The organism is Vibrio sp. STUT-A11 (assembly GCF_026000435.1).
Lineage (GTDB): Bacteria > Pseudomonadota > Gammaproteobacteria > Enterobacterales > Vibrionaceae > Vibrio.
The window spans coordinates 2,650,879-2,766,221 of record NZ_AP026763.1; the positions used below are offsets into that span (position 1 = coordinate 2,650,879).

Annotated in this window: 99 protein-coding genes, 1 other RNA gene and 3 pseudogenes (2 of these 103 only partly in view); 31 read left to right on the forward strand and 72 right to left on the reverse strand. The window is 45.1% G+C overall.

Annotated features, from left to right (window positions below):
- The 3 genes from dnaK to grpE all read right to left on the reverse strand — a co-directional run.
- Positions 1-855, reverse strand: the beginning of a protein-coding gene (gene dnaK, locus OO774_RS12450) for a molecular chaperone DnaK (RefSeq protein ID WP_264902971.1). It extends 1,059 nt beyond the left edge of the window; 855 of the gene's 1,914 nt are visible here — the first part of the coding sequence; its start codon is at positions 853-855; its stop codon lies beyond the left edge, outside the window.
- Positions 856-1,206: 351 nt separating this feature from the next.
- Positions 1,207-1,377, reverse strand: coding sequence for a hypothetical protein (locus OO774_RS12455; RefSeq protein ID WP_264906124.1), 171 nt, complete (start codon positions 1,375-1,377; stop codon positions 1,207-1,209).
- Between the two features lie 31 nt (positions 1,378-1,408).
- Positions 1,409-2,005 (reverse strand): nucleotide exchange factor GrpE, encoded by a 597-nt coding sequence (gene grpE, locus OO774_RS12460; RefSeq protein ID WP_264902972.1) that lies wholly within the window; start codon positions 2,003-2,005, stop codon positions 1,409-1,411.
- 145 nt (positions 2,006-2,150) lie between these two features.
- Between grpE and nadK the strand changes: the two genes are divergently transcribed.
- From nadK to bamE, 3 genes are all read left to right on the forward strand, one after another.
- Entirely contained in the window at positions 2,151-3,035 is an 885-nt protein-coding gene (gene nadK / locus OO774_RS12465) for an NAD(+) kinase (protein WP_264902973.1), read from the forward strand.
- Between the two features lie 296 nt (positions 3,036-3,331).
- Positions 3,332-4,996 (forward strand): DNA repair protein RecN, encoded by a 1,665-nt coding sequence (gene recN, locus OO774_RS12470; RefSeq protein ID WP_264902974.1) that lies wholly within the window; start codon positions 3,332-3,334, stop codon positions 4,994-4,996.
- A 243-nt stretch (positions 4,997-5,239) separates the two neighbouring features.
- Positions 5,240-5,599: an outer membrane protein assembly factor BamE gene (gene bamE / locus OO774_RS12475; protein ID WP_264902975.1), complete on the forward strand. Its 360-nt coding sequence runs from the start codon at positions 5,240-5,242 to the stop codon at positions 5,597-5,599.
- Between the two features lie 60 nt (positions 5,600-5,659).
- On the opposite strand, the gene OO774_RS12480 is transcribed toward bamE, so the two are convergent.
- The gene (locus OO774_RS12480; protein ID WP_264902976.1) at positions 5,660-6,013 is read right to left on the reverse strand and encodes an RnfH family protein; all 354 of its coding nucleotides are present in this window, start codon (positions 6,011-6,013) and stop codon (positions 5,660-5,662) included.
- Positions 6,010-6,444 (reverse strand): SRPBCC family protein, encoded by a 435-nt coding sequence (locus OO774_RS12485; protein WP_264902977.1) that lies wholly within the window; start codon positions 6,442-6,444, stop codon positions 6,010-6,012. Before OO774_RS12485 ends, OO774_RS12480 begins: the two co-directional genes overlap by 4 nt.
- A gap of 118 nt (positions 6,445-6,562) precedes the next feature.
- Between OO774_RS12485 and smpB the strand changes: the two genes are divergently transcribed.
- Complete coding sequence (gene smpB, locus OO774_RS12490; RefSeq protein WP_264902978.1) at positions 6,563-7,048, forward strand: SsrA-binding protein SmpB; 486 nt, start codon at positions 6,563-6,565, stop codon at positions 7,046-7,048.
- Between the two features lie 67 nt (positions 7,049-7,115).
- Positions 7,116-7,483: a transfer-messenger RNA gene (ssrA, locus tag OO774_RS12495) on the forward strand.
- Between the two features lie 354 nt (positions 7,484-7,837).
- On the opposite strand, the gene OO774_RS12500 is transcribed toward ssrA, so the two are convergent.
- From OO774_RS12500 to OO774_RS12550, 11 genes and pseudogenes are all read right to left on the reverse strand, one after another.
- Complete coding sequence (locus OO774_RS12500) at positions 7,838-8,692, reverse strand: tagatose bisphosphate family class II aldolase (RefSeq protein ID WP_264902979.1); 855 nt, start codon at positions 8,690-8,692, stop codon at positions 7,838-7,840.
- Positions 8,683-8,883: pseudogene (locus OO774_RS12505) on the reverse strand (amidohydrolase family protein); the annotation flags it as partial. The gene OO774_RS12500 and the pseudogene OO774_RS12505, both read right to left, overlap by 10 nt.
- Positions 8,884-8,929: 46 nt before the next feature.
- Complete coding sequence (gene agaF, locus OO774_RS12510) at positions 8,930-9,370, reverse strand: PTS galactosamine/N-acetylgalactosamine transporter subunit IIA (RefSeq protein WP_264902980.1); 441 nt, start codon at positions 9,368-9,370, stop codon at positions 8,930-8,932.
- 58 nt (positions 9,371-9,428) lie between these two features.
- Positions 9,429-10,319: a PTS N-acetylgalactosamine transporter subunit IID gene (agaE, locus tag OO774_RS12515; RefSeq protein WP_264902981.1), complete on the reverse strand. Its 891-nt coding sequence runs from the start codon at positions 10,317-10,319 to the stop codon at positions 9,429-9,431.
- Positions 10,309-11,088 (reverse strand): PTS N-acetylgalactosamine transporter subunit IIC, encoded by a 780-nt coding sequence (gene agaW / locus OO774_RS12520; RefSeq protein WP_264902982.1) that lies wholly within the window; start codon positions 11,086-11,088, stop codon positions 10,309-10,311. Before agaW ends, agaE begins: the two co-directional genes overlap by 11 nt.
- 18 nt (positions 11,089-11,106) lie before the next feature.
- On the reverse strand, positions 11,107-11,580 hold the full coding sequence (gene agaV, locus OO774_RS12525) for a PTS N-acetylgalactosamine transporter subunit IIB (protein WP_264902983.1): 474 nt from the start codon (positions 11,578-11,580) through the stop codon (positions 11,107-11,109).
- 12 nt (positions 11,581-11,592) lie between these two features.
- Positions 11,593-12,756 (reverse strand): SIS domain-containing protein, encoded by a 1,164-nt coding sequence (locus OO774_RS12530; protein WP_264902984.1) that lies wholly within the window; start codon positions 12,754-12,756, stop codon positions 11,593-11,595.
- Positions 12,753-12,893, reverse strand: a pseudogene (locus OO774_RS12535) (tagatose-bisphosphate aldolase); the annotation flags it as partial. The gene OO774_RS12530 and the pseudogene OO774_RS12535, both read right to left, overlap by 4 nt.
- A 329-nt stretch (positions 12,894-13,222) precedes the next feature.
- A complete protein-coding gene (agaR, locus tag OO774_RS12540; RefSeq protein ID WP_264902985.1) occupies positions 13,223-13,990 on the reverse strand; it encodes a transcriptional repressor AgaR in 768 nt (255 codons plus the stop codon).
- Positions 13,991-14,095: 105 nt separating this feature from the next.
- The gene (locus OO774_RS12545) at positions 14,096-14,749 is read right to left on the reverse strand and encodes a response regulator transcription factor (RefSeq protein ID WP_264902986.1); all 654 of its coding nucleotides are present in this window, start codon (positions 14,747-14,749) and stop codon (positions 14,096-14,098) included.
- Complete coding sequence (locus OO774_RS12550) at positions 14,739-15,419, reverse strand: sensor histidine kinase (RefSeq protein ID WP_264902987.1); 681 nt, start codon at positions 15,417-15,419, stop codon at positions 14,739-14,741. The genes OO774_RS12545 and OO774_RS12550 overlap by 11 nt, the downstream gene beginning before the upstream one ends.
- 664 nt (positions 15,420-16,083) lie before the next feature.
- On the opposite strand from OO774_RS12550, the gene OO774_RS12555 reads away from it, so the two are divergent.
- The 3 genes from OO774_RS12555 to OO774_RS12565 all read left to right on the forward strand — a co-directional run bounded on the left by OO774_RS12555 (position 16,084) and on the right by OO774_RS12565 (position 21,115).
- The gene (locus tag OO774_RS12555; protein ID WP_264902988.1) at positions 16,084-16,704 is read left to right on the forward strand and encodes a hypothetical protein; all 621 of its coding nucleotides are present in this window, start codon (positions 16,084-16,086) and stop codon (positions 16,702-16,704) included.
- On the forward strand, positions 16,704-19,166 hold the full coding sequence (locus OO774_RS12560; RefSeq protein ID WP_264902989.1) for a hypothetical protein: 2,463 nt from the start codon (positions 16,704-16,706) through the stop codon (positions 19,164-19,166). Before OO774_RS12555 ends, OO774_RS12560 begins: the two co-directional genes overlap by 1 nt.
- Positions 19,167-19,288: 122 nt before the next feature.
- Positions 19,289-21,115, forward strand: coding sequence for a S8 family serine peptidase (locus OO774_RS12565; protein ID WP_264902990.1), 1,827 nt, complete (start codon positions 19,289-19,291; stop codon positions 21,113-21,115).
- Between the two features lie 186 nt (positions 21,116-21,301).
- Here OO774_RS12565 and OO774_RS12570 read toward each other — a convergent pair whose 3' ends face one another.
- On the reverse strand, positions 21,302-22,096 hold the full coding sequence (locus tag OO774_RS12570) for a helix-turn-helix domain-containing protein (RefSeq protein ID WP_264902991.1): 795 nt from the start codon (positions 22,094-22,096) through the stop codon (positions 21,302-21,304).
- Positions 22,097-22,451: 355 nt separating this feature from the next.
- On the opposite strand from OO774_RS12570, the gene OO774_RS12575 reads away from it, so the two are divergent.
- The 9 genes from OO774_RS12575 (at position 22,452) to OO774_RS12615 (ending at position 33,672) form a co-directional block, all read left to right on the forward strand.
- Entirely contained in the window at positions 22,452-24,173 is a 1,722-nt protein-coding gene (locus tag OO774_RS12575) for a nucleoside transporter (protein ID WP_264902992.1), read from the forward strand.
- A 12-nt stretch (positions 24,174-24,185) separates the two neighbouring features.
- Positions 24,186-24,509 carry an L-rhamnose mutarotase gene (rhaM, locus tag OO774_RS12580; protein ID WP_264902993.1) on the forward strand — a complete coding sequence of 108 codons (324 nt, stop codon included), beginning with the start codon at positions 24,186-24,188 and terminating at the stop codon, positions 24,507-24,509.
- Positions 24,510-25,003: 494 nt separating this feature from the next.
- A complete protein-coding gene (gene rhaB, locus OO774_RS12585) occupies positions 25,004-26,449 on the forward strand; it encodes a rhamnulokinase (protein ID WP_264902994.1) in 1,446 nt (481 codons plus the stop codon).
- An 11-nt stretch (positions 26,450-26,460) separates the two neighbouring features.
- Positions 26,461-27,720, forward strand: a complete 1,260-nt coding sequence (locus OO774_RS12590; RefSeq protein WP_264902995.1) for an L-rhamnose isomerase — start codon at positions 26,461-26,463, stop codon at positions 27,718-27,720.
- Positions 27,721-27,797: 77 nt separating this feature from the next.
- Positions 27,798-28,598 (forward strand): rhamnulose-1-phosphate aldolase, encoded by an 801-nt coding sequence (gene rhaD, locus OO774_RS12595; protein ID WP_264902996.1) that lies wholly within the window; start codon positions 27,798-27,800, stop codon positions 28,596-28,598.
- A 232-nt stretch (positions 28,599-28,830) separates the two neighbouring features.
- Positions 28,831-29,721: a LysR family transcriptional regulator gene (locus OO774_RS12600; RefSeq protein WP_264902997.1), complete on the forward strand. Its 891-nt coding sequence runs from the start codon at positions 28,831-28,833 to the stop codon at positions 29,719-29,721.
- Positions 29,722-29,829: 108 nt separating this feature from the next.
- A complete protein-coding gene (locus OO774_RS12605; RefSeq protein WP_264902998.1) occupies positions 29,830-31,368 on the forward strand; it encodes a bifunctional GNAT family N-acetyltransferase/carbon-nitrogen hydrolase family protein in 1,539 nt (512 codons plus the stop codon).
- 181 nt (positions 31,369-31,549) lie between these two features.
- A complete protein-coding gene (locus OO774_RS12610) occupies positions 31,550-32,137 on the forward strand; it encodes a DedA family protein (RefSeq protein ID WP_264906110.1) in 588 nt (195 codons plus the stop codon).
- Positions 32,138-32,304: 167 nt separating this feature from the next.
- Positions 32,305-33,672, forward strand: coding sequence for a Na+/H+ antiporter NhaC family protein (locus OO774_RS12615; protein WP_264902999.1), 1,368 nt, complete (start codon positions 32,305-32,307; stop codon positions 33,670-33,672).
- 277 nt (positions 33,673-33,949) lie between these two features.
- Here OO774_RS12615 and OO774_RS12620 read toward each other — a convergent pair whose 3' ends face one another.
- The 4 genes from OO774_RS12620 to OO774_RS12635 form a co-directional block, all read right to left on the reverse strand.
- Positions 33,950-34,792, reverse strand: a complete 843-nt coding sequence (locus OO774_RS12620) for a 3-keto-5-aminohexanoate cleavage protein (protein WP_264903000.1) — start codon at positions 34,790-34,792, stop codon at positions 33,950-33,952.
- Complete coding sequence (locus OO774_RS12625) at positions 34,783-36,114, reverse strand: aspartate aminotransferase family protein (protein ID WP_264903001.1); 1,332 nt, start codon at positions 36,112-36,114, stop codon at positions 34,783-34,785. The genes OO774_RS12620 and OO774_RS12625 overlap by 10 nt, the downstream gene beginning before the upstream one ends.
- Positions 36,115-36,323: 209 nt before the next feature.
- Positions 36,324-37,592 carry an O-acetylhomoserine aminocarboxypropyltransferase/cysteine synthase gene (locus OO774_RS12630; RefSeq protein WP_264903002.1) on the reverse strand — a complete coding sequence of 423 codons (1,269 nt, stop codon included), beginning with the start codon at positions 37,590-37,592 and terminating at the stop codon, positions 36,324-36,326.
- Between the two features lie 133 nt (positions 37,593-37,725).
- The gene (locus OO774_RS12635; RefSeq protein ID WP_264903003.1) at positions 37,726-38,643 is read right to left on the reverse strand and encodes a LysR substrate-binding domain-containing protein; all 918 of its coding nucleotides are present in this window, start codon (positions 38,641-38,643) and stop codon (positions 37,726-37,728) included.
- Positions 38,644-38,751: 108 nt separating this feature from the next.
- On the opposite strand from OO774_RS12635, the gene OO774_RS12640 reads away from it, so the two are divergent.
- Together OO774_RS12640 and OO774_RS12645 are read left to right on the forward strand one after the other, a co-directional pair.
- Positions 38,752-40,008 (forward strand): D-amino acid dehydrogenase, encoded by a 1,257-nt coding sequence (locus OO774_RS12640; RefSeq protein ID WP_264903004.1) that lies wholly within the window; start codon positions 38,752-38,754, stop codon positions 40,006-40,008.
- Positions 40,009-40,300: 292 nt separating this feature from the next.
- Positions 40,301-41,854 (forward strand): alanine/glycine:cation symporter family protein, encoded by a 1,554-nt coding sequence (locus tag OO774_RS12645; RefSeq protein ID WP_264903005.1) that lies wholly within the window; start codon positions 40,301-40,303, stop codon positions 41,852-41,854.
- Between the two features lie 86 nt (positions 41,855-41,940).
- Here OO774_RS12645 and OO774_RS12650 read toward each other — a convergent pair whose 3' ends face one another.
- From OO774_RS12650 to guaB, 9 genes are all read right to left on the reverse strand, one after another.
- Positions 41,941-42,846: a LysR family transcriptional regulator gene (locus OO774_RS12650; RefSeq protein WP_264903006.1), complete on the reverse strand. Its 906-nt coding sequence runs from the start codon at positions 42,844-42,846 to the stop codon at positions 41,941-41,943.
- 48 nt (positions 42,847-42,894) lie between these two features.
- Positions 42,895-44,094, reverse strand: a complete 1,200-nt coding sequence (locus tag OO774_RS12655) for a M20 aminoacylase family protein (protein WP_264903007.1) — start codon at positions 44,092-44,094, stop codon at positions 42,895-42,897.
- A gap of 39 nt (positions 44,095-44,133) precedes the next feature.
- On the reverse strand, positions 44,134-45,447 hold the full coding sequence (locus OO774_RS12660; protein WP_264903008.1) for an MFS transporter: 1,314 nt from the start codon (positions 45,445-45,447) through the stop codon (positions 44,134-44,136).
- A gap of 347 nt (positions 45,448-45,794) precedes the next feature.
- Positions 45,795-46,775, reverse strand: coding sequence for an HAD family hydrolase (locus OO774_RS12665; protein WP_264903009.1), 981 nt, complete (start codon positions 46,773-46,775; stop codon positions 45,795-45,797).
- 175 nt (positions 46,776-46,950) lie between these two features.
- On the reverse strand, positions 46,951-47,544 hold the full coding sequence (locus OO774_RS12670; RefSeq protein ID WP_264903010.1) for an acetate uptake transporter: 594 nt from the start codon (positions 47,542-47,544) through the stop codon (positions 46,951-46,953).
- Between the two features lie 382 nt (positions 47,545-47,926).
- Complete coding sequence (locus tag OO774_RS12675; protein WP_264903011.1) at positions 47,927-49,819, reverse strand: ABC transporter substrate-binding protein; 1,893 nt, start codon at positions 49,817-49,819, stop codon at positions 47,927-47,929.
- 153 nt (positions 49,820-49,972) lie between these two features.
- Positions 49,973-51,484, reverse strand: a complete 1,512-nt coding sequence (locus OO774_RS12680; protein ID WP_264903012.1) for a putative Ig domain-containing protein — start codon at positions 51,482-51,484, stop codon at positions 49,973-49,975.
- A 292-nt stretch (positions 51,485-51,776) separates the two neighbouring features.
- Entirely contained in the window at positions 51,777-53,330 is a 1,554-nt protein-coding gene (gene guaA / locus OO774_RS12685; RefSeq protein ID WP_264903013.1) for a glutamine-hydrolyzing GMP synthase, read from the reverse strand.
- Between the two features lie 99 nt (positions 53,331-53,429).
- Entirely contained in the window at positions 53,430-54,896 is a 1,467-nt protein-coding gene (gene guaB, locus OO774_RS12690; protein ID WP_264903014.1) for an IMP dehydrogenase, read from the reverse strand.
- Positions 54,897-55,131: 235 nt separating this feature from the next.
- Between guaB and xseA the strand changes: the two genes are divergently transcribed.
- Entirely contained in the window at positions 55,132-56,463 is a 1,332-nt protein-coding gene (xseA, locus tag OO774_RS12695; protein WP_264903015.1) for an exodeoxyribonuclease VII large subunit, read from the forward strand.
- A 12-nt stretch (positions 56,464-56,475) separates the two neighbouring features.
- Here the strand turns inward: xseA and OO774_RS12700 are convergent, their stop codons facing one another.
- The 20 genes and pseudogenes from OO774_RS12700 to trmJ form a co-directional block, all read right to left on the reverse strand.
- Positions 56,476-56,700 carry a zinc ribbon domain-containing protein gene (locus OO774_RS12700; RefSeq protein WP_264903016.1) on the reverse strand — a complete coding sequence of 75 codons (225 nt, stop codon included), beginning with the start codon at positions 56,698-56,700 and terminating at the stop codon, positions 56,476-56,478.
- A gap of 294 nt (positions 56,701-56,994) precedes the next feature.
- Positions 56,995-57,346 (reverse strand): annotated as a pseudogene (locus tag OO774_RS12705) (alanyl-tRNA editing protein); the annotation flags it as partial.
- Positions 57,347-57,421: 75 nt separating this feature from the next.
- Entirely contained in the window at positions 57,422-58,915 is a 1,494-nt protein-coding gene (der, locus tag OO774_RS12710) for a ribosome biogenesis GTPase Der (RefSeq protein WP_264903017.1), read from the reverse strand.
- Positions 58,916-59,099: 184 nt separating this feature from the next.
- Positions 59,100-60,260 (reverse strand): outer membrane protein assembly factor BamB, encoded by a 1,161-nt coding sequence (gene bamB / locus OO774_RS12715; protein WP_264903018.1) that lies wholly within the window; start codon positions 60,258-60,260, stop codon positions 59,100-59,102.
- A gap of 12 nt (positions 60,261-60,272) precedes the next feature.
- Entirely contained in the window at positions 60,273-60,887 is a 615-nt protein-coding gene (locus tag OO774_RS12720; RefSeq protein WP_264903019.1) for a YfgM family protein, read from the reverse strand.
- A gap of 124 nt (positions 60,888-61,011) precedes the next feature.
- Positions 61,012-62,280 carry a histidine--tRNA ligase gene (hisS, locus tag OO774_RS12725; protein WP_264903020.1) on the reverse strand — a complete coding sequence of 423 codons (1,269 nt, stop codon included), beginning with the start codon at positions 62,278-62,280 and terminating at the stop codon, positions 61,012-61,014.
- Between the two features lie 26 nt (positions 62,281-62,306).
- Complete coding sequence (gene ispG, locus OO774_RS12730; RefSeq protein WP_264903021.1) at positions 62,307-63,425, reverse strand: flavodoxin-dependent (E)-4-hydroxy-3-methylbut-2-enyl-diphosphate synthase; 1,119 nt, start codon at positions 63,423-63,425, stop codon at positions 62,307-62,309.
- Between the two features lie 6 nt (positions 63,426-63,431).
- Positions 63,432-64,382, reverse strand: a complete 951-nt coding sequence (gene rodZ / locus OO774_RS12735; protein WP_264903022.1) for a cytoskeleton protein RodZ — start codon at positions 64,380-64,382, stop codon at positions 63,432-63,434.
- 516 nt (positions 64,383-64,898) lie between these two features.
- Complete coding sequence (locus tag OO774_RS12740) at positions 64,899-66,026, reverse strand: bifunctional tRNA (adenosine(37)-C2)-methyltransferase TrmG/ribosomal RNA large subunit methyltransferase RlmN (RefSeq protein WP_264903023.1); 1,128 nt, start codon at positions 66,024-66,026, stop codon at positions 64,899-64,901.
- Between the two features lie 219 nt (positions 66,027-66,245).
- Positions 66,246-66,671: a nucleoside-diphosphate kinase gene (gene ndk, locus OO774_RS12745; RefSeq protein WP_264903024.1), complete on the reverse strand. Its 426-nt coding sequence runs from the start codon at positions 66,669-66,671 to the stop codon at positions 66,246-66,248.
- An 87-nt stretch (positions 66,672-66,758) separates the two neighbouring features.
- On the reverse strand, positions 66,759-68,057 hold the full coding sequence (gene pepB / locus OO774_RS12750; RefSeq protein ID WP_264903025.1) for an aminopeptidase PepB: 1,299 nt from the start codon (positions 68,055-68,057) through the stop codon (positions 66,759-66,761).
- 171 nt (positions 68,058-68,228) lie between these two features.
- A complete protein-coding gene (gene iscX, locus OO774_RS12755; RefSeq protein WP_264903026.1) occupies positions 68,229-68,423 on the reverse strand; it encodes a Fe-S cluster assembly protein IscX in 195 nt (64 codons plus the stop codon).
- 43 nt (positions 68,424-68,466) lie between these two features.
- Positions 68,467-68,805, reverse strand: coding sequence for an ISC system 2Fe-2S type ferredoxin (gene fdx / locus OO774_RS12760; protein WP_237318568.1), 339 nt, complete (start codon positions 68,803-68,805; stop codon positions 68,467-68,469).
- Positions 68,806-68,818: 13 nt separating this feature from the next.
- Positions 68,819-70,672 (reverse strand): Fe-S protein assembly chaperone HscA, encoded by a 1,854-nt coding sequence (gene hscA / locus OO774_RS12765; protein WP_264903027.1) that lies wholly within the window; start codon positions 70,670-70,672, stop codon positions 68,819-68,821.
- Between the two features lie 21 nt (positions 70,673-70,693).
- Positions 70,694-71,209, reverse strand: a complete 516-nt coding sequence (gene hscB, locus OO774_RS12770; RefSeq protein ID WP_264903028.1) for a co-chaperone HscB — start codon at positions 71,207-71,209, stop codon at positions 70,694-70,696.
- Between the two features lie 55 nt (positions 71,210-71,264).
- Positions 71,265-71,591 carry an iron-sulfur cluster assembly protein IscA gene (gene iscA / locus OO774_RS12775; protein ID WP_176290955.1) on the reverse strand — a complete coding sequence of 109 codons (327 nt, stop codon included), beginning with the start codon at positions 71,589-71,591 and terminating at the stop codon, positions 71,265-71,267.
- A 71-nt stretch (positions 71,592-71,662) separates the two neighbouring features.
- Positions 71,663-72,046: a Fe-S cluster assembly scaffold IscU gene (gene iscU / locus OO774_RS12780; RefSeq protein WP_005381718.1), complete on the reverse strand. Its 384-nt coding sequence runs from the start codon at positions 72,044-72,046 to the stop codon at positions 71,663-71,665.
- Between the two features lie 37 nt (positions 72,047-72,083).
- Positions 72,084-73,298 (reverse strand): IscS subfamily cysteine desulfurase, encoded by a 1,215-nt coding sequence (locus OO774_RS12785; RefSeq protein WP_264903029.1) that lies wholly within the window; start codon positions 73,296-73,298, stop codon positions 72,084-72,086.
- Between the two features lie 28 nt (positions 73,299-73,326).
- Positions 73,327-73,833, reverse strand: a complete 507-nt coding sequence (gene iscR / locus OO774_RS12790; protein WP_264903030.1) for a Fe-S cluster assembly transcriptional regulator IscR — start codon at positions 73,831-73,833, stop codon at positions 73,327-73,329.
- Between the two features lie 125 nt (positions 73,834-73,958).
- Positions 73,959-74,678, reverse strand: a complete 720-nt coding sequence (trmJ, locus tag OO774_RS12795; RefSeq protein WP_264903031.1) for a tRNA (cytosine(32)/uridine(32)-2'-O)-methyltransferase TrmJ — start codon at positions 74,676-74,678, stop codon at positions 73,959-73,961.
- Between the two features lie 232 nt (positions 74,679-74,910).
- On the opposite strand from trmJ, the gene suhB reads away from it, so the two are divergent.
- Positions 74,911-75,714, forward strand: a complete 804-nt coding sequence (suhB, locus tag OO774_RS12800; RefSeq protein WP_264903032.1) for an inositol-1-monophosphatase — start codon at positions 74,911-74,913, stop codon at positions 75,712-75,714.
- Positions 75,715-75,890: 176 nt separating this feature from the next.
- On the opposite strand, the gene secF is transcribed toward suhB, so the two are convergent.
- The 5 genes from secF to queA all read right to left on the reverse strand — a co-directional run bounded on the left by secF (position 75,891) and on the right by queA (position 81,558).
- Entirely contained in the window at positions 75,891-76,838 is a 948-nt protein-coding gene (secF, locus tag OO774_RS12805; protein WP_264903033.1) for a protein translocase subunit SecF, read from the reverse strand.
- A gap of 14 nt (positions 76,839-76,852) precedes the next feature.
- Complete coding sequence (gene secD / locus OO774_RS12810; RefSeq protein WP_264903034.1) at positions 76,853-78,709, reverse strand: protein translocase subunit SecD; 1,857 nt, start codon at positions 78,707-78,709, stop codon at positions 76,853-76,855.
- A gap of 21 nt (positions 78,710-78,730) precedes the next feature.
- Complete coding sequence (gene yajC / locus OO774_RS12815) at positions 78,731-79,060, reverse strand: preprotein translocase subunit YajC (protein WP_264903035.1); 330 nt, start codon at positions 79,058-79,060, stop codon at positions 78,731-78,733.
- Positions 79,061-79,225: 165 nt separating this feature from the next.
- Positions 79,226-80,359, reverse strand: a complete 1,134-nt coding sequence (tgt, locus tag OO774_RS12820; protein ID WP_020333638.1) for a tRNA guanosine(34) transglycosylase Tgt — start codon at positions 80,357-80,359, stop codon at positions 79,226-79,228.
- A gap of 146 nt (positions 80,360-80,505) precedes the next feature.
- Positions 80,506-81,558 carry a tRNA preQ1(34) S-adenosylmethionine ribosyltransferase-isomerase QueA gene (queA, locus tag OO774_RS12825; RefSeq protein ID WP_264903036.1) on the reverse strand — a complete coding sequence of 351 codons (1,053 nt, stop codon included), beginning with the start codon at positions 81,556-81,558 and terminating at the stop codon, positions 80,506-80,508.
- A gap of 513 nt (positions 81,559-82,071) precedes the next feature.
- Between queA and OO774_RS12830 the strand changes: the two genes are divergently transcribed.
- Positions 82,072-82,530: a CBS domain-containing protein gene (locus tag OO774_RS12830; protein WP_319553699.1), complete on the forward strand. Its 459-nt coding sequence runs from the start codon at positions 82,072-82,074 to the stop codon at positions 82,528-82,530.
- Positions 82,531-82,680: 150 nt separating this feature from the next.
- Here the strand turns inward: OO774_RS12830 and aceA are convergent, their stop codons facing one another.
- From aceA to OO774_RS12845, 3 genes are all read right to left on the reverse strand, one after another.
- A complete protein-coding gene (aceA, locus tag OO774_RS12835; RefSeq protein WP_264903038.1) occupies positions 82,681-83,991 on the reverse strand; it encodes an isocitrate lyase in 1,311 nt (436 codons plus the stop codon).
- A 133-nt stretch (positions 83,992-84,124) separates the two neighbouring features.
- Positions 84,125-85,753: a malate synthase A gene (aceB, locus tag OO774_RS12840; protein WP_264903039.1), complete on the reverse strand. Its 1,629-nt coding sequence runs from the start codon at positions 85,751-85,753 to the stop codon at positions 84,125-84,127.
- 606 nt (positions 85,754-86,359) lie between these two features.
- Positions 86,360-87,265 carry a hydrogen peroxide-inducible genes activator gene (locus OO774_RS12845; RefSeq protein WP_264903040.1) on the reverse strand — a complete coding sequence of 302 codons (906 nt, stop codon included), beginning with the start codon at positions 87,263-87,265 and terminating at the stop codon, positions 86,360-86,362.
- Between the two features lie 199 nt (positions 87,266-87,464).
- Here OO774_RS12845 and OO774_RS12850 point away from each other — a divergent pair, with 199 nt between their 5' ends.
- From OO774_RS12850 to ppk2, 3 genes are all read left to right on the forward strand, one after another.
- Positions 87,465-88,070, forward strand: a complete 606-nt coding sequence (locus OO774_RS12850; RefSeq protein ID WP_264903041.1) for a peroxiredoxin C — start codon at positions 87,465-87,467, stop codon at positions 88,068-88,070.
- Positions 88,071-88,340: 270 nt separating this feature from the next.
- Positions 88,341-89,084: a copper homeostasis protein CutC gene (locus tag OO774_RS12855; RefSeq protein ID WP_264903042.1), complete on the forward strand. Its 744-nt coding sequence runs from the start codon at positions 88,341-88,343 to the stop codon at positions 89,082-89,084.
- 69 nt (positions 89,085-89,153) lie between these two features.
- Entirely contained in the window at positions 89,154-89,930 is a 777-nt protein-coding gene (ppk2, locus tag OO774_RS12860) for a polyphosphate kinase 2 (RefSeq protein ID WP_264903043.1), read from the forward strand.
- A 128-nt stretch (positions 89,931-90,058) separates the two neighbouring features.
- Here ppk2 and OO774_RS12865 read toward each other — a convergent pair whose 3' ends face one another.
- Positions 90,059-90,388: a hypothetical protein gene (locus OO774_RS12865; RefSeq protein ID WP_264903044.1), complete on the reverse strand. Its 330-nt coding sequence runs from the start codon at positions 90,386-90,388 to the stop codon at positions 90,059-90,061.
- Positions 90,389-90,520: 132 nt separating this feature from the next.
- On the opposite strand from OO774_RS12865, the gene OO774_RS12870 reads away from it, so the two are divergent.
- On the forward strand, positions 90,521-91,381 hold the full coding sequence (locus OO774_RS12870) for a helix-turn-helix transcriptional regulator (protein ID WP_264903045.1): 861 nt from the start codon (positions 90,521-90,523) through the stop codon (positions 91,379-91,381).
- Positions 91,382-91,405: 24 nt separating this feature from the next.
- Here the strand turns inward: OO774_RS12870 and OO774_RS24020 are convergent, their stop codons facing one another.
- From OO774_RS24020 to OO774_RS12900, 6 genes are all read right to left on the reverse strand, one after another.
- A complete protein-coding gene (locus OO774_RS24020; RefSeq protein WP_264903046.1) occupies positions 91,406-93,568 on the reverse strand; it encodes an NADP-dependent malic enzyme in 2,163 nt (720 codons plus the stop codon).
- Positions 93,569-93,650: 82 nt separating this feature from the next.
- Positions 93,651-94,688 carry a dihydroorotase gene (gene pyrC, locus OO774_RS12880; RefSeq protein WP_264903047.1) on the reverse strand — a complete coding sequence of 346 codons (1,038 nt, stop codon included), beginning with the start codon at positions 94,686-94,688 and terminating at the stop codon, positions 93,651-93,653.
- 9 nt (positions 94,689-94,697) lie between these two features.
- Positions 94,698-95,636: a dihydroorotate dehydrogenase gene (locus OO774_RS12885; protein ID WP_264903048.1), complete on the reverse strand. Its 939-nt coding sequence runs from the start codon at positions 95,634-95,636 to the stop codon at positions 94,698-94,700.
- Positions 95,633-96,427 carry a dihydroorotate dehydrogenase electron transfer subunit gene (locus OO774_RS12890; protein ID WP_264903049.1) on the reverse strand — a complete coding sequence of 265 codons (795 nt, stop codon included), beginning with the start codon at positions 96,425-96,427 and terminating at the stop codon, positions 95,633-95,635. Before OO774_RS12890 ends, OO774_RS12885 begins: the two co-directional genes overlap by 4 nt.
- Before the next feature lie 34 nt (positions 96,428-96,461).
- The gene (locus tag OO774_RS12895; protein ID WP_264903050.1) at positions 96,462-97,883 is read right to left on the reverse strand and encodes an aspartate ammonia-lyase; all 1,422 of its coding nucleotides are present in this window, start codon (positions 97,881-97,883) and stop codon (positions 96,462-96,464) included.
- 11 nt (positions 97,884-97,894) lie between these two features.
- Complete coding sequence (locus OO774_RS12900) at positions 97,895-99,142, reverse strand: Zn-dependent hydrolase (RefSeq protein ID WP_264903051.1); 1,248 nt, start codon at positions 99,140-99,142, stop codon at positions 97,895-97,897.
- A 770-nt stretch (positions 99,143-99,912) separates the two neighbouring features.
- Here OO774_RS12900 and OO774_RS12905 point away from each other — a divergent pair.
- Positions 99,913-101,142: an NRAMP family divalent metal transporter gene (locus OO774_RS12905; RefSeq protein WP_264903052.1), complete on the forward strand. Its 1,230-nt coding sequence runs from the start codon at positions 99,913-99,915 to the stop codon at positions 101,140-101,142.
- A gap of 168 nt (positions 101,143-101,310) precedes the next feature.
- Here OO774_RS12905 and phoU read toward each other — a convergent pair whose 3' ends face one another.
- Genes phoU through OO774_RS12925 form a run of 4 tightly spaced genes read right to left on the reverse strand, consistent with a single transcriptional unit; the run spans position 101,311 to position 106,774 of the window.
- Positions 101,311-102,009: a phosphate signaling complex protein PhoU gene (phoU, locus tag OO774_RS12910; RefSeq protein WP_264903053.1), complete on the reverse strand. Its 699-nt coding sequence runs from the start codon at positions 102,007-102,009 to the stop codon at positions 101,311-101,313.
- 32 nt (positions 102,010-102,041) lie between these two features.
- Complete coding sequence (gene pstB / locus OO774_RS12915) at positions 102,042-102,860, reverse strand: phosphate ABC transporter ATP-binding protein PstB (protein WP_264903054.1); 819 nt, start codon at positions 102,858-102,860, stop codon at positions 102,042-102,044.
- Positions 102,861-102,862: 2 nt separating this feature from the next.
- Positions 102,863-104,536, reverse strand: a complete 1,674-nt coding sequence (gene pstA, locus OO774_RS12920) for a phosphate ABC transporter permease PstA (RefSeq protein ID WP_264903055.1) — start codon at positions 104,534-104,536, stop codon at positions 102,863-102,865.
- Positions 104,537-104,566: 30 nt separating this feature from the next.
- Positions 104,567-106,774: an ABC transporter permease subunit gene (locus OO774_RS12925; RefSeq protein ID WP_264903056.1), complete on the reverse strand. Its 2,208-nt coding sequence runs from the start codon at positions 106,772-106,774 to the stop codon at positions 104,567-104,569.
- Between the two features lie 210 nt (positions 106,775-106,984).
- On the opposite strand from OO774_RS12925, the gene ppk1 reads away from it, so the two are divergent.
- Positions 106,985-109,075 (forward strand): polyphosphate kinase 1, encoded by a 2,091-nt coding sequence (gene ppk1 / locus OO774_RS12930; protein ID WP_264903057.1) that lies wholly within the window; start codon positions 106,985-106,987, stop codon positions 109,073-109,075.
- Positions 109,059-110,564, forward strand: coding sequence for an exopolyphosphatase (gene ppx / locus OO774_RS12935; protein ID WP_264903058.1), 1,506 nt, complete (start codon positions 109,059-109,061; stop codon positions 110,562-110,564). The genes ppk1 and ppx overlap by 17 nt, the downstream gene beginning before the upstream one ends.
- A 35-nt stretch (positions 110,565-110,599) precedes the next feature.
- Here ppx and OO774_RS12940 read toward each other — a convergent pair whose 3' ends face one another.
- From OO774_RS12940 to phoB, 3 genes are read right to left on the reverse strand one after another with little or no spacing between them, the layout of a single operon-like run.
- Positions 110,600-111,565, reverse strand: coding sequence for a phosphate ABC transporter substrate-binding protein PstS family protein (locus OO774_RS12940; RefSeq protein ID WP_264903059.1), 966 nt, complete (start codon positions 111,563-111,565; stop codon positions 110,600-110,602).
- The gene (phoR, locus tag OO774_RS12945) at positions 111,565-112,863 is read right to left on the reverse strand and encodes a phosphate regulon sensor histidine kinase PhoR (protein WP_264903060.1); all 1,299 of its coding nucleotides are present in this window, start codon (positions 112,861-112,863) and stop codon (positions 111,565-111,567) included. Before phoR ends, OO774_RS12940 begins: the two co-directional genes overlap by 1 nt.
- A gap of 40 nt (positions 112,864-112,903) precedes the next feature.
- On the reverse strand, positions 112,904-113,593 hold the full coding sequence (gene phoB, locus OO774_RS12950) for a phosphate regulon transcriptional regulator PhoB (protein WP_014230905.1): 690 nt from the start codon (positions 113,591-113,593) through the stop codon (positions 112,904-112,906).
- Positions 113,594-113,817: 224 nt separating this feature from the next.
- Between phoB and rdgC the strand changes: the two genes are divergently transcribed.
- Positions 113,818-114,732 carry a recombination-associated protein RdgC gene (rdgC, locus tag OO774_RS12955; RefSeq protein WP_020333628.1) on the forward strand — a complete coding sequence of 305 codons (915 nt, stop codon included), beginning with the start codon at positions 113,818-113,820 and terminating at the stop codon, positions 114,730-114,732.
- Between the two features lie 165 nt (positions 114,733-114,897).
- Positions 114,898-115,343 carry the beginning of a tRNA 5-hydroxyuridine modification protein YegQ gene (yegQ, locus tag OO774_RS12960; RefSeq protein ID WP_264903061.1) on the forward strand. Its footprint extends 955 nt past the window's final position, so the window shows 446 of its 1,401 coding nt (coding positions 1-446); the start codon lies at positions 114,898-114,900; the stop codon falls past the right edge of the window.

Here is a 115,343-nt window from a genome sequence, read left to right on the forward strand (position 1 = left end):
AACGTAAGGTAGGTTTACGTCAGTTTGAGAAGTAGAAGAAAGCTCGATTTTCGCTTTTTCTGCTGCTTCTTTAACACGCTGCATTGCTAGTGGATCGTTCTTAAGGTTGATGCCTTGCTCTTTGTTGAACTCGTCAACTAAGTAGTTGATCAGACGGTTATCAAAGTCTTCACCACCTAGGTGAGTGTCACCGTTAGTTGCTAGAACTTCGAACGTTTTCTCGCCTTCAACTTCATCGATTTCGATGATTGAGATATCGAATGTACCACCACCAAGGTCGTATACTGCGATAGTGCGGTCACCGCCTTTCTTATCAAGACCGTAAGCTAGCGCAGCTGCCGTTGGTTCGTTGATAATACGTTTAACTTCTAGACCTGCGATACGGCCAGCATCTTTCGTTGCTTGACGCTGAGCATCGTTAAAGTAAGCAGGTACTGTAATAACTGCGCCAGTGACTTCCTCACCTAGGAAGTCTTCAGCAGTTTTCTTCATTTTCTTAAGTACTTCAGCAGAAACCTGAGGAGCCGCCATTTTTTGGCCTTTCGCTTCTACCCAAGCGTCACCGTTGTCAGCCTTAACAATTTTGTAAGGCATGATTTCGATGTCACGCTGAACTTCTTCGTCTTCAAAACGACGACCGATTAGACGCTTAATAGCAAATAGCGTGTTTTCAGGGTTAGTTACTGCTTGACGTTTTGCTGGCTGACCTACTAGTGTCTCACCGTCAGTGTAAGCAATAACCGATGCAGTAGTACGTTCACCCTCTGCGTTTTCAATTACACGAGGTTTGTCGCCGTCTAATACAGCAACGCATGAGTTAGTAGTACCTAAGTCAATACCAATGATTTTACCCATCTGGCTATCTCCGAATAAATTCTATTTTCGTTTGGTTATAACCCCAATGTGGGGGGAGGAGAATCGGGTTTCAACCCTTGCTCACAAACAAAAATAATCAATGTTTGCTTCTCTATGCCACATAGATAAGGGCGGCAAAATGCTTTTCAAGGGCAGAATTAAAAAAAAGCGTTTTTTTTCTGATTTAATCGCTTTCTTTATGATTAGTTGGGATTAGGTCACACCGTTGTCGTCCAATAAAGCACCACTAGCCGATAAAATCGACGCTCAGGGTCCTAAAAACAACAAAGCGAGCCGTGATAGCCCGCTTTCATCTTTATTAAGTAAAGCAATGAAGATTAAGTAAAGTTATTAAACATATGCCTGAGCAGGTTCTGCATCAACACTTTCTTCTTTGCCAATCTCACCTTCTGTTTTAGCAACAATAGTATTCACTGCTGTATCACCGACTACATTAGACGAGGTAGAGCGATAAATGCGGTTTGACGAATAAAAAATGCCCGTCACCAATGTGACGGGCATTTGAAAATGATTTATTTCAGCGGTGTAAAGCTTACTTAGCAACCATAACCATTGCAGGACGAACAACGCGGCCGTTTAGTTCGTAGCCTTTTTGCATAACAAACATAACCGTGTTTGATTCGTGATCCGGACTTTCTTGGATAGACATTGCCTGATGCAGTTCAGGGTTGAATGCCTCACCTTCTGGATTGATTTCCTTCAAACCAAATTTAGCAACCACATCAACGAAGGTTTTGTGAGTCAGTTCCACACCTTCAAGGACTGGCTTAATGACTTCATTTTCCGTATCAGCAGCCTGTATCGCACGCTCTAAGTTGTCAATCACAGGAAGCAGTTCTTCTGCAAACTTGTTAAGAGCGTATTTACGAGCTTTATCGATCTCTTGCTCAGTACGACGACGCATATTTTCTACGTCAGCTTTTGCTCGCAGAACCGCGTCTTGCTGATCTTTCACTTTTGTCTCGCTAGACAGTAGCGCTGCTTCTAGTTGAGCAATTTTGGCGTCTTTCTCATCACCAATTTCTTCAAGCTCCACTTCAGCTTCTTGAGCTGCTGCTTCGACTTTCTCAGCCTCTTCGATGATTTGATCAAGCTCTTCTTCTGTAACTTTATTTTCTTCGTTGCTCATGATATCTCCAGAATTCAACGTAATGCTCTTCAAGCCATGCGTTTTTTGCGGGCTTTAATCACATAAAAATTCGCATATTTAGGTAACTTGCCATTATTATGGGGATGAAGATTCCTGATTCAAGCCTCTTTAATGCGGAAATGCTATGAAAAATCCATGTAACGTGATCGCGATAATCGGTAAACCAAGAGATCAACAAGCTATTCAAACTCATTGGGAGTTGTACCAATGGCTGACCTCAGAAGGTTACCAAGTCTTTATTGACGATCGTCTTACTGCAATTTTAGACGAGATCCCGCCACAGCAGTTTGCGAGCTTAGTCGAGCTAGGACAAAATGCAGACCTAGCGATTGTGGTCGGTGGTGATGGTAATATGCTCGGAGCCGCTCGAATTTTATCTCGTTTTGACGTTCCCGTAATTGGTGTCAACAGAGGTAACTTAGGCTTTCTGACGGATTTAAACCCAGACGATTTCCAAGCCGCTCTTAAAGCGGTGCTTGCCGGTGAGTATATTGAAGAAGAGCGTTTCCTACTTGAAGCGGAAGTGCATCGCCATGGTCAAATTAAAAGTCACAACGCCGCTTTAAACGAAGCCGTACTCCACCCTGGCCAAATCGCCCATATGATTGAATTTGAAGTGTATATCGACGAAACCTTCGCTTTTTCACTGCGTGCAGATGGCCTGATCATATCGACTCCGACAGGTTCAACCGCTTATTCGCTTTCTGGTGGTGGTCCAATTCTTTCTCCAAGTTTAAACGCAGTTTCTTTAGTGCCAATGTTCCCGCATACACTTTCCAGCCGCCCCTTGGTCGTCGATGGAAAACGCCGAATAAAACTGATTGTTTCTCCCGAGAATCGCGGTACACAAGAAGTGAGTTGTGATGGACAAGTTTCATTGCCGGTATCTCCAGGCGACGAGATCCACATTTACCAGAGCCCAAACGTCCTTAAGCTTATCCATCCAAAGGATTACAGCTACTACCACGTTCTGAGAAACAAATTAGGCTGGTCAAGTAAGCTCTTTTAACCCTTATTTTTCTATTTACAAACGCAGGTATACACATACCTGCGCTTTAATCTCTGTCGTTAGAAAGCATCAAAACCTCCCAATCATCATCGCCTACCTTCTCTAATCCTTTGACTTTAGGTGTCCGTAACTCTTTCAATTTAAATAAGTCATTACCTATCACCGACTCACTTTTCCTAATCCATCACAAAAAACCATTTCGGCCGCAAAAATTTTCACACTCACCTTTACTGTATGAACAAACAGTATATACTGTTTTCTTATACAGTATTGTTCAGTTATACAGGTAAATAAAAATGCTGGCTCATCTAAGTGTTAATAACTTTGCGATTGTTAAGTCTCTGCAACTCGAGCTGTCTAAGGGCATGACCACCATTACCGGTGAGACAGGCGCGGGTAAATCTATCGCTATTGATGCTCTCGGACTCTGCTTAGGAGGACGAGCAGATGCAGGTATGGTGCGACAAGGCGAAGAAAAAACCGAAGTGAGTGCGGCTTTCTTACTGGATAACAACCTACATGCAACGCGTTGGCTAGAAGACAATGACCTGCTCGATGGCAGTGAGTGTATTTTGCGTCGTATCATTACTAAAGAAGGCCGTTCAAGAGCCTTCATCAATGGCAGCCCGGTACCACTTTCACAACTCAAATCTCTCGGCCAGCTTCTGATTAATATTCATGGTCAGCATGCTCATCATCAGTTGATGAAAAGTGATCATCAAATGGCCATGCTGGATCAATATGCGGGTCACCTGAATCTACTAAAAAGTACTCGAAGTGCCTATCAGCACTGGCGTCAGGCTGACAATAACCTCAAGCAACTAAAAGAAAATAGCCAGCAGAATCAGGCACAAAAACAGTTGCTTGAATACCAAATCAAAGAACTGAATGAGTTATCGCTAGGTGAAGAAGAATTTGCAGAACTCGAACAAGAGCACAAACGGCTGTCCAATAGCGGTGAGCTCGCCGCTACCTGTCAGCAAGCCATCGAACTTATTTACGAAGGTGAAGAAGTCAATGCGCTTGGTATTTTGCAATCGGCCAATCACTCCCTGATTCAATTAGCTGAATTAGACGAAAAATTAGCAGAACTTCCCAATATGCTGGCAGAAGCCATGATTCAACTGGAAGAAACCAAAAACGAACTTCGCAGTTACCTTGACGGCATTGATGTCGATCCGGGTCGCATGGCTTATGTCGAAGAACGTTTTTCCAAAGTGATGTCTATGGCGCGTAAGCATCACGTGATGCCCGAAGAACTTTATCAGCACCATCAGGATCTTTTGGCTCAAATAGAAGCCTTAGATTGTTCTGACGAAAGACTGGATGAACTTGCACAGGAAGTGGAGCAAAAGTACCAAAGCTTCTTAAACTCAGCGGAAAAATTACATAAATCGCGTAGTCGTTACGCAAAGGAACTGAATAAACTGATAAGCCAAAGCATGCATGAATTAAGCATGGAAAAAGCCGTGTTCAGTATCGAAGTCAATAACGACAATACTCACCCTTCTCCATTGGGTATGGACAGCGTTTGCTTCCTGGTTTCAACAAACCCGGGTCAGCCACTACAGCCAATTGCGAAAGTCGCATCCGGAGGTGAGCTATCACGCATATCGTTAGCGATTCAGGTAATTACCGCTCAGAAAGTCGATACTCCAAGCCTTATCTTCGATGAAGTTGATGTAGGTATCAGTGGCCCAACCGCAGCCGTAGTCGGTAAAATGCTACGTAAGTTGGGAGAGTCGACTCAAGTAATGTGTGTCACTCACCTTCCTCAAGTCGCGGGTTGTGGACATCAGCAAATGTTTGTCGCCAAACAGACCAAAAAAGGGCAAACAGAAACCCAGATGCACGCTCTGGATGAACAACAACGTGTGGCAGAGTTAGCCCGACTGCTAGGTGGTAGCCAGATCACCGACTCGACCCTTGCAAACGCCAAAGAGCTACTTATTGCCGCTTAAAAAGCGTAACAAGAGCCATGGAAAAATACTCATGGCTTTTTGTTTTCCACTCAATTTTCACTACGTTTTGCTCTTTCGTTCAAATTAGTTGTCTAAATGAACACAACTGAATACCTGCCAATAAATGCAACTCAACTCAAAATTCGTTGTCAGATTCCCTACCATACGACGCATAGCTTTTTACATCTGCGTCGAGCTTGTTTATTATCAGCGCAGTATTTTAAAGGTTAGTAAGAAATTATTATGCAATTAAAGAAGTGGTTAGTTGCCGTACCGTTAGCAATGACATTGCTTACAGGATGTTCGGTAGTAGAAAAACTGGTTTATCGCATTGATATCAACCAAGGCAACTATGTAGAACAAAGTGCGGTAGATAAATTAAAGTTTGGGATGACTAAAGCACAAGTTCGCTTCGTACTTGGCTCACCAATGCTTATCGAAAACGGTTATCCAAACACATGGTATTACATATACCACCACACTCCGGGCCATGGTGATCCTGTTCAAAAAGACCTAGTCGTAAACTTTGATGATCAGGGTACACTCGCAGACATTAGCGGTGACTTCCCGAAAAGTGATGCATTTTACGAGCAAATTCAGTAACAAACCTTTATTAAAAAAAACCTCCCGATGGGAGGTTTTTAAATGATTGGTAATTAAAAATCAGTCACTTTTACGTAAAGTGTTCGGCTTACCACCTGTAACCGGAACAGCATTACCCGCCGCTTTGGCTTGCTCAGCCCGTTTACGTCGAATCTCTTTAGGGTCAGCAAGTAATGGGCGATAAATCTCTATTCTGTCTCTATCGCGCACTGTCGCATCCAACTTCACATTACGGCTGAACACACCCACTTTATTCTTCGACAAATCAATTTCTGGATACAATTCAAGTACACCAGATTTACGAATGATCTCTTCTACCGTTTCATGTTTATTGACGACTAAATTGAATACACGTTGCTCATGCGGTAAAGCGTAAATGACCTCAACATGGATCATATCTGATTCAATACTCATAACACGTATACCTGTTTCGCGCGTTTTGTAAAAGCATTGACCATGTTACTGGTTAACTCGTTGAAAATCTTACCAAAGGCCATTTCAATCATTTTGCTTGAGAATTCAAACTCAAGTTTAAGCTCAACCTTACATGCTTGCTCATCCAGAGCAGTAAAAAACCAGCCACCACGTAACGTCTTAAAAGGACCGTCAACCAAGTTCATCATAATAGACTGACCAGGAATAAGTTCATTAGACGTGGTAAAGGTTTTACTGATGCCGGCTTTCGCAACATCAACAGAAGCCACCATACCATCGCCAGAAGCATCAATGATTCTGGAACCTGAGCAACCCGGTAGAAACTCTGGGTATTTAGCAACATCATTAACCAGATCAAACATCTGCTCTGCACTAAACGACACCAACGCAGAACGGCTGATTTGCTTCATACTTACTCCTATCGATACATGTTCTGATGAAAAGCGAGAGCCAATTTTACTTTTATTCCGCGATTGCGCAAATAAAAGGATTTCCTAACCGATATCCAAGTCGTATAATGACGCCATTATGGCAAAGAAAAAATCAAAACAAAAAGCGGGTAGTAACACTATCGCGCTGAACAAAAAAGCTCGCCACGAATATTTTATCGAAGATGAAATCGAAGCTGGCATGGAGCTCCAAGGTTGGGAAGTGAAAGCCCTTCGCCAAGGTAAAGCCAATATTTCTGAAAGTTACGTATTCATGCGTGACGGTGAAGCCTTTGTGAGTGGCATGACAATCACTCCTTTGAATCAGGCATCGACACACGTAGTGGCGAACCCTACTCGTGTGCGTAAACTACTCATGAGTCGTCGTGAACTTGATAACCTGCTCGGACGTGTGAACCGCGAAGGTATGACGTTAACGGCACTCTCTCTGTACTGGTCTCGCTCTTGGGTGAAACTAAAAATCGGCGTAGCAAAAGGTAAAAAGCTGCACGATAAACGTACGGATCTAAAAGAAAAAGATTGGGCAAGAGAAAAAGCACGCGTAATGAAGAGTGCGCTGCGTTAATCTTGACCACTTAAACGCATAGTACTGGACAGCCAATGCTTTTCTGTTACTATGCGAACAATACCTTGGGGCTGATTTAGGATTCGACGGGAATTCAGAAGTCTGAGGTGCATGCCGAGGTGCGGTAGGCCTCGTTAACAAACCGCAAAAAAATAGTCGCAAACGACGAAAACTACGCACTAGCAGCTTAATAACCTGCTCAGAGCCTCTTTGCCCTAGCTTCCGCTTGTAAGACGGGGAATTACAAAGAGTCAAACCCAAACTAGCTAGCCCGGATTCTCCCGCCTGAGAGATGAACGGCGAATTATAATTCAGGATAGTCATTCATTAGCGTGTCGGTTCGCAGGTGGGTGGTGAATTTAAAGATCGACTAAGCATGTAGTACCAATGATGAAAGGTTTTCGGACGCGGGTTCAACTCCCGCCAGCTCCACCAAACGTTTGGAAAAGGCCACCTTCGGGTGGCCTTTTTTGTATCTAAATCCTCAAAAATTCAATTGTTTAACTCACTTCTCTGTCTTGTTCTGTCTCATTTCTGCTCACGTTTTTAGCACAAGGGATAAAACAGATGGCTACCGTGAGTCAGTTGGATTTGCAATCTACATTAGTTTTTTATCGAAGTAGATGGTGGCCTTTTTACACTATCTAGATCTTCTGCTTGCTCTGCCAACGGCTTCTTAAACTTGGAGATTTCAGCGGCTCGAGCTTTTCCCTCTAGGTGGCAATGGTGTCGTTCTTAACTGCCCCCATATCATCGACAAGGAAAGTGCGTTGAATACACTGAAGGTCATCATAGTCTTCCTTCACTTCCACACATATAAATCTTATCCATCACGACCTGTTTCATTGCTGCCTTACCCGGTGTGATGTATTTACGAGGGTCGTTAGCATCTGGGTTCTCAGAGAAATGTTGTTTAACGGCATTCGAAAACGCGATTTTCAGCTCTGTCGCCACATTCACTTTGCATACACCCAGGTCAATACAACGACGCACCATTTCATCCGGTACGCCTGATGCACCGTGCAATACTAATGGAATATCCACCACTGCACGGATCTGCTCTAGTCGAGCAAAATCCAGTTTAGGTTCTGCTTTGTATAGGCCGTGCGCGGTACCAATCGCTACAGCTAATGAATCGATACCAGTGCGACGTACGAACTCAGCCGCAGAGGCAGGATCTGTCATTAAAGCGTCCGCACTATCGACGATCAGATCATCTTCCTGGCCACCAAGACGGCCGAGCTCGGCTTCAACACTGGCGTCGTATCGGCTGCAGTATTCGACCACCGAGCGAACGATGTCGATGTTCTGTTCGAACGCATAGTGAGAACCGTCAATCATAACTGAGCGGATACCGTGTTCGACTTTATTGCGAATGTCTTGCAGGTCTTCATGGTGGTCAAGGTGCAGCACTAATGGGATCGAGTGTTTGTGCGCTGCTTCTTTACAAATGCTGACTAGGTAGTCGATGCCAGCGTAGTCGTACGTTCCCGGTGTGCCAGCCAAGATGACTGGTGAACCTAATTCAGAGGCGGTTTCGACGATGACTTGCACTGTCTCAAGGTTATGGACATTAAATGCTGGTACAGCGTAGCCGCCATGTTGAGCAAGTTTAAGCATTTCACGAGAAGAAATTAGATACATAAAGCCTCCTGACTGGATACTGCGTCGCGATCGAATACTAGGCGTCCGTTAACCCAAGTCTTTGCAATTGAGAAATCTGAGTGAACCGCCACCATGGAAGTACTTTTGCCAACTTCCAGAGTGTCGAGTTGATGTTGTAAATTGAGTGATTGCGCGGGAGTCAAAGAAGCCATCAACCACGCTTGTTCTAGCCAATGCTCGCCATGCAACACTGTTTGGGCTTGATAGCGTTGAGTATCAGATACCATCATGTTCTTCCGCTGTGGTTACTTGGTCTTTCAACGCCATTTCAGCGGCAAGTGAGGTAATGCCGCGATGACCACATTCAATTGCTTGGTCACGAAATTCGATAAGCTTGAGCTCGTCACGTTCTAACAACATTTCGGCGGTCATTTGTAGATTGGTGCCTGTTACGACCTGAATATCATCGCGCTGTTGGCTGAGCAGCGATGCGGTACGAAAAGGCGTGCCGCCGAGCAAGTCAGTGAGAAAAACAATACCTTCTCCGGAGTCTAGCTCGTGGATCGCTTGGCGCATCTGCGCTTCTAGTTGCTGCGTGGTGGATGCTTCAGGAAAGTCTAACGCGATGAATTGTTGTTGTTCGCCAATCACTTGGTGAATCGCTTTCTCAATGCCCGATGCAAACCCACCGTGACCAGAAAGAATAACTGCAATCATGTTTCTGTCCTTACAGGGGCTGACTTAACAGCCCCAATACTGCATGTGGAAATAAGCGTTATAGGAAGCCCATAAAGCGACCAGCAACACCAAGAACAACCGTAATACCGATAAGCTTGAGAGGGCTCCAACCACGTTTAACAAGGGCATACATCGTAAGGGTGTATACCAGTGGCAGAAACGCTGGCATCAACTTATCGATTACATCGCCCTGCAGTTTCACCACGGCGTCGCCTGCGGTAATTTCAGCGGTTGTTGACAGGCGTACGTAAGTCGCAACCAATGCCCCAATTACCGTCATACCGACCATAGAGGCCGCATGTCCAACTTTCTTGGTGTTGGCTTTGATGACAGGGATCGCAGCAACCCCCATACGGTAGGCATAGTGAGCAAGACCAAAGCGCAAACCAAAGTGCACCACGTTAAACAATACGAAGAAGAACACCGCCCCCATGATGGAGCCTTGCAGCGCCAAGTCCGCACCGATACCACCACAAATCGGCAATAGCGTTAGCCAGAACATGGCGTCGCCGATACCGCCCATTGGCGCACCTACGGCGATCTTAGTGCTTTGAATACTGTTGATGTTTTGCTTTGAGCGCTCCATCGCCAGTACGATGCCCATCACGAACGTCACCAAAAATGGGTGGGTATTGAAGAACCCCATATGGCCTTGCATCGCTTTGGACAGGTCAGCCTTATTGGTGTGGATCTTTTTCAGAGCTGGGAGCAGACCGTATAACCAACCCGATGCCTGCATACGTTCGTAGTTGAAAGACGCTTGTAACAACAGCGAGCGCCACGCCATACGGTTGATGTCGGCTTTGGTTAACTCAGCACCAATCTCTTTATTCTCGTACTCGTCAGGAGACACCCCAGGTGCAGGTTGCACATCAGCAGTTTGGCCACGGAGGTCGAGTTCGTTACTTACACTTACATTAGATTCCATCTTCAAAGTCCTCTACTGATGCTGTCATTGCTGGGGTTGGTTCTGATTTGCGCATAAAGTCGATGATCGCCATTGCGGTGGCTGCAGCGGCAATCGCTAGGATTGGTAGTTGTATCCACGCCGCTGCGACAAAACCAAGAATGAAATAAGGGATGTAAGCGTTCTTCATCATGATTTTCATCAGCACTGCAAAACCAATCGCTGGCATGATGCCACCGGCGACGCCTAAGCCGTCGATGAGGTCTTTGGGCAGAACTTCCACGATTTTTCCAGCATGCTCTGCACCTAGGTAGATAGGTAAGAATGCGCATAAAAAGTAGAACGCCCCTAGTACTGCAAGCGCCATATAGTTAACACGTTCGATACCGTCAGTGTCGGCAGCTTGCGCGTACTCATCACACTTAGACATCACCGCTGACATCGCTGAGAAGAGTAGCGTAATACCCATCTGAACCGCGACAGCGAATGGCACCGCGACACCAACCGCGACATTTGGCTCTACTTTGGTTGTGATGGCGAAGGCTGTGCCGACGATCGTACCGATGATGACATTTGGCGGTTGCGCACCCGCTAGAGGGGCGAGACCCATCCAGATCAGCTCTAGAGTACCGCCGACCAAAATACCGGTTTGTAAGTCGCCTAAAATGAGGCCGACGAGAGGGCCGAGTACAACCGGACGGTGGAAGTGGGTGAGACCGTTAAATAAATCTAGGCCGGCCAAGAAGGCTAAAATGCCGAGCATCAACGCCTGAAATAGTCCTATTTCCATAATTGGTGTCCTTAATATTTAGATAAGAGTAAAGAGGTCTGTTGCGCTTTCAGTGGGCACACCTTGGATAGTGCAGGTCACTCCACGCGCTTTTAATTGTGCAAATTCCGCCAGGTCTACAGCATCCACTGAAACCGTTTTGGAGATTTGTTTTTTTCCTTCCACGTAGTGCATGTTACCTACGTTGATATTGCTAATTGGTACGCCACCTTCCACCAATTGACGGAAGTCTTTGGGCGTGCGGCATACCAACAGAATGCGTTGACGTTCAGCGGCTTTATGAATGGTGTCGATGGTTTTTTTCACCGTCCAAAAGCGGATTGCGATACCGTCGGCGAGCACCATTTCCATCAGGTTTTGCTGAATGGAATCTTCAGCCACCTCGTCGTTAACGACGACGATAATGTTGGCGTTGGCAAAACCTACCCATTGCACACCTACTTGTCCGTGAACAAGGCGCTCATCAATGCGACTTAAAACGATATTTGGCATGGTTTATTCCTTTTAAAATGAGTAATTGAATGGGTAGATGGTGACACCCTGCACCACACGGTTAACTTCACCTGTCGGGCACGGGTTGTCCGGCCCCAATCCCAATTGGAGAGATTTTTCAAACGCTAACATTTGGCAGAACAGAATGAATGGGAAGCAGAGCCATTGGTCACTTAAACCAAACTGGCCAAGTTCAAAAACAGCGTCTTCACTCATAGCAAATTCGCTGATCGCCACATGTGCGAGCGTTTGGTTGTCACGACGAATCTCGTGAAACAGATCCAAATCGTACTGACGGGTGTAGCTGTCACTGGAAAGCAGTTGAATCACGAGTGCCTGCTCGTTGATGGAGAACTTAGGCCCATGGCGGAAACCCAAAGAAGAATCGAAGGTTGTCATCACCTTGCCAGCACTCAGCTCCAATGATTTCAGAGAGGCTTCACGGGCAAGCCCTGCAAAACCACCGCAGCCCAGGACCACTAAGCGCTGGTAAGGCAGAGTCGCAAGGGATTTGATGCTTGCTTGCCATTGCTCCAGTTTAACTTCGCAAAGTGCGGCAGTGACGTCGATTTGGCGTTGCCATTGCTGCGGTTCTCCCCCACCAAGCAGCAGCAACGTCGACATCAACATGCAGCTGAAGCTGGAAGTCATGGCAAAACTCTTATCGTTTGAGCCTTCAGGCATCAGAAGACAGTAAGCATTTTTGGCGTTTTCAGCGTAGCGGGAGAGTTCGCCGTTGCCGTTACAGGTCAACAATAGGTGGTAGCAATCTTCGACCAGTTGATCGGCCAGTGCGACGGCGGCAACACTCTCAGGGCTGTTACCCGAACGAGCGCAGGACACCAAAAGCGTTGGGCGACTAGGGTCTAAATACTGTGCTGGATTCGATACCAAATCGGTGGTCGGAATCGACTCTACCTGAAAGCGTAACCCCGCTTGTATAAAGGGCGCAGCGGCGTCTCCAACAAAGGCCGATGTGCCTGCGCCAGTCAGGATAATGCGCAGATCTTCGCGAGCGAGTAATGGGTCAATGAATGCGCTTAACTGGTCGTAACCTTGTTCAAGAATTGTCGCGAGAGCACGCCATAAACGAGGTTGGTGGCAGATTTCTTGCGCGGTGTGAATACCTTTATACTGCTCTAACCAAGAGCGTTCGTAGCCTAAAAAAGCAGTCATTGAATTGCCTCCCTCTGCCCCGCTGCGTTGGAATAACAGGCTGTGGAATACACCTCTGTGACTTCCATGATCATGTGCATCACAATTTCAGCGGACAGATTTTGAATTTTATGTTGAGAGATAGCCTTAGCTTGATTGGTATTAAAACAGGTGTCAGAAAGCGAAGTTTAAAGCGAGTTCACATTCGCTTGCCTTTCGGTTTAAGTGGAAAAAGTCTTTCGTTTGGAAGGAAGTGAAAGGTAAAACTTTGACTCAAAAACTCATACTCAGTGCCGAAATCGAGGTAAATAAAGGCTGTCAATATTTCACAATGAAAGTTGCAAACAAGTAGTTGAAAAAGAAAGGGTTTCGAAATGCAAGCTGCGTGATTTCACAGTTTTTATATCAGGGTAAATTATTCATTGAATGAATGGGGGATTAGAAGGTTGGATATTGAATCGATAAATGACGAAGTTGTCACTCTAAACTATTCAACAATATGTACTTCTACCCCGAGAGAAGCGAGTTCTTCGACATAATCTTGGGGAATTCCGCTATCGGTAATCAGTATTTTGAGTTGCTCCGGACGAGCGATTAAGCAAAAACTTTGTCGGTCAAACTTGGATGAATCGGTAATCGCAATGATATTTTGTGCGGCTTCAATCATTTGGCGGTTAATATCCGCTTCACCTTGGTGCGGCGTGGTTACGCCTGCGAGTTTATCGAAGCCATCCACGCCTAAAAACAGTTTGTTGAAACGAAAACCAGAGAGGAACGTTTCGCCGCCAGCACCATACAACGAATAAGAGTTTTTTCTCATTACACCACCCGTAACCATCACCTCAACATTGGCTTGATTAGCAAGGTGATAAGCGATGTTGATTCCGTTGGTCATCACGGTAATGTTGCTCTTACCTTTCAGGTGGTAGGCAATTTGCTCAGTGGTTGAGCCAGAATCAAGGATGATCTTATCGCCATTCTGGATCAAAGAGGCGGCGTATTGACCCAATCTGGCTTTGATGTCGCTGTTGAGTTGTTTCTTATCGTTAAGCGGCTTTTCGAAAGCAAACTGAGCGTTTAGAAGCGCGCCACCATAGCAACGCGTAACGCACCCTTGTCGCTCTAATTGGTTAAGATCACTGCGGATGGTCACTTCTGATACGCCATATTGCTCAGCAAAATAGCACACCTCACCTTTTTGGTGGGTTTGGATGTATTGCAAAATTTCGTTTCTGCGTTGAGCGGTCGAGAGCATAGCGCTAAATGTTCAAAGGTTTGTAATGGCGACTTTAACCAAACACGATTCGAAGTCGAATCTTTTTGTCTGAAATTTAGGGGGAATTATCAAAACGAAATAATCTCAGCTCGTTGTAACCAACAGCTTGTTCTCGATAGCAAACCGAACAAGATTGGGTATATCTTTAATATTCAACTTCTTCATGATGTTTGATCGATGAGTTTCAACGGTTTTGATACTAATACATGTATCGTCAGCTATTTTGTTTGTGGAATACCCTTCAACGATTAGCTGAAGAATTTGCCGCTGTCTGCTTGTCAGTAAATCCAAAGGCACGGCATCTTGTGTTTTACCTAACAAATCTTTAAGCATAGGTTTATCAATTTTCTGGCTAATATAACTACCACCACTCATCACGGAAGCGACCGCTAATTCCAGCTCTTCTACGGCAGAGTCTTTGAGTAGATACCCTTGCGCCCCATTTTTTAAGCACCTTGCGATATACTCTACATTTTTATGCATCGATAGCATCAAAATATTAATGGCAATCTTATGCTTTCGCATCATGCTTATCAGCTCAATTCCATTGATGCCTTTGATTGAAACATCCAGTATAAGTAAATCTGCTTTAGATTTTTTCAAATTAGGGATCAAGTTGATTCCATTTTCACTTTCACCAACCACTTCAACATTTGGTAATGTGTTTAAAATACTGCATATACCCGCTCTGACGATATCATGGTCATCAACAATAAATACTCTACTCTTATAGATCATATTTAAATTCCGCCAATATTCTTGTGCCAGTATTTATCTCTGATTGGATATGGATTTTTCCTTTATGACGCGCAACCCTCTCTTCCATACCTAACATTCCAAGATGTAGATGAGTATTCACTTTGCGTTTTATTTTTTTTATTTCAAAACCAATACCATTATCAGAAATAGAAACGATTATTTTTTCAGCATTAAAGTCTAGATTAACGAAGATAGCACTCGCATTAGCATGGCGAATGGCATTATTTACGGATTCTTGAATTATTCTGAATAAGTCTATTTTTAATTGTTGACTGACATCCGGAAAGTTTGGCTTAGATGTAAAGTCTATTTTATTTGATTGTGAAGCAGACATTTTCTCAAGAAGTCGTTTTACTGAAGCAATAAAACATAGTTCACTAATAATACCTGGCCGAAGCTCGGCAGACTTATGGCGAACTTTTTCTATCAGGTCTTCAATTAGCTCTATTGAGTCATCTACTCGGTCGCGACTATGACAACACTCTTTTCTGTGTAATTGTAAGTTGATTTGGATGGCAGTTAATATCTGTCCAAGATCATCATGTAGCTCCCTTGATATGCTTGCTCTTTCTTCCTCCTTAATGTTTTGTAATTTTTGATTAAGAAAACGTATCCATCTATCTGGATCTTCAAAGTTTACACAATCCATGTGGCTCTTACCTCGATCTATAGAACCATTCAACTAGCAAAAAACTCAACACTCTATTAAACTAGTTAGCTAGTACACTTATAAACTATACGTGCCTAAAGAGTGATGCATTAATCCTTTAATGCATTGATTAACATTTGAATAACACCATTATTTTTTTGCATCAACTTAAATAAATAAATGACCAACCATCATCCTCACAGCGATATATATTGATATGCGAACACTTAATAAATTAATATTTACAAAAACATAAAATAGATAGAGAAAGAATCTGATTTAAAAGAATAAATTAGACATTTGTAAGGCTGAGGCATTAAAGGATAGACGCAATTTTATGGAAGCAAGGTCAACCCTTGCGCAAAGGAAAGTTGAGTAAGAGAACTACCATTAAAAAATCAAACAAAAAATGGAAAACAAATAACCTTAAAGGCTACCTCTATCAAAAACAAGAATATATCGAGCAATGATACACTTGTAGCCCGTAATACTCCCAATCAACTCCCCTTATCTGCTCGAATTAAATAAACCCTGCCGAGACGATATATTTACCAAAAATCAGGGAATCCCTGATATCGAAATTATTTCTCATTAGTTATTTTTATTCGATGGTAGAGGATCTACCTGAATAAATTGCTAAAAAATATATAGTCAAGGATAACTAATGAAAATCAGGTCAAAAATGGCTGTGCTGCTGTCAGCATTTATGCTGCTTGCGCCCATCGCACAAGCAGCGCAACTCAAATCGCAAAACCTCAAACAACTCATTGCTGATTCTGAAAGCATTATCTCAGGTCAGGTTCAAAGCGTGACTGACGGCATTTCTGAACAAGGCTTTCCTTACACAGAAGTCACTATCAAAGTTGGTGAATCTGCATTAGGTAATCACGCAGAAGGTTCTGAATACACATTTCGTCAGTTTGGGTTACTAAAGCCCCGCACTCTGCCTAATGGCAACAAAATGATCGCAATCACTCCGGAAGGTTTCCCGCGCTGGAATCAAGACGAAGTCGTTGTTGTATTCATGCATAAAGCGGCGTCACTGACTGGACTACGTTCAACAGCGGGTCTGGCAAACGGCAAGTTCATACTCCAGGGTGGCAAAGTGGTGAATGAGTTTAATAACCAGGGCATTTTCGACAACCTGGAATTTGCTGAAGGTACGCTTACCCAGTCAGAACAAACAATGGTAGACACCCAAGGTGCTTACAGCGCACCGGCTTTTATGAGTCTGTTAGGTAAAGCAGTGTCTGAGCAGTGGATCAGCAACGGGAAGATGAAATAATGAAACGTAATACATTAACAATTGCGATTGCTGCTCTACTCTCCGCAAGTGCAGCACAAGCGGGTGGTCCCCTTTTTACTACTGACGATGGCAACCCGACTCCATATGTATGGGACACCTCTAATGGCTCTATTCCGGTCTATGTTGATGGCGGCGAAGCATTTACCTATGACTATGATGGCACCACACCGTTTTTGACGATTGACCGGGCGAAACAAATCACTCAATTTGCTTTCGCGCAGTGGAATAATGTTGAAACCTCAACCTTTAGCGCTGATATCGAAAACTTAATCGCAATTGAATCGAAAACCGGCATTGCTGACGTCGATGGCTCTAACGCCCTACAATTCTATACCCAGCAGAATGGCTACGGTTTTTGGGTCCTTTACGATACTGATGGCAGCATCTTAGAAAATTTATTCGGTGTATCGAAGGAATCGGTATTAGGTATATCCTTCCCTGAGATTGTCGACGGTAATAACAAGATTATCGAAGCAACGACGGTCATCAACGGTTGGAACGTATGGGATACGGACAATGCAGGCCTTAAAATTGCGGGGGTGTTTACCCACGAAATAGGCCACGCGCTAAACCTTTCTCACTCACAAACCAATGGTCATATGGGGTACAGCAGTAATCCATCGACACCGTATTTTCCTGGTGTAGCCGGGTGTGATGTAGAAGCGGTTCATGCTCATGACACCGGTAACTGGTATTTAGGCGAGGTTAACCGTGCCGATCCTGAGATCATTGAAACCATGTACCCTTTCATCGGTCACCATGGCGCAGGTGCAGTGGCACAAAGTACGGTCAATGTAACGGATGACCGCACGGCGATTTCGAACCTTTATCCAACCGAGACTTACCTGAATCAATTTGGTTCGATTGAAGGAACGCTACGCTTGAAAGATGGCTCAACGGAATACAGCGGCGTTAACATCATTGCGAGAAATATCGATGACCCCCTATTCGATGCGGTATCTGCACAGTCCGGTAACTTAACCCAGGGTAAAGTTGGTCCTGATGGCTACTTTAAACTTAATGGCCTGACTCCGGGTGCCAGTTACGTACTCTACACAGAAGCGATCACCAGTGGTTCTTACCCAACGGATATCACGGAGATCGTTTCCGTCGCCGAATACTGGAATGACAATGAAGGTAACAACCCAGTCTCCGATGATCCATGTGACGTTACAGCCATCGTTGCTGAAGCGGGCCAGACCAAACAAGCGGATTTGGTGTTCAACGGCTACCGAGATGGTGTTGATTTCAAACCTATCGTTTATGCACATCTGACTGATTTAGCAAAAGATGGTAAATCCGCAATCGGCATGCTAGGCAGCACACCATTCGTTTGGGATGAAAAAAGTGGGATCAATACGCTTCCTGATTACCTCACCACTGGCTCTGCAAGCATGAGCGCAAACGGTAAAAAGCTTCTGCTCAATTCTGATCACGACAGAAACGGTGTGACCGCTCCGGCAATTTGGACAGACAACAAAGGTGTCCTGCCACTTGGCGATCTCACCGGTAACGTTTGTGGCGGCAGCAGTGAACAAGGCAAATCCGCGGCGGTAGGTTGGGATATTGACGCAAAAGGCACAACCGCAGTTGGCACCGCATACAAAGACGTCGATGGTAATGGTAGCTGTACCACTTACTTTGCTGGTGAAATCGTTCCGTTCATCTGGACAGAGAAAGAAGGTATGCGCGAGCTAGATACCAGCAATGTAGATTGGTCCGCAACACCTTGGACTCGTGCCCATGCGATCTCGGGCAACGGCGAAGTGGTAATGGGGTCACTTGGCGGCAACAAAGGTGTGGCTTGGGTCAATGAAGGCGAAATGATCAATCTTTACGAAGCTGCTGGCGCACTTGGTGCGTATGCATCTTCTCATGACGGTAAGCAAGTCGCGCTGCAAACCAACAAAGGTAACGTTCTGATTTGGGATCACAGCAAAGAAGGCGATGCAGCCTTTACCGATATTGGCAGCCTAGAGTGGTGTAACGATGTACCACTGGTCATGCTAGGCAGTAACTTCTGTGAAAGCAGAGGTATTGACTGGGTTCACGCTGCGGTGGGTAAGTACGTTAGCTTAATGCCCGCAGATATGAGCGAGAACGGTGACGTAATCATTGGCCGCGCGGGTGACGTTCGCACTGGATACGTAGGTGCCATCTACATCAAAGGCTTAGGTTGGATGAAATTAGATGATTTCTTCGAAAAGCAAGGAGTATTAGAAGCACAAAATACTTACATGGATAACCCAACATCTCTAGATAGCGATGGCTCACGAATGGCTGGCGGTGTAACAGGTTACTCGGTTTCTTTCCTTATCGACATGGCGGATGTGTACGTTTGTGACAACGGTGCGTCGGTTAAAACGAGCTTCCCTAACGGATTAATTAAGAAAGTGAAATCTGGCGCTGAATTTGGTCGCTGTGAACACCTGACGGATTAATTGTTACTGAAGCGAGCAGGTGGATAATGAAATGCTAGCCACCTTTCTCAAAAGATACTCACCAAACCACTTTTATTGAATATCCAGCGGATTACTGGACGTTACTCTCTTTAGGGATGATTATGAAAATATTGAATAAATCGCTGATTGCGATGGGCATTTGCTTATCATTTAGCGCACATGCCGCAGATGACCGTTACATCATTCAGGTAGACAGCGCAAAAAAAGGCGTGGTGAAGAGCCTGGCCAAAAAACTCGGAGCCGAAATCAATGTTGAAGGTGAGGAGTTTTTCGCTGCTACTTTCACCGGTCAGGACTTAGAGTCAGTTAAAGGACTTCTCAACAACCCACACATCCAACTGATCGAAGCAGATGCCAAGCGTAAGCTGCTCAGCTACAGCGATGACATCGGTGACGCACGTGAAACTCAGTTAACACCATATGCGGTATACCAATCTCAAGCTGATCAACTCACTCTGCAACCAAATGACTTCATTAAGGTCTGTGTTATCGACTCGGGCTTAGACCGTACGAATAATGACTTTGATTGGACAAATATTACTGGCGATAACGACTCTGGCACAGGTAACTGGGACGAAAACGGCGGTCCACACGGCACGCACGTAGCGGGTACTATAGGTGCGGCAGACAACGGTTTTGGTATTATCGGTATGGCACCAGGCGTACCAATGCATATCGTTAAAGTATTTAACGCCGATGGTTGGGGGTACTCTTCAGACCTGGCTTACGCAGCAGAGGAATGTGCGGATGCTGGCGCTAACATCATCAACATGAGCTTAGGTGGTGGTGCTCCTACCACTGCTGAAGAGAGCGCATTTAAAGCCTTCACCAACAACGGCGGTTTAGTTCTTGCCGCAGCGGGTAACGATGGTAATGATGTGCTTTCTTACCCGGCTGGCTACCAATCGGTAATGATGGTTGGTGCAAACGATGCTAATGATCAAATTGCGGCGTTCTCTCAGTTCCCGGAATGTAGCATCGTGTATAGCGGTAAAAAAGGTAAGAACAATCAAGAGATCATCGACTCAACCTGTGTTGAAGTGACGGCTGGCGGCGTAAATACGTTATCCACTTACCCTGCAGATATGGCATCAACCTCTGTTGTAACGGTCGGTGAGCAAATTATCGCGTCATCAGCCATGACCTATTCAAGCCAAGGCTATGTATCCGGTGACATTCACTATATGGGGCTCGGTGATGCAGTAGACACACAAGCCAACGGAAAAATCTGTGTGATTGACCGTGGTGAAATATCCTTTGATGAGAAAGTGCTCAATTGTGAAAACTCTGGAGGCCTAGGAGCCGTCATTGTAAATAACGTTGAAGGGATGCTGAATGGTACTTTAGGTGAAACCACTACGTCATCCATTCCTGCAATTGGCACCGCATTAAGTGACCGTGAAAGGATCCATTCTGCCACCAACGTGACAATAGATGTTGATTCTTCTGATTACGGCTTGATGAGCGGAACGTCAATGGCGACACCTGGCGTAGCGGGTATGGCTGCGCTGCTTTGGTCAAACCACCAAACTTGTAACGGTAGTCAAATCCGTGATGCATTAAAGCAAACAGCGTTTGATGCAGGTGCATCTGGTCACGATAACTACTTTGGCTACGGCATCGTTAAAGTTGCAAATGCGCATGAGTACTTACTCGCAAATGGTTGTGATGAACAAGCAGCGGCATACATTGAACTTTCTACATCAGTATCCAATGGCAAAAAAGGTTACAGCGTTGATTTGGAATGGGTAAACGCTAGCACGCGTAAAGTGGAGGTTTACCGAAACGGAACGGTTATTTCTACGACCAACAATGACGGTGCATACTCTGACACGCTAGCAAGTGATGCCTACGGTATGTACACCTACAAAGTATGTGACCAATCAAGCGGCAACTGCTCAAATATTTCAAGTGTCTCATTTAATTAAAAAATATCTGAGCGTCAGTCAAAGTCGCTCACTTCTATTTTCATACGATAGCTACTCCGCTATTACAATCTGCTCCAATTATTAAGCCCACACAAACTAAAGACCACCCTAGGGTGGTCTTTTTATTCACTGAAGTGTTTTTAAAAATGGTATGTGTTTTAGCTATAAAGCACAAAGGGGAAAACGCTAATTACCGGAATGTCTCATTCGCGCTTCTCTCGGTGTCTGGTTAAAGACTTGCTTAAATTTAGTCGAGAAGTAATTACTGTCCTGATAACCAACCCCAAAAGCAATATCAGTAATAGATTGATCAGTATAAAGAATATCTGAGAAGGCTTTACTGGTACGCGTATAATGTAAGTACTGATTAAAGTTCATTCCTGTCAGCTTTTTAATGCTGTTGGTTAACTGACGTGATGAAAGCTTCACAGTATCGGCCACTTCTTCTATTTCGTTTACTCCGGCGTAATTCTGTTGAATATGAGACAAGGCATAAATCACTCTATCATTGTTATTTAACAGATCGATATCTGTTATTTTTCCTCGCCAAAGCTCAACAATAATCTGCTGGAAAATGAACTGAGCAATCATTCTCGATTCTTCACTATCGATATGAGACTCAATATGCAAACGATCTATTAACTGACTCACTTGTTGTGCCGTTTTTTGATTAATAAACCAACCCGTTTCTTTATCTGATTCACTGGGCATAAATCGCTTAAGATCCGAGCAAGCTTGAAGTTTATCCTTTTCAAACAGGACATTACTTAAATAAAGATCATCGACTGAATCAAATAAGTGGCGGTCTTCTTTTTTAACAAAGCAGACGTAATTTTTGCTCAAGTTCATAGGCACATCATTCATAACATGTGTGCCACAACCTTCTGAAACAATTATGATTTCTTCAAATGAGTGTGCATGCTCAGGATAAGGATCCTGAGGAGCTCTAAGCTCGGTAGTGACCGGACTATTTGAGTTCATAAAGAACTCTCTCGATTTAAGATAGATCATTTTACACCTCTTTATTCCACGGGCTAAATGTAGAGGCTTAGCTATCTATTTTCCTAGTCGAGTATCTCACTTTTCACCACTCTTTTATTGATATTTTCAAAAGTGTGAAGGCAAAGTTGCTCACCTTAAAAAACTCACCAAAATACCCACTTAGTTATGTTAATTCTCCAAGGTTAAAATTTGCCAGGTTTGTAAGCTGACCTTAATCCTTCTGATGACAAACATTACGAACGTCAGCAGTTCAGGGGAAACGTAAAATAAAAAGTTTAAACGATAAATATAAAGACATAAGAAACAAAAGCTTACGAATAGCAAGGAGACAATCATGTCTGAAACTATTACCTCTACACAAACACAAGAAACAGAAGCTGCTCTCAATGAATATGAACAAGAGCGAGTGCCCAAACATAAACTGCTTGGTTGGCGGCACTTTCTTGGCTCTTATTCCGGCGAACACGTAGCGGGTACCGAATTTGTTATCGGTGCCGCTTTTGTCGCATGGGGAGCAAGTACCTTTGATATCCTGATGGGCCTGCTGGTTGGTAACCTAATGGCAGTACTGACCTGGGCATTAATCACCGCGCCTATTGCAACCCAATCTCGATTAACAGTTTACGAATATCTGCGCAGAGTCGCTGGCCCTGGTTTTAACAAAGTTTACAACGTAGTTAACGCCGTATTGTTCTGCGCATTGGGCGGAGCGATGATTACCGTGTCAGCCTCTGCAGTACGTATTTTATTTGATATTCCGGCACAAACTCACTGGTATCCAAACAGTGCTGCGTTTATTGCAGTCGCACTAGCCGTAGGCGCTATCGTGGTTGCCATTGCGGTATTGGGCTTTCAAAAATGTGCTCAGTTCGCCACCGTCTGCTCACCTTGGTTACTGATTATTTTCATAACTGGAGGCATGGTAGCCCTTCCTGCACTGAGCAACGTTGGTAACGGTGAAACCTTTACTGGATTTGGCCAGTTCCTATCTCTGGCGGATCAATACATCTGGACAGGACAAACTCCTGATGGTTCACCATCAATGACGTTCTGGCAAATCGCCGCTTTCGCTTGGGTATGTAACCTGGCAATGCACGGCTCTTTGGGCGACATGGCGCTCCTACGTTTCGCGAAGAGTGCAAAATACGGTTACTTCTCGGCCTTTGGTATGTTCTTCGGTCACTACATTGCGTGGATCTGTGCTGGTGTTATGGGTGCTGGCGCAATGTTACTGATGCAAACCGGTATGGCTAACCTAGACGCTGGCGGTATCGCTTACGCAGTGCTTGGCTCGACAGGTATTGTTGCTGTTATTATCGCAGGTTGGACAACCTCAAACCCAACGATCTATCGTGCAGGTTTGGCGATCCAAAGTATCTTCCCGAATAAATCACGTGCATACATCACGACTATCGTTGGTGTGGTTACTGCGGTTATTGCTTGTTTCCCATTCGTATTTACTCGCTTACTAGATTTTGTTGGCTACATGGGGCTGCTACTTGCTCCGGTTGGTGCGATCATCGTTTCGGAGCATTGGGTATTTAAGAAAATTGGTCTGACACCACTCTGGTCTAAGTACCAAGGTAACGACCTAAACAAAGCCGCTCTTATCACTTGGGCAATTGGCGTCGTCTTCGCCGTGACTTGTGAACAGTTAGGCTTCTTGCACCTGTTCTTCCTATTCGTCCCAACTTACCTGCTATCTATGGCGATCTACATCATGCTAGCAAAATCAATGGGCGCAGGCGATGACTACACTCAGCAGGAAGCGGAATACCAAGAAGAACTAAAACAGCGTGAAACGTACCATGCGGAGCTAGCGAAACGCGAAGAAGCACAGCAAACAGAAGCGAAACCAGCCAGTATGCTGGAGAAGGTATCTGGCGCAGTGGCTCTGGCTTCCTTGGCGGCCATCGTGATTTCTGCGCTGAACGTGTGGGGAGCTGGCGCTGACTATCAAGTCGCCTTCGAATCCTTTAAATCTTTCGCGATTTATCCGACCATTATTTACTTTATTACGGCAACCACTTGGATCACGCTACGTGATAAAGCATAGGAGACTTAACTCGTGGATAATCTGATTCGAAAAGCCTTTATCATGCAGTTAAATCAAGGCTGTAAGGCAGAATACAAAAAGAGGCATGACGAGATCTGGCCTGACTTGGTGGACGTATTAAAAAGTCACGGTGGCCACAATTATTCCATCTTTCTCCATGAAGATACCAACCAACTGTTTGGCTATGTTGAAATCGAGAACGAGGAACGCTGGCAGCAAGTTGCCGAAACGGAAGCTTGTCAGAAATGGTGGTCCTTTATGCAGGACATTATGGCGACAAACTCCGATAACTCTCCTCAATCGATAGAGTTAGAATCCGTGTTTTATCTGGCTTAAGGTTAAAAAGTATATCTAAGCCCCGCACTTCGCGGGGCTTAGTTTTTTAGTCTTATCCCCCCGACTCTCTACGATTCCTGTTCAACAGCAAAACCCATCAAATAAAACCAACCTAAGTAAGAAAGTGGTCATACTTAATGATAGAGAACCAGAAAACAGGCATCGAACACAAACACGCATTAACCCATCCATGGGGCTTCGATTTGCCATCCATGGCAAACAGAGTTTGTTTATCGAACCCTGTTCCCTGACCAGTTAATTTTCCGGACTCCTATAAGAGACAAAACCGCTCTAAAACAAGGTGTACTCCACACCGATTACCCCCGATTTATCTAGCCTCAACGCACTAAGGTCGAACCCAGTTATAAAAAGTTTGAATTACCGCAAGAGCTTCTTGAGAAAAACGCAGCAAATACGTTTTTGCAGGGGGATTTTTGAAGTTATTCAAGCAAAAAAAGCGGTGTAATACCTCTAAAGAACAAGAGGTGTTAATCATGATGAAGGCTGTGATTGCAATAGACCTTGGGGCGTCAAGTGGACGTGTCATGGTCGGTTATCTGAACAACGGAAAAATCGCTCTCGAAGAGTTTCACCGTTTTCAAAACCAGCAAGTGATGCATGGTAATGAGTCGTGCTGGGATCTCTACTCAATCTTGGAAGAGATTAAAGTAGGCATCAATAAAGTACTCGCGACTGGTGTAGAGATTACTTCTCTGGGTATTGATACCTGGGGCGTCGACTTTGTTTTGCTGGACAAGTTTGGCCGCCATCTAGGCGAGTTCGTCAGCTACCGTGACGCGCGAACTGAAGGCACGTTGAATAAGCTACTTGAAGACAGTCAACTTACCCGCGCGCAAGTCTATCAACAAACCGGTATTCAGTTTTTGCCGTTTAATACACTTTATCAGTTAAAAGCGATTACTGATCAAAAACCAGAGTGGTTCTCAGATATCGATACGCTGTTATTTATTCCTGATTACCTGAACTACAAGCTCAGTGGCGTTAAACATTGTGAGTACACCAATGCGTCCACCAGCCAATTGCTTGAGTGTAAAGACAAGACCTGGAACAAAGCGTTACTTAACGCTTGCGGTGCCAAAATGGACTGGTTCCTGCCACCTAAAATGCCTAACCGCATTATCGGCCAATACCATGTGGGCGATGTACAAATTCCGGTCTGCTCTGTGGCAAGTCATGATACGGCCTCCGCGGTAGCAGCGACGCCAATCGCACATGACACAATGGCTTACCTGAGCTCAGGCACATGGTCATTAGTAGGTATTGAAAGCTTCGAACCGTACACGGGTGAGCTTGCTTACCAATACAATCTGACCAATGAAGGTGGTGTCGATGGCCGTTACCGTGTACTGAAAAACATCATGGGTTTATGGCTGATTCAGCGCATCAAAGCAGAAAACCCATCACTGACTTTCCCTGATATCGCCAGTCTTGCACGCCAAGCTGAGCCGTTTAAGTACATCGTGAACCCAAATGACAACGATTTCTTAAACCCGGCTTCCATGACACAAGCGATTAAAAACTGGTTCAAGAAACGTGACCTTGAAGCGCCAGAAACTCTGTCCGAAGTCATTCGTTGTATCTACGACAGCTTAGTTTTGGCGTACGACAGGGTACTGACTGAGCTATCAGAAGTCACCGGCAAACCCATCACTGAATTGCGTATCGTCGGTGGTGGCACACAAGACCAGTTCCTTAACCAACTTTGCGCGGATGTCTGTCAAATCAAGGTTTCGACCGAACCGACAGAAGCCTCCGCACTGGGCAACGTGATTAACCAATTTATCGCGTCCAACATTATTACCTCGCTGGAAGAAGGCCGCCAAATTATCGATGCCTCTTCTGATGTGAAAAACTTTACTGCAAACAATATTGAGGGATTGGAACAAATAAAATCCCAATTCCAACAAATCACTAAATAAGGTACCTGATCATGAGCAAAGAGCAGATCATTTCAGCTTACGAGCAAGCAAAAGCGGTTTTCGAAAAGTACGGTGTGGATACAGACAAAGCACTAGAACTACTGAACCAAACGCCAATCTCTATGCACTGCTGGCAAGGCGACGATGTACGTGGTTTTGAATCTCCAGATACGGCATTAAGTGGCGGTATCCAAGCGACGGGTAACTACCCTGGCGCAGCAAAAACACCAGCGCAACTACGAGCAGATATGGAAAAAGCCTTCTCACTAATTCCAGGCAAAAAACGGGTCAACCTGCACGCTATCTACATCGATGCCGATGAATACGTAGAACGTGATCAAATCAAACCAGAACACTTTGCACGTTGGGTCGAGTGGGCAAAAGAGAAAGATCTGGGCCTGGACTTTAACCCGACTCTGTTCTCTCACCCGAAAGCAGATGACGGCCTGACACTGTCTCACCCAGATGAAGCGATTCGTCAGTTCTGGATCGACCACGTAAAAGCAAGCCGTAAGATTTCTGAATACTTCGGTCGTGAGCTTGGTTCTGCATCGTTCATGAACATCTGGATTCCTGATGGCATGAAAGATCAACCAGTTGACCGCCTGTCTCCACGTGCTCGTCTGCAAGACTCTCTGGATAAAGCACTGGCTGAGAAAATCGACACGGCATTCCATAAAGATGCAGTAGAAAGCAAGCTGTTCGGCATAGGCGCAGAAGCGTATACGGTTGGCAGCAACGAGTTCTACTTAGCTTATGCGGCAACTCGCGGTACGGCACTGTGTCTGGATGCAGGCCACTTCCACCCAACTGAAGTCATCAGTGACAAAATCAGCGCATGTTCACTGTACGTAAACGACCTACAACTGCACGTTACGCGTCCAGTTCGCTGGGACTCAGACCACGTGGTTTCTTTCGACGACGAAACTCAGGCAATCATGCGTGAAATCGTACGTAACAAACTGCTTGACCGCGTCGCTATCGGTCTGGATTTCTTTGATGCATCAATCAACCGCGTCGCTGCTTGGGTTATCGGTACCCGCAACGCACAAAAAGCATTGCTAAAAGCCCTGCTAGAACCCGTAGCGCAACTAAAAGCGGCAGAAGAGTCATTCGACTACACCACTCGTTTGGGTCTAATCGAAGAAACACACTCTCTACCATGGGCAGCAGTATGGAACTACCACTGTCTGCAAAACGAAGTCCCTGTTGGCTTTGATTGGATCAACGACGTGAAAGACCACGAAGCAACCATTCTGGAAACACGTTAATTCAAATCGCTCAACAACAAACAAGTCAGATTCACTATCTGGCTTGTTTGGTTAACTAAATATAAAAGGCTAATACCATGATTCAATTAAACGATGCAGTAATGCGCGAAATCGAGAAAGTCAGCGAAGTTTCTCAATACCTATGGCAACGTGAATGGGCTGAGCGTAATGGCGGTAATATTTCTGTTGATGTGACCGACCTATTCGATGAAGCTCCACAAGTCGACGTGCAAGAAAAAGCACTACCACTGCAACTACCAATAGAAAGTGCGAACCGCATTTACTACGTAAAAGGTACGGGGCAACGAATCCGTGAACTGCGTGACCCTGACTACGCGGGCTGTGTACTTGCAATCAACGCTGCAGCCAACGGCTACCAAATTCTTTGGGGTGGTAAAGCGAGTGAGGATTTCGCCCCTACTTCTGAGTTCATCAGCCACATCAAAATATTGGTCGATAAAATCAAAGCAGGCTCTGACCACAGATCAGTGGTTCACACTCACCCACTAGAGCTGATCGCTTTATCTCATCACCCAGATATCTCTAAGAGCAGCGAACTGTTCACGCATACCTGTTGGAAAATGCTGCCAGAAGTACGCGCATTTGTCCCACGTGGTATCGGTATGATCCCATACTGCCTGCCTTCTTCAGAAGAGATGGCTGATGGCACGACAGCGGCGCTGCAAGAGCATGATGTCGCTATCTGGGAAAAACACGGTGCAACCGCTTCTGGTGCAGATGTACTACAAGCATTTGATTACATTGATGTAGCAAACAAAGGTGCCAAACTATACCTGATGTGTACCTCAGCGGGTTATGAGCCAGAAGGTGTCACTAAAGAAAACATGGAAATCCTGAAGCAAGAATTCAACCTATAGGGTGTGAAAGGTTCGCTCTTGGTGATGTAAGGGGCACAGAGAGTAAACCATCAACATCCGTTGAAGCGTAGGGGGCAAGGTCTGGTATCAAACCAGACCTTTGCTTTTTCAGCACAACGATATCTCTCCCCCTCATTAGCGAACCTGCTTTGCAAATGTCGGTTTCATTCACTTTGCTTCAACAAACAAATCTTCTACTCTGAAACAATCACCATTCAATGGAACAGAATGAATGTTAAAAGGCAGTGAGTACCCTTCCATCCGTGCATTAAGAGCTTTTGTCGCCGTCGCTAACCACCTGAGCTTTTCCAAAGCCGCAGATGAACTGTGTTTGACACAAGGTGCGGTAAGCAAACAGATCGCCTCTCTAGAACAACTGGTGGGTTTAGCATTAATTAAGCGTGGCCTTCATGGCGTAGAGCTGACTGCGGAGGGAAAACGCTATCTGCCACAAGTGACCGAGGCGCTGGAACTCATCCAACATGCCACAGCCAGCCTTATTCAGTTCAACACCGAGCAAGAGCTACTGATCGTCAATGTCACACCTTCGTTCGCCAGTTTGTGGTTAGTACCTAATATTGATGACTTCCACCAGCAGTACCCGAATATAAGAGTCAAAATCCGCACCGGAGATGGTGCAATCAAAAACATCAATGGTGACAGCGACATCAACGTGAGGTGTCTGCCACTATCCACACACTACGAATATAGCCATTTACTGTGTGAAGAAACCTTACTGCTGGTTGGCAGTACCAATATCCCACCATTGCAAAACCAACAAGCGGTGAGTGATTATCCGTTTATCCCCCAAACCACTCGCCCTCAGCTCTGGGAACAGTTCAAGATTGAACACGCACTAGAAAACCTGATCACCTATCATTCGGTCGGATTTGAGCATTTCTACTTAGCTTGTGAAGCGGTAAGAATGGAAAAAGGTCTGGCACTGTTGCCTGATTTTATGGCGCAATTTTCTATTCAGCGCGGCGACATTCAGCATATAAAGAACATGACCCTGCAAAGTGGATACGGCTATTATGTGGTTATTCCTAACTATCGCTTAAATAGCAAAAAAGTATCGCTGTTTTACGATTGGCTAAAGAGTAAATTGACGCACAGCACGTAACAAGGAAGGCTCTGATTACATAACCTTAACCCTAGTCGGGTGTATGTATGGTTAAAAATGTGGCATCCTCATCCATACTGTTTGAAAAGGATAAATGGATAGTAGTATATGGACAGCAACACGCCGAAACTCTCTTTACGTACTATAGAGCCTACGGACTACCCAGAGCTCGCGGAATTGATGGACCTGGTATTTCCGGATGTTGGAGGCTCCTGGCCGCGCCTGACCATCATGGATCTTATTCATCAGTTCCCTGACGGGCAAATTTGTATTGAAGATAACGGTAAGATTGTCGGTGCTGCGCTGACTATGAAAGTCGATTACAATCGAATCTCACTCCCTCACCTTTATAGTGACATCATCACTGAAAACAACGTCATTCAAAACAAAGTCACTGGCGATGCCATGTACGGGCTTGATGTGTTTGTCCATCCAGATTATCGCGGATTGCGCTTAGGACGTCGTCTGTATGATGCGCGTAAAGAGCTGTGTCGCAGTAAAAACTTTAAAGCGATATTAGCCGGTGGTCGTATTCCTAATTACCATAAATACGCGGATGAATTAAGCGTTGCCGAGTACATCGATAAAGTTAAGCGACGTGAACTTCACGATCCGATTCTGTCATTCCAACTGGCTAACGATTTTGATGTAAAGCGTATTATGCGCGGTTATCTGCCGGAGGACGATGCGTCCATGGGCTACGCGACACTACTTGAATGGGACAATTTTTTCTACGAAGAGGATATTCAGTCTGTCCACGATGTCGAAAAAACGCTGATTCGTATTGGTGTTGTGCAATGGCAAATGCGCGCAATGAACGATTTGGAAGATTTGCTGGACCAAGCGGAATTCTTCATCTCTTCTTTGGCTAATTACAAAGCTGACTTTGCGCTGTTCCCAGAGTTCTTTAACGCTCCGCTGATGGGCCTGCAAAAAGATCAAAATTCAGTGGAAGCCATCCGCTTCCTCGCCAGCTTCAGTGAAGAAATTAAAAATCGCTTCTCCCAAATGGCGGTGACCTACAACATCAACATTATTGCGGGAAGCATGCCGGTGATCGAAGAGGACGGTAAACTCTACAATGTTTCCTACTTGCTTCAACGTGACGGTGAGATAAATGCACAATATAAAATTCATATCACACCGCATGAGCAAAAAGACTGGGTGATTGACGGCGGTGACAGCGTTCAGGTGTTTGAAACAGATGCAGGTAAAGTTGGTATTCTCATTTGCTACGACAGTGAATTCCCGGAGCTGGGTCGAATGCTGGCCGAACAAGGCGCTCAAATCGTGTTCGTACCGTTCTGGACCGACACCAAAAACGGCTATCAGCGAGTACGAATTTGCTCCCAGTCTCGCGCGATCGAAAACGAGTGTTATGTCGCGATTGGCGGCAGCGTGGGTAACCTGCCACGCGTTGACAACGTGGATATTCAATACGCCCAGTCAGCGGTATTTTCACCTTCTGACATTTACTTCCCGCACGATGCAACCTTGACAGAAGCAAGCGCAAATACCGAAATGATCATTTTCGCGGACGTAGACTTAACCAAACTAAAACAGCTCAATACGGAAGGTTCCGTGACCAACTTGCGTCACCGTCGTCTCGACCTGTATGGTGGTTTTACCCAGGCGAAAGATCAATAACAAACTTACGCCAGCTTCTTTTATTTAAAGCGGCTGGCAGATATTCTCTGCAAACTTTATCGGCCTGTCTTCGAGACGCGATGCCAACACACTATGACAACCAGACGCTAAGGCTTCGCGGCCTTTGTCTTTATTCCGGGAAAGTACGGGAAAGCTTGTGGAACAGATTAACGAACTCCTCATCTCCATGAAGCCTCTGCTTGAGCAGTATGGTTACTTAGCGCTTTTTGTCAGCATTTTCCTCGAAGGCATTGGTATTCCTATGCCCGGCCAATCGCTCATGGTCGCGGCTTCCATTCTTTCTTCCGAACAAGTTATGAACCTCACTTTAGTGATGGCGGTATCCTGGCTGAGCTGCTTTTTCGGTAATACCTGTGGTTACTTAATTGGCTACTACTTTGAAGGCTGGTTAGATAAAAAAGGTTATATCTCCGGCCCTAAAATGGCCAAGCTGCAAATGACCATTCAAAAATACGGCCCGGCTTGCCTGGTCGTCAGCCGTTTTATTGAGGGAATGAAACAGTTTATGCCGTTAGCTTGTGGAATTGCCAAAATGCCGCGAAAAGAATTCCTGCTAGGTAATGCACTCGCGGCAACGATCTGGGTGGCGGTGTTCAGCTTACTGGCTCACTTTGCCTTCGAGAACATAAGCTCATTGAGTCATTTGTATACTCAATACAAGTACTTTGTCTGGGTTATAACCGCCGCCTTATTTGTCTGGATGGTTGTTTGGATTATCAAGCGAAAAAAATCCAAAGCTGCCGAATAAATAGGTTTAAAGTTAAAATTAATACTATCAATGAGATAAAGCCAAAATTACCATTTTGACTTTCTTACCGCACATAATTACCCAGCCATTTAGACGTCTAGACGTTGACTTCTTTTGGCTGTGAGATTAGTCTTCACGCCTTTATCGTTTTAAGATTTGTCGTTTACATGTCCGGTTCTCAGCACACTACTAAAGCAGTTGCACCTTCTGCGGTCGCACTCATTCCACTTATTGTCTTTCTTGCTCTATTTATTGGTGTAGGTACTTACCTATCGCTACAAGACGTAGAATTTGCGTTCTACCAGCTACCAGCGCCAATCGCGGTGTTGCCAGCGATCATCATTGCCTTTTTGCTGAGTAAAGATAAGCTCAATCGCTCTATCGAACACTTTATGCGAGGCGTAGGTCACCAAGACATCATCGCTATGTGCATGATCTACCTGCTTGCAGGCGCATTCGCAGCGGTAGCTAAAGCCTCTGGTGGTGTTGATGCGACGGTGAATCTGGGTTTGTCAGCGATTCCAACCAGCATGATTTTACCGGGTCTGTTCTTAATCTCGGCATTTATTGCAACGTCAATGGGTACTTCAATGGGTACAATTGCGGCCGTGGCTCCGGTAGCATTAGGTATCGCTGAATCAGCGGGAATGAGCTTACCTCTGACAGCTGGTGTTGTGCTCAGTGGCGCGATGTTTGGTGACAACTTGTCGATCATCTCTGATACCACCATTGCCGCAACGCGATCTCAAGGTTGTGAAATGAAAGACAAGTTCAGAGAAAACATCCGTATTGCTCTGCCTGCGGCACTGATTGCGATTGCGATTTTTGCTTACAACAGCACAGCAACACAAGTACCAGAAGCGGGACCAATTGAGTGGCTGAAAGTACTGCCATACGTCACTATCTTAGTGTTAGCGGTATCTGGCCTGAATGTATTTGTGGTTCTGACTATCGGTATTTTACTGGCCGGTGGCGTTGGTCTTGCCTCTATCGATGGTTATGGCCTGACAAATATGGCGCAAGATGTTTACACTGGCTTCGGTAATATGCAGGAGATCTTCCTGTTGTCGATGCTTATTGGTGGCCTGAGTGAACTGATGCGTCGTCAAGGCGGTCTTGCATTCTTAACTAACTTGGTAAGCCGCATGATTAAGACATTCGGTTCAAACCACTCTAAGCATGCCAACAGCCGTGCAAGTGAACTGGGTATCGCCGGGCTGGTTTCTCTGGTCAACGGTTGTACGGCAAACAACACGGTCGCGATAATTGTATCAGGCAGCGTTGCACGTCAATTAGCCGAAGAGAACAATGTCTCTCCTCGCCGCTCAGCAAGCTTACTGGATATTTTCTCGTGTGTTGTGCAAGGTGTCTTACCTTACGGTGCGCAGGTGCTGTTACTCGGCTCAGTATTTAATTTGTCACCGCTGGAAGTGGTAGCGAATTCTTACTACTGTTTTGCACTAGCCATCGCCGCTATTGCTGCGGTATTTGTTAAGCACAAAGCACGACAGCCACAAGCGCAAACCGAACAATAACGACAAATTCAGAAGAGGCTCCAACTGGATAATGCCAGTCAGTTAGCAGCAAGCAGAATACTCCAGTCAACCGTCATCCTGAACTGCGACGAAGGAGCGTGATTCAGGATCTACTATCCGAGCACCTTGCTATCAAAGGTATTTCTCTCTATTCTCAGTGCGCTGGTACTAGATTCCTAGTCTCGCTAAGGCTCGCTGGAATGACCTTATAGGAATATTTAAGTGACAGACATCACTCCAAATGGAGCCTTTTTTCATTCTGATAGAAACTCTTTGCTTAACCGCAGATAGAAGATCTCAAGCTACAGGCATCTTCCAGAGGAATATTCAAGTGTTGGCTTAGTTCGCTGAGCAAGCTGACTTGCGCGGCATTACTCTCGGCCAATCTTCCATTAGCGTCGAGATGGTTATTCTCAAAACCAACCCGAACATCGAGGCCAAGCAACATCGCAGACGTCAAACAATCCAATTCTTTTGCCCCAAAAGCACAAACGGCGCAGCGAATGTTCTCTTGTTTAAATCGCTCTAAATTCAAGCCGCGTAAATCCCACGGAGAAGACTGTTGCTGTTTGTGATAGCGACCCAATACAACAAGCGCATGTTGATTAAAATTAGGCAATGCGCCCAATTTTCGTAGCTGAAAGTAACGTTCAATATCCGCCTCATCGTAAAGAATTATTTGGCTGATAATATTCTGCTCAGCAACCCAGTGAAAAAAATCGTGCCCTTGTTTTTCACTCTCGTCATTCGGAATCAACTCTCTTAACGCAAATGAAGCGGCTTCTGGCCTCACCGATTTAATCAACGCTATCTGCTGCTGTGGCGAATACTGCCCGACGGCTTCTGTGGTTAACTGAACCAGCATGTTCTCACCAACCGCTTCTTTCACAGCGTGATAAAGAGGCTCATTATCGTCAATGTCTAGCGAGTGTTTACCGTGACCATCACGCGCATGCAAATGGATCATCGCAGCTCCTGCCAACTGACAGGCTCGCGCTTCAGTAATCAACTCATCAGTGGTCATCGGCAAACTGGCATGATCTTGCTTGGTCTTTCTCGCGCCATTCGGTGCAACTATTATCGCGACGGCCTCTCGATGAGGCGCTGAATCTATTGCCATGTCGTTGATACCTCACGCAGTGTACGGTTAAGTTTTTCTACCAATTCATCGACGTGACTTGGCTGAAAAATAAAAGGTGGCGCGAGCAAAATATGGTGACCGTTTACGCCGTCAATAGTGCCGCCCATCGGATAACACATTAGACCATTTTCCATCGCTCGCTGTTTAATACGCTTATCTGCCATCGTGGCTTTGTTTAAAGGTGCTTTGCTCTCTTTATCCGCAACCAGTTCAATCCCTAAGAATAGACCTTTGCCTCGAATATCACCGATAAAAGGCAGTTCAGAAAGCGCTAAGCTAAGCTCATGACGCAGCAGTGTACCTTGTCGATTCACGGCAGTTAGTAGCTCTTCCTCGAAGATCGTTTTGACCGTCGCAACCGCTGCTGCACAAGCGACGGGATGAGCCATAAAGGTATGACCGTGCTGGAAAAAACCACTCCCTGATTCAATCGCTTGGTACACTTTATCGTTAGCCGCAACAGCACCAATTGGTTGATAGCCCGCACCTAACCCTTTTGCCATGCAGACTAAATCTGGCTCGGCTTGCTCTTGTTCAAAAGCGAAGAAGCTACCACTGCGACCAACGCCACACATGACTTCATCCATGATCAGAAGCACATCATATTGGTCGCAGATTTCTCGAATGCGTTTGAAGTAACCGTCGGTTGCAGGAACTGCCCCAGCCGTCGCCCCAACTATTGGCTCAGCGATAAACGCCATGACATTTTCCGCGCCCAATTGAAGAATTTTGGCTTCTAACTCGTTCGCAGCGCGCAGTGAATATTCCAGCTCTGACTCATCCGCTTTCTGATAACGATAAGCGTAGCAAGGCGCAATATGATGGCCGGAGTTTAGAATGGGCCTGAAAGGCTCACGTCGCCACTCGTTCCCCCCTACCGCTAATGCGCCGAGGGTATTGCCGTGGTAACTCTGCTGGCGGGCGATAAAATATTTTTTCTCTGGTTTGCCGGATTCAACAAAATACTGGCGTGCCATTTTTAACGCCGACTCCACCGCTTCTGAACCACCACTAACCAGGTAAACATGGTTGAATTGTTCTGGCATGTGCTGGCAAATTAACTCAGCAAGCTGCTCTCCGCTTTCGCTGGTAAAAAAGCCCGTATGAGCAAAAGGAACTCGCTCTATCTGCGCTAACATCGCTTGTTTAACCGCTTGATGGCTGTGACCGAGGTTCGATACCGCAGCGCCGCCACACGCATCTAAATATTGTTTACCTTGTTTATCAAACAGGTATACCCCTTCTCCGCGGTCGATTACTGGTAACGTATTGTGACAATGACGATGAAAAACATAAGACATGTGAGTTCCTTCAAGTGAATGCCGTCTTGTTACATCATCTTGAACAAACGTGATTCTCACAAGGGAATAAAATTCGACCGGTATGAGCTTTTGGAATATAGGAAACCTAAAGCCATCAATTCATTGAAAGTAAATAAATAAAAACAAAAAAGGCCAGCTTTATTAAAGGCTGGCCTATGGGGGACTAAAAGCTCTGTTTAGGTACGATTTTAGGCGTTTAGTGCCTGCTCTAAATCGGCCAGAATATCATCAATATGTTCAATCCCCACTGACAGGCGAATCATCTCCGGCGACACGCCTGCTTGCTTTTGTTCTGCTTCGCTTAATTGGCGGTGAGTGGTAGACGCCGGATGACAAGCCAGTGATTTAGCGTCACCGATATTGACCAAACGCTTGAAGATTTTCAGAGCATCATAGAAACGAACACCGGCTTCATAACCGTCTTTCAGGCCGAACGACAAAATCGCAGAAGGCTTACCTTTCATATATTTCTGCGCTAATTCATGGTGCTCTGATTCAGGCAAACCTGCGTAGCTGACCCAACTGACTTTCTCATGCTGGTTGAGATATTCCGCCACTTTTAAGGCGTTCTCGGTGTGGCGCTCCATGCGTAAAGATAAGGTTTCCAGCCCCTGCATTAGCATAAACGCATTCATTGGTGACAGCGCTGACCCCGTATTGCGTAACGGAACGGTTCTTGCGCGGCCAATAAAGGCAGCTTCACCAAATGCTTCGGTATACACCACGCCATGATAAGACGGCTCCGGTTGATTAAACACCGGGAATCGCTTGCTGTGCAAGGCCCAAGGAAACTTACCCGAATCGACAATAACGCCACCCAATGTCGTGCCATGACCGCCAACATATTTGGTCAGAGAGTGCACCACAATATCGGCTCCAAATTCGATTGGCTTACACAACACAGGCGTTGCAACAGTGTTGTCCACAATCACAGGCACACCTTGTGCGTGAGCAAGATCAGCAACGCGCTCTAAATCGATGATGTTACCAGCAGGGTTACCAATGCTCTCACAGTATACGGCTTTGGTATTTTCATCGATAAGTTCAGCCAGGCTTTCCGGTTTATCGTCCTTGGCAAATTTCACTTGGATGCCCTGATTAGGCAACATGTGGGCGAACAAGGTGTAAGTACCACCGTAGAGTTGCGGAGTCGATACGATGTTATCGCCCGCCTGTGCCAAGGTCAGAATCGCATAGTTAATCGCTGCGCTGCCTGCGCTCACAACCAAACCTGCGATGCCACCTTCCAAGGCGGCCATACGTTTTTCCAGCACATCATTGGTAGGGTTCATAATGCGTGTGTAAATATTGCCCGGTACTTCCAGGTTAAAAAGATCCGCACCATGCTGAGCGTTATCAAATTCATAAGCGACGGTCTGGTAAATTGGGGTCGCCACGGACTTAGTGGTAGGATCCGTTTCATAACCAAAATGGATCGATAGCGTTTCGTCTTTCATGTTCTTCCTTGTGCGTTATCTCTAAAAATAGCGGTATGTATCATGCCTATTTTTCGCTCAAAGAACCTCGCTATTGGTCACAATGCATATCATTAACCCTGTCACTGTTATGGTAATGGGTGGCAGAAATCACTTATCCAGTAGCCACTTGCTGCAATAGCCACCGACGAAACTTTTCTGTCGAGTCATTTTTGGTATTGGTGATCAAATAGTAACCGGCATTTGCTGGTATCGGCTTGAAAGGCGAGACCAAGCGCTGCGTAACAAGTTCATCCTCAATCAATGCCATCCTTGCCATCGCAATGCCCACGCCAGCTTCAGCTGCAGACATGGCCATGTCAGTACGGTTAAAGAAGTGTCCGACATCGGTCTTAAAATCGAGCCCCATTGCCGAAGCCCAATACAGCCATTCATAGTCACGGGTCGCCTTATCCCACGGCAGAGCATCATGCAATAACGTCGCCTCTTTCCACTGAGCAATTGAAGCTAAAGCGTTATTTTTGTTTGTCGTAGCTTTCAGCCATGAATGATCCTCAAGGTATTTAGGGCTCATCACTGGCAATAACTGTTCGTCTAAAAGCAATTCAGCGTCTTTATGTCGGTAGGGGTGTAGCCCGTAATCGATAGCGACGTCGTAATCTTTCAAATCGCTGTTAACCAATGCCACTTCTGCAAAGATCTGCACTTGGATATCTGGGTGTTCCAGATGGAAACTCTCTAGCTTTGGTACCAGCCATTTGAAGGCAAACGACGGCGTCAGCTTGAGTTTAATTTCATTGTTTTGCTTGTCGACTTTCAACTCATCAAGCAGTTTTCCCAGCTCAGAAAAGTGAAACTGGGCTGCTTGTTGAAGTTGAACTCCCTTTGCCGTTAAGCGAATACCACGAGAGTGGCGTTCAAATAGATTAAAACCTAATGTCTCTTCTAAGTGAATAATTTGTTGACTAATTGCCCCCGTTGTCAGGTGCAAAGACTTTGCAGCACCAGTAAAACTGCTATGTTCAGCAACTTGACTAAATAACCACAAACCGCTTACTAGATTACCTCTCATATACAACCCTATAGTTTTTCTAAACTCTATATGTAATTTATATCGATTGTTAACAAAAGGTAAGCAAAAGAAACTAGCGACAAATAATTATTGTGTGTGGAGTGCAAAATGGAAGTCATCGTATTAGGCAGCGGCGTTATCGGTTTAACATCGGCTTGGTATTTATCTCAGGCAGGTTACCAAGTAACGGTCATTGACCGTCAAGCAAGCAGTGCTATGGAAACCAGCTTTGCCAACGCTGGGCAAATCTCTTATGGCTACTCTTCTCCTTGGGCCGCGCCGGGTATTCCGCTTAAAGCGATCAAATGGCTAATGGAAGAGCATGCTCCGCTGAAAATAAAACCAACGCTAAACTCGGACATGATCAGTTGGGCATCAAAAATGGTCGCCAACTGCACTTTGCCACGTTATCAAGTTAACAAAGCGCGCATGCTTTCTATCGCGAATCACAGCCGCTCTTGTCTTGAGCAGTTACGCAAAGATCACGCTATTGAATACCAAGGTCGCCAGTTCGGTACTCTACAAGTCTTCCGTACCGAGCAGCAGCTCAAAGCGATTGAAAAAGATCTCAAACTACTTGAGCAAAGCGGCACACGTTTCCAGTTGATGGACGTTGAACAGTGCATCAAACAAGAACCTGGGCTTGCTCTAGTACAAGAGAAGATCGTGGGTGGTTTGTACCTTCCAGATGATGAGACGGGTGATTGCTTCCAGTTCTGCCAACAGCTTACTGAGCTGGCAAAAGCACATGGAGTCAGATTTGAATTCAATACCGAAGTGAGCAACTGGGTTACTGAAGGTAAAAAGATCACAGGAGTCCAAACGAACCGTGGCCTGTTCAAAGCGGACCAGTTTGTCGTGGCTTCTGGAAGCTATTCAACAGCGTTACTCAAACAGCTTGAGGTGAATATTCCGGTTTACCCAGTCAAAGGTTATTCACTGACGGTTCCAATCGAAAACGAGCAATACGCACCTCGCTCTACGGTAATGGATGAGACTTACAAAGTCGCCATGACACGTTTTGACGACAGAATTCGTGTTGCAGGCACTGCAGAACTTGCTGGTTTTGATGGCTCTATCCCGCAGAAAAGAAAGAACACGATTGAAATGGTCATTCGTGATCTATTCCCTCGTAGCGGAGACTTTAGCCAAGCTGAATTCTGGACAGGTTTCAGACCGATGACACCAGATGGCACACCAATCATTGGAGCAACGCCGTACGAGAACCTGTTTACTAATACCGGACATGGTACGTTAGGCTGGACAATGGCATGTGGTTCAGGTCAGCTTTTAGCAAGCATAATGACGAAAGAAAACTCCAAGGTTATTGAACAATCAGAGCTTAACTTATTCCGTTACGCCTGATTAATAAATAGCCATTAAAACCATAATATGCACTTACATTAGCATATTAAACTTTGCATTTTTTAGTACATTTTAATAACAATATCCTGCATACTTAGTCAAACAAGGAATCTTAGCTTAAAAAAGCATCGAATAAGCAACAGTAACCAGACGTTAACGAGAGTTAATCATTCTGTGTTCACCGTCACGCTATCAAGCATTTTAAGCTAAAAAGGTTAACAATTGCGTTACAAAAAAAGGTAATGTGTTGTTGCAAAAACAACCGCAAACACAACTAACAGGGAAAATACTCATGCAGTCATTAGTTGATTTTCTGAATGGAATTATCTGGAGCCCAGTACTGATCTACTTGTGCCTCGGTGCTGGTTTATTCTATTCAATCATGACTCGTTTCGTTCAAGTTCGTCATTTCTTTGAGATGTGGCGTCTATTACTATCAGGAAAGAGCTCAAAAAAGGGGATTTCATCATTTCAGGCGCTGGCCGTGTCGCTATCTGGCCGTGTTGGTACAGGTAACATTGCAGGTGTTGCAGCCGCTATCGGTTTCGGTGGCCCGGGTGCCGTTTTCTGGATGTGGGTCGTTGCATTCTTTGGTGCTGCAACCGCTTACGCAGAATCAACGCTTGCGCAAATCTATAAAGAAGAAGATGAAGGCGAATTCCGTGGTGGTCCGGCTTACTACATTGAAAAAGCAATGGGTCAGAAATGGTACGCTTGGATCTTTGCTATCGCGACGATCTTTGCGTGTGGTGTGCTACTTCCAGGTGTTCAATCGAACAGTATTGGTAACGCAGTAGAAGCCGCATTCGGCTCTGGTGACATGATCGAAACCGCTATCGGTACCATCAGTTTTGCTAAAATTTTCACTGGTACGGTTGTCTGTGTCATTCTTGCTTTCATCATTTTTGGTGGCGTAAAGCGTATTGCAAACTTCACTCAAATCGTTGTTCCATTTATGGCTTTGGCTTATATCGTGACAGCGTTTGTGATCATTCTGCTTAACATCAGTGAGGTTCCACGCATCTTCGCTATGATCGTTGGTGACGCGTTCACACCAATGGCAGGTATCGGTGCAGCAATTGGTTGGGGTGTAAAACGTGGTGTTTACTCTAACGAAGCAGGTCAAGGTACGGGTCCTCATGCAGCGGCAGCAGCGAGTGTTGACCACCCAGCACAGCAAGGTTTAGTACAGTCGTTCTCTATCTACATCGATACACTACTTGTTTGTTCAGCAACAGCGTTTATGATTCTGATCACTGGTGCTTACAACGTACATGGTGCAGCAGAAGGCGCGTTCCTGATACAGAACCTACCAGCAGACATTGGTGCTAACGGCCCAGTATTTACTCAGATGGCAATCGAAAGTGCACTTCCAGGCGTGGGCAAAACATTTATTGCAATTGCTCTGTTCTTCTTCTCATTTACGACGATTCTGGCTTACTACTACATCGCTGAAACGAACATCGCATACATCCGCCGTACGTTTAAAGTGGATGGCTTGATGTTTATTCTTAAACTGATCCTTCTGTCAGCGGTATTCTACGGTACAGTAAAAACTGCCAACCTTGCATGGGCAATGGGTGACGTAGGTGTAGGCTTGATGGCTTGGTTAAACATTGTCGGTATTCTGATCATCTTCTTTATGTCTAAACCAGCACTTAAAGCATTGAGTGATTACGAAAGACAACAAAAAGAAGGCGTGACTGAGTATACGTTCAACCCAGTAGCGCTAGGCATTAAAGGGGCTGATTACTGGGAAGGTAAATACAAGCGTAAGACTGGCAAATCTGCTCACACTGCCGCTGTCGAAGCAACACAGAAAACAGCAGAAGAAACTTCTCTGTAAGATTACAAAAATAAATACAGCAGTACACAACAACAAGGGCCAGCGACTCGCTGGCCCTTTTATTTTCTTCATCCGAAACCGGCAAACTAAAAGTCGGGGTAGATGTCTCTCATATCCTGCAATATGCCATCAAACAGTGCTGTGGCACTCTGTGTCATGATATCCCGTTTCGGCCGCACCATTGAAATGACACTATCAGGGATATTATCCAGCAGTGGCACTACCGCAAATTCATTTTTGATGTAATCCAAATCAAGCGATTCCGTAGAAAACAGCGCTGCAAAATCGGCGTTTTGAATGAGTGAGCGGGCTAACGTCATCGAAGTGCACTCACGAATGCGCGATGGTAACGGAAGACCATTTACGGAGAACAACTGATAAAAATAAGTGCTCGGATCATCAGGTGAATCCAATGTCAGCCAGTCACTCTGATGCAATGTCCTTAGCGAGCGAGTATTACACAGCGGATGGGACTTGCGGGTCACCACGACATTAGGAATACGACACACCGCCTGCCACTCCAGCGCACTATCAATCACTGGTATTTGCGATGTGATCGCGAAATCAACTTCCCCCTGGCGCAACTGTGTTAACAAAGGCGCAGGACGTAACTCTACAATCCTTAGAGATATTTCCGGATAACGCTGCATGAATGTATTCAGACTGGCGGTTAACGATTTTAGTAATGAAGCAATTGGCGTGACGCCGATAGTCACACTGCCGTTAGGAACCCCGCGCATGGTATCGATCTCTTGCTTGGCACGCCGGGCCGTTTCGTTCATTAAACGCGCATAACCCAAAAGCCGCTCACCATAAGGGGTCAGAACGAGGCCACCAGCAGAACGTTCAAACAAAGCAACGCCGTACTGTTGTTCCAACTCTTTGATGGCTTTGCTTAAGGCGGGCTGAGTCAGATGTAATTGCTCCGCCGCGGCTTTCAGGCTTCCCGCCTGGCTCACCGCCAGAAATGCTCTCACTTGATGTAACTTCATCCTGCTATCTGCCCTCACTGCCCCTAATGCAAAGCCATTCTACACCACTTATTCGCTGCTCAGGTACTCATTCACGAGTTCGACCCAACAGGCTGCACCGATCGTAACTAGCTGATCATTAAAATCATAGCCTGGATTATGCACAGAACAGCCATGCCATTCGCCAACGCCATTAGAGAGAAAGAAATAGCACCCAGGGCGCTCTTTCAACATCCAGGCAAAATCTTCACTGCCAGGAACAACCGGTGATTCATCACCAGCGACATTGTCTTCACCAAGTACCGCCTTGACCACTTTGCGAGCACGCAACGTTTCCTCTGATGAGTTGAAAACCGATGGGACCTGACGCAAATATTCAACTTCCCCTTGGATGCCAAAGGCCTGACACTGCCCGGCGACCACCTCACGAATGCGCTGCTCAATCAAATCCTGATTCGCTTCACTGAAGTTACGTACCGAGAGCCTCATCAACGCATCATTTGGAATCACATTCGATGTTTTTCCTGCCTCAATCTGACCAATACTGATAATACTTTGGTCAGCTGGGTTTATATTGCGCGACACAATACTTTGCAGCCCAAGAATGATATGACCAATGGCAATGGTGACATCGTTTGATAGATGAGGCATTGCTGCATGACCACCTTTCCCTGTGAGACGAATGGTGACTTTATCTGACGATGCTAACGATGCACCACTGCGTACTGCTGCCTGGCCGACTTCCTTGCCCGGCATATTGTGCAGCGCAAATATCGCATCACATGGAAAACGCTCAAACAAACCATCCTCAATCATGGCTTTCGCACCCGATAATCCCTCTTCATCTGGCTGGAAAATCAGATTAATCGTGCCATCAAAAGAAACACTCTTCGCTATATAATGTGCCGCAGCCAACAAGATGGCGGTGTGTCCATCATGACCACAAGCGTGCATGCGGCCATTTATCTTACTGGCGTATGGTAAACCAGTCTCTTCATGAATAGGCAAAGCGTCCATATCTGCACGAATACCAATACTGCGTTGAGAAATCCCCTGCTTCAATACGCCGACCACGCCATGCCCGCCGATACCAGTGTGAGTTTCATAGCCCCACTCCGTTAAAAGATCAGCCACCAGCTTAGCCGTGTTAGGCACGTCTGCTCCTAATTCTGGATGAGCATGAATGGCATGCCGAGTCTGAATAAATTGCTCACAGCTGGCAACAAAGTCGACATTTTTGAGTAGTGATAATTCTGGTAATGTCATCATCAATTCCTTTTATTTATTCGATTGTTTTAACGAAGAGACTTATTGAGGTGCTTTCGCTGGGAAGCGCAACATAGCCAGAGAGCTAATGGTAAGCGCGCACATCAGATAAAATGCAGGAGCCATTTTATTACCACTCAACTCGATCAAACTGGCGACGAGCAACGGAGTGAAACCACCAAAAACCGTTACGCCAAAGCCATAAATCATTGAAATACCACTCGCTCGATACTGCTGAGTAAACGCTTCCATAATCAGTACAAGTAGAGAGGCATTAGCCAGAGCAAATAACGTGATTAAACCACCGATGATCAGCAATGCTTTAGGTAGAGAGGCTTCACCACCAAGTATCGCGAACGCAGGATAAATACAGACAAAAGCACCGAACATACCAAACAGCGGCAAGGTTTTACGACTTTGCAAACGATCCGCCCATTTACCAAATAAAGGCATCAACATCATCAACATAAAACCCGCCATCACCGCGACAGCAAAAGCCGTCGTCGGCGCGTAGCCCAACTCTTTAATCAGGTAAGTTGGCATGTAGAACACTTCAATATACATACATGCAGTACCACCCCAAATCATTAACATGCCAGTTAAGATCGTGCGGCCTTGTTTACGCAGAACGGTTTTAAATGGAGTATCTTTCGCGTGGGAATCTACCTGATGTGGCTCTTTTAGATGACGACGGATGTACCAACCTACAGGACCGATCAATAAGCCAAGGATAAATGGAATACGCCAGCCCCAGCTATGCACGTCCTCTGGAGTGAGCAGACCATTTACCGCGAAAGCAACGAGTGCCCCAAACAGCGCAGCTGCACCTTGACTGGCCAGTTGCCAGCTCACCATATAACAACGACGCTTATAATTATCGGACTCCATCAGTGCGGCTGATGCTGCACCAATTTCACCACCAGCAGATAAGCCCTGTAGCAAGCGACCTACGACCAAAATGATGGTTGCGGCAATACCAATGCTCTCATAGGTAGGAGTCAGCGCAATCATACCGGTACCGATAGTCATCAAAGCAATCGTGAGGGTCAGCGCGGCTTTACGTCCGTGTTTATCCGCGTAGTTACCAATGAGCACCGCACCGAGTGGGCGCATAACAAAGCCAACGCCAAACGTAGCAAGTGATAACAACAAGCCAGCAGCGCTACCACCGACATTAAAAAATAACTCGCCTATGATGACGGCAAAAAAACTGTAGACCGTAAAGTCATACATCTCTAATCCATTGCCAAGTGAGATGGCAAAAATCGCTTTACGTGGTTCTGAAGAAGACTTATCGGTTTGCTCAACCACGGAGGTCAATTCTGGTTCCAGTGAACTTGATAGTGTGCTACTCATGGTTTCCCTTCCTTGTACTCATGACAACTCATTCGCTATTAACTGACTAGATAATAGCCAAGACAAGAAACCTCACCACAAACCAAAAGTTATCTTAATAACCAAATAGTAAAAACATGCATTCCCTTAACTGATCACTCAATGTTCATTACGCTCTCATTAGGTGCAAGTCCATACGAAAAACAGAACAAAACTCTGCATATACGAAATAAAAACAACAAAACTCATAAAAACACAAAATAAAAACCAAAGCGTAGCAGATTAACTAAAACTTATACAGATAAAAAAAAGAAGGGAGTTAACCAAAGGCTACCCCCCCCCTTCTTCTTACTACTAGTTAGCAACCGCTATTTAGATGGGTGTATTTGTACCCAATCATTTTTCATATCAACAACCAGCCAACCGTTCTCTTTTGCTTCATCAAGACCTTTGTCTAATTTGCCTACGCTGGACTCACGATCGTACTTCCACTCCCGTTTCTCATCAGTATGGTGGACATACATTGCAAGACGAGGCCCCGGACCAGACGTTGTCCACTGCAGCATTTGCAGATCACCATCCGAGTTACCAAATGATGCAATTGGGCGTTTACCGATGTGTTGATAAATCTGCTGTGGTTTTTCTACTTTGTCATTAATAACGACAATGCCCGGAATACGCTTAACTTGATAGCTTCCGTCCATATTCACAAACTCAGTAGAAAGTTGGGTCCCAATAATGCGCTCCGAAGGGATGTTATAAACATCAGTTGCCCAAGCACGCATAAAAGCATTTCCGCCTCCAGAGACAATAAAGTTTTTGAATCCGTTGTCTGCCAGATAATCTAATAGCTCGAGCATAGGTTGGAAAACCATATCAGTGTATGGCGCTCCAGTTACCGGGTGTTTTGCCGTACTGATCCAGCTTTTAACCACACTGGTAAATTCATCACTGATCACACCCGTATGAGTTTGTAGCAATAACGTCATCAGATCGTCTGTCGTCAACTCATCTAACTGGCCGTTCAATACAAGGGAGTATGGCTTGGTGGTTTTCCACTCAGGGTGCTCAGCAGCTTGTGCTTTAATTTGGTCCAAAGAAAACAGCATCTGGAAGAACATCGGCTTTTCAGACCATAGCGTTCCATCGTTATCAAACGTAGCAATGCGATCCGCTGGATCAACAAAGTTAGCGGATTCTGAGTCGGTAACGTCGCTGACAAATTGGATGAGAGTTTGTTTTGTCTTACCTTCATTCCAAGAAGGTAACGGATCACTAGTCTGAGCGAAAAGTGGAAATGAGCTCACCGCAACGGCGAGTGTGAGAATAACCGACAAATGCTTTTTCATAGAATGTAACTCGTTGTATATGGATACGTAAATAATGAATTATTCTCCATAAAAAAGCTCGTACAATGTCACAACAATTTATAAATCAGACCATTCTCACTGATACCGCTAATCTCAGATAATAAAAAAGCGGACCTCAAAAGGTCCGCTTCTTAAAGTTTGCTGAATTAAGCGTTTACGCCATCGCAACCGCTTCAACTTTACGCGCGATTTTTGCTTTACCAACAGGCAGCACTTCACGGCCAAACTCATTGTTTAGTACTTGTGCCATAGCGAAGTAAACCGCGCTAGCACCACAGAAAATACCTTCAAAACCAGCAATAGTGCCAATAACTTCGCTACCAGTGAAATCACGAGCAGCAAGCAAGAAGAACAGGATGGTCAGTGAACCAAATACAACTTGTTTTGCTGTTGGGTAGCAAAGAGAACCAATGAACATAAAACCAGTAAATATACCCCATAGTGCCAAGTACCACCCCATGAAGCTCGCTGGGCTTGCTGGTAGACCCATGTGAGGCATAACAATCAGACCAACCAGAGTCAGCCAGAACAGACCGTAAGACGTAAACGCAGTTGTACCGAACGTGTCACCACGCTTGAAACACATAATGCCCACGATAACTTGACTAAGGCCACCGTAGAAGATGCCCATCGCTAGAATCATTGAATCTATTGGGAAGAATCCTGCATTATGAATGTTTAGCAGAATTGTGGTCATACCGAAACCCATTAGACCTAGCGGTGCTGGGTTAGCCAGTTTTGTCGACATGTACAAATACCTTTAAAAAAATTTGATAAAAAATGCGTGCAAATTTTAATGGAGGCAGTCACAAAAGAGAAAAGTCGTTACTGGAAACTTAGATTTCACAAATAGTCAGGCGCATAAAAAAGGCCCCAGCTAATAAGCAGAGCCTTTCTTTATTACGAGATTAACGGCTCATTGGCAGGTAATCTCATCCTAAAACCAGTTGCTTTGAACTGGGCTATCCCACACAGGCCATTTTTCTCAATAAGGCGTTGTGCTGTCTATTGAGACCAATTAAGTTAATTCAATCAACTTATTACGCCATTACTCATTACGCGAAAAATGTGAGATGCAAAAGGCAGCGCCCAGAACCTCAGGGAGTGAGTTCCAGACGCTGCAGTTACATTTACTTTTGCTTCCAAAGCTGTGCTGGGCGCATCGGGCCCGGCGACGCGATACCATAAGAGTGAGGTACGCTGGTGTCCGAGTTGCGTACGTCGTTCTTGATAATCACACCTTCATCAAGAGCACGAACAGTACCGATGAGATAAAACTCATCTTTTGCAACATCTACAACCTGATGCATAAGCTTGTTTTGCTCAGTTTGAGAGGCAGTATTCGCCATCGCCTCTAGCAATTGGAATTGTTTTGCGATTGCACCTTGAGGTTTCTCAGCCAGGTTATGCGATTTGTCAGTAGACCAATAATAATACGCCGTAGCCCACGTGGATTCTGGGTTTTGTGGCGCATAGTTTCGATAAGTATCCAACACCCCAATACCACCATCACCCGTGTTCGGAATCAAGTCATGTTCATTAGCCAGACGCTGAGTTAGCACGTAGGAACCCTCAGAAATTTTCATGTCCATAAAGATTCCGACCTTGGCCCAATCATTTTTTATCAGTTCAAGAATGTCTGTACGTTCACCGGCTAGACGTTGATCAATCAAAGTATCAATTCGCAATCTTTTACCGGTTTTATCCAACCGGAAACCCTCATTATCTCTTTTATTTAACCCTAACTCATCAAGCAGTTTATTGGCTTTATCTGGATCGTACGCCAGATATTGGGTTCCAAATTCCTCGTTGTAAAACTCACTCCCTGGAATAGGCGCAACCTGCCAAGGTTCTACAGCACCAGAATAAACGGCTTCGCTGATCCCTTCGCGGTCAATGGCATGCGATAGAGCAATACGAAACGCTTTTTTCTGATAGAGCTCACGTTTAATTGGATCTTTAATGGTTTGGTTTAAACCTAAAATCAGAGCATTAGAACTGGTTGTTGGGCGTAGTTTGTATTTGTAATTACCTTTGTTTTCATTTTCGATAAACATAGAGCGATATTTTGGCTCACCAACAAAACGAGTTTGAAAATCGGTTTCACCTGCAGCCGCTCTCAATACCAGCTCTTCTTTATTTTCAGAATAAGAAATATATACATTGTCAAGATAAGGAAGCTGGTTACCTTCACTGTCAACAACCCAATAATAAGGATTTCGCTCCCATACTGCATATTGCGTTTTAGGTGACGCAGGCACTTTGATCTTCCAAGCGTTTACTGTTGGTCGATCCGGATTTGAATAATGCTCTGGGAAGTAATGAGCGCGACATTTTGTTTGGAAATATTGCTGCCAACTTTCAAATCCAGCTTTTTTGGCCTCATCGCGTACTTTTGGATTTACTTCTGGTAGGTATTGTTCACAATAGTGCTTAGGGAATTGTACAATATTTGAACCATCAGTATTTGCAAGCTTACGAATAAACATACCATCTGGCTTTTCAAGTTTGAATTTAACGGTATATTTATCTAAGACTTCAGCAGTTGCGGGAATATACGCAGGTTTATTGCCTGACCAGTCTTCTCTTGAAACAAGATCAATATAAAATTTGATATCTTCTGACGTAAATTCAACACCATCAGACCACTTAATTCCCTCTCTAAGTTTAACGGTATATTCAGTAAGCTCAGGGTTAACTTCAAACGAAGTTGCAATATTTGGCTCTATGCCAGTGTAAGAGCGATTAAAATTAAACAGGTTATCGTATTTCATTAATCGCATATCTAAACCAATATTACGTTTAAGCGATAATAGGTTTAGTTGTCCACCGTACTCACCGATGGAATCAATAGGCTCAATGACTAGAGGCTCTTTAGGAAGGCGATTTTGTACCTCTGGTAATGCTCCTGTTTTAACTTGCTGTTGCAATATAGGAGCTTCGTCGTATGCCGCGAAAGCATGTCCGCTAATAATGAGACCAACTACCATGGCCAGCTTTTTTTTGTGAATATTAAGCATCATTGATTTTCTCGTAGGATTGCGTTTGTTGGTTGCCATAATCTATGGCTATATAATAATGTCAGACCTGTATTTACAGTTCTCACTTGGTATTCTTACTTTTAGTTAAACACCATTAAGTTTGTTTCTCGATCATTATCCAATTTATTGACCCTTTTATACTTTGCTATTGTTTGCACGTAATAACTCTGCACTGTGTGGAAGTAAGTCAATTAAAAAACACGAGTTAGTTACAGTTAAAGATTGGTGACGCCAGGCGTCTCGAAGTTGAACTTCAGCAAAGTCGATAAAGTTGTTTAAGTCGATGTTCAAAGTTCTGGTTGTCTCAGAACGGTTAAATATTCCTATTGCTACGTCACCGTTTTCCAATTCTTTCGTCCAAACTTCTATGTCACCTTCCAGCTCAAAACGGCGTGTAGGTGAAACTAAAGAATCCTGATTGATATCGATCACTTCGGAGTTGGTGATCAAATTTAAGGTAAACTCATCGAGTTGTTCGATATCGCAACTTAGCATCAAAGGAGCCGATAAGAGCGCCCACAAGGAAACTTGCGCATATTGCTCTTCATAGGACAATCGTGTGGGATTAAACTGGGTGTTTTTGCGGTTAGGGACACCGATGTGTCCAATTTGTAGCATATCTGGGTCTGGATATCGGCCGGGAGAAGAGAAAGCTTGCCAAGGCGCTTGAGAAAAACCGATTTTTGAGACGATTTCCCAAGAATCGTGGATGTCCCCTGTTGTACGCCAGCAATGGCACCAGTTTGTTAACTCAGCGGCGTGGTCAAAAGGCGCATCATTTGACAAGCTAATCACAATATTGGCATGAGTTTTCTTCGTGTCTTTCCACATACGCATTGCGGTCGGTGCATCATTAGGTTTCCAGTCTAATTTAACGAACTCAAATCCCCAGTCGGCAAACTGCTGTATATCCTTATCAAAAAACCACTCTCCAACATGGTTTAGCCCGTTTGTATTGATACTTGGATAACGGCCAAAAAACTGATGAAATTGTTCACGATCTCGCTCGGCAAGATAGTAGTTTTTGTAGTCCCCTTGCGTGTTAGGTGCGCTGCTTCCAATAAAACCAGCGTACGTTGCCTGCCATGGCGTCGTGTAGATTCCTGGTTTTAAGCCCAGAGATTTTACAAACTGACACATGCTGTGCATATCGTTGAATCGTTCATTGGCTTGCAGAGCTAACGTATTCTGGCAACGCTCCCCTTGCCAACAATCATCGATATTGATATAGCTCCAGCCATAATCAATTAAACCTTTTTCTACAAATGCTTGTGCGGTTTGTTTTATAGCTTCTTCACTAATCAGTTCACTATGGCAGTACCAACTATTCCACCCCATAGGAGGTGTCAGGCATATTTTCTCGTCAATACACAAGCGAAGCGTTTTAGTATCTTCCCCATGAACGTTACGAACGGTCATTTGAATCTCATGAATTCCTTTTGATTGCACAATGCCCGATATGAGTCCGGTACTCGAGTTAAGGGTTAATCCTGCAGGTAAGTCAACGGCAATATATTGCAGAGGTTTAGCGCCGCTAGCCGCTACTTTATGTTGAAAAGGATAGTTGGGATAATATCCAAATGTTTTAGCGCCATTAATACGAGGTATTTGGCTAGCTTTAGGTGTACGAATTGGGTAAAACGACATAAAAAATCCTAACGAACTCTAGTACACAGTGGACGATGAGTTCTTAACAGAGAGTGATACACGAGGGAATTTTAATAACACTCACTGAAAAAAGATGGGAGCTTGCAAATCTTTTCTATTAAACATAGTTTCAAAGATTTTAAGACGGACGTCTCAAAAACCTTTCACCAAACCGTATGTCCAATCAATCACTTAGCTTGCACAACGATTGGTTTGATTGGTATATGCCAAAAGAGACAAACAAAAAAAAACCAGCCCGAAGGCTGGTTCTATCAAACAAAATCGTTGAGGACTATTCCCACTCGATTGTCGCTGGTGGCTTACCAGAGATGTCGTAAACAACACGTGAAATGCCATCAACTTCGTTGATAATGCGGTTAGATACTTTACCTAGGAAGTCGTATGGTAAATGAGCCCAATGTGCTGTCATAAAGTCGATGGTTTCTACTGCTCGTAGAGATACAACCCAATCGTACTTACGGCCATCGCCCATTACGCCAACTGAACGTACAGGTAGGAATACCGTGAACGCTTGAGACACTTTGTTGTATAGGTCTGCTGCGTGAAGCTCTTCAATAAAGATAGCGTCAGCGCGACGTAGCAAGTCACAGTACTCTTTCTTGATCTCGCCAAGAACACGAACACCCAGACCAGGGCCCGGGAATGGGTGGCGGTAAAGCATGTTGTAAGGCAGACCTAACTCAAGACCAATCTTACGAACTTCATCTTTAAATAGCTCACGTAGTGGCTCAACCAGACCCATTTCCATATCTTCTGGCAGGCCGCCCACGTTGTGGTGTGATTTGATCACGTGCGCTTTACCAGTTTTAGAAGCTGCTGATTCGATTACGTCTGGGTAGATAGTACCCTGAGCTAGCCATTTTGCGTTAGCCAGTTTCTTAGACTCTTCATCGAATACGTCTACGAATACGTGACCAATTGTCTTACGTTTTTCTTCTGGGTCAGACTTGCCTTTTAGCGCGTCAAGGAAACGCTCTTCTGCATCAACTTTGATGATGTTGAGACCGAACTTGTCGCCAAACATATCCATTACTTGCTGACCTTCGTTCAGACGAAGCAAACCGTTATCGACGAATACACACGTTAGCTTGTCACCAATCGCGCGGTGAACCAGCATAGCAACCACTGACGAATCTACACCACCAGAAAGACCCAGGATAACTTCGTCGTCACCGACTTGCTCTTTAATGCGAGCGACTGCGTCTTCGATGATAGATTCAGAGGTCCATAGACGCTCACAACCACATACGCCCAGAACAAAGTTCTCTAGCATTTGTAGGCCTTGTTTGGTGTGAGTTACTTCTGGGTGGAACTGAACGCCGTAGTATTTCTTCTCTTCGTTCGCCATCGCTGCGTAAGGACACGTGTCTGTCTCACCAACTTTTACGAAGTCTGCTGGGATTTCTACTACTTTGTCGCCGTGGCTCATCCAAACGTCTTGAATCGCTTCAAGATCTTTAAACAGTGCAGATTCGCCAGAAACTTTAACTTGTGCGTAGCCAAACTCACGCTCGTTTGAGCCTGCTACTTTACCACCTAGCTGCTCTGCCATGGTCTGCATGCCGTAACATACACCAAAAACAGGAACACCTGAGTCAAATACGTATTGAGGTGCGCGTGGAGAGTTTTCTTCCGTTACGCTTTCAGGACCACCAGATAGGATGATGCCATCTGGATTGAATTCGCGAATATCCGCTTCTTCTACGTCCCAGCTCCATAGTTCACAGTAAACGCCGATTTCACGTACGCGACGAGCAACTAGTTGAGTGTACTGAGAACCGAAGTCCAAGATCAGAATACGTTGGTCATGGATATTTTTAGTCATTTTGAGCAGTCTTTTTTAGGCTAAGTGATTAAAACCGAGGCGAGTGTACTCGCCTCTTCTTAATGCTTCAAGGAAAAAGCAAACGTTTTCGTTAGGCAATTAGTTACCTAGACGGTAGTTTGGCGCTTCCTTAGTAATCTGAACGTCGTGTACATGAGACTCTTGCATACCTGCACCAGAGATACGTACAAATTCAGCTTTAGTACGCATATCTTCGATAGTTGCAGAACCCGTTAGACCCATGCTTGAACGTAGACCACCCATTTGCTGGTGTACGATCTCTTTTAGGCGACCTTTGTATGCGATACGGCCTTCGATACCTTCAGGAACCAGCTTGTCTGCTGCATTGTCAGACTGGAAGTAACGATCAGAAGAACCTTGAGACATTGCACCCAGAGAGCCCATACCGCGGTAAGATTTGTACGAACGACCGTTGTACAGAATCACTTCACCCGGTGCTTCTTCCGTACCAGCAAACATAGAACCAACCATCACACATGACGCGCCAGCTACGATTGCTTTACAGATATCACCAGAGAAACGGATACCACCGTCTGCAATGACTGGTATGCCGTATTGGTTAGCAACTTCAGTTGCATCTGCGATAGCGGTAATTTGAGGAACACCAACACCCGTTACGATACGAGTCGTACAGATAGAGCCAGGGCCGATACCTACTTTCACTGCGCTTACGCCAGCTTCGATAAGTGCTTTAGCACCAGCACCTGTAGCCACGTTACCACCGATGATATCTAGGTCTGGGTAAGCAGCACGAGTTTCTCGGATGCGAGTCAGAACACCTTCAGAGTGACCGTGAGAAGAGTCGATAAGTAGAACGTCCACACCTGCTTCAACAAGAGCAGCAACACGCTCTTCGTTACCAGCACCAGCACCAACTGCTGCACCAACGCGTAGACGACCGCGTCCATCTTTACATGCGTTTGGTTTACGCTCTGCTTTGTGGAAGTCTTTCGCTGTGATCATACCAGTCAGTTTGAAATCATCATTTACAACCAGTACTTTCTCTACACGTGCTTCGTGCATTTTTTCTTGCACTTCTTCACGAGTTGCACCTTCTTCTACGGCCGCCAGTTTTTCTTTTGGCGTCATAACTGAAGATACTTTCTTAGCAAGGTCAGTAACAAAGCGAACGTCACGGCCAGTGATGATACCAACAAGTTCGTTGTGCTCAGTGACAACAGGGAAACCTGCAAAACCGTGCTTTTCAGTCAGTGCGACTACGTCAGCGATGGTAGCGTCAGGGTTTACTGTTACTGGATCTGTAACAATACCTGATTCGAATTTTTTAACTTTACGAACTTCAGCTGCCTGCTGCTCAATAGACATGTTTTTGTGGATAAAGCCAATGCCACCTTCCTGCGCAAGTGCAATAGCGAGACGAGCTTCCGTCACGGTATCCATCGACGCAGAAATCATTGGAATATTCAGGGCAATATTTTTCGTTAGCTGAGTGCGAAGATCAGCTGTGTTTGGGAGAACGGTGGAGTGTGCTGGCACTAGCAGTACGTCGTCGAATGTCAGCGCTTCTTTGGCAATTCTTAGCATTTGCAATATCTCACAATTAAAGGAGTAAAAAAAAACAATCCAAAGTCTCATCGTTTCGCATAATGAGGGTAACCGTTTTGGTCAACGAGTTACATTTGGATTAGATATTGCGGAGGGATTATACGTTCAACACAATCGATTGACTACAAGTTTTTTTAATTTTTTTCTTGCAATTACCCCCTTGCTATGTATTATATTTCCGCTAATTTCCATACTCACGTCTACGAGATTAGCTGTGCTCTCCCAGACCAATCAAAACATTTTCACTGTTTCCCGTCTTAATGCAGAAGTTCGTCTCCTGTTGGAAAATGAAATGGGGATCGTCTGGCTTGTCGGAGAGATCTCAAACTTCTCAGCTCCCGTCTCTGGTCATTGGTACCTGACGCTTAAAGACTCTCGCGCTCAAGTAAAATGCGCCATGTTCCGTGGCAACAATCGTCGTGTAACTTTCAAGCCTGCTAACGGGAACCAAGTATTAGTAAAAGCACGCCTCTCTCTCTATGAGCCGCGCGGTGATTACCAACTTATCATCGAAAGTATGCAGCCAGAAGGCGATGGTCGACTGCAGCAAGAGTTTGAAGAACTCAAGATGAAACTGGCTGCTGAAGGTTTGTTTGCCCAAACAAACAAACAGACATTGCCAGAACACCCGAAACGCGTGGGAGTGGTAACCTCAAAAACTGGCGCTGCACTTTACGATATCCTCGATGTATTAAAACGCCGTGATCCTTCTCTTCCTATTGTGATTTATCCAACCATGGTTCAGGGAGAAGATGCCGCTATTCAAATCGCACAAGCAATTGGTCGTGCAAACAGCCGTAATGAATGTGACGTGCTGATCGTTGGCCGTGGTGGTGGTTCATTAGAAGATTTATGGTGCTTTAACAACGAGATCCTTGCACGTACGATCTCGGCCAGCCAAATCCCTATCATTAGTGCCGTTGGCCACGAAGTCGATGTAACGATTGCTGACTTCGTTGCCGACGTACGAGCACCAACCCCTTCGGCAGCTGCGGAGCTGGTAAGCCGCGATAACAGTCATAAAGATCAAGCTCTCGTCACTCGTCAACATAAATTGGCGAGCGCAATGCGTTACTATTTGGCACAGCAAAAACGACAAGCAGCGCAACTGCTACACCGTTTAGAGCGTCAACATCCTAGCTATCAGTTGCAGCGTCAATCACAGCAATTAGATGAACTGGATGTACGACTACGCAGAGCAATGCAACGCTTCATCGATTCTCGTCAACAAGCGATTGAGCGTAAACACCACCGTCTACAGTTGAACTCTCCTGTCAGACACTTAGCTCAGCAAAAATCGAGGCTAGACCGTGTCGAGCAAAAGCTGTTGGATGCCATGGATCGCAAATTACTGACTGTGCGTCATCAACTGGCAATGGCTGCAGAAAAGCTGGAGGCAGTGAGCCCGCTTGCGACCCTCAAACGTGGCTATTCCATCACGCAAACAGAGCAAGGCAAGGTAATTACACAAGCTGAAGATGTGAAAACGGGCGACCGTCTGGTCACCCGTTTAGCAAATGGCGAGATTCGCTCGACCGTCAATTAACCCAGTTTAGCGTTAGTCAATCTTTTGAAACTCAAATCGAACTCGAGATTTTGATTTGAGTTCATTACAGGTATTACAGAAGTAATTCGCCGCCCCACAAGCCTGGAGCTTTTCCAGTTCAGCGTCACAATCGGGACAAAACCCTACCTTTTTGAAATCGGAGTCACACTGGTTACAGTGATACTGACCCGTCCACTCTAATTCAACGTCACAAGTCGGACAAATATTCTGCTGCATACGCCTTTACCTTACTCATTTTTTGATCTCATTATTCAAAATTTGCCACGCCAAACAATGATCGCCGTCACTGCTTTTGAGATATCGGATTGATGCGTTACTCATTAGGGCATATAAAGATCTTACTCTGATCTTCGGATATTACCCACTTGATCAGCGATCACCCCCTAAAAGAATATTTATATAACCACACACCGAAAGCATAAGTTACATATTCTGCATTTCAATTTCAAACAGATAAAAACACTAAAACGAAAGTTAAAAAACAAAGAAAACAGAACTTAATAAAAAGATCTAATTATCTAAAAACGCTTTTACTTCGGTGTGCATTTCGATGCTTTGCGCACCACATTCTCGTAAGGTGAAGTGTATTGAGCCAAATTCATTTAAGTGACTGGCATGCGTGCCACCACAAGGGATCACAGCGATTTCACCCTCTCCCAGATCGCACTTCCAATAGCGAGAATCGGTAAGATTCTCACCATGACACTCAATAATGATCGACTCGTCACGCTGAAGCCATTCGGATAGCTGAGCATTGACCTTATGTTCTATATCACTAAGGTACGACAGCATATCTGCGCTGTTTAGCCCTCTTTTTCGAAGTGTTTTACCTAAAATACGTATCCAGACATTTATCCACAGTAGTCGTCATAGTCGTTGTTCTGTGTTTTGAAGATAAAAAAATACCCAAGCAAAACTTGGGTATTGTTGAATTCGATTACTTACGGTTTTTAACCGCGGACATCATACGCTTGCGCTTACGTTCCTGAGAAAGCGTAAGTTTATTCGTACGGTTCTCAAATGGGTTCTCACTGTTCTGGAAGTTAATACGGATTGGTGTACCCATAATTTCCAGAGACTTGCGAAAATAGTTCATAAGATAACGTTTGTACGAATCTGGTAGCTCACGAACCATATTACCGTGAACAACCACGATTGGTGGATTATAACCACCTGCGTGTGCGTATTTCAGTTTAATACGACGACCACGAACCATAGGCGGCTGGTGATCATCAACAGCCATCTTCATGATACGAGTCAGAACAGACGTACCTACACGTGTCGTTGCCGATTTATAGGCTTCCTGAATTGACTCAAACAAGTGACCAACACCAGTACCGTGCAATGCTGAAATAAAGTGAATACGAGCGAAGTCAACAAAGCCCAGACGACGGTCTAGCTCTTTCTTCACGTTCTCTTTCACATCGTTATCCAGACCATCCCACTTGTTTACCGCAAGTACGATAGAACGGCCAGCGTTCAGAGCAAAACCGAGCAGGCTTAAGTCTTGATCAGAAATGTTTTCACGCGCGTCGATAACCAGCAGAACCACGTTTGCATCTTCGACAGCCTTCAACGTTTTAACGACGGAGAATTTCTCTACCGTTTCATTGATACGACCACGGCGACGTACGCCTGCGGTATCAATAAGTACGTATTCACGACCATCACGTTCCATCGGAATGTAGATAGAATCGCGTGTGGTGCCTGGCATATCGTAAACAACGACACGCTCTTCACCCAAAATACGGTTGGTCAACGTTGATTTACCAACGTTTGGACGGCCAATGATAGCTAGTTTGATTGGCTGATCCTGAAGACGCTTGAACTCTTGTTCCGCTTCTTCTTCGCTGTACTCTTCTTCTAGGATTTCAGCATCTTCAAATTCAGTCAGATCTTCAATCTCACCCTCTTCTGACTCGCTGCCCAGCAAGTCATCAAAGAACGGCGCTAAAGCTCGTTCAAGAAGTGCTGTCACGCCACGACCATGAGCTGCAGCGATCTGGTACATGTCGTCGACACCCAATTGCCAGAAATCGGCACAAGCAGCATCGGCATCAATACCATCAATTTTGTTTACTACCAGCATTGCTGGCTTTTCAATTTTACGCAGGTGCGCCGCAATCGCTTCATCAGAAGGCGTAAGACCAGCACGACCATCAACAAGGAATAGCACTACGTCAGCTTCATCAATGGCCGCTAAAGACTGCTCGGCCATCTTTGTTTCAACGCCTTCTTCCGTACCATCAATACCACCGGTATCAATGACGATGAATTCGTGCTCTTCACCAAGTTTAGCTTGGCCATATTTACGGTCTCGCGTCAGGCCAGGAAAGTCCGCAACCAACGCGTCACGAGTGCGAGTTAATCGGTTAAATAGTGTAGATTTACCTACATTCGGACGCCCGACTAGGGCCACAACAGGTACCATAACAACCTCTACAATAATCTTTCTTCTGTAGTTATAGGTAACGACTTGCCCAATGCCAAATCAAACCAGGTTTTACCTATAACCACGTCAAGAATAACTTTTAATAAATAAACAATAATTTCAAACAACAAAACGGCTCCTAACTGTCACCAGCCAGGAGCCGAATGTGAATTATATCACGATATTATTCGTTAATGGTTAGTTTCTTTACATCGCCATTGCGAGTAGTAAGGACATAACCATCAGACAGCATTGTTGGGCCAACAGCAAAGCCACTGTCATCAACATATTGCTGCGCGACGAAATCACCGCTTGAGCGATCCATCCAGTGCAGATAACCCAATGAGTCACCAACAACCAAGTAGTTGCCTATCACAACTGGCGCTGTCAATTGACGGTGCTCTAGCAAGCTGTTTTCCCACAACTCAGTGCCACTTCGCGCATCAACGGCGACAACATGATCTTTTTCAGTAATGACAAACAGACGATTGCCATCTGTTGCCATGTCATTCGCCGATGAGTAATTACGCTTCCAAATCGGATTTGCAGAGCGTAAATCAACCGCAACTAACTGACCATTAAAGCCGATGGTGAAAAGAGTGCCGCCAAGTACGATTGGAGAAGCGTCAACGTCAACCAAACGGTCGATTTCCGTTGCACCTTTTGGAGTACCGATTGGTTGTTGCCAAATAAGCTGACCACGCTCCACAATCGCGGCAGCGAGTCGACCATTTGCCGTACCCCAGAAAACACCACCACCAATCGCCACAGGGGTACTGTCACCACGTAAAGTCAGGTTAGGAACTTCAGTACTCAGTGCCCAACGTTGCTCACCAGTACTCTCATTGAGAGCAACAAGCGTGCCTCGGCTGGTATTAATGATGATAAGACCAGAATCAGCAACTGGCTTCACCAGTACTTCTCCGCCAACCTTTACACGCCAGTTCACTTCGCCTGTCTCTTGAGAAAGTGCGATGACGTCACCATTGTCAGAGCCAATAAATAGGCTTCCATAAGCAGCCGTGATACCACCAGAAAGTCTCGCAACGACACTTTCTTCCAGGTCTGATTCCCACAACGGCTTGCCGTTTTCCGGATCCAGCGCTTTGACAACACCGTCGCGGCTGGCAACAAATAAAGTACCATTCGCATAAACTGGAGACAGCTTAGAGAAGTAATGACCCACGCCATCACCGACCGATGTGCTCCACTCAGTATGAGTCGTAAACTCACTATCGACTTGAGGTAGCGGCGCCATCACAATGGTATCTTCTTCGCTGGCACAACCAGCAAGAATTCCCATCGTTAACGCCCCTAACAAGGCTTTTTTAAAGACACTTTTCATCCAATGCGGTCCTTACTTCGCCAGATCGTCCAATTTCATTTGTAGTGTCGGACTTGCATCCGTCGCTTGCTGTGCTTCGGTGTAAGCAGCATACGCGGCATCCTTGTCGCCTTGACGAAGAGCGATATCACCACGGAGCTCCGCGATCCGACCTGTCCATGCGGTTTCGGTGACTTTGCTTAGTTCAGAAGTCGCTGCATCAAAGTTACCCAGTTCCGCTTCAATTCGAGCTATACGGTAGCTGATAAGTGGAGACAATGCTGCATCTTCAGTACTACTTTGTGCCCACTTTAGTTGCTCTAGCGCTGCAGAAAGATCTTGTGCTTCAACTTGCGACTTTGCGAGTTGCAGTGCGGCCAATACTGAATATTCTTTTGCTTTGCTTGAGTCGATGAAAGCTTGAACTTCAGCCTGTGCGTCAACACCTTTTTCTTGTAGCGCATTAATCGCTGTGGTGTAGTTCTGTGAAGCTGCTTCACTCGCCTGAATCACTGAATCCTGGTAGTAACGCCAACCAAATAAACCACCTAGACCAACAACCGCACCGATGATGACGGCTTTGCCGTTCTCTTTCCACCAGTCTTTAATGGCTTCAACTTGTTGTTCTTCAGTATCGTAAAGTTCCACTTCCTGTCCTCTTAAAACATGCAAATGGCAGCAAAGGTGCCATTGTTCCTATCTCGTTTAAAGGCTCCACAGTTGGGAGCCTCAAATAACGAACCAGGATAAAATTACTAGCTTACTAAAAGACTTAAATCAGTGCTGCGATCTTTTCAGCAACTTCTGCTTGGTTGTAAGTGTGTTGCTCACCACCAGCCAAGTCTTTCAATACTACGGTGTTATCCGCAACTTCATTTTCACCCAGAACCAATGCTACAACAGCACCGACTTTATCTGCGCGTTTAAACTGTTTCTTGAAGTTACCGCCACCAAAGTGATTCATCACACGTACGCCAGGTACTTCTTCACGAAGCTGCTCGGCAAGTTTCATCCCTGCCATCATGGTACCTTCGCCCGCGGTCACAACGTATACGTCAACGCTACGACGTACTTCCGTTAACTCTAGTGTTTCCAGCATAAGCACCAGGCGTTCAAGGCCCATCGCAAAGCCTACTGCCGGCGTTGCTTTACCACCTAGCTGCTCAACCAGACCGTCATAACGACCACCACCACATACTGTACCTTGTGCACCTAAGCTTTCAGTGATCCACTCGAAAACAGTACGGTTGTAGTAGTCCAGACCACGAACAAGACGTTCGTTAACAGTGTATTCGATACCTGCAGCATCAAGAAGTTCACACAGACCTGCAAAATGTTGCTTAGATTCTTGGTCTAAGTGCTCGGAAAGACGAGGAGCGTCACCTAAAATAGCCTGAACATCTGGGTTTTTAGAATCAAGAACACGCAGAGGGTTAGTGTGCATACGACGCTTGCAGTCTTCATCCAGAACATCCATATGCTGCTCTAGGAAGGCAATCAGAGCTTCACGGTAGTTCGCGCGCGCTTCTAGTGAACCAATTGAGTTCAGCTCTAGTCGAACGTGCTTATCGATACCCAGCTCACGCCATAGACGCGCTGTCATCATGATAAGTTCGGCATCAACGTCTGGGCCATTTAAACCAAACACTTCCACGCCACATTGGTGGAACTGACGGTAACGACCTTTTTGAGGACGCTCGTGACGGAACATTGGGCCCATGTACCAAACGCGTTGTTCTTGGTTGTACAGTAGACCGTTTTCGATCCCAGCACGTACACAACCAGCAGTCCCTTCTGGACGAAGCGTCAGGCTGTCACCATTGCGATCGTCGAACGTGTACATTTCTTTTTCAACCACGTCAGTCACTTCGCCAATTGCACGACTAAATAGATGTGTCATCTCAACGATTGGCATACGCATTTCGTTATAACCGTATGCGCTAATTACATTTTTCGCTGCGTTTTCTAGCTTTTGCCACAGTGGTGATTGAGTTGGGAGGCAGTCGTTCATGCCTCGAATTGCTTGAATTGTTTTTGCCACAATACTTACCGTAATTCTCGTTGAGATTAATCTTGTATTTTTACTTCGATGCGATTTTCGCTGTCCATCATAGACGCTTTCGCTCGGATCTTAGCTTCGAGCTGATTCACAAGATCATCGTTATCAAAGCGCTCTTTCTGGCGTTTGCCATCTTCATAAAACGCACTCTTCTTGTTACTACCCGCCAAGCCTAAATGGGAAACTTCTGCTTCCCCCGGACCATTGACGACACAACCGATAATCGATACATCCATTGGGGTGATGATATCTTCTAAACGCTCTTCAAGTGCGTTAACGGTCCCGATGACATCAAATTCCTGACGAGAACAGCTCGGACACGCAATGAAATTGATTCCACGTGAACGAATGCGTAAGGACTTCAGAATATCAAAACCAACTTTGATCTCTTCGACTGGATCCGCTGCGAGAGAGATACGCAAAGTATCACCGATACCTTCAGCCAGAAGCATACCCAAGCCGACAGAAGACTTCACAGCACCAGCACGCGCACCACCCGCTTCGGTAATGCCTAAGTGTAGGGGCTGGTCAATTTTCTTAGCTAACAGACGGTATGAGTCTACTGCAAGAAAAACATCGGATGCTTTCACGCTCACTTTGAATTGGTCAAAGTTGAGACGATCTAAGTGATCCACATGACGCATTGCCGACTCCACCAAGGCTTCTGGTGTTGGCTCACCGTACTTCATCTGCAGATCTTTTTCTAAAGAACCACCGTTGACACCAATACGGATAGGGATGTTTTTGTCACGGGCACAATCAACCACTGAGCGAATACGCTCTTCGTTGCCGATGTTACCCGGGTTGATGCGCAGACAGTCAACACCGTACTCCGCCACTTTAAGTGCAATACGATAGTCAAAGTGAATATCGGCGACCAAAGGAACAGAGACTTGCTGCTTGATCAGTTTAAAGGCTTCAGCAGCATCCATTGTAGGTACAGAAACACGGACGATGTCTGCGCCGACTTTTTCTAGTGCTCGGATTTGTGCGACTGTCGCTTCCACGTCAGTCGTGCGAGTGTTGGTCATTGACTGTACAGCAATTGGAGCACCATCACCAATTGGCACATCACCCACATAAATACGCGTCGATTTACGACGAATAATAGGAGATTCGTGTTGCATAATTTTTTATAACGGTAAAGTGAATCTAGCGACTTTGCCTGAAGTATACCCAGAAAGGTCGACAGGTTCACTCGCAAATGTCATTGTAACCCCTTCCGGTGCGCCCAAAATCACTTTAAATGGTGCTTTTCCGGTAAGTTCTACATCCTGACCTGGTTTATGAGTGCCACTTACCAAGGTTTTGCCATTGGTATCTTTCACCTGAATCCAGCAGTCAGCTTTAAATGTCATAGTGAGAAGACTCATTCCTTCTGGCACGATGATGGCTGGCTCGTCAACAACTTCAGCTTCTTCAATTACTGCAGCAGGCTCTTCAACGTCGGTGCTTGCTGGTTGCTCCCCAGATAGAGTCTCTGTTGCTTGTGCAGAGCTTAACGTTTCGTCTGTTGCTACCAGTTGCTCTGTTGAAGCAGCAATGTCTTCTGGAGTACTCGCGATTAACTCGTCTGCACTCATTTGGTCGATGTCTGCCAGCTCTTCTGCACTCGGTTCAGGCGCTTCAACACTAGAATCAGTCACAACCTGAGTCAGGCTATTATCTTGTTGGTTTTGCCACCACCAGGCAGCGGAGATCCCGGTAATCACTATCGCGATAACCCAGGTCAGAAACATGATACGGCTATTGTGCTTTTCATGTTTTGTTTTGCGAGAAAAACTCTGCATTTCGATTTCTTGATCTTTCGGTTGGATATCGGCTGTTTGCTCTAGCGCCGTTAACACCACTTTTTCATCAAGACCAACCATTTTGGCATACGAGCGCAAATAACCACGAGTAAACGTCGCCACTTGTTGTGATTCAAATCGATTGTTTTCAATATCTTCAATAACAGAAACGCGAAGCCTCAGGCGGTCAGCAACTTGCTTTTGTGTCATACCTAAAGATTCGCGCTTGTTTTTCAATAATGTGCCTGCTTCAATCGAAAGCGGGACTTCATTCGTATTTTCGTGTTCTGTCATAATGATGGTTTTTAGTCTGTTTTAGTGGCTAACGCTGTTATTTATTTTCGTTGTTTTTCTTAAGACTCACTTAAAGATAGCCAGCCTAATCATGTTAACCAAAGTAATAATTTTAAGAATTTCTCTGAGCTTTGAATGTGAATACTCGCCTCGCAAAAATCAGCAAAACGTATGAGAGAATAAGCCGAGATTTCCCGATGTTGTCGTAAATGCTATACACATGATAAGACAATGTATAACAAAGACAAAAACTCTTTCCACTCAAACTAACAGATTGCTCAAGCTTTTGTCCAAACTTTGACACTGTAATTAGAAATTATACGCAATTCCATTCTAAGCATAAGGTTATACTGTGAAAAGGCCTTAACTAGCCGCTTCTGCACTGTGATTTTTACACCGCCCATATCGCTGAAAACACGATATGCATTACCTGTCATGACAGCTATTTGCTTATGGCAATCTCTGTAAACAAAATAGCCAGAGCAAAGGCTCTGGCTATTTTTAAATTCACGCAACTTAAACTGCTTTAACTTCAATAGTATCTGCACCACGTGCCGCTTTTAACGTTGCGGTACGCTTGGTTCGGTCAATAACGTCACCAACAAGCTGTCCACATGCCGCATCAATATCATCACCACGAGTCTTACGCACAGTCACTGTATGCTCATACTGCATCAGCGTCTTTTGGAAGCGGTCAATACGAGAATTGCTTGGCTTCTTATATGGCGAACCTGGATACGGGTTAAATGGAATCAAGTTGATCTTACATGGCGTATCTTTCATTAGCTCAGCAAGCTCACGCGCGTGGTCCATGTCGTCATTGACATGATCAAGCAACACGTATTCCACCGTCACTTTGCCACGGTTCGCGTTAGACGAAGCGATGTAACGGCGTACTGATGCCAAGAAATCTTCAATATCCCAACGGTCGTTGATTGGCATAATTTCACTACGCAACTTATCGTTCGGCGCATGAAGAGAGATAGCCAATGCAACATCAATTTTGCCGGTCATCTGATCAAGACCAGACACAACACCCGATGTAGAAACCGTAACACGGCGCTTAGATAAACCAAAGCCTAAGTCATCCAACATGATTTCCAGCGCAGGGATCAAGTTCTTCATGTTCAGAAGAGGCTCGCCCATGCCCATCATTACCACGTTGGTAATTGGGCGACGGCCAGTTTCCTTCTCAAGGCCAACTTCACGTGCAGCACGCCACACCTGACCAATGATTTCAGACACTTTAAGGTTACGGTTGAAGCCTTGTTGAGCTGTTGAACAGAACTTACATTCCAGTGCACAACCAACCTGAGAAGACACACACAATGTCGCGCGATCATCTTCAGGGATGTAAACCGTTTCTACGTCTTGGTCGCCCACCTTCATCGCCCATTTGATAGTGCCGTCAGAAGAGTGTTGCGCTTCCGCAACAGTTGGTGCTTTGATTTCACACTTGTGCTGCAGTTTTTCACGTAGTTTCTTGTTGATGTTCGTCATGTTATCGAAGTCATCAACACCGAAATGGTAGATCCACTTCATAACCTGATCAGCACGAAACGCTTTCTCGCCTAGTTCTTCCGCGAAAAATTGACGCATGCCTTTGCGATCAAAGTCGAGTAGATTAATTTTTTCAGTAGTCATGTTGCCTCTCAATGACTGAAACAAGAATAAGGGCGCGAATTGTACAGCCTTTACGCAGCGACAACAAGGGGTCTAAGACCCTGACTTTGCTAAGGCATTAAAATCACTTTGATTAAATTTTGTACACTTCTACTTTCAGGGCTAGTCTGGTTTTATAAACTAAAAAGCCCCGGAATCTTCCGAGGCTTACTATCTTTACGAGCACTTGTTCGCTCGAGATTAACGCGAGAATAGCTCTGATTCAGGGAAGAAAAATTCAATCTCACGAGCTGCCGACTCTGGGCTATCAGAACCATGTACAGAGTTGTGGCGCATGCTTAACGCGTAGTCGGCACGAAGTGTGCCAGCAGCCGCTTCTTCTGGGTTAGTTTTACCCATAAGTTCACGGTAACGTGCAATCGCATTTTCCCCTTCTAGAACCTGAACCATGATAGGACCAGAAGTCATGAACTCTTTTAAAGGTGGGAAAAACTCTTTGCCTTCATGTTCTGCGTAAAAACCGCTCGCCTGCTCTTCTGTCAGGTGAACCATTTTAGCAGCCACAATACGTAAACCCGCTTTTTCAATACGATTGTAAATTTCACCGATTAGATTTCGTTCCACAGCATCAGGCTTTACAATTGAAAACGTTCTTTCTAGAGCCATAAAGTTTCCTTTTTGTACTTGTAATAATAGTTTTATATCAAAGTGACTGATTAACGCGGCATCTGGAAGCCAAATGCCGCTCTCTCATTACTTGTTGGCTTGCTCGTTAAGAAAGCGAGCAAGCGTGCGAACACCCATACCAGTTGCACCTGCAGCCCATTTTTCAGACGCTGATTTGCGGTATGTACCCGCGCAGTCAAAGTGCAGCCAGCCTTTCTTGTAATCTTCAACAAAGTAAGACAAGAATGCCGCAGCGGTACTTGCACCTGGTGAGTAATCACCGGAGCTGATGTTAGATAAATCCGCAAAGTTTGATGGCAGCATACCACGGTGGAAATCAGCAAGAGGCAGCGGCCACAAGCCTTCTTTCTCTTGGTTTGCAGCGGTCAGAGCTTGATGAGAAAGATCATCATCGAAACTCATTAGCGCGTGGTAATCGTTACCCAGTGCGTTTTTCGCCGCGCCAGTCAAGGTTGCGCAGTCAATAATAAGCTCAGGGCTCTGCTCGCTTGCGTAGATTAGACCATCAGCCAAGACCAAACGACCTTCGGCATCGGTATTCATGATCTCAACGGTTTTACCGTTTTTGTAGGTGATGATATCACCCAGTTTCAGAGCGCGACCTGACACCATGTTCTCCGCACAGCATAGGATCAATTTCACACGTTTATTCAAACCACGCTGAATAGCCAAGCCCAAACCACCAGTGATAGTACCGGAGCCGCCCATATCCGCTTTCATTGCGCTCATAAATGCAGAAGGCTTCAGGCTGTAGCCGCCCGAATCAAACGTGATGCCTTTACCAACTAAACACGCAAATACTGGTGCGTTTTCATCACCAGTTGGGTTGTAGTCCAGTTGCAGCATGGCTGATGTACGCTCAGAGCCACGACCAACGGCATAAATGCCTTCCCAGCCTTCAGCCAGCAGATCTTTGTCTTTAACGATACGTGCAGTAACGGTGCCTTCTGGAGCAACAGATTTGATGAACTCTGCGGCCATCGTTGCAAGTTGACGAGGTGCAACCTCTTCTGCCGTTTTGTTGATGATATCGCGAGTGAAATTGGTAGCGGTAATGCGCGCCTGAAGTTCAGATTGATCTTCTTCTGATAACGCAACCCACTCAAGAGAGCCGTGTTTTTTCGGGTTGCGGTAGCCTTGATGGAAAGCCCAGATACTCTCTAGATCCCAATTGTCACCAGCAAGTAGGATAGAGTGAATTCCCTGGCCATCTAGCTGACGAGCTGCGCGCTGAACTGCACCAAGATCATGACCTTCACCCAAGTGTATGGTTGCTCCAGCCTCGGCAAACGAGAGCAGGGCCTTTTCTCCCCAATGTGGAGCTGCAGAATCTTGGCTTAAAAATACAGACATCTGTGTAGACATGGTTTCTCCTTGTCTTATAACGGCGTTGCCTACGCCGCTTGTTTTTTAGTAACTCACGGATGTTAGCATTATGTACGGCAAAAATGTCAAAATGATAAAAAACGGACCTGACGGTCCGCTTTTTTAAGTAAAAATTGTTAACTCGGCTGTGTTTTACCGCCGAATTGAGCATTAGTCAGCTTCATCCATCCAGCACAGAATAACGGCTTCAAGAATCTTTTCGTTGCAATGGTTTGGGTCATCGTCAAACCCATCCAGCTCCATGATCCATTGATGAAGGTCGGTAAAACGCACGGTTTGTGGGTCCACATCTGGAAACTTATCACACAGCTCAATCGCGATATCGCGAGAATCTGTCCATTTCATGCTCATCTTCCTTTTTCTTTCCCTTAAAACTTGAGGGATAGTTTTAATGATCTTCTGACGCGTGGTTTAGCGTGTATTTCGGAATCTCAACTACCAGGTCTTCATCCGCGATTCTCGCCTGACACCCAAGGCGAGATTCAGGCTCAAGACCCCATGCTTTATCCAGCATGTCATCTTCCAGTTCTTCGCTCTCTTCAAGAGAATCAAAACCTTCACGGATGATCACGTGGCAAGTGGTACAAGCACAGGACTTTTCACAAGCGTGCTCAATACCAATACCATTCTTTAACGCGACGTCTAGAACCGTTTCACCAGTATCAGCTTCCAGCACGGCGCCTTCTGGGCACAAATCTTCGTGTGGTAATACAATAATCTTAGGCATAACTACTTATCTCTTATATATCGTCTACTGATTGACCTGACAACGCAGCTCGAATCGATTTATCCATACGACGCGATGCAAAATTTTGGCTCGCTTTATCGGTATCTTTAATGCCCTGCTCTATCGCTTCAGCACTATCACCATTGCGCAGCTCAATCAGTGCTTCAATGGCTTTTACTAGATCTTGTTTCTCTTGCTCTGATAGTAGTTCATCACCATCAGCTTGCATGGCAGCGATTAAACCTTCAATCACACGGTCAGCTTCGACACGCTGTTCTGCTAAGGCACGGGCTTGCATGTCTTCTTTCGCATGATCCATAGAGTCACGCAACATGTTAGCGACTTCGTTATCACTCAGACCGTATGAAGGCTTAACTTGAATTTCAGACTGCACACCGGTGCTCTTCTCCAGCGCAGTAACAGAAAGCAAGCCATCGGCGTCTACTTGGTAAGTGACTCGAATGTGCGCTGCACCCGCCGCCATTGGTGGGATGCCTTTCAGTGAGAAACGAGCTAACGAACGGCAGTCATCCACCATTTCACGCTCACCTTGCACGACATGCACGCTCATGGCTGTTTGGCCATCTTTGAACGTGGTAAATTCTTGCGCGCGAGCTACCGGAATCGTGGTGTTGCGAGGAATGATTTTTTCCACCAAACCGCCCATGGTTTCAATGCCTAATGACAATGGAATGACATCGAGCAGCAGCATTTCAGAATCTGGCTTGTTACCTGCTAGAATATCCGCTTGGATACCAGCGCCAATTGCGACGACTTCATCCGGGTTAATGCTAGTCAGCGGCGGACGACCGAAGAATTCGCCAACCATTTCACGTACTAACAGGGTACGAGTAGAACCACCAACCATCACCACTTCAAGCACTTCTTCAGCGTCGACACCTGCGTCTTTTAATGCGCGGCGGCAAGACATCAATGTCTTCTTCACAAGAGGACGAATCAACTCTTCAAACTGCTCACGCGTTACTGTGCCTTTCCAGCCAAATACATCAACGTCTACACTGTCTTGCTCGGAAAATGCAATTTTAGTTGCGGTTGCGATGTTCAATAGTGTGCGGTTTTTCTCTGCAGAAAGAGGGGCTTCAAGACCCGCTTGCTCCATCAGGAAGTCAGCGAACAAATGGTCAAAGTCATCACCACCTAGCGCAGAATCACCACCCGTTGCCAGTACTTCGAAGACACCTTTAGACAGACGCAAGATAGAGATATCAAATGTACCACCACCTAAATCGTATACTGCAATCACGCCTTCCTGACCTGAGTCCAGACCATACGCAATGGCAGCTGCAGTTGGCTCATTTAACAGACGAAGAACGTGCAGGCCAGCCAATTTAGCGGCATCTTTTGTACCTGCGCGCTGCGCATCATCAAAGTATGCTGGCACTGTGATCACCACGCCAGCCAGCTCACCACCTAATGATTCTTCAGCACGTTGACCCAGCACTTTTAGAATATCAGCAGAGACTTCAATCGGGTTTTTATCACCTTGAGCAGTTTGTAGAACCGGCAGGCCGTTATCGCTCTCTTTAAACTGGTAAGGTAACGATGGGTAGCGAGATTGAATGTCGTTCAGTGAACGACCGATTAAACGTTTTACTGAGATAATGGTATTTTCAGGTTCAAGCTCAGCTTTTTGTTTTGCACCATCACCCACGACAGTTGCTTGTGCCGAGTAGTTCACTACCGAAGGCAGAATGCTACGACCCTGCTTGTCCTGTAAAGTCGCGGCATCGCCACTACGCACAGTAGCCACTAATGAGTTGGTTGTGCCTAAGTCGATACCTGCTGCTAACTTGTGCTCATGAGGTGCCGAGCTTTGGCCCGGTTCTGCGATTTGAAGTAGTGCCATTATAGATCCTTGTCACACTAACTAGCTGAAGAGTCGCTCTTCAACCAGCTCAATTTCGTTCTTTAGTTTGGCAACGAATTTCAGTTTGCGAACTCGGTCTGCGGCTTGTGCCCAAAGACCGTCATTAAGCTCTTGCTCAACGCTTGCCAAATGCTGTTTATACATTTTGCTGACCTTAGAATCAAAGTCAAAAAGCGCCGATTCAGGATCAGAGCTGCCAGCAATCTCTTCCAGTTCTTCACGCAGTTCCATTTGCTCCATTAAGAACATAGGATCTTGCATGGTTTGTTGTTCACCACGAAGTTCAATACCCTGTTCGGCCAAGATGTACTCCGCTCGGGAGATTGGATTTTTCAGGATTTGGTACGCATCGTTAATCTGCGCGGCTTTTTGCACTGCCATCAGGCGATCACGCTCAGACGCAGTAGCAAAGTTATCCGGGTGGAAACGTTTTTGTAGTTCTCTGAACTGAGAAGAAAGAAGGCTACCATCCAGCTGAAACTGACTTGGTAGCCCAAATAATTCAAAGTGATTCATTAAGTTCGGGTCCTAGTAAAGCCTTCCGGACTCGGTTGCCCAGAAGGACAATCAATTAGACGTTGAAGCTTTCACCACAACCACATTCACTTTTCGCGTTAGGGTTGTTGAACTCAAAACCTTCATTCAACCCTTCTTTCACGTAATCCAATTCAGTACCATCTAGGTAGACTAAACTCTTTTTGTCGATGATGATCTTTACTCCTGACAGGTCAAAGACTTCATCTTCTTCATCATTGAGCTCGTCAACAAACTCAAGCACATACGCCATACCGGAACAACCAGTCGTCTTCACTCCAAGACGTAAACCGATGCCTTTACCTCGGTTATCCAGGAATGCTTTTACGCGACTTGCCGCTGTTTCTGTCATTGTGATGGCCATACTGCACCTTAGTCTGTCTAAATTTCGATTGGAATGGGAGCGTTTAAGGCTCCCATTATATTACGGAATAATTATTCTTGGTGTTTTTTCTTGTAGTCTGCAACCGCTGCTTTGATTGCATCTTCAGCAAGAATTGAACAGTGAACTTTCACAGGTGGAAGTTCTAGCTCTTCTGCAATTTCAGAGTTTTTGATTGCAGCTGCTTCATCAACAGACTTACCTTTCACCCATTCAGTGACTAGTGAGCTTGATGCGATTGCACTACCACAACCGTATGTTTTGAACTTCGCATCTTCAATGATACCTTCTGGTGTCACTTTGATTTGCAGTTTCATCACGTCACCACAAGCTGGAGCGCCAACCATGCCGCTACCTACTGATGGGTCTTCTTTGTCAAATGAACCAACGTTACGTGGGTTCTCGTAGTGATCAATTACTTTTTCGCTGTATGCCATGATAAATTACCTCGAATCCTCTATTCAGTCCGTGAGATTAATGGTGAGCCCATTCAACAGTGCTCAGATCAACCCCTTCCTTGTACATATCCCATAGAGGAGACATGTCGCGTAGCTTAGTCACTGCAACGCGTATTTGTTCAATTGCGTAATCAATTTCTTCTTCTGTCGTGAAACGACCGAATGAGAAACGAACTGAGCTGTGAGCCAATTCATCGTCCATGCCAAGGGCACGTAGAACGTAAGATGGCTCTAGACTCGCAGAAGTACATGCACTACCAGAAGATACCGCTAGATCTTTTAGCGACATCAACAGTGATTCACCTTCTACGAAAGCAAAACTGATGTTTAGGTTTTGTGGTACGCGTTGCTCAAAATCACCATTTACCGTTACCGCTTCAAGGTCTTTCACACCATCGTAAAGACGGTTGCGAAGTGCAAGCGCGTGGTCGTAATCTTTTTGCATCTCTTCTTTTGCGATACGGAAAGCTTCACCCATACCAACAATTTGGTGAGTTGCCAGTGTACCAGAGCGGAAACCACGCTCATGGCCACCACCGTGCATTTGCGCTTCAAGACGGATACGTGGCTTACGACGTACGTAAAGCGCACCAATACCTTTAGGGCCGTAAATTTTGTGCGCCGATAGTGAAATCAAATCAACTTTCATTTCTTGAACGTCGATTGGCAACTTACCTGCTGATTGAGCCGCATCTACGTGGAACACGATTTTACGCTCACGACACATCTCACCAATAGCTGCGATGTCTTGAATAACGCCAATTTCGTTGTTCACGTGCATGATAGAAACAAGCACTGTGTCATCACGCATTGCTGCTTTAAGTTTTTCTAGATCGATCAGACCGTTTGACTCTGGCTCTAGGTAAGTCACTTCAAACCCTTCGCGCTCTAGTTGGCGACATGGGTCAAGAACCGCTTTGTGTTCTGTTTTACAAGTGATTACATGCTTACCCTTTTTCGAGTAAAAGTGAGCCGCACCTTTAATTGCAAGGTTGTCAGACTCAGTCGCACCAGAGGTGAATACGATTTCGCGTGGATCTGCATTTAGAAGGTCAGCAATTTGCTCACGAGCAGTATCCACTGCTTCTTCTGCCTGCCAGCCGTAACGGTGCGAACGAGACGCTGGGTTGCCAAATGTGCCATCCATTGTCATGTACTGAACCATTTTTTCAGCAACACGTGGATCAACGGGACATGTAGCGGAATAATCAAGATAAATCGGCAGTTTCATTCTCTACTCCAATGTAAAATGCTGACCGCTAAGAGCGGACGTTGATACCGATGGGCGCGGTAGTTGTATTTTTGTTGGAAAGCCCATTAGTCACCGCCAGATCAATATCCTGACGATCAGAAATTTCTAGTACTTCGTTGTCTTTCATCAACTCGCCGAGCGTGATGTTATTCAAGAAGTCACTGATACGAGAACTTAAGTCACGCCAAAGTGTATGCGTTAAGCAACGAGTCCCGCCTTGGCAGTCTCCTTTACCCTGGCATTTCGTTGCATCGACTGACTCATCCACAGCGGCAATCACAGTACCAATGGCGATGTCGTCTGCGTCTGTACCTAGTCGGTAACCACCACCAGGACCACGAACACTGGCAACAAGGCCCGCTTTACGCAATTTAGAAAATAGCTGCTCTAAGTACGAGAGCGAAATCCCCTGACGTTCTGAAATATCAGCAAGAGGTACAGGGTTTTGTTGCGAATGCAGTGCCACATCCAGCATGGCTGTCACCGCATATCTTCCTTTAGATGTAAGTTTCATACCACACCGTATCCACATGGTTTGTAATGATTATGATTTTTCCATACCCGAGTGTTTTAGTCAAGTATTTATCTGACCATTTTACTCAGGTATTTATCCTTACACTTAAGGTGGCTATTTTTCACTCAGCGCTTTTTCTCTATCGAAGTCAAAATGCCTCGAAGAATATTAAGCTCTTGAGCTTCAGGTCGAGCGCGATTGAACAAGCGACGCAGTTTATTCATCACCTGCCCTGGCTGTTCTTTACTAATAAACTGGGTTTCCACGATCACCTTTTCAAGGTGTTCAAAGAACATTTCTAGTTCTTTATGGCGTGGGTACTCTTCTTGTTCAGACGGAGAAAACTGACTTTTTTCCACGTTAAGGTGAGCAACACGAACTTCATAGCTGAGGGTTTGCACCGCCATGGCTAAGTTTAAGGAACTGTATTCTGGATTCGCTGGAATGCAAACATGATAGTGACATTTCTGTAACTCTTCGTTAGTCAAGCCCGTTCTCTCACGCCCAAATACCAGCGCGACTGGGTGCTTTTGACCTTCAACAGCGAACTTCTCACCACATTCACGCGGCTCCAACATTGGCCACTCTAAGGTACGTGAGCGCGCACTGGAACCTACGACCAGACCACAATCCTGAACGGCCTCATCCAGCGAGCTAACAATCGTCGCGTTTTGAGCAATATCACTGGCTCCGGCCGCTAACGCCAAGGCTTGTTCATCCACTTCACACTGCGGATCAACCAATACAAGCTGGCTTAACCCCATGACTTTCATTGCACGGGCTGCAGAGCCAATATTGCCTGAATGAGAGGTACCTACGAGTACGATTTTTACTTGATCCAACATCTATGTTTGCTACCTAATTAAAAACCGCAGGATATTAACATAATTTTTTAACACACCCTAGTTCGAAGCCGTGCCCTATTCGCATTCTCGTTAATTGATGTCGTATACCAAACAAGACTGGTCTTGCCTTTCTATCATTAGAGCAAAAAATAACCACTTCCTTTTTTGTTTATCTTTGGTATACTCGCCGCCGCTTTTATATTCGTTCTTTAACATCCGTTGGGAAATTCGTATGCATCCAATGCTAAACATTGCTATTCGCGCTGCGCGAAAAGCAGGCAATCATATTGCTAAATCATTAGAAAACACAGATAAAGTAGAATCTACACTTAAAGGCACTAATGACTTTGTCACTAACGTAGACAAAGAAGCAGAATACATCATCATCGATACTATCAAGCAGTCTTACCCAGAGCACTGTATCGTTGCTGAAGAACAAGGTCTTATCGAAGGTAAAGATAAAGACGTACAATGGATCATCGACCCACTGGATGGCACTAATAACTTTGTAAAAGGTTACCCACACTTCGCTGTTTCTATTGCAGTTCGTATCAAAGGCAAAACTGAAGTTGCTTGTGTATACGATCCAATGCAAAACGAGCTATTCACGGCTCAACGTGGTGCTGGTGCACAGCTAAACAGCGCACGTATCCGTGTTACTCCTCTTAAAGACCTTCAAGGTACTGTTTTAGCGACTGGTTTCCCATTCAAGCAGAAGCAACACTCTGAGTCTTTCATCAAGATCGTTGGCTCTCTATTCACTGAGTGTTCTGATTTCCGTCGTAGCGGCTCTGCTGCACTTGACCTATGTTACGTGGCTGCTGGCCGTGTTGATGGTTACTTCGAGCTAGGTCTAAAACCTTGGGATATGGCTGCTGGTGAGCTGATTGCTCGTGAAGCTGGCGCAATCCTGACTGACTTTGCTGGCGGTACTGATTACATGAAGTCTGGCAACATCGTGGCTTCTAGCGCTCGTGGCGTGAAATCTATCCTTAAGCATATTCGCGAAAACGGTAACAGCGCGATCCTTAAGTAGTAGGTTTTGAAGTCATACTAGCCCGTCACCTGATGACTTTGAATAGCCCCGCTCTTTGAGCGGGGCTTTTTTGTATCTGAATATCACTATCTAAAAACTACCCGATAGCTTTTTATTTAGGCATAAAAAAACCGCTGATTGCTCAGCGGTTTTTAAACTTCGATTCTCAATCTGCCTTATGGCATCTCGTCGAATTCTGCCCCTTCTTTTTCTACTTGAGGTGGCATTAAGTGCTCTTTCTGGATACCCAGTTTTAGCGCTAGTGCTGATGCAACGTAGATAGAAGAGTAAGTACCTACCGTGATACCAAGTAGCAATGCGGTCGCGAAGCCGTGAATCATCGCACCACCCTGAGTAAACAGCGCAATGACGACGAACAAGGTAGTACCAGAAGTAATCAAAGTACGGCTCAACGTCTGTGTAATTGAAGCGTCCATGATATCTGCCGGCTCGCCTTTACGCATCTTGCGGAAGTTCTCACGGATCCGGTCAAATACAACGATGGTATCGTTAAGCGAGTAACCCACAACCGTCAGCAATGCAGCAACGATAGTCAGGTCCACTTCAATTTGCATGAATGAGAAGACGCCTAGCGTGATAATAACGTCGTGCGCCAATGCCATTACCGCACCTGCAGCCAAACGCCATTCAAATCGCATTGATACGTAGATAAGGATACAGATTAGCGACACGATAATCGCCAAACCACCCGCCTCTGTCAGCTCATCACCAACATTTGGACCCACAAACTCAATACGGCGCATCTCTACGCTTTCGCCTGTGCCATCTTTAATTGCACCAATGATTTGGTTACCCAGTGTTTCGCCAGATACATCATCACGAGGACGAAGACGAACCATCACCTCACGTGCACTACCAAAGTTCTGTACTGTAGCGTCACCAAAGCCTTTTGTGTCAAGAGCAGTACGAATTTCTTCAAGGTTAGCAGGTCTTTCGAAACCCACCTCGATCAGCGTACCACCCGTGAAGTCCAGCCCCCAGTTCAGCCATTTGGTTGACAAGGTGAAGATAGAAGCGGCAATCATAAAGATTGAGAATACAAATGCCACTTTCGACCAACGCATAAAGCCGATCGTCTTCTCTGCTTTTAGAATTTGAAACATATTAATTCCCAGCCTTAGATCGACAATTTATTAACGCGTTTGCCACCGTACAGAAGGTTCACGATACAACGTGTACCAATGATAGCGGTGAACATTGAAGTTAAGATACCGATAGATAGCGTTACTGCGAAACCTTTCACGGCACCTGTACCAACCGCAAATAAGATGATTGCAGTGATAAGTGTCGTAATATTTGCATCGGCAATGGTACTGAACGCGTTCGCGTAACCCTGGTGAATCGCTTGTTGCGGATTGCGGCCGTCTCGAAGCTCTTCCCGGATACGCTCAAATATCAGCACGTTTGCATCAACGGCCATACCAACGGTTAATACGATACCGGCGATACCCGGTAGCGTCATCGTCGCACCTGGGATCATCGACATCACGCCAATAATCAGTACCAAGTTCGCCATCAGTGCAATGTTGGCTATCAGACCGAAACCACGGTAGTAAACCAGAGTAAAGATCATTACTGCTACCATGCCCCAGATACATGCCTGAATACCCATATCGATGTTTTGCTGACCCATTGATGGACCAATGGTACGCTCTTCAACAATAGAGATAGGTGCGATAAGTGCACCAGCACGCAGTAGTAGCGCAAGGTTGTGCGCTTCTGCAGCAGAGTCGATACCAGTAATACGGAAGTTACGGCCAAGTGCAGACTGAATCGTCGCCTGGTTGATGACTTCTTCGTGCTTAGTCAGGATCACTTTGCCTTCAGGCGTCTTACGACCGCTGTCTTTGTACTCTGCAAATACGGTAGCCATCAGCTTACCGATGTTCTTTTTCGAGAACGCAGACATCTTGTTACCACCTTCGCTGTCTAGCGAGATGTTAACTTGAGGACGACCATATTCATCAACACTTGAGCTCGCATCTGTGATGCTTGAACCACCTAAGATAACGCGCTTTTTCAGTACAACAGGACGGCCATCGCGATCCTGTTTGATTTCGCTACCCGCTGGCGCACGACCATTCGCTGCCGCTGATAGATCCGCTTTATCATCAACTTCGCGGAATTCCAGTGTCGCAGTCGCACCCAGAATTTCTTTCGCTCGTGCCGTGTCCTGAACGCCAGGCAGCTCAACCACGATGCGGCTTGCACCTTGACGTTGAACCAATGGCTCAGCAACACCCAATTCGTTTACACGGTTACGTAGAATGGTAATGTTTTGCTCTACTGCGTAGTTGCGAATCTCTTGCAGACGTTGCTCAGTGAAGGTAGCAACCAATGCAAAACGACCATTAGAATCAGAATCGACAAAGTTCATGTCTGGGTGATTCTTTTCTAACGTACTTTTCGCTTCAGCCAGTTGCTCTTCATTACGAAGGAGAACTTCCACCGCTTCTTTACCAGAAGGACGGATAGCTCGGTAACGGATCTTGGCGTCACGAAGTTCGCTACGAAACGCTTCTTCTTGCTGACCAACCAGTTTTTCCATGGCCGCATCCATATCCACTTCCATCAAGAAGTGAACACCACCACGCAGGTCAAGACCCAGCTTAAGTGGAGACGCGCCAATGGCTTCTAGCCAGTCAGGCGTTGAAGGTGCAAGGTTAAGTGCAACAATTTTGTCATTGCCAAGCGCTTCGTTGATGACATCACGAGCACTAATCTGAGTATCAGTGTCGCTAAAACGGACAAGAATTGATCCATTCTCTAGAGCAATGGATTTATGAGAAAGTTGCTCTTTATCAAGAGCATTAGTGACAGTATCCAGCGTTGACATATCTACAGAGGCGCCACGCGCCCCTGTAACTTGAATAGCCGGATCTTCACCGTAGATATTTGGAAGTGCGTATAGTGCGGCTGCGATGATCGCAAAAAGCACCATTAAGTACTTCCATAATGGGTAACGGTTTAGCACAGCGAGGACCCTTTAGCTGTTTTATAGAGACTTAAGCGTACCTTTAGGCAGCACTGCAGTGATGAAGTCTTTTTTGATTACAACTTCATTGTTCGCATTAAGCTCGATTGAAATGAAATCATTGTCTTCAGCAATCTTAGTAATTTTACCTACTAGACCACCGCTAGTTAAAACTTCGTCACCTTTGCCCATTGAAGCCATTAGGTTCTTGTGCTCTTTTACACGCTTGCTTTGTGGGCGGTAAATCATGAAGTAAAAGATCACTGCGAACATGCCAAGCATGATTAGCATTTCAAAACCGCCGCCTGCTGGTGCGCCTTCTGCTGCTGCGTGAGCCTGAGAAATAAACATTGAAACATCCTCATTATATTTTATTGATAATCCAACAAGTTGGGCTTTCGCTGTTGAGATTCAAGTCTGAAAGTGATTAATAGAGATCACTCTCTCAAAAATAACGTGCGTTAGCCTACTTTATTAGCAAAAGCCTCTGGCGACATGCCAAAGGCTTTAATTCTTTTAAGCTTTGCTTAGTGGTGGCACTTCGCGGTCTCGACGAGCGTAAAACTCTTCTACGAACTCATCGAAACGATCTTCATCAATCGCCTTACGAATACTTTCCATCAAACGCTGGTAGTAACGTAGGTTATGGATCGTATTCAAACGCGCACCCAGAATTTCATTACAACGTTCTAAGTGGTGAAGGTACGATTTGCTGTAATTTTGACAAGTGTAACAGTCACAATGTGGATCTAGCGGTGTTGTATCCGTTTTATGTTTCGCATTACGGATCTTGATCACACCACCAGTCACAAATAGGTGACCATTACGTGCATTACGCGTTGGCATTACACAGTCAAACATGTCGATACCGCGGCGTACACCTTCTACCAAATCTTCTGGTTTGCCAACACCCATTAAGTAACGAGGTTTGTCTTCTGGCAACTGAGGGCAAGTATGCTCAAGGATACGGTGCATGTCTTCTTTAGGCTCACCGACGGCAAGACCACCAACCGCATACCCATCAAAACCGATTTCTGTTAAGCCTTTAACTGACACATCGCGCAAGTCTTCGTAAACACCACCCTGAACAATACCGAACAGGTTATTCGGGTTTTCTAGCTTATCGAAGTGGTCGCGTGAACGTTGAGCCCAACGCAATGACATTTCCATCGATTTTTTCGCTTCGTCGTGTGTCGCTGGATACGGCGTACACTCATCGAAGATCATCACGATATCAGAACCCAGGTCTTTTTGGATTTCCATCGACTTTTCTGCGTCCATGAAAATTTTGTCACCGTTTACCGGGTTACGGAAATGCACCCCTTGTTCAGTAATGGTACGCATTTTACCCAGGCTGAATACCTGGAAACCGCCTGAATCGGTAAGAATAGGACCATGCCAGTTCATGAAGTCATGCAGATCACCGTGCATTTTCATCACTTCTTGACCAGGACGTAGCCATAGGTGGAATGTGTTACCTAGCAGGATTTCTGCGCCTGTACCTTTTACTTCTTCAGGTGTCATACCTTTAACGGTACCGTATGTACCTACTGGCATAAACGCTGGAGTCTGCACAGTGCCACGTTCGAAAGTCAATTGACCACGACGTGCCGTGCCGTTTTTCTTCTTAAGATCGAATTTTAATTTCACGATGCCTCCGGATGTCAGAGAAACAGTCTGACGATATTTTCGGGGTAATCCCCATTAAGGAGCGGTCGCCTTTCCTTGCGAGAGATAAAGCAGATATTCCGCTTTATTTCCTAGCCTACTGCTAGCACTCGTAAAGCTATTTTTAACTATGCCGTTTTCTTTTTGATGAACATTGAGTCGCCGTATGAGAAAAAACGGTATTTATTTTCTACCGCATGCTTATAAGCATTCATGGTGTTGTCATAGCCTGCAAACGCACTCACCAACATGATCAAGGTTGATTCTGGCAAGTGGAAATTAGTGATCAGGCAGTCCACCAGTTGGTATTCGTAACCAGGGTAGATAAAAATCTCGGTATCACCAAAGAATGGAACCAGTTCCGTACCTTTCTTCACAGCATCTTGAGCCGCGCTTTCTAGCGAGCGAACTGACGTCGTACCTACAGCAATGATGCGGCCACCACGAGCCTTTGTTGCATGAATAGCATCCACCACTTCTTGCGGTACTTCTACATACTCAGCATGCATGTGGTGATCATTGATATTGTCGACTTTTACTGGCTGGAATGTGCCCGCGCCAACGTGCAGAGTCACATACGCAAACTCAGCGCCTTTTGCTTTGATTTTTTCTAGTAGAACATCATCAAAGTGAAGACCAGCTGTCGGAGCCGCGACTGCACCCGGCTTTTGGTTGTATACCGTTTGATAGCGCTCTTTATCAGCGTCTTCATCTGGGCGATCGATGTATGGTGGAAGCGGCATGTGGCCAATTTCTTCCAGAATCTCCAGAACTGTCTTATCAGAGTTAAATTTCAGTTCAAAAAGTGCGTCATGTCGAGCGACCATTTCAGCGGCGTATTCATCATTCTCGCCGACAATAATGGTTGTGCCTGGTTTTGGTGATTTTGAACAGCGAACATGCGCCAAGATGCTCTTCTCATCCAACATACGTTCCACCAGAATCTCTAGCTTACCGCCAGATTCTTTGCGGCCAAACATACGTGCAGGAATAACGCGGGTATTATTGAAAACCACTAGGTCACCCGGTTGAACTTGCTCCAACACATCGGTAAATGTGCCATCAGCAATCTCACCAGTGTTACCGTCCATTTGCAGTAGTCGGCTGGCAGTACGCTCTGGCTGTGGGTAGCGAGCGATAAGTTCATCTGGAAGGTCGAAATGGAAATCTGATACTTGCATGTTACTTGTCTTATATATTGGTCAAATCACGTCAAAGACGACGATAAAATTGCGACGAGTTTTTCGCAGCAGACTAGTATATGGTTAGATGCTGCAATAGCAAGTGAATCCCCAGAATATCGCTGTAAAAGCTGCCTTAAAGAGTGTAATAAACAGTGAAATTAGAAGGTATTCCGGCAATAAAAAAGCAGCGTTCATCGCTGCTTTTTTACGTTAGCTTTATTAACGAGCCTTTTGTATCTGTTGTCTGCGCCAAGCTAGCAGCCCCAACAAGGATAAGACGCCAAAGTTGAGACTACCACCGCCGTCACTCGAGTCTCTGAAGTTACAATTATTAGTCGCACAGAAACCAGCCAATAAAAGTGATAAAATTATAGATAATTCGTCCATTACTTAGCCCAAATATGATGTTGTTTCATCGTTCTATTTAATTGATAAAAAACGGGGTGGCTCTCAGATATACAGCAAAATATTCTCTATATTTAAGTAAGGACAATGCTGCTGGAGGTTTCTATGATCAAGGTTGAAGACATGATGACTCGCCACCCTCATACCCTGTCGAAAGCGCATACCCTGCGTGACGCAAAAGAGATGATGGAAGCGCTTGATATTCGACACATTCCGGTTGTTGATGCCAATACACATTTACAAGGTTTGGTAACTCAACGCGATATTCTTGCGGCTCAAGAATCTAGTTTACACCCGGATCAGGCTGAACAATCTTTTACCCTCGATACCTGTCTCGAAAAAATGATGCATACCAACATTATGACAGCAGAACCGCGAGCTGGATTGAAAGAAAGTGCCATCTATATGCAAAAGCATAAAGTTGGCTGTTTACCTGTGGTCAATAAAGGACGATTAGTCGGCATTATCACAGACAGTGACTTTGTGACCATTGCGATTAACTTGCTTGAGCTACAAGAGGAAGTTGAACCGGAAGAGATCGAGCCAGACGAAGAAACACAGTAACAATCGCGTGATGTCTGAGTTAATCAGAGTTTGAGAATCGAGCCTTCTACAGAAAGAAAAAAGAGCGGCAATAATGCCGCTCAATATGCCACTACTGGCGTCGTTTTGGGAAATCGAAATTTTGCCTAACTAAGAAATTTGCCTAGCCAATTAGAATTGGTCTTCTTCAGTCGAACCCGTTAGTGCCGTAACCGATGAGTTACCACCTTGGATCGTATTGGTCATTCTGTCGAAGTAACCTGTACCAACTTCTTGCTGGTGCGCTACGAATGTGTAACCTTTTTCTGCCGCTTGGAACTCTGGGCGCTGTACTTTCTCAACGTAGTGACGCATACCTTCACCTTGAGCATAAGCGTGTGCCAGTTCAAACATGTTGAACCACATGTTGTGGATACCCGCTAGAGTAATGAACTGGTACTTGTAGCCCATGTTTGCAAGCTCTTGCTGGAATTTAGCAATGGTTTCTGCATCTAGGTTTTTCTCCCAGTTGAACGATGGAGAACAGTTGTATGCTAGTAGCTGATCTGGGTACTCAGCGTGAATCGCTTCTGCAAACTTACGCGCTTCTTCCAGACAAGGTGTTGCTGTTTCACACCAGATCAAATCTGCGTATGGTGCGTAAGCCAGACCGCGAGAGATTGCTTGGTCGATACCAGCACGTACACGGTAGAAACCTTCAGCAGTACGCTCGCCTTCGATAAAGTCTTTATCGTATGGGTCGCAATCCGACGTTAGCAAGTCTGCTGCGTTCGCATCAGTACGTGCGATAACAAGCGTTGTTGTGCCCGCGACGTCGGCGGCCAGACGAGCTGCAACCAGTTTTTGTACCGCTTCTTGAGTCGGAACCAGTACTTTACCGCCCATATGACCACACTTCTTAACTGAAGCTAGCTGGTCTTCGAAGTGAACGCCCGCAGCACCCGCTTCAATCATAGACTTCATCAGCTCGTAAGCGTTTAGTACGCCACCAAAGCCTGCTTCCGCATCCGCCACGATAGGTAGGAAGTAGTCGATACCACCTTCATCCTCTGGAGACTTGCCACCTGCCCACTGGATTTGGTCAGCACGACGGAAAGAGTTATTGATACGCTTAACAACAGAAGGGACAGAGTCTACTGGGTATAGCGATTGGTCTGGGTACATTGTTGATGCCGTGTTGTTATCTGCAGCAACCTGCCAACCAGAAAGGTAAATCGCTTCGATACCCGCTTTCGCTTGTTGTACCGCCTGGCCGCCAGTTAGCGCACCCAGACAGTTAACGTAACCTTTTTTCGCGCTACCGTTGACCAGTGACCACAATTTGTCTGCACCACGCTGTGCAATTGTGTTTGCAGGCACCATAGAGCCACGAAGTTCAACGACTTCTTCAGCAGTGTAAGTACGTTTCACGTTATTCCAGCGTGGATTGGTTGCCCAGTCTTTTTCTAGAGCTTCAATTTGTTGGCGGCGAGTTAATGTCATTGGTCTATCCCTCTTTATAATTTGCACTTTTTGTATGCGCGTTGAGTTCTCGTTCTCAGGCAGTACATCCCTCTCTGCCTTCAAAGCTTTTCACGTTATTGGTTATGTGTTTGTTTTCTGTATATTGGTATTCTTAATCCAGATAATCGTAACCTGGAATGGTTAAGAAGTTCGTTAGCTCATCACTGGTTGTCAGCTTCGCCATCAATTGCGCAGCTTCCTCAAAGCGACCTGCTTGATAACGCTCTTCTCCGATTTCTTGTTTCACGACTTCTACTTCTTGTTTCAAGTAGGATTCAAACAGTTCTTTTGTCACTTTTTGACCGTTATCCAGCGATTTACCATGTTGAATCCATTGCCAGATTGAAGCGCGAGAAATCTCTGCGGTAGCGGCATCTTCCATCAGGCCGTAGATTGGCACACAACCATTGCCAGAAATCCAGGCTTCGATGTACTGCAGCGCAACACGGATGTTATGACGCATGCCTTGTTCTGTACGCTCGCCTTCACAAGGCTCAAGCAACTCAGCAGCAGTGATAGGTGCATCTTCAGAGCGGCTGACTTCCAGCTGATTTGAACGCTCACCAAGGATATTGCTGAATACTTCCATGGCAGTATCTGCCAGACCTGGGTGGGCAACCCATGTGCCGTCATGACCATTGTTCGCTTCTAAAGACTTATCATTATGAATCTTGTCCAGAACCTTCTGATTCTCTTCTTGGTCTTTTGCAGGGATGAAGGCTGCCATGCCCCCCATCGCAAAAGCTCCACGCTTATGACAAGTACGTACCAGTAGTCGTGAGTAAGCATTTAGGAATGGCTTATCCATAGTCACAACCTGACGGTCTGGTAATACGCGATCTGGGTGGTTCTTTAATGTCTTGATGTAGCTAAAGATGTAATCCCAGCGACCACAGTTCAGACCGACGATATGCTCTTTAAGTGAGAAAAGAATCTCATCCATTTCGAATACAGCAGGTAGTGTCTCGATAAGCACAGTCGCTTTGATCGTGCCCGTATCAAGACCAAAGTATTCTTCTGTGAAATGGAACACTTCACTCCACCACTTCGCTTCGTGATGAGATTGCAGCTTAGGAATGTAGAAATAAGGGCCGCTGCCTTTTTGCAGTAGCGCTTTGTAGTTGTTGTAGAAGTACAAAGCGAAATCAAATAGTGCGCCTGGAATGATCTGACCGTGCCACGTAACGTGTTTTTCTTTTAAATGAAGGCCGCGTACACGGCAGATCAACACCGCTGGGTCGTCTGCCAGCTCATAATGCTTACCGTTGCCAGGGTTGGTGTAACTGATGGTGCCATTCACGGCATCACGCAGGTTCACCTGACCATCCAATACCTTGGTCCAGGCTGGAGACATCGAGTCTTCGAAATCTGCCATAAACACCTTTACGTTCGCATTCAGCGCGTTAATCACCATTTTACGATCCGTTGGACCTGTAATTTCCACTCGGCGATCTTGCAGATCTTGTGGAATCCCTAGGATCTTCCAGCTTCCTTCACGGATGTCCTGTGTTTCTGGCAAAAAGTCAGGTAGTTCGCCGGCATCGATGCGTGCTTGTTTTTCTTCTCGAGCTTGCAGCAGTTGTTCTACACGTCCGGCATATTTTTCACAAAGCAGTGATAAGAAGGTTTGGGCCTCTGAAGGGAAAATTGCCTGATGTTCCGGAGCAAGTGCACCAGTAACCTCAAGCATGCCTTGGGTCTGCTTCGTTGGTTGTGTTTTTTGTTCTGTCTGAGCAAGCATAATCATTCATCCTTAACGTGCTTTATCAATCTTGGGCAGTCAGCGAAAAGCTACATTTGTAAGTTACGAACAACAAACTACATCCTGAATATTTGTGTTCATCTCTTGAGGCCGTGTCTAGAGATTGCGTAAAAAAGAGTGCGTTTGCAATCTAGACATAAGTCTTACCGGCCGTTAAATAAGCTATATCAACAAAGGGGTTAGAGGAACCCCCAAGGTAAACAAAAGTTGAAATTCGAAGTTTTATTCGGCGCGGATCAAACGGTTGATTTTTGATGGTGTTTTGTAAGTTATTACGTAATTAAATTACATGGTTTTTTTGATACAAATGTCATTTCAAACAGGTGTATGAATAGTTTGGTAGGGAGGAGATCCTTGTATTCACAAGGGAGGGCGCTAAGAATTCAAACAAAGATTAAACACTATGCATAAGTAGATGTGTAAAATTAACATTGTAAAATTTCACTATTTTATGAAATCTTCATCAAAGAAAAGCTGTAAAATTTTACAAGTCAAAGTTTACGAACAGAATAAAATGCTAAAAAGCACACCATTTACAGTGTGCTTTTAGAAGAGTAACAGGGTGGATTAGGCTAATACTAATAGCTAAAGCAGTTCAGAAACGACATCAGCCAATTGATTGAAGGTGTTAGTACGTGACGAACTGGGACGCCAAACCAAACCAATTTCTCGATAGGCTTGCTGACCTGGTGGATCGATGACCACTAAGTTTTGGTTATGTAGCAGCCCGTGCTCAATGGCCATCTGAGGAATAAAAGTCGTCCCCAGACCATTAGCCACCATTTGTACTAAGGTATGCAGACTTGTCGCCGTGAATGGATTGATTTTTTCTTTGTCCGTTAATTTACACGCAGAGACCGCATGTTCCGTAAGACAGTGTTCTTTCTCTAGAAGAAATACCGACTCATCTGGCAGATCCGCATAACAAATAGGTACCGGTACTGATGACGCTTGGCTTGCACTGATCACCATTCGGAATGGGTCTTTTCCTACCACTCGGCTTTCCATTCCCTCAATTTCTACTGGTAACGCCAATATCAATACATCCAGTTCTCCATGTCTGAGAGCCTGTAATAAATTGTGTGTTGTGTCTTCTCGCAGCAGCATGTTGAGTTGTGGAAAACGATAGTTCACTTCCTGAACCAGATCACTCAGCAAAAAAGGAGCAATAGTGGGAATACAGCCGACTTTCAGCTGTCCCTGCATCTCATCACCTTGGCACATTCGCCCCAGCTCAACTAAATCCTGCCCTTTCGCCAGCAGTTCACGGCCGCGCTTCACTACCATTTCACCGGTTTGAGTGAACACTAATGGGCTTTTTTTATCTTTCTTTTCATATAAAGGACAGCCAATCAAATCTTCTAGATTCTGAATGCCTTTGCTCAGGGTTGACTGACTGACAAAACAACGTACTGCTGCATCGCTAAAATGCCGTGTTTCGTGTAGTGTCACCAGGTAATATAACTGCTTTAAACTAGGCCACTTATTCATAATTCTATTATTAATCACCGCTACAGAAGTGATCGAGTTAAGAGTTTTGTGATTATCGCTTTTTTCGATTAACTCAATCTATTTAATTCGCTTTTTTCAATACTACAATCTGTACTATAGTTTGTCTCGATTTAATACGGACCGAGACGGTATAACTCTATGCGTCTTGGAACTAACTATACTTTTTAGGAGCAAAAAAATGGTACTAGTAGGTCGTCAAGCCCCTGATTTTACTGCTGCAGCTGTTCTTGGTAACGGTGAAATCGTTGATAACTTCAACTTTGCAGAATTCACTAAAGGTAAGAAAGCCGTTGTGTTCTTCTACCCACTAGATTTCACTTTCGTTTGCCCATCTGAGCTAATCGCATTCGACAACCGTCTAGCTGACTTCCAAGCTAAAGGCGTTGAAGTAATCGGCGTTTCTATCGACTCTCAGTTCTCTCACAACGCATGGCGTAACACTGCTATCGCTGATGGCGGTATCGGTCAAGTTAAATACCCACTAGTTGCTGACGTTAAGCACGAAATCTGTAAAGCTTACGACGTTGAGCACCCAGAAGCAGGCGTTGCTTTCCGTGGCTCTTTCCTAATTGACGAAGAAGGCACTGTACGTCACCAAGTAGTTAACGACCTACCTCTAGGCCGTAACATCGACGAAATGCTACGTATGGTTGACGCACTTAACTTCCACCAGAAGCACGGCGAAGTATGTCCTGCACAGTGGGAAGAAGGTAAAGCAGGTATGGACGCATCTCCACAAGGTGTTGCAGCATTCCTATCTGAGAACGCAGCTGACCTAGCGTAATAAACTAGACCTCACCCAAGCTCAACGGGTGAATTGGTTGGATGTATATATAAAGCAAAAGCTATAGCGGAGTAACCGCAAGCGCCAATCAGTCTAAGTAAAGTCTTATTAAAGCCCAGGGCATCGCTCTGGGCTTTCTTTTTCATTGTCAGACCACAAATGAGGTAATGCCCTGGGGCTAACTTTACCTCCATTTCCCAAAGCCTCTATACAGATTCTCACTGTTGTCCTTGTTACTATTTATTGAAAAGTTACATTTGGGACAACCACATGATCACTCAATTAGAAGTCTGCATCGACAACATTGAATCTCTTCAGCATGCCATTTCTGGCGGTGCGACACGTATTGAACTCTGCTCTTCACTGGCTTTAGGCGGACTAACCCCGAGTTACGGTTTTATGCAGCAAGCAGCAAAACTTTCTACTGTTCCCGTCTACGCAATGATTCGTCCTCGCCAGGGAGACTTCCTTTATAACCAACAAGAAATCGAACTGATGCGTTGGGACATCGAAGCCGCACACCAAGCTGGCTTGACCGGTGTGGTTTTCGGTGTACTGACTCTAGATGGTGAGATTCATAGAGCGTATGCGACAGCGCTGTGTGAGCTTGCACAGGCGCTTGGATTAGGGGTCACTTTCCACCGAGCTTTTGATCAGTGCCGCAACGCTGAGCAAGCTTTAGAAGATGTCATAAGCTTGGGGTGTGAGCGTCTACTGACATCCGGCTTGGCACCATCAGCGTCTATCGGCAGCGATGTGATCAAATCACTAGTAAAACAAGCCAATGGGCGTATTAATATCATGGCGGGCGCTGGCATTAATGCGGATAACGTACGCGCTTTAGTAAAAAGGACTCTCGTACAAGAAGTGCACCTTTCAGGCAAGAGCACACGCCCAAGTGAGATGGTCTTTATCGCGAATCAGAGCAAAATGGGCGCATCTGATGTCGATGACTTTACGATTCCTGTTACCAGTACAGCCGCCATTGCCAGCGTGGTCTCAGCTCTCAAATAAAAGCTTAGATACTCCGCCACCTACAATTGAATGCTAACATATTGATAATCAAGGATTGAGGAATGAAGTATGTCTAAGCTGAAAAACAAGGAATACGAAAAAGAGCTCAAAAAGCTGCAAATCGAACTGGTTAAGCTCCAGGAATGGGTTAAGCACAAAGGATTAAAAGTGGTTGTGCTGTTCGAAGGCCGCGACGCAGCAGGAAAAGGCGGCGTGATAAAACGTATTACAGAAAAGCTCAACCCACGAGTATGTCGCGTTGCTGCCCTACCCGCCCCAACGGAGAAAGAGAAGACACAGTGGTATTTTCAACGTTATGTGGCGCATTTACCTTCCGCGGGAGAAATCGTCTTATTTGACCGCAGTTGGTATAACCGAGCTGGTGTTGAGAAAGTCATGGGCTTTTGTACATCGGACGAGTACGAGGAGTTCTTGCGTTCATGCCCTGAGTTTGAACGTATGTTACAGCGTTCAGGCATCATCTTGATAAAATATTGGTTTTCCGTCTCTGATGAAGAGCAGGAGAAGCGGTTCCTGGGACGCATTAATACACCGATAAAACGTTGGAAGTTCAGCCCTATGGACTTAGAATCTCGTCACCGCTGGATCGAGTACTCAGAAGCGAAAGATAAGATGTTTGCCTATACCGATACCAAAAACTGTCCTTGGTGGGTAGTGCCGTCCGATTCTAAAAAGAAAGCTCGCCTAAATTGTATCAGCCATCTTTTGAATCAGATTGATTACAAGGCACTTGAATATCCACCCGTTGAACTTCCAGAGCTAAGCAAAGAAGGGTATGTCAGAGCGCCAATCGACGATCAAACCTTTGTGCCAGAGAAATATTAGTAACCTTTTGAGATGATGTTTACCGCAGTTTGGGGCTTCTACACCTGAAGCCCCACATTTTGAGTTATCTGTACTGCACTCTCGCAATATCTATATACTCTAGTAACTTCATTGAGAATAAAATATGTTTAGAATATTTTATTTTCTAAAACATAATCTTTAGAAATATTATTTAGTACATTCACAGAAATAACACCATCATTGTTCAATAAATCATTTTTAATTTCCTGTAAATATTTAGTCATTATATACTTAGCCTTTTCAGCAAAGTCTGAATCAACCGCTTGGTCTTGATAATTGTGTACATAAGACTGGCAGAATCGCAGGATCAAAAAGTAAGCACAAATATTAACATTTTCTACTTCAATAAGACTTTTCATATGCGTACCTAAAGTAACATATGAGTCTGTACCATTAAGGCTAGTATTAAATTCTTCAATTGCTGAAATAACATCCATAATAACATCCTCTATGTGATTGGAATTATATTCTACACCTAATTTAAATTAATTCTATATGAATATATTTTTCAATATTTAATTACAAGCATTAATATGCTATCATTTTTTTTATTTTCAATTTCATTCATTATGGATAGCATCGATTTTAAAGCAATTGGAGAGAGGCTACGTGCTTACCGCCTCAACAACTCACTCAGTCCGGCAGAGGTTGCTGCGTCATTAGGTATATCCCGCTCTGCGGTTTACCGGTTAGAAAGTGGGGAAATTGTTAAAATTGAAACGCTTGAAAAGTTAGCAAAGCTATTCAATACCTCAATTTCGACTTTACTCGGTTTGGGCATGGAGTATTACTCTAATGCGAATGGATTTTTTGAGCGCATGCGCCAACTTGAAAACGTGTCTACCCATGTATATTGTCATTTCGACCCTTTCTCCTATTTGTTGACGTCAGATAATTACGATGATTACCTTAAAACCATGTTGTCAGAAAGCGCTCAGGACGAATCGGTTATTCAAGATTTTGAGCAAACACTTGCCACATTAAAAGAAAGGAAAAAGAGTACCAGCCATCCCAAGATTATTAATTTAATCAGTTCTCATCACTTAGAACGTTTTTTATATTTGGGTTTAGTCGGCACCTTAGACTTATCACCAAGCGTCAAGATGAAGCGCATTCTGCAAGCTCGGGATGAAGTAAAATCGTTACTTTCTAAAATAGACATGGATAACAATATTGAGGTCATGATCTCTAAAGAGATGATCCCTAATACGACCTTCCAATTTTTTTACAATGACACTCAACCCATTGCTCTAGCTATCAGCCCATTTAAGCTCGGAGAGTTTCCCAGCCTATCCAACGGCATTGCATCGATTACCACATCAAAATCGATCATACTTCAATACCAGAAGATGTTTACGAACTTATGCAATGGTTCGATGGCGAATGACGATGCCAAACAGTACATTGAATCTCTGTTAGATAAATACTAAAACAGGGCTTTCGCCCTGTTACACTTATAGACTCGCGGCAATGACTGCACTCATATTGACCACTCGTCTCACAGAGGCGGCTGGCGTCAATATATGAATATTATTATCACAGCCAAGTAAAAAAGGCCCGACCGTCACACCTTGACAGCTAATTACCTTAAGTAAATTGTAAGTAATATTCGCACTATCCACGTTAGGCATCACCAACACGTTGGCTTCTTTCTCACGAATCGCCCCCGGCATGGCTTTGCTACGTATATCTAAAGAAAGCGCAGAATCGGCTTGCATTACGCCGGCGACATTCAAGTGCGGATAGGTATGCTCCAAGCGTTCTTTTGCTGCACTCATTCTTCGATATGACTCAGAGTTAGTGTCGTGAGCGTTTGTCAAAAAGGCAATGCTGGGCTGGATACCCATTTTTTCTGCCTCTTTCGCCGCCAAAACTGCAATATCAGCCAGTTGCTGTTCTGACGGAGTCTCATTTACGTAAGTATCACAGATGAATAAGCTTCGGCCTTTCATGAGTAATAAGTTCATCGCCGCCAAAGTGCTGCCTTTCATCTCTGGCGTGGCAACGTGTTCCAAGTGATTCAGGAAGCTGTCTTCAAGCCCGCAGATCATTCCTTGAGCATCACCAGAATCCACCAGCAAACGACCTTGCAGAGTTCGGCTAGTTAGGCTGTGATCTACACCCACCACTTCAATATCTTTCCCTACCATCACGGTAGAGTTGAGTTCGGTTAGATGACTTTCGATTGTGTGTCTATCTCCTAAAAGGACAGGCTGCGCAATACCTTCGTCGACTAATACTTGAGCCGCCTGTAGTATTCGCTTGTCTTCGCCTTCAGTAAATACAATTTTCGGACAATGAAGCATGGCGCGTTCAAATACTGGCTTCATGATTAGGCCAGTGTGATAAATCGATGCCTCTAAGAACTTACGATACTCAGCAATATCAAAATCGGTATTTTTAGCAATGCCAGCTTTCAGCGCACATTCAGCAACTGCAGGCGCAATCGCCGAGATTAAGCGCGGATCAAATGGCTTGGGAATAATGTAATCTGGTCCAAACGAAAACGTCTGGCCACTGTATGCCTGGCTGGTTTTGTCGGTAGAAGCCGACATTTTAGTCAGTTTCGAAATCGCCTTCACCGTCGCGACTTTCATCTCTTCAGTAATTGCAGACGCACCTACGTCGAGCGCACCACGGAAAATAAATGGAAAACAAAGAACATTGTTCACTTGGTTGGGATAATCCGAACGACCAGTCGCGATGATACAATCAGGTCGAACCGATTTAGCTACTTCTGGACGAATCTCTGGTTCTGGGTTTGCCAATGCCAAGATGACGGGCTTCTCCGCCATTGTCATCAGCATCTCTGGTTTCAGCAACCCCGCAGCAGAGCAACCTAAAAAGACATCCGCATCTTTAACCGCATCAGCCACCGTGCGATCTGAAGTTTCGACTGCAAAGGCTTGCTTAGTTTTATCCAAACCTGTGCGCTCAGTTGTGACGACACCTTTGGAGTCGACCAGTTTGATGTTCTCTTTTTGTAGTCCTAATTTAACCAGCAAGTTTAAACAGGCGATCGCCGCGGCCCCAGCGCCAGAGCAGACCAGTTTTACCTTTTCAATTTGTTTACCAACCAAATCCAACGCATTAATAATCGCGGCTGAAGAGATGATCGCCGTACCGTGCTGATCGTCATGAAAGACAGGAATGTTCATTCGCTCACGAAGTTTTTCTTCAATATAGAAACACTCAGGCGCTTTGATATCTTCAAGGTTAATCCCGCCCAGCGTCGGCTCAAGCATGGCTATAGCTTCAACAAGCTTATCGGGATCGGATTCATCCAGTTCAATGTCAAACACATCAATCCCAGAGAACGCCTTGAATAAACACGCTTTTCCTTCCATAACTGGTTTAGAGGCAAGAGCACCTATGTTACCTAAGCCAAGTACCGCCGAGCCATTACTAATGACACCGACCAAGTTAGAGCGCGACGTGTACTTTGAGGCAAGCTCGGGGTTAGCCGCAATCTCTTCACACGGAAATGCCACGCCCGGGGAGTAAGCCAGTGACAGGTCTATCTGACTGGCAAGAGGTTTCGTTGGGGTAATTTCTAGTTTTCCAGGTTTTGGAAACTGATGGTAGTTGAGTGCGTCAGTTCTTAATTTATCCGACATATTGTCCGCCTAATAATACATGAATGAGTAGCATCGACATCTGAGCCACTCATTGCTATAACCCACGTTAATTGCTTTAACCCTATTTAATTGCCCATTCCAGAGTCTGTCCTGCCAAGAACGGCGTCACATCACCACCACCGATAACATTCACTTTTTCAGGAACAACATAGTCTTGCTTAACTAAGGTAATTGTTTCTTTGTTGATTGGTTTGTTGTAGAAATTTGCGCCGTTAATTGAGGTGAACTTCTCTAAATTTTCTAGCGCATTTTCTTTCTCAAAAATCGAGGCATAAACCGACAAGGCAACCATAGAGTTGAATGCGCCAGCACACCCACAACTGCTTTCTTTATGCGACGTATCGTGTGGTGCTGAATCAGTACCCAAGAAGAACTTGCTGTTGTCTTGTGCGGTCACTACTTTGACAAGTGCGCGTCTATGCTCTTCTCGTTTTAAAATCGGTAAACAATAGTTGTGTGGTCGGATCCCACCAACTAACAACGCATTGCGATCGTACAACAAGTGTTGAGGAGTAATCGTTGCAGCGACATTAGCGCCTTTAGATAATACAAACTCAGCCGCCTCTGATGTTGTTGCGTGCTCAACCACAACACGCAAGATAGGAAATCGTTCCGTTAAAGGCGCAAGTACTGTTTCGACAAATCGATTTTCACGGTCAAAAATATCCACCTTTGCTTGAGTTACTTCACCATGAATCAACAGTGGAATATCGTACTCCTGCATTTTTTCAAGAATCGGATACACCTTCTCGATAGAGGTGACACCATGAGCAGAGTTGGTCGTCGCATTCGCAGGATAGAGTTTGACAGCTTGAATTAGCTCAGATTGATAACCTTCAATAAGATCATTTACATCCGTGCTGTCAGACAAATAGGCGGTCATTAATGGCTCAAACGTATGCGCTTTCGGTAGTGCTGCTAGAATACGTTCGCGGTATTGACGAATATCGCTGGAACGGATCAGTGGCGGCACTAAATTTGGCATAACAATCGCGCGGCCAAAATGTTCACTACTGAACGGCAGCACAGTTTCTAACATTTCGCCATCGCGTAGGTGCAGGTGCCAATCATCAGGTTTTGCAATAGTAATTTCCATCATAAGCTCCTGTTATTCAAAAGCGGTAAAAGGTGCAAATTGATCGTCAATGACCGCACCGGTTAATTGAGAAATGTGTTTCAACTGCTGCTCAGAGCAGTAACGCTCTAAATCTTTGATAATGTTGGTCATGGTTTTCGGGTCAATAAAAGACGCGGTACCGACTTGCACCGCAGTTGCGCCTGCGAGCAAATACTCAATCGCGTCCTCATAGTTGTTAATTCCACCGCAGCCAATAACAGGAATAGAAATGTTCTTCGCACATTGGTAAGTCATGCGCAGATTTACGGCTTTGAGTCCTGCCCCCGAATAACCGCCCATGATATTGCCTAGCTTTGGACGCTTAGTACGGATATCGATGCCCATTCCTAACAGCGTATTTCCAACAACAACTGCGTCGCCACCGTTATCTTCGACAGCTTTGGCTACACCAATAATATCGGTGGTATTTGGCGTCAACTTTGCCCAGACAGGCAAGTGGGTCGCTTTGCGGATTGCTGAAATCACCTTAGCGGTACTTTCAGGATCAATAGCAAAGGCTTTGCCATGCGCTTCAATGTTTGGACACGAAATGTTGGCTTCAATGACAGAGATGCCGTCAACATCGCTGAGCTGTGCTGCCAACTCTGCGAACTCTGCGGCTGTATTCGCTGAAATGCTGGTCACTAACGGCGGCGTGTAGTCACGATAAATAGGCACCGTCTTCTTGATGTAGTTATTTACGCCTTTGCTTGGGATACCAATAGCGTTGAGCATGGAACCCGATTCGATTTCAGCGATGCGCGGCATTGGGTTACCCGTACGCACATCAGCGGTAAAGGTTTTGGTGACAAATGCGCCCAGTTCGTTGCCATTTATAACCTCTAAAATACCTTCAGAAAACGTACCGGATGCTGGCATTATTGGGTTTTGTAGCTCGATATTACCTACTTTGATTTTTAAACAACTCATACAATCATCTCCAGCAAATCGAATACAGGGCCATCTTTACACACCTTTTTCGCCTTAGGTGGCTCATTAATTTTCTGCACTGGTTTGACGCAACCGCAGCACATTCCTAGTCCACAAGACATTTGCTCTTCTACTGCGACCTCACCTTGAATATCCAACTCAAGGGCGAGATTTTTGAGTAACGCGACAATGCGTTTCGAGCCACAGGTATAGAAACAGTCAATAGGATGGGTAGCGTGGATAGTGCGAATAAGATCTTCCACTCGAGCCATATCACTTGACCCGTCGCTATCCAAAGCCTCAAAAATCTCCGCGTTCGCCTCTTCAAAACGGTAGCGGGACATCACACGCGGTTGATCTTTAGCACTAAGAATCGCGGTGACTGCGACATTTTTTTCCGTGGCGTACTCAGCAAGTGGGGCGAGTGTCGCTAGCCCAACACCTCGACCAATAACTAAGATGTGTTTGTAGTCTGGCTTTACCGTAAATCCTTTTCCTAATGGCCCAAGAAACTCTAAGTCATTCCCTTGTTCAAGCGTCGCGAGACCTCGGGTACCTTTGCCCTGTACTTTATATAAAAACTCCACTTGCCCATTGCTATTCGCTTTATACGTACTCATTGGACGAGGAAAAAAAGGTTGGTCTTTGCCACTTGGTGGACAAATTAAATTAAAGAATTGCCCAGGTTCAACCTCTGAGGCTTTTTGTTCGGTTTCAATAACCATATGTTTATATTCGTCATTGACCCATTCATTTTTAATTACTTTTCCGGATGTAGAAACAGCAGCCATACTGGCCTCCAGTGATTAATATTATTTTATTTAATTATTGAACTGAAAAATCAATTTTCTTAACTGGCGTTGTCAATATTGTAGGGTTTAATATCATGTCGATTTCATGTTCAGACATGTATTTTTTATCAAGGATAATTTCTCTAATAGGACGATTAAATTTGAGTGCAGTTTTTATTACATCACTCGATTTTTCGTAACCAATATACGGATTCAATGCGGTAGCCAAGCACGCAGAATTATTAATCGAAAATTCCAGTTTTTCTCTGTTAACAGTAATTCCATCAATACAATTAGTAACCAAAGTATCAAACCCATTACTCAGGTGTTTGATGCTTTTAAATATTGAATGGATAATGATCGGTTCAAACGCATTAAGCTGCAATTGACCACCTTCAGCGGCCATGGTCACGGTCAGATCGTTACCAATCACTTCAAATGCAATCTGGTTCACTACTTCTGGAATAACTGGATTGACCTTACCAGGCATAATGCTAGAACCAGCAGCGCGAGGTGGTAAGTTAATTTCACCAAAGCCATTTTGCGGACCACTGGACAACAATCGTAAGTCATTACAAATTTTAGACATTTTCACTGCGATACGTTTAAGCATCCCAGACAATAAAACAAAGGCACCCATATCTTGAGTGGCTTCGATCAAGTTGCCCGCTGGTGTGAATTCAAAGCCAGACTCCTCCGCCAAATAGCGGCACACCAGTGGAGAGTATTTCGGGTCGGTATTGATCCCAGTACCTATCGCGGTCGCGCCCATATTCACTTCCAATAGAAGATTTAGGGTTTCTTTCAACCTATCAATATCTTCGTTCACCATGATCTCGTAAGTTTTAAACTCTTGACCAAGTGTCATAGGAACCGCATCTTGCAGTTGAGTACGACCAATTTTTAGTACATCGGAGAACTCTGCGCTCTTTTTAAATAAGGCGTAGCTTAGGTTTTCCATTGAGCAAAGCAGGCCTTGAGCAGCAATTAAGGTACCAAGCTTAATTGACGTTGGATAAACATCATTAGTGCTCTGGGAGCAGTTAACATGATCAAGCGGATGCAAGAACTCATATTCACCTTTGTTATGCCCCATATATTCAAGTGCTAAATTGGCGATAACTTCATTGGCATTCATGTTGGTTGATGTACCCGCACCACCTTGTATAACATCAACCACAAACTGATCATGATATTGTCCTTCAATAACATAATCGCTAGAAGCTTTGATCGCATGAGCTTTATCTGATGCGATCAAGCCTAGTTCTTCATTTGCTCTGACAGCACTTTTCTTAACTGTTGCGATTGCTCGGATTAATTCCGGATACTGAGATATCTTGATTCCGGTAATAGGAAAGTTTTCCAATGCTCGTAGCGTGTGTACACCCCAGTAATTTCTATTTGAGATTTCTCGTTCACCCAATAAATCTTTTTCTATTCTAATGTGATTCTTCATATAGATTTCTTCTATTTTTTATTCGCAAGATTCTTTAAAGTTTCAGCCAAAAGAAATGCTGAAGACAAAATATGTTCTTTCTTTGATTCTTCATTTGGGTGATGACTAATGCCATCGATAGATGGAATAAAGATCATTGCAGTCGAGAATTTTTTGGCAATATACATAGCGTCATGCCCTGCGCCGCTGACCATTCTCATGTTGCTCAGTTTGAGACGTGAACAAGTTTCTTCTATCAGGTCGCATATTTCGGAATTAAGCAGAACCGGCTCTTCTTCAGAAATAGTACGAAGTTCGATCTTAACGTTGTGATCAAATTTCGCTTTCTGAATACAGAGGTAAAGAGAGTCAACCACACGTTCAATACTTGGTTTTTCTACACCACGAATATCAACATAAAACTTCACTTGGCCAGGAATCACGTTCATAGAGTTTGGATAGCAGTTTATTTTACCCACCGTACCCACAGTGCCATTCGCTGACTCTTTACAAGAAGATACATGGAGGTTTTCGATGATGTTCGCTGCCGCCACCAAAGCGTCACTACGAATCCCCATTGGGGTCGCCCCAGAGTGATCCGCCTGACCAAGAACATTCACTTCAAAACGTGTTGGCGCTGCAATGCCGTAAACCACACCAATCGTTTTTTGCTCTTGCTCTAAGCATCGACCCTGCTCAATATGTAACTCAACAAAGCTGTCGAAGTAATCTCGTTGCAACTCACAGGATGACAAAGCATCGTGCCTGTAACCTGCGTTCTTAATCGCGTCGCGGATACTAACTCCGTTGTCATCCATGTTTTCGTCATAACTGGTTGACGCTAAATGACCGACCATCGTCTTACTGCCAATACAAGACACACCAAAACGACTTGATTCTTCTGCGCGAAATACCACTAGTTCTAAATCTCGTTCCAACTCACCGGGAGAGAACTGCAACAAAGCGAATAGGCCAGCGAAGACTCCAAGCGCACCATCAAGTGCTCCGCCATTAGGAACGGTATCAACGTGCGATCCGGTACCAACCGCAGGTAAATTTGAATTTTTACCTGGCAAGCGAGCAAAAATATTACCCATCGCATCTTGGCGAACAATCAAGCCATGATTGCCCATTTCTTCAATTAAATATTGATGAGCCGCTTCATCTTCTGGGGAATAAGCAAGGCGAGTGATACCTCGCTCTGTATGGTTGGCGCTGTTAAAGATTTTTAAGTGCTCGTAAATCTTTATCAGATCTTGAGTAGTGTATTTTCCGCGCATATTCAGACCTTATTTATTATTACAGAGCAAGCATTGTTGAGAATATTTATTAACCAATACTGCTCAAATTATGTGAATTATATTGAGATAAAAAAATCGCACTTTCAATCCAATTCGTCTAATTTTTTGGACGCACGTGACAGCGCTCACGTATTAAAAATGTCATTACCTACAAATATCAACCACAAATAACTTGCATAAACCACTGTTTTTATTGAATTTAATTAACATCCGCACATATAAAAAGGATAATGTCATTTTTCATGACCTCACTTTTAGTTTTATTTTTGGGACTTGAGTCATGCACTATGCACGAAAAATCATTGATAATAGCGATGCTTAAAAGTGAATCACTGTGAATAACAATGTCGATAGATCTAAGGAGTGGATTATTTACACTAAGTGACTAGCAGGATTACTTTATTAAGCACGCTCAAGTTAGGAAGTATTGAGCAGTAATAAATACTTAGGACGAAACTAAAAATGACAAGTAAAATGGTAATGAGCCAGGTATTCAAGCATAAGAATTGATGTAAATTGCGCCTCGTTTGGAATAAACACCAATAAGAAGCAGACTATTACACCTCATTAAATTATCAATGTTTTAACATGATAACTAACATCCATTTTTTATAATCAATATAGTGTTTACAATATATACCAAAATAACTTCAGTCTACGTAATTCATTGAGTGTGCTTAGTTTTAATATGACCACAATTTGAGCACCGAATCTAAAGTTCTTTAGGTATATCTACATATGGTAAAAATATGAAAGATAATCCAGCTATTCCTCAACCTATACCTAAACACGACGACAAATCTCAAACGAGAGTAAAAATATTAAGTGTTGCTTTTCTTATGGCAATGACATCGGTTGGACCCGGATTTCTTACCCAGAATTCGATGTTCACTAATATGTACAAAGTCGATATGGCTTTCCCAGTATTTATCGCGATGATATTCACCTTTGGTATTGTGATGAACCTATGGCGGGTTATCGGTGTATCTGGATTAAGAATTCAAGATATCGCGAACAAAATAGCCCCAGGCATGGGTTATGTCGTTGGGATATTACTAGCGCTAGGTGCGGTAGCGTTCAACTTTGGTAACGTCAGTGGGACCGCTTTAGGGATTAACGTTCTAACCGGATTAGACACGGTATGGGGAGCATTGATTACTGGCGGTTTGGGCATTGCGTTGTTTTTAACTCACAACGCATCAAAAAGAATGGACCAGATGGCACGCTATCTTGGTTTGTTTATGATTATTCTTATCGCCTACGTTGCCTTGACTAACCTTCCACCTTTAGCACCCGTTGCACAGGCAGTGATCTCACCAAACAACGTCTCTTCATTGCTATTGCCAACATTAACGATCGTAGGCGGTGCTGTGGGTGGTTACTACACAGGAGCACATCGTCTGGTTGATATTGGCTTCAGCGGTAAAGAGAACGTTGGCAATATCAAAAAGGCCGCTTGGAGTGGTATCTCGATCGCCGTTGTTATTCAATTTTTGCTATTTATGGCGGTTCTTGGCGTCGTCATCACTGGTGTGACGTTGGATAACTCTAACCCAGCTGCCGATGCATTCCGTCATGGCGCTGGCGAGGTTGGCTACTTTATCTTTGGCTTAGTGCTATTTGTCGCATCAATGACTTCTGTTGTTGGTAACTCTTATATGGCTATCTCGCTAATTAAGACCCTATTCCCTGTTGTCGCGCGCAACGAGAAAGGATGGTGTATTGGTTTCATTGCAATCACGACTCTGGGTACCACTTTGATGAATACCCCAGTTGTTTTGTTGATGACAGCGGGGCTAGTAAACAGCATCATCTTACCTGTCATCCTTTGCTGCATACTGCTGGCTACCCGACGTAAAGATATTGTTGGTGACTATCAACACCCTAAATGGCTGACTGCCTTGGGATCATTTATTGTAGTGGTGATGGCTTTTGGTAGCATTTCCAATATTAGTAAATTTACGGCTGCGTTTTTGTGATAGACAAAGGTGGTAATAAACGTCTTCTGGAATAAACGATTATTAAAATACACGTCTATTATCATAGCCACAAAGCTGATAAAAGAACGCCCACTGCTGTGAACTGAGTGGGCGTTTTCATTTTTTGAGACTAGATAGAAATCGCCTACTTAAAAAGAGCTAACATCATCACTTCAAGACGTCATCAATGCTCTGATCGCCAAGGTGTCGGACATCCTTGCCTTTCACGAAGTAGATAATATATTCACAGATGTTCTGACAGCGGTCTCCCACTCGCTCGATTGCGCGCGCCGACCACATCACTTGCAAAATGTTGGGAATATTTTTCGGGTCTTCCATCATGTAGGTCATTAACTGACGAATTACCGCTTCATATTCTGCATCAATTTTATCATCCTGCTTGTGTACTTCGGCTGCGGCTTCCACATCCATACGCGCAAACGCATCAAGCACCTGGTGTAACATTTGAATCGCCTGCCGACACAGCGGCTCTAAAGATACCTGGAAATGACGCTCTTTGGATGAAGGACTTTCGATGGCAACATAGGCGATGCGCGTCGCCACATCACCAATGCGCTCTAAGTCGGTGATGGTTTTGATGATAGCGATAATTAAACGCAAATCTTTCGCCGTCGGTTGACGCTTGGCGATAATACGAGTGCAGGCATCATCGATAGATACTTCCATCGCATTCACTTTATGGTCATCACGCACAACCTTCCGCGCGAGCTCGATATCTTCTTTATTTAAGGCTTGAATAGCATACGACAACTGCTGTTCAACCAAACCACCCATAGTTAAAACATGAGTACGAATCGATTCTAGCTCTACGTTAAATTGTCCTGAAATATGACGTCCAAAGTGCATAATTGTCCTTCTGTTTAATCTCGTCGCAGGCCTTAGCCGTAACGACCGGTAATGTAATCTTCAGTCTGAGTCTTGACCGGTGACGTGAAGATTGAGTCGGCATCGGAATACTCTATGAGCTTACCCATGTGAATGAATGCCGTATGGTCGCTAACTCGCGCCGCTTGCTGCATGTTGTGGGTAACAATAACCACAGTATATTGAGTTTTCAGCTCATTGATAAGCTCCTCAATAGTCAAAGTGGAGATTGGATCAAGTGCTGAAGTTGGTTCATCCAATAAAAGGACTTCTGGTTCAATCGCAATGGCACGAGCAATAACCAAACGTTGCTGCTGACCACCTGACAAGCCAAATGCGTTCTCATGCAAACGGTCTTTCACTTCATCCCATAATGCCGCTGCGCGCAATGAACGTTCAACGGCATCGTCCAAAGCTCGGCTATTCTTCATCCCTTGCAGGCGCAACCCGTATACTACATTTTCATAGATCGACTTAGGGAATGGGTTTGGCCGCTGGAATACCATACCAACACGACGTCTAAGCGTTGCGACATCGACATTATGATGATAGACGTTTTTACCATGTAGACGCACTTCGCCAGTGACTTTACAGCCTTCAACTAAATCGTTCATGCGGTTGATACAACGCAACAGGGTCGATTTACCACAACCTGATGGTCCGATAAATGCCGTAACTCTGCCTTTAGGAATACGCATTGAAATATCATGCAACGCCTGAGCTTGTCCGTAGAAAAGATTAAGATTCTCTATTGAGATGGCCGTTTGTTCATCCGTCAGGTTATGCACATCTAATGGCGGCTCATAACCCAATGTATTATCAAAATTAAACATACTTAATCTTGTCCTAACGTTCTGTATTTTTCACGCAAGTCATTACGAATGCTGATTGCTGTTAAGTTTAGTCCGACAATCACAGTAATGAGCAGGAAAGAGGTGGCGTACACCAGCGGACGCGCGGCTTCGATATTGGAGGTCTGGAAGCCGACATCATAAATATGGAAGCCCAAGTGCATGAACTTTCGATCTAAATGTACGTACGGAAACTGCCCATCAACGGGCAAGCTCGACGCTAACTTCACAACACCCACAAGCATGAGTGGCGCCACCTCGCCAGCAGCTCGGGCTATCGCTAGTATCAGGCCGGTAATAATCGCTGGGGTCGCCATGGGTAAAATCACACGCCAAAGCGTTTCAAATTGGGTGGCTCCAAGCGCTAATGAGCCATGACGAACTGAGCTTGGAATCCGAGTTAATCCTTCTTCTGTCGTTACGATCACAACTGGGAGCGTTAGCACAGCAAGCGTCAGTGCCGACCACAGCAGCCCCGGCGTCCCAAAGGTCGGTGCTGGTAACTTCTCGCTATAGAACAGGTTATCGATCGAACCACCGATGGTGTAAACAAAAAACCCTAAACCAAAGACGCCATAAACAATCGACGGAACACCAGCCAGGTTAATAACCGCAATCCGAATTACTCGTGTCAAAGCATTGTTCTTGGCGTATTCATGCAGGTAGATCGCCGCAATCACACCCAACGGCATGACGATGATCGACATAATGAGCACTAAGAAAACCGTGCCAAAAATTGCAGGGAAAACACCGCCTTCTGAATTAGACTCGCGCGGATCGTCCGATAAAAACTTCCAAACCTGCTTGCCCCAGTGCGCGACTTTTCCTGGCAGCGACATTTGGTTTGGATACCAGTAGTCCAGAATATCTTCGAGTGGAATCGAGACTTGTTCACCAGTCATGTCTTCGACAATCAGAGCATAGCCAGATAGCTGTAAACGAAGACCATCAAGCTGCAAGTCCAGACTCGCCAACTCTTGCTCTATTTGTTCCTTTTGCTTCTGGTTATCAGCTAAAAACGCATCGGTAATAGAGTTGTTCAGTTCATTTTTGCGCTTGTTCAGGCGCAATTGTTCCAACTGCCAGCCGAGATCCTGGAGTTGATTGACCACCAGCGAATCAATCTCATGACGCAATGTTTCCGCGTCATCTATCTTTTCGTCAAGTATCGTCTGAATATCTTTGTCATATCGCTTGTCTCCGTCCTGAAAGGCAAGCATTTTGCCAAAGAAATATCCGCCGCTACTGCGTTCAATGACGGCCAACTCTTCAGGTGTGGTTGGTTCATCCAACTGCATTTGTAAAACTGAAATGAAGTCGGCAGGATAAAGCTCTCGGTTGGCAATTTTAATACTCAGACGAGTGGCAAAATCCTCATCGTCGTCGAGTTTCTGCGCGGCCTCTTCTGGTAAGTAACTTTTGGGAACAAAGCTTCGCTCGTAAACCTGACCAATGAGTTTACTATTTTCCTGTAGCACTTCACCCTGCACAGGGGTCAGCGCCGCCACATTCCATTGATACAAGGGGGCAGGCCAGAAAAAGGTTAACCCTTTCCAGCCTATAAGCAGGAGCAAACCTAACACGGAGAGCAAACTGATACTCACCGCTCCACCCGTTAGCCATATCCAAGGTGCGCCTGAACGAATCCAATTTAACACGCGATTACTCGCTCTTTGTTCAAACTACTATTACAACGCACGGTACTTATCTCTCAATCTTTGACGGACAAACTCGGCAAGCGCATTCACCGCAAAAGTGAATAAAAACAATATTAATGCTGCAAGGAACAGCAGGCGGAAATGCGTACTGCCTACTTCTGACTCTGGCAACTCAACCGCAATCGTTGCCGACAAGCTGCGCATTCCCTCTAAGATGTTCCAATCCATAAGTGGTGTGTTACCCGTCGCCATTAGCACGATCATGGTTTCACCTACCGCGCGTCCCAACCCCATCATAATGGCAGAGAAAATACCGGGACTCGCAGTCAGCAGTACAACGTAAATTAAGGTCTGCCAGGGTGTTGCTCCCAAGGCTAAAGAACCATCCGACAAGTGCTTCGGCACTGAGAAAATCGCATCCTCAGCAATAGTGAAAATCGTTGGTATAACCGCAAAACCCATCGCAAGCCCGACGACCAGTGCATTGCGCTGATCATAACCAATACCATGCTCAGTCAGGAATAAACGCATATCTCCACCGAAAAAGCTCTCCTCGATAGCTGGCGATAACCATACTCCCAACGCGATAAGTAGCAACAATAACGGCATCAGTACCAAGGCATGCCAGCCATTTGGCAGTCTGTTTCTTAACGATTGTGGAAGGAGTGCCCAAAGCCCACCTACGACCATCGTACCCAGCGGTAATATAAACAGCATCGCCACAACTGTAATCAGATGATCCTCGACAATTGGCGCAAACCAAAGCCCGGCAAGAAAACCGATGATTACAGTCGGAAGTGCTTCCATGAGTTCTATCGACGGCTTAACCACTCTTCGCATACGAGGGGACATAAAGTAAGCAGTATAAATTGCGCCTAACACCGCCAGCGGCACGGAAAACAACATGGCAAACATCGCCGCTTTAATTGTACCAAACGCGATGGGCACTAAACTGAACTTGGCTTCAAAGTCATCACTAGCCGACGTTGATTGCCAGACAAATTTCGCTTCAGGGTACCCTTCATACCAAACCTCCTGCCATAGTGAGGAGAGTGATACTTCCGGGTAAGGGTTATCCACCACAGCAACATCCAGCTTGTCGTCTTGCCAGCTAATTAAGTAACGCTCATTACTCGACATCGCCGCTAGCGCTGGCGCTTGCTGATAGGCGCGCTTAAATAACACCAATTTTTCACTGGTGGTGTAATGACTTTGTACGGTGCCATTGGTATAGAAGCTATAGAAACCTTTGCGATGGGAGTCTGGTAACAAGTACTTGATCTCAGACGCCAACTTGAAATTACGGATGTAGGTCAGCGTTCGCTTGTCTCCTTGAAGCGTATCGAACCATTGAGAAACCATGCCGTCATTATGGGTGACAAGCAAAGAATACGCGCCAGACAACAAATCGATATTTCGTACCGAATGCTTGCTATCACCTTGTGTCAGGTCAATGACCTCACGTACTACAAACGTGAACTTTTCTTTCTTCAAAATGATCAGCTCTGAACCATCGCGCAGATACAGCGTCTCCCCACCCGGCGTTAGCAATATTTGATCGGGAGAATTGAAACCAGCAGAAAAGGTAAAATCAATCGTAGTTGGCTCGTCGCCTAACAAAAAAGATGAGAACTGCCAACGGGCGTGAACCTGACCATTTTTAGTCTGCCAGACAATGGTTGGCGATTGTTCAGAGGCACTGAAAGCGAATTGAACCACTGGGTCAGATTTATCGGTGAGAGCCAGATTCATACTTGTGTGGAAAGTGACGATCTCTGGTGGACGCGCATTCTCTTTTAAAGTCGCATTAAACTCAGGCTTGAATATATGTGCTTGCCCTTCTTCGTCAACCAGACCGTACCATCCCCGGCCCGGTGCAGATTGTGAAAAAGAAACAGGATCGGTGACGAGTTGCTGAGAATAAAGTGAAGGCAGTGCAGATTCATCCATAGAGAAGAATTGGGCTCGGCCATCTTCGCTAAGAACAAAAACCTGTTGGGCGTAATCATCAACAGATATCGCTAACGGCTTACCTGCCTGAACACTTCTGGAAGCATAGTTAGTCTCTATTTTCGCATCCGAAAACAGAGGAATAATCACCATAGCGAGATAAACAAAAATCAAAATCAGCGCAGCCAATACGCCCACACCACCAGTCGTCACTGCAAGCCTGACCAAACGATCTTTAATTAGTCGCTTCTTATCTTTTTCCTGCAATGAAAACTCGGCTTGTGCCATTTATCTCTCTACCTTTTTCTACTCAGTACCAGAATATGTCTTTTAGATGACAATTATATTACAGATCACATTAACCAACTGAAAAGAAAACAACTCTGGAATCTAATAAGCACAATGAAATAAAACTGTAACAAAAATCTCATAATGTTCTCACTCAACTATATTTTCCTTGATGAATATGCAACTTTCACCTTTTGGCTAGGTAAGATAATGAGCACTGAAAAACTATATGTAGAAAAAGAGCTTAGTTGGTTGTCTTTTAATGAACGAGTATTGCAAGAAGCCGCAGATAAGACCGTTCCATTGATCGAGCGAATACGATTTCTCGGGATCTTTTCCAACAACCTGGATGAATTTTATAAAGTGCGTTTTGCTGACGTAAAACGCAGAATCCTAATCAATCAAGAACGCGGTGTAAACGACAGCTCCAAACGCCTGCTGTCAAGGATGCAAGCGAAAGCGTTCAAGCTTAACGAAAAATTCGACGAACTTTACAGTGAATTAATACGAGAAATGGCGCGACGTCGCATTTTCTTGGTCAACGAACAGCAACTTGATGAACTGCAGCAGAAGTGGATAACCAAATACTTCCGTAACGAAGTGATGCCACATATTACGCCGCTACTGATGAAAGACGAAATCGACGTCCTGCAATTCCTCAAAGACGAATACGCTTATATCGCCGTAGAGTTACGCAAAGAACAACACTCGCAGTACGCGTTGATCGAAATTCCAACCGACCACTTGCCTCGCTTCGTGATGGTACCAGAGCAAAAAGGCAAACGTCGTAAGACCATCATTTTACTCGATAACATTATTCGCTACTGCTTAGATGAACTGTTCAAAGGCTTCTTCGACTATGACGAATTAAATGGCTATGCTGTGAAGATGACTCGGGATGCAGAATACGACTTACGCAATGAAATCGAATACAGCTTGCTGGAACAGATGTCTGAAGGCGTAAACCAGCGCCTTACCGCAATGCCAGTGCGCTTTGTGTATGAGCGGGAAATGCCACAGGATATGCTCGACTTTTTGTGTAATAAGCTGAAAATTTCGAGCTACGATAACCTTATTCCCGGAAATCGCTACCAGAACTTCAAAGACTTTATCTCCTTCCCTAACGTTGGACGTGACTACCTAGAAAACAAACCTATGCCGCCAATGAAGTGCGCGGATTTCGAAGGTTATCCCAACAGCTTCAAGGCGATTAAAGCCAAGGACATTCTGCTTTACTATCCGTATCATACTTTTGACCATATCACAGAGTTAGTTCGCCAAGCCTCGTTCGATCCGAAAGTCATCGGTATAAAAATCAATGTATATCGTGTCGCTAAAGATTCACGATTAATGAACTCATTGATTGACGCCGTGCATAACGGCAAGAACGTCACGGTTGTTGTCGAACTGCAAGCACGCTTTGATGAAGAAGCGAATATTGAATGGTCTAAAGTACTGACAGAGGCAGGCGTGCACGTTATTTTCGGTGCTCCGGGCCTGAAGATACACTCTAAATTACTGCTCATTAGCCGTCGTGAAGATGACGACATCGTTCGCTATGCACACATCGGTACGGGTAACTTCCACGAAAAAACCGCGCGAATTTATACCGACTTCGCTCTACTTACCGCTGACCAAGAACTCACTACAGAAGTTCGCAATGTCTTCGGTTATATCGAGAACCCTTATCGCCCGGTAAAATTCAATCATCTGATGGTTTCTCCACGAAATTCGCGTTCACAAATCTATCGTCTCATCGATGGTGAAATCGCCAACGCGAAAGTAGGGAAAAAAGCCAGCCTGACGATCAAAATTAACAATCTTGTCGACAAGGGCATCGTCACCCGACTTTACGCGGCCAGTAATGCCGGCGTAAAAATAAATATGATCATTCGTGGCATGTGTTCTCTGGTACCGGGGCTCGAAGGAGTGAGTGAGAATATCCGTATCATCAGTATCGTGGACCGATTTTTGGAACACCCAAGGGTGATCATCGCCCACAACGATGGCGATCCTCAGGTTTACATCTCGTCGGCAGACTGGATGACTCGTAACATCGATCACCGCATTGAGGTCACGACACCAATTCGTGATCCTCGCTTGAAAAAGAGAATTATTGATATAATCAACATTCACTTTACCGATACCGTAAAGGCACGCTTGATAGATAAAGAGATGAGCAATAGCTACGTACCTCGCGGTAACCGTAAAAAAGTTCGCTCACAAGTTGCCATCTATGACTATCTTAAAAATATAGAAAAGCAAACCAGAAGACAAAGGCCAGATGTCTCAGATACTTGAACAAGATGAACGTTATATTGCCGCGATTGATCTCGGCTCGAATAGTTTCCACATGGTGGTGGCAAAAGTTGTCGGTAGTGACCTGCAATTAGTCAGCCGTCACAAACAACGAGTTCGTATGGCTTCGGGCCTGGACAGTGAGTTGAACTTAAGCCATGCATCGATGGAGCGCGCTCTTGAGTGCCTGGCTATGTTTGCCGAACGTCTGCAAGGCTTTGACGAGTCTAACGTGCGCATTGCCGCGACGCATACGCTTAGAAGAGCCAAAAACGCACACTTGTTTATCAACCGCGCCAAAGAGGTGATGCCGTTCCCGATTGAAATCATCCCGGGAGAGGAAGAAGCACGTCTGATTTATTTAGGCGTGGCACATACTCAGGTCGAGTCAAATTCGAAACTCGTTGTTGATATCGGCGGCGGCAGTACCGAGATGATCATCGGTCAGGGCTTTGAACCAGAGCTTCTTAACAGCAAACAAATGGGTTGCGTCAGCTTTACCGAACAGTTTTTCAAAAATGGCAAACTGTCTGGAAAGAACTTTAGCAAAGCCATGCTGGCGGCAGAGCAAAAGCTGGAATCTATTGCGAGTAAGTATCGTAAAAAAGGCTGGGACATTGCGCTTGGTTCTTCCGGTACGATTAAAGCCATTCAAGAAGTATTGATTGGGCTGGGCTATGAAGATGGCCTAATTACATTAAAACGTCTCAATAAACTTATAGAGACTTTATGTGCCTTTGCCTCCATTGACGACATTGAACTCAGTGGGCTAACCGAGGAACGTAAGCCCGTTTTTGCAGCTGGTGTGGCGATTCTTAGCGCGATTTTCCAGGCATTAAAAATCGAACAGATGTTCTTTTCCGATGGGGCCCTGAGAGAAGGATTGTTGTATGAGATGGAAGAACGCTTTGCCCGTTCTGATATTCGCATGCGCACCACTGAAAACTTAGCTCAGAAACATCGCGTCGACCTTGAACATGCGGCACGTGTTAAAGGCCATGCCAGAGACATGTTAGAACACGTTCATTCCGAGCTGGGCATTAAGAAGAAAAGCGATCTGTTCGACTTATTAGAGTGGGCGGCACTGCTACACGAAGTCGGCCTGAGCATTAACTTACGCAGTTTTCATCGCCACTCCTTTTATATTCTCTTACACTCGACGCTGCAGGGCTTTAACCGAGAGCAGCAGTTGGTGTTAGCAACGCTGGCTCGCTTTCAGCGCAAAGCGTTAAAGCTCAATGAATTGCCTGAGTTTAACCTTTACAAACAAAGTGATGTTCTTAGCTTGATTAAAATCCTGCGGATTTCGATCGTGCTAAATGGCCAGCGCAACGACGAGCCTCTGCCCAACATCACTCTGTCGATCAAAGATGATGTCTGGACGTTAACCTGTACGGATGAAGAGTGGCTGGAGAACAATAAGTTGCTTCATGCAGATTTGCAGGAAGAACAATTGCGCTGGGAAAACGCGAAGTGGGTGCTCACCTTCTAAAATAAGGCAACGCTCTGAATGAAGAAGTCGGCTGATTATAAGCCGACTTTTTTTAACTCTTCTTTTGCAAAATCCGCCGTGATTGGCACGTAACCATCTTTCTCAACTAACGCCTGCCCTTGAGCAGAGAAGATAAACCGGATGAATTCTGCTTCGATAGGTGAAAGCGGGTAATCCGGGTGCTTGTTTACGTAGACATAGAGAAAACGTGAAAGTGGGTACTTACCCGTGACGATATTATCCCGAGTTGGACGGATGTAGTCTGTACCCGTTTTAGCGATAGGTATCAGACGTACTCCCGATACTCGGTAGCCAACACCAGAATAACCGACGCCACTTATTGTGGATGCAACAGACTGTACCACAGAGGCAGAGCCTGGTTGCTCATTGACACGGGTTTTAAAGTCACCACCGCACAAGGCGTTACTTTTAAAGTAGCCGTAAGTCCCCGACACCGAGTTACGACCAAATAGTTGCACATTGCGCTTGGCCCATTCCGCCTGTACTCCGAGTTGTTGCCAGTTAGTGATGAATTGGCTTTCACCACAACGCAACGTTGCTGAAAACATCGCATCCAGTTGCTTAAAGTTCAGCCCCGGTATGGGGTTATCCTGATGGACAAAGATACCAATAGCGTCAATCGCAACACGCAAAGCCGTCGGCTTGTAACCGTGCCCACTTTCAAACGCTTCGATTTCTCTTAAGCGCATAGGACGACTCATCGGTCCGAACTGGGCGGTTTGTTCTGCTAACGCGGGGGGCGCAGTTGACGATCCTGAAGCTTGAACCTGAGCATTAATGTTTGGATAAATGGACTTGAACTCTTCGACCCATAGCGTCGTCATGCCCGCTAAGGTATCGGATCCAACAGAAAGCAAGTTGCCGACAATACCCGTTGTTTTCTGGTAACTCGGCAACGGTTTATCTTTTGCTAAAGACGCACCTGAGCTCATCAATGCAATTAGCGCCACAAGTACTGATTTACTCACTCGGAATACCATTACTTCGCCACCAAACGGCCAGGAAGTACAAACGAGAACTTACTCCCTACGCCGACCTCACTGTGGATTTCTAAATGAGAGTCATGATGGCTAAGAGCATGTTTTACAATCGCCAAGCCCAGACCACTGCCACCCGTATCACGCGATCGAGCCTTGTCTACACGATAAAAACGTTCCGTCAGTCGGTGTAAGTGTTGAGGCTCGATACCATCACCACTGTCTTCCACTTCCAAACAGGCTCCTTGAGCATTCTGATACCAACGCACATTAATATTGGCGCCTGGCGGAGTATATTTCACGGCGTTATACACTAAGTTGGAGATCGCACTACGAAGCTGGTCATCGTCCCCGAACACGCGCAGGCTTTCGTCGACATCGAATTTCAGTTTATGATGATCGTCGCCACTCAGGCTTGCCGCTTCTTTTTCCAGTACTTCAAGCATTGCAGGAACATTAACGATATCTTCCAGCTCATGCATCGGTGCAGCTTCTATTTTAGATAACGTCAGCAATTGATTAACCAATGCGTTCATGCGGTTAAGCTGTTCGGTCATAACGCCGTGTGCTTTGGTCCACATAGGGCCGACAATCATATCCGGATCTTCGGTCATCTCCAGATAGCCTTGCAGAACCGTCATTGGCGTGCGCAGTTCATGAGAAACATTGGCAAAAAAGTTGCGGCGCATGCCTTCCAGTTGTTTTAACTGACTCACATCACGCACAACCATCAGATGCTCGCCTTCAGTGTAAGGTACGATACGCAGCTCTAGCATACGCTCCACATTGATAGGTGAACGCATTTCTAGAGGGTCAGAGAAATCTTGTTTATTGAGGTACTTAATGAAGTCGGGCGTGCGAATCAGGTTTGAAATCGGTTGACCGGAATCTTCTGGCCAGTGAAAACCCAAAAGGTGCTGTGCAAGTTTGTTGCACCAGACAATATTGCCTTCCGCACGGAATACCACCACCGCATCTGGCAGTGATTCTGCACCATTTCTAAAACGACGAATGAGGTTAGTTAGCTCTTTGCGCTTACGGCGTTGGCGTTGTTGCAAACGGTATAAGCCATTAAAGAGCGACTCCCAATTACCACTACCAGAAGGAGGCGTAAGACGCTTTTCGTCCCATAACCAAGAGGACAATCGAACTTGATTATGTAAATGCCACACAAGCTGCAACGCCGTCGCTGCTAATAGCAACCACGGCATATAACCGAATATCCAACCTACTATCACCCAGGGGGTGTAAAAAAAAGCCAGCTCCCAGGCCAGCTTTTTCCACGTTAATCTTTCAACCACTCATTACTCCAAAAATGGGACCGATTAGCTGACTACCAACTTATGCCTTAGTCGAGAAACGGTAACCCGCACCACGAACCGTTTGAATCAATTTATCATGGCCTGCGGCTTCTAAAGCTTTACGTAGACGACGGATGTGCACGTCAACCGTACGATCTTCAACATACACGTTAGTACCCCATACGTTGTTCAGTAGCTGTTCACGACTGTAAACACGCTCTTGGTGTGTCATGAAGAAGTGCAACATTTTGAATTCAGTCGGACCCATATCAACAGCACCATCATTAGCAGTCACACGGTGTGATACAGGATCAAGCTTCAAGCCTTGTACGTCAATTACGTCTTCTAGTGCAGTTGGAGTGACACGGCGGATGACAGCTTTCAAACGAGCGACCAGCTCTTTAGGCGAGAAAGGCTTGGTGATGTAATCATCTGCGCCCACTTCTAAACCGCGAACCTTGTCTTCTTCTTCGCCACGCGCCGTCAGCATGACTACTGGAATATTGCGCGTCAGCTCTTCACGTTTCATGTGCTTGATAAAGTTAATACCGCTACCACCTGGTAGCATCCAATCCAGTAAAACTAAATCAGGGAAGGGTTCAGCCAGTTTGGTTACTGCAGTGTCGTAATCTTCTGCTTCCACCGCTTGGTAACCTTTCTGTTCAAGTACGAAGCAGAGCATTTCACGAATCGGAGCTTCGTCTTCAACAACCAGAATCCTTCTAGACATAATTGAATAACCTTATGTTTGTTGAGCTAATAAATTTAAGAGACAAAGCGCCCCTCGATGCATAAGCATTATCACTACCAATTATGACACTTTTGTGACCTTTGAAAACAAATTTTCATATAACTTTCTTTTGGGGTTCATCCTGATATTTTTCATTTCTATTAAGACATCAGCAAAAAAATTCCCTATGATTAGTCCCTTGTCATCAAGCCTAGAGAAGATTTATGTGGTTTAAAAACTGTCTGGTATACCGCGTTAACCGCGAGATTAACTTCAATGCAGATCAACTAGAGACTCAACTAGCTGAGTTTCAATTCACCCCTTGTGGCAGCCAGGATAAGCAGAAGTTTGGCTGGGTCAGCGCAATGGGTAGACATGGCGACATGATGACTCACGTATCAGAAAACCGCATTCTGATTTGCGCCAAGAAAGAAGAAAAGATGCTACCAGCATCTGTGATCAAAGACTCTCTGAATGCGAAAGTAGAGGCGATGGAAGCGCAAGAAGGTCGCCCGCTAAAGAAGAAAGAGAAAGACAACCTAAAAGATGACATCGTGATGGATTTGCTGCCTCGTGCATTCAGCCGCAGCAGCCACACTCATGTGTTAATCATGCCAAAGGAAGGTTTTATTCTTGTTGATGCTAGCAGCTATAAAAAAGCGGAAGATGTTCTAGCGCTGCTGCGTAAAACAATGGGTAGCTTACCTGTCGTTCCAGCTATCCCAGAAGTAGCCATTGAAACAACATTGACTGAATGGGTGAAAACCGGAGATACGCCACAAGGCATCACTATGATGGACGAGGCTGAGCTGAAATCCGTATTGGAAGAAGGCGGGGTGATCCGTTGTAAGAAACAAGAGCTAACCACGGATGAAATCCGGAATCACATTGCAGCCGACAAAGTTGTTACTAAGCTTGCACTTAACTGGCAAGATCGAATCGAATTCATCATGGCAGAAGATTCAGGCATCAAACGTCTGAAGTTCTCTGATGAGTTGAAAGACCAAAATGATGACATCCCACGTGAAGATCAAGCCGCTCGATTCGATGCAGACTTTTCTCTGATGTGCGGTGAATTCAGTGCATTCCTACCAAGTCTATATGACGCATTAGGTGGGCTACCGAACCCGAACGCCTAAAATAACCCTACTTATCACTCGCTACGCCCCTACTTTTTATGGGGCGTTTGTTCACCAAAAGCACAATTCCCCTAGTCACAGTTCACATTTTGACGTAAAATTTGCGCCCCATTTCCATAAGGTGGAATTGGCCTGACTTGTGATCAGATATAAGAGAATTGAGCAATGACAACTGAGAAAGCATTCGTACCCGAGCTACTGTCTCCTGCGGGCAGCCTTAAAAACATGCGTTACGCATTCGCCTACGGCGCTGATGCGGTATACGCTGGCCAGCCTCGCTACAGCCTTCGTGTACGTAACAACGAGTTTAACCACGACAACCTAAAAATCGGTATTGATGAAGCGCATGCCCTAGGCAAAAAGCTTTACGTGGTATGTAACATTCAGCCGCACAACTCGAAGCTAAAAACTTTCATTCGCGATCTAAAACCAGTCGTAGAAATGGGCCCAGATGCACTCATCATGTCTGATCCTGGTCTAATTATGATGGTTCGTGAAGCTTTCCCAGAAATGCCAATTCACCTTTCAGTTCAGGCTAACGCCGTTAACTGGGCAACGGTTAAGTTTTGGGCAGCAAACGGCGTAGAACGCGTAATTGTATCTCGTGAGCT

Excerpts from the sequence above, each read along its gene's own strand:
- OO774_RS12670 (WP_264903010.1), bottom strand. The coding sequence starts at position 47,544 with ATGTCGACAAAACTGGCTAACCCAGCACCGCTAGGTCTAATGGGTTTC.
- OO774_RS12575 (WP_264902992.1), top strand. The coding sequence starts at position 22,452 with ATGTCTGAAACTATTACCTCTACACAAACACAAGAAACAGAAGCTGCT.
- ppk2 (WP_264903043.1), top strand. The coding sequence starts at position 89,154 with ATGTCTAAGCTGAAAAACAAGGAATACGAAAAAGAGCTCAAAAAGCTG.
- hscA (WP_264903027.1), bottom strand. The coding sequence starts at position 70,672 with ATGGCACTACTTCAAATCGCAGAACCGGGCCAAAGCTCGGCACCTCAT.
- der (WP_264903017.1), bottom strand. The coding sequence starts at position 58,915 with ATGGTACCTGTTGTGGCCCTAGTCGGGCGTCCGAATGTAGGTAAATCT.
- OO774_RS12855 (WP_264903042.1), top strand. The coding sequence starts at position 88,341 with ATGATCACTCAATTAGAAGTCTGCATCGACAACATTGAATCTCTTCAG.
- OO774_RS12530 (WP_264902984.1), bottom strand. The coding sequence starts at position 12,756 with ATGACTGCTTTTTTAGGCTACGAACGCTCTTGGTTAGAGCAGTATAAA.
- OO774_RS12480 (WP_264902976.1), bottom strand. The coding sequence starts at position 6,013 with ATGAGTATTGAATCAGATATGATCCATGTTGAGGTCATTTACGCTTTA.
- agaE (WP_264902981.1), bottom strand. The coding sequence starts at position 10,319 with ATGGAATCTAATGTAAGTGTAAGTAACGAACTCGACCTCCGTGGCCAA.
- OO774_RS12785 (WP_264903029.1), bottom strand. The coding sequence starts at position 73,298 with ATGAAACTGCCGATTTATCTTGATTATTCCGCTACATGTCCCGTTGAT.
- iscU (WP_005381718.1), bottom strand. The coding sequence starts at position 72,046 with ATGGCATACAGCGAAAAAGTAATTGATCACTACGAGAACCCACGTAAC.
- rodZ (WP_264903022.1), bottom strand. The coding sequence starts at position 64,382 with ATGACAGAACACGAAAATACGAATGAAGTCCCGCTTTCGATTGAAGCA.
- phoB (WP_014230905.1), bottom strand. The coding sequence starts at position 113,593 with ATGTCTAGAAGGATTCTGGTTGTTGAAGACGAAGCTCCGATTCGTGAA.
- grpE (WP_264902972.1), bottom strand. The coding sequence starts at position 2,005 with ATGAGCAACGAAGAAAATAAAGTTACAGAAGAAGAGCTTGATCAAATC.
- OO774_RS12830 (WP_319553699.1), top strand. The coding sequence starts at position 82,072 with ATGATCAAGGTTGAAGACATGATGACTCGCCACCCTCATACCCTGTCG.
- OO774_RS12590 (WP_264902995.1), top strand. The coding sequence starts at position 26,461 with ATGAGCAAAGAGCAGATCATTTCAGCTTACGAGCAAGCAAAAGCGGTT.
- fdx (WP_237318568.1), bottom strand. The coding sequence starts at position 68,805 with ATGCCTAAGATTATTGTATTACCACACGAAGATTTGTGCCCAGAAGGC.
- pstB (WP_264903054.1), bottom strand. The coding sequence starts at position 102,860 with ATGTTTAATTTTGATAATACATTGGGTTATGAGCCGCCATTAGATGTG.
- OO774_RS12925 (WP_264903056.1), bottom strand. The coding sequence starts at position 106,774 with ATGGCACAAGCCGAGTTTTCATTGCAGGAAAAAGATAAGAAGCGACTA.
- OO774_RS12700 (WP_264903016.1), bottom strand. The coding sequence starts at position 56,700 with ATGCAGCAGAATATTTGTCCGACTTGTGACGTTGAATTAGAGTGGACG.
- OO774_RS12640 (WP_264903004.1), top strand. The coding sequence starts at position 38,752 with ATGGAAGTCATCGTATTAGGCAGCGGCGTTATCGGTTTAACATCGGCT.
- OO774_RS12905 (WP_264903052.1), top strand. The coding sequence starts at position 99,913 with ATGAAAGATAATCCAGCTATTCCTCAACCTATACCTAAACACGACGAC.
- agaR (WP_264902985.1), bottom strand. The coding sequence starts at position 13,990 with ATGCTCTCGACCGCTCAACGCAGAAACGAAATTTTGCAATACATCCAA.
- nadK (WP_264902973.1), top strand. The coding sequence starts at position 2,151 with ATGAAAAATCCATGTAACGTGATCGCGATAATCGGTAAACCAAGAGAT.
- OO774_RS12845 (WP_264903040.1), bottom strand. The coding sequence starts at position 87,265 with ATGAATAAGTGGCCTAGTTTAAAGCAGTTATATTACCTGGTGACACTA.
- yajC (WP_264903035.1), bottom strand. The coding sequence starts at position 79,060 with ATGTTTATTTCTCAGGCTCACGCAGCAGCAGAAGGCGCACCAGCAGGC.
- OO774_RS12885 (WP_264903048.1), bottom strand. The coding sequence starts at position 95,636 with ATGAGTTGTTTAAAAATCAAAGTAGGTAATATCGAGCTACAAAACCCA.
- OO774_RS12455 (WP_264906124.1), bottom strand. The coding sequence starts at position 1,377 with ATGCCCGTCACATTGGTGACGGGCATTTTTTATTCGTCAAACCGCATT.
- OO774_RS12630 (WP_264903002.1), bottom strand. The coding sequence starts at position 37,592 with ATGAAAGACGAAACGCTATCGATCCATTTTGGTTATGAAACGGATCCT.
- hscB (WP_264903028.1), bottom strand. The coding sequence starts at position 71,209 with ATGAATCACTTTGAATTATTTGGGCTACCAAGTCAGTTTCAGCTGGAT.
- OO774_RS12625 (WP_264903001.1), bottom strand. The coding sequence starts at position 36,114 with ATGTCTTATGTTTTTCATCGTCATTGTCACAATACGTTACCAGTAATC.
- OO774_RS24020 (WP_264903046.1), bottom strand. The coding sequence starts at position 93,568 with ATGTCGGATAAATTAAGAACTGACGCACTCAACTACCATCAGTTTCCA.
- OO774_RS12680 (WP_264903012.1), bottom strand. The coding sequence starts at position 51,484 with ATGTCGTTTTACCCAATTCGTACACCTAAAGCTAGCCAAATACCTCGT.
- OO774_RS12550 (WP_264902987.1), bottom strand. The coding sequence starts at position 15,419 with ATGGATTGTGTAAACTTTGAAGATCCAGATAGATGGATACGTTTTCTT.
- OO774_RS12895 (WP_264903050.1), bottom strand. The coding sequence starts at position 97,883 with ATGAAGAATCACATTAGAATAGAAAAAGATTTATTGGGTGAACGAGAA.
- OO774_RS12560 (WP_264902989.1), top strand. The coding sequence starts at position 16,704 with ATGAAACGTAATACATTAACAATTGCGATTGCTGCTCTACTCTCCGCA.
- bamE (WP_264902975.1), top strand. The coding sequence starts at position 5,240 with ATGCAATTAAAGAAGTGGTTAGTTGCCGTACCGTTAGCAATGACATTG.
- bamB (WP_264903018.1), bottom strand. The coding sequence starts at position 60,260 with ATGAAAAGTGTCTTTAAAAAAGCCTTGTTAGGGGCGTTAACGATGGGA.
- OO774_RS12890 (WP_264903049.1), bottom strand. The coding sequence starts at position 96,427 with ATGGCTGCTGTTTCTACATCCGGAAAAGTAATTAAAAATGAATGGGTC.
- recN (WP_264902974.1), top strand. The coding sequence starts at position 3,332 with ATGCTGGCTCATCTAAGTGTTAATAACTTTGCGATTGTTAAGTCTCTG.
- iscA (WP_176290955.1), bottom strand. The coding sequence starts at position 71,591 with ATGGCCATCACAATGACAGAAACAGCGGCAAGTCGCGTAAAAGCATTC.
- OO774_RS12555 (WP_264902988.1), top strand. The coding sequence starts at position 16,084 with ATGAAAATCAGGTCAAAAATGGCTGTGCTGCTGTCAGCATTTATGCTG.
- OO774_RS12660 (WP_264903008.1), bottom strand. The coding sequence starts at position 45,447 with ATGAGTAGCACACTATCAAGTTCACTGGAACCAGAATTGACCTCCGTG.
- pepB (WP_264903025.1), bottom strand. The coding sequence starts at position 68,057 with ATGTCTACACAGATGTCTGTATTTTTAAGCCAAGATTCTGCAGCTCCA.
- OO774_RS12675 (WP_264903011.1), bottom strand. The coding sequence starts at position 49,819 with ATGATGCTTAATATTCACAAAAAAAAGCTGGCCATGGTAGTTGGTCTC.
- aceB (WP_264903039.1), bottom strand. The coding sequence starts at position 85,753 with ATGCTTGCTCAGACAGAACAAAAAACACAACCAACGAAGCAGACCCAA.
- guaA (WP_264903013.1), bottom strand. The coding sequence starts at position 53,330 with ATGACTAAAAATATCCATGACCAACGTATTCTGATCTTGGACTTCGGT.
- OO774_RS12940 (WP_264903059.1), bottom strand. The coding sequence starts at position 111,565 with ATGGTATTCCGAGTGAGTAAATCAGTACTTGTGGCGCTAATTGCATTG.
- OO774_RS12605 (WP_264902998.1), top strand. The coding sequence starts at position 29,830 with ATGGACAGCAACACGCCGAAACTCTCTTTACGTACTATAGAGCCTACG.
- OO774_RS12615 (WP_264902999.1), top strand. The coding sequence starts at position 32,305 with ATGTCCGGTTCTCAGCACACTACTAAAGCAGTTGCACCTTCTGCGGTC.
- OO774_RS12740 (WP_264903023.1), bottom strand. The coding sequence starts at position 66,026 with ATGACTACTGAAAAAATTAATCTACTCGACTTTGATCGCAAAGGCATG.
- OO774_RS12645 (WP_264903005.1), top strand. The coding sequence starts at position 40,301 with ATGCAGTCATTAGTTGATTTTCTGAATGGAATTATCTGGAGCCCAGTA.
- OO774_RS12655 (WP_264903007.1), bottom strand. The coding sequence starts at position 44,094 with ATGATGACATTACCAGAATTATCACTACTCAAAAATGTCGACTTTGTT.
- trmJ (WP_264903031.1), bottom strand. The coding sequence starts at position 74,678 with ATGTTGGATCAAGTAAAAATCGTACTCGTAGGTACCTCTCATTCAGGC.
- OO774_RS12485 (WP_264902977.1), bottom strand. The coding sequence starts at position 6,444 with ATGAAGCAAATCAGCCGTTCTGCGTTGGTGTCGTTTAGTGCAGAGCAG.
- aceA (WP_264903038.1), bottom strand. The coding sequence starts at position 83,991 with ATGACATTAACTCGCCGCCAACAAATTGAAGCTCTAGAAAAAGACTGG.
- suhB (WP_264903032.1), top strand. The coding sequence starts at position 74,911 with ATGCATCCAATGCTAAACATTGCTATTCGCGCTGCGCGAAAAGCAGGC.
- rdgC (WP_020333628.1), top strand. The coding sequence starts at position 113,818 with ATGTGGTTTAAAAACTGTCTGGTATACCGCGTTAACCGCGAGATTAAC.
- ppx (WP_264903058.1), top strand. The coding sequence starts at position 109,059 with ATGTCTCAGATACTTGAACAAGATGAACGTTATATTGCCGCGATTGAT.
- ndk (WP_264903024.1), bottom strand. The coding sequence starts at position 66,671 with ATGGCTCTAGAAAGAACGTTTTCAATTGTAAAGCCTGATGCTGTGGAA.
- ispG (WP_264903021.1), bottom strand. The coding sequence starts at position 63,425 with ATGCAACACGAATCTCCTATTATTCGTCGTAAATCGACGCGTATTTAT.
- OO774_RS12665 (WP_264903009.1), bottom strand. The coding sequence starts at position 46,775 with ATGAAAAAGCATTTGTCGGTTATTCTCACACTCGCCGTTGCGGTGAGC.
- guaB (WP_264903014.1), bottom strand. The coding sequence starts at position 54,896 with ATGCTAAGAATTGCCAAAGAAGCGCTGACATTCGACGACGTACTGCTA.
- OO774_RS12600 (WP_264902997.1), top strand. The coding sequence starts at position 28,831 with ATGTTAAAAGGCAGTGAGTACCCTTCCATCCGTGCATTAAGAGCTTTT.
- agaW (WP_264902982.1), bottom strand. The coding sequence starts at position 11,088 with ATGGAAATAGGACTATTTCAGGCGTTGATGCTCGGCATTTTAGCCTTC.
- iscX (WP_264903026.1), bottom strand. The coding sequence starts at position 68,423 with ATGAAATGGACAGATTCTCGCGATATCGCGATTGAGCTGTGTGATAAG.
- OO774_RS12500 (WP_264902979.1), bottom strand. The coding sequence starts at position 8,692 with ATGTATCTAATTTCTTCTCGTGAAATGCTTAAACTTGCTCAACATGGC.
- OO774_RS12570 (WP_264902991.1), bottom strand. The coding sequence starts at position 22,096 with ATGAACTCAAATAGTCCGGTCACTACCGAGCTTAGAGCTCCTCAGGAT.
- OO774_RS12620 (WP_264903000.1), bottom strand. The coding sequence starts at position 34,792 with ATGGCAATAGATTCAGCGCCTCATCGAGAGGCCGTCGCGATAATAGTT.
- rhaD (WP_264902996.1), top strand. The coding sequence starts at position 27,798 with ATGATTCAATTAAACGATGCAGTAATGCGCGAAATCGAGAAAGTCAGC.
- phoU (WP_264903053.1), bottom strand. The coding sequence starts at position 102,009 with ATGCACTTTGGACGTCATATTTCAGGACAATTTAACGTAGAGCTAGAA.
- OO774_RS12545 (WP_264902986.1), bottom strand. The coding sequence starts at position 14,749 with ATGATCTATAAGAGTAGAGTATTTATTGTTGATGACCATGATATCGTC.
- rhaB (WP_264902994.1), top strand. The coding sequence starts at position 25,004 with ATGATGAAGGCTGTGATTGCAATAGACCTTGGGGCGTCAAGTGGACGT.
- ppk1 (WP_264903057.1), top strand. The coding sequence starts at position 106,985 with ATGAGCACTGAAAAACTATATGTAGAAAAAGAGCTTAGTTGGTTGTCT.
- OO774_RS12900 (WP_264903051.1), bottom strand. The coding sequence starts at position 99,142 with ATGCGCGGAAAATACACTACTCAAGATCTGATAAAGATTTACGAGCAC.
- queA (WP_264903036.1), bottom strand. The coding sequence starts at position 81,558 with ATGCAAGTATCAGATTTCCATTTCGACCTTCCAGATGAACTTATCGCT.
- agaF (WP_264902980.1), bottom strand. The coding sequence starts at position 9,370 with ATGATTGCAGTTATTCTTTCTGGTCACGGTGGGTTTGCATCGGGCATT.
- agaV (WP_264902983.1), bottom strand. The coding sequence starts at position 11,580 with ATGCCAAATATCGTTTTAAGTCGCATTGATGAGCGCCTTGTTCACGGA.
- pyrC (WP_264903047.1), bottom strand. The coding sequence starts at position 94,688 with ATGATGGAAATTACTATTGCAAAACCTGATGATTGGCACCTGCACCTA.
- OO774_RS12650 (WP_264903006.1), bottom strand. The coding sequence starts at position 42,846 with ATGAAGTTACATCAAGTGAGAGCATTTCTGGCGGTGAGCCAGGCGGGA.
- secF (WP_264903033.1), bottom strand. The coding sequence starts at position 76,838 with ATGTTTCAAATTCTAAAAGCAGAGAAGACGATCGGCTTTATGCGTTGG.
- OO774_RS12565 (WP_264902990.1), top strand. The coding sequence starts at position 19,289 with ATGAAAATATTGAATAAATCGCTGATTGCGATGGGCATTTGCTTATCA.
- iscR (WP_264903030.1), bottom strand. The coding sequence starts at position 73,833 with ATGAAACTTACATCTAAAGGAAGATATGCGGTGACAGCCATGCTGGAT.
- OO774_RS12870 (WP_264903045.1), top strand. The coding sequence starts at position 90,521 with ATGGATAGCATCGATTTTAAAGCAATTGGAGAGAGGCTACGTGCTTAC.
- OO774_RS12850 (WP_264903041.1), top strand. The coding sequence starts at position 87,465 with ATGGTACTAGTAGGTCGTCAAGCCCCTGATTTTACTGCTGCAGCTGTT.
- smpB (WP_264902978.1), top strand. The coding sequence starts at position 6,563 with ATGGCAAAGAAAAAATCAAAACAAAAAGCGGGTAGTAACACTATCGCG.
- OO774_RS12865 (WP_264903044.1), bottom strand. The coding sequence starts at position 90,388 with ATGGATGTTATTTCAGCAATTGAAGAATTTAATACTAGCCTTAATGGT.
- OO774_RS12635 (WP_264903003.1), bottom strand. The coding sequence starts at position 38,643 with ATGAGAGGTAATCTAGTAAGCGGTTTGTGGTTATTTAGTCAAGTTGCT.